Origin of the sequence: Pseudomonas putida (assembly GCF_003228315.1) — a bacterium.
Taxonomy (GTDB): Bacteria; Pseudomonadota; Gammaproteobacteria; order Pseudomonadales; family Pseudomonadaceae; genus Aquipseudomonas; species Aquipseudomonas putida_S.
Map to the genome: position 1 here is coordinate 1 of NZ_CP029693.1, position 115,343 is coordinate 115,343.

Genomic DNA, 115,343 nt, shown 5'->3' on the forward strand with positions numbered 1-115,343 from the left:
AATGACAATTCTTCAGGCGGGCGCCACCTCAATATGGCGACAGGACGCAGCACTGGTCCCGACCATAGCCCGCATGAGGAAAATAAAAAATGCCGATGCCTACGCCGATCTTCGATCACAAAGAACTGCTGACACTCAACACCAACGAAATGCCGATCTATAAGGATGCGATGGCGCCTTATTTTCCCGGTGTAGACGTACAGCCTTTGTACCTTGACCCGAACCTGGGCATCTGGACGTTGCGGGTGATTTTCCAGCCGGGCGTGCGCCTGCCTTGCCACTACCACACCGGCCCCGTGCACCTGTTCACCATGTCCGGTCGCTGGCACTACGTGGAGTACCCGGATCAGCCGCAGACCGCGGGCAGCTACCTCTACGAGCCAGGTGGTTCGATTCATACCTTCATGGTGCCGGAAGACAACACCGAGCCTACCGACACTTTCATGGTGGTCTACGGCGCCAACATCAACTTCGACCAGGACGGCAACTTCGTTAACGTCATGGACGCCACCGACATCATGCAAATCATCGAGCGTCTGGTGAAGGAGCGCGGCCTGGAACCGGCCCGTTACATCCGCCCGGGCAACGCCGGCTACACCGTCGGTTGAGCACGCGTGACGGGCGCCGTGGCGTCCGTCCAATCCTTCCTTTTCCGGAGAGTGCTCGATGAGCCATTCCCTCATGCCGGTCGGCGCTCAGGGGCAGACGCCCGATGTGCCGCGCTCGGTATTCATCACAGGTGCCAGCGGATTCATTGGCCAGGCCCTGGCGCGTCGGTATCGCGCGTTGGGGGCCGAGGTGCGTGGCATGGATCTGCGTGCCGACCCGGCCAATAACGTCGTTGCCGGTGACCTGACCCGTCCGCAGCAGTGGGCACAGCACGCCCAGGGTTGCGAGTTGTTCATCAACACGGCGGCGGTGGTTTCGCTGGCCGCGCCGTGGAAGCAGTACCGCGAAGTGTCGGTGCGCGGTGTGCGGCATTGCCTGGACGTGGCCATCGCCGGCGGCGCCCGGCGTTTTGTGCAGTTTTCTTCCATCGCCGCATTGGGCTGGGAGTACGCCGAGCAGGCGGACGAGCGCAGTGACGTGGTGATCGGCGATCACTATCGCTACGGCGTAGCCAAGGGCGCCAGCGAGCACGTGGTGCTGGCGGCCCATGCCGCGGGCGAGATCGATTGCACCATCGTTCGTCCCGGCGATGTCTATGGTCCCGGCTCGCGCGCCTGGCTCAGCGAGCCGTTGAAGATGGCCAAGGCCGGGGCACTGATCCTGCCCAATGCCGGCAAGGGTCGCTGGACGCCGGTGTACATCGAAGACCTGCTCGATGGCGTGATGCTGGCGGCCGGCTTGCCCCAGGCGAGCGGGCAGATCTTCCACATCAGTGCCAGCGAGTCGGTCAGTTGCCGCGAGTTCTTCAGCAACCACTGGCGCTGGGCCGGGCGCACTGGTGCGCCGCGCAGCTTGCCGCTGGGGCTGGCGGTGCTGCTGACGCGGGGGATCTGGAGCATCAATCGCCTGCTCAAGCGTGCCGATGAGGTGACGCCCGACGCCATGTACATGTTCTCGCGCACCGGGGGCATTTCCATCGACAAGGCCCGGCGCCTGCTGGGTTACGCGCCCAAGGTCAGCCTCGATGAAGGCCTGCGCCGTTCCGAAGCCTGGCTGCGCGAAGTCGGCCAACTGAGCTGAGCCCTGCACGCCGCCGGCTGCCGGCGGCTCAACCTGATACGGAGAAATGCCATGAAAGCGGTTGTCATGCGTGACAAGCAATTGCGGGTAGATTCGATCGCCTCGCCGGAGCCGGGGCAGGGCGAGGTGCTGGTCAAGACACTGGCCTGCGGGATCTGCGGCTCGGACCTGCACATGTTCCATCACTGCGAGCATGTGCTGGCCAACTTCAAGCGCGGCCACATCCCGATTGCCTTCGACGACAAGCAGGACGTGGTGTTCGGCCACGAATACTGCGCCGAGATCCTCGACCATGGGCCGGGCAGCGATAAGAAACTCAAGGTCGGTACGCGGGTGTGTTCACTGCCGTTCGTGATCACCCCGCAACACTTCCACCACATCGGTTTTTCCAACCGTTATCCCGGTGGTTACGGCGAGCAGATGGTGCTGGCCGAGCAGATGTTGATGCCGGTGCCGGGGGATCTGCCGGCGGACATCGCGGCGCTGACCGAACCCCTGACCGTGGCGGCCCACGCGGTGAACCGCGCTCGCCTGGATGGCAGCGAAGTGCCGGTGGTGATTGGTTGCGGGCCGATTGGCCTGGCGGTGATTGCGATACTGAAATCCCGTGGCATCGGCCCGGTGGTGGCCTCGGACTTTTCCCCCGGACGCCGTGCACTGGCGGAAAAAATGGGCGCGGACGTGGTGGTCAATCCCGCCGAGCAGTCGCCGTACCAGTCCTGGTTGCAGGTGGCGGCGCCCGAGGGTTACGACATCAACGGCCCGATGGCGCTGCTTGGGCTGGGCCCGCAACCCAAGCCTTGCGTGGTGTTCGAGTGCGTGGGCGTTCCGGGGCTGATCCAGCAGGTGATGCAGCATGCCGCGCCGCGCTCGCGCCTGATCGTGGTGGGGGTGTGCATGGAGAGTGACCGGATCGAGCCGCTGATCGGTATCAGCAAGGAAATGAACGTGCACTTCTCGTTCGGCTATACCGGCGAAGAGTTTGCGCACACGCTGCATGCCCTGGCTGACGGCAAGCTGGATGGCGCACCGATGATCACGGGCAAGGTGTCACTGGATGAAGTGGCCGGTGCCTTCGATAGCCTGGCCCAGCCGGATCAGCACGCGAAGATCATCATCACTTACCCCTGATGTTGCCCCCCGCATCAAAGTCCTGAGCGCCGGCCAACACTCTGTTGGTCGGCGCGCAGTTGTGTGCGTCGTGCGCGCGGTGTCACCCCGTACCAGCGCTTGCAGGCGCGGTTGAACGAGCTTTGCTCGGCATAACCGAGCAGGCCGGCGATCTGCGCCATGGGCATCGTCGCTTCGCTCAGGTACAGCTCGGCCAGTTCCTGGCGCACCTCTTCGACCATGTCCTCGAACACCCGATCGCTTTCCGCCAGGCGTCGCTGCAATGAGCGTTCACGCATGCCCAGTCGTTCGGCAATCAACGGCAGGGCGCAGCGTTGGGTCGGCAGCAGGCGGCGGATCGAGTCTTCGACCTGGCTGCCAATGTCCAGCGGGTTGCCGGCACCGATGCTGCTGATGTAATCCATCATCGTTTCGTGCAACTGATGGTTGTGCTGATCGATGGGCTTGCCCAGGCAATCGGGCATCAGCACCAGTGCGGTGTGGGCCTGGCCGAAATAGGTCCGGGCACCAAAAAAACGCTGATAGCGACTTTGCGGCAGGCTGGATTCGGTTCGCGACAGCACCGAGTGTGGGCGGAACCCCGGTCCGTAGAGCATCTGCAACGTCTTGAACATCACCCCCAAAGACAGCTCGATGATCTGCCGTTGGCGCGGTGCCGGACGCAGGCGGCACTCGTAAATCAGATAGGGGTGCACCGGGTCGATGTCGGTGTCCAGGTGCACCAGCACGCCGGGGCTGTAGATGTGCAGGAAGCGAATGATCTCGCCCAGCGCCTCACCGAAATTGCGCGCGCTTTGCGCCACCACCGCCAACGGCCCGAGGATCATGATGCTTTGCCGCTCGGCCAGGCGCAGGCCGAAGTCGATGCATTGCAACTGTTCGGCGCTCAACTCCAGCAGGTTGATCAGGGCGCGGTACGGCAGGACCGCCGAACCGTTGTCGAGCAGCTTCGGGTCGATGTTCATCTGGCCCAGCAGATCGTCCGGGTCGCCACCCAGGTCCCTTACGAGTTGCGGGTAGCCGGTCAGGGAAGTGGTTTTTATCAGCTCGGTCACGGTGGTGGCTTCCGGTTTCCAGTGTCGGGTTTCAGGGGCGAGGACATCCTCTGTGTTTTTGCTTCGCGCTAACAGCCCTCAACCACTGAATGGCATCAAATGACAAAAATCTGACATGAACGGACAAATGGTTCCGGGTGACCGCTAGGCATGCTTGTTCAAACAAACAAGAACGCTCACCCAAGGGCCGAACCCGGCTCGCACGGTAAGGGCGATGGCGGAGATCTGCATGCACAACAAGAATAAAAGTGTCCGTACGTTCATCAAACCGCTCGCCGTGGCCATTGCCTGCATCACGGCAGGGTCGGTCCAGGCGATGCCGTTCCAGATGGAAAACGGCTGGGAAGGGGAGTGGAACACCACGCTGTCGGTGGGTTCGCAATGGCGAGCCGAGAGCCAGGACAAGGGGCTTTACAGCGCTGCCAACGGCGCGTTGCTGGGCAAGTCCGGTGGCACCGGTGGTTCGGTGGATGCCGGCAACCTCAACTACGACAAGGGTGACCGCGTCTCGACCATCGCCAAGTTCGTCACCGATCTGTCGCTGCGCAACGGCGACATGGGCGGCCTGGTTCGGGTCAAGGGCTGGTACGACGAAGCGCTGAAGGACGAAGACGTCAATTTCGGCAGCGCCTCCAACGGCTATCGCAAGAAGCCGCTCAACGACGACGGTTATGCCGACCTGCAGAAATTCAGCGGTGTCTACCTGCTCGATGCCTACGCCTTCAACACCTGGTACCTCGATGAAACCCCGGTGCAGGTGCGCCTGGGTCGCCAGGTGGTCAACTGGGGCGAGAGTGCCTACATCCAGGGTATCAACCAGATCAACCCGCTGGACGTGCCGGCCCTGCGCCGCCCCGGCACCGAGTTGAAGGAAGCCTTGATCCCGGTGTGGATGGGCTACGTCAACATCGGCCTGCCGGCCGGGATTTCCATGGAGGCGTTCTACCAGCTCAAGTACGAAGCCACTGCCATCGAGGGTTGCGGCCACTACTGGTCGGTGACCGAGAGTGCGGTCGGCCAGGACTTCGGCGATTGCCAGTTGGGCACCTTCCTCGGCGGCACCAATCCGTCGTCGCCGGCCAAGATTGCCGCCGGCGCCTACTTGCCGGAAGTCAAAGGCCAGGACCCGCACAACAGCGGACAGTGGGGCGTGGCGTTCCGCTTCCCGCTTGAGGCGCTCGATGGCGAGCTGGGCCTGTACTACCTCAACTATCACTCGCGCACCCCGTACCTGGGCATGCGCAGCACCGATTCGGCGGCGCTGTCGGAGTTCCCCAACGCCGGTACGCCGGGGGCGGTGGCGCGCAACGCCCAGGGCCAGTTCGTTGGGCCGAGCTGGGAATACCCGGAAAACATCCGCCTGTACGGCCTGAGCTTCAGCACCACCCTGGGCGGCTGGTCGATTGGTTCGGAACTCAGCTATTCGCCTAACCAGCCGGCACAGATCAACGGTGCCGACTTGCTCAACGGCGCGCTGGCGGGCGTCGGCCCGGCGGCTGACCTGCTGCAGTCGGTGAAAGTGCAGAGCTCGGCGTTTACCGCGGGCTGGGATCGCTATGAGAAAACCCAGTTCCAGGTCAACGGCGTCAATGTGTTCCCCAATGTGCTCAAGGCCGAGAACCTGACGGTAGTGGCCGAGGTGGGCTTCCAGTGGAACAACATCGGCCAGAGTGACGATGACCGCCGTTACGGTCGCGGCTTCATCTACGGCCTGGGCTCGTCACCGACGATTCCGGCGGGTGGCGACACCTGTACCAGTCCGGTGGCCAGCCTGCGCAACAGCAGCCCGGCAGGCTGCAAGAACCAGGGCTATGTCACCGACTTCGCCTGGGGTTATCGCCTGCGCGGCCAGCTCGATTACAACAACTTCCTCGGCACCAGCATCACCGCATCGCCCTATGCCTTCCTCGGCCAGGACGTGGACGGTGTGTCGATGGACGGCCAGTTCAACGAGGGCCGCGTGACTTCGGCCATCGGCATCACCTTTGATTACAACAAGCAGCACAAGCTCGACTTCAGCTACGTGAGTTTCGACAACAGCGCCGAATACGACCCGCTGCACGACCGCGATTTCTACGCCGCCAATTACAGCTACAGCTTCTGACATAACAATAAGAGGTAAGTCCGATGAACAAGATTGTTCGTGCCGCGCGCCTGAGCGGCATGGCGTCTGCCTTGCTGCTCGCCCTGAGCAGCCAGGCCCACGCCCAGATCACCGCCGACCAGGCCGCCCGCCTGGGCAAGGACCTGACGCCGCTGGGCGGCGAAATGGCCGGCAACGCCGATGGCTCCATCCCGGCGTACACCGGAGGCCTGGCCCAGCCGCCGGCCGGCTGGAGCCCGGAGCAGGGTTATGTCGACCCGTTCGCCAGCGAGAAACCGCTGTTCACCATCACCGCCGCCAACCTTGCCCAGTACAAGGACAAGATCACCCCGGGCATGCAGGCGCTATTGGCCAAGTACCCGAGCTTCTCGATGCCGGTCTATCCGACCCATCGTACCGCCATGGTTCCGGCGGCGATTGCCGACAAGGTCAAGCAGGAAGCGGTGCACGCTGAACTCAATGGTTTCGGCGTGAGCAACCTGAACGGTTCGACCACGCCGTTCCCGATTCCGAAGAACGGCCTGGAAGCGATCTGGAACCACAACGTGCGCTACCTCGGCGGTGGCCTGCAGCGCACCTATGCGTCGTTCCCGGTTCGCGGCGGCGGTGACTACTACGCCTTGCGCATCGAAGAAAACCGCGTGTTCGATTCCAACATGGACAAGCAGTCGGACAACCGCCTGCTCAACTACTCGGCACGTTTCATTTCCCCGGCCACCCTGGCCGGCACCGTGCAACTGGTGCAGGAACCGATCGACCAGGTCAAGGAAGTGCGTTCGGCGTGGATCTACAACGTCGGCCAGCGCCGCGTGCGTCGCGCACCGGACCTGGCCTACGACAACGTCAACGATGGCACCGAAGGCCTGCGGGTGACCGACGACTTCGACGGCTACAACGGCGCGCCGGATCGCTTCGACTGGAAGCTGATCGGCAAGCGCGAGATGTACGTGCCGTACAACGACTACAAGCTCGGTTCCAAGCAGGCCAAGTACAAGGACATCCTCACCGCCAACACTCCGAACCCGGATTTCATGCGCTATGAGCTGCACCGTGTCTGGGTGGTGGAAGGGACCCTGCGCCCGGACGCGAAGCACGTCTATGGCAAGCGCGTGATGTACCTCGACGAGGACTCCTGGACCGTGCTGGCCAGCGACGCCTACGACACCCGCGGCACCCTGTGGCGCATCGGTGTGCACCCGCTGGTGCAGTTCTACGACGCGCAAGTGCCGTGGTATCGCGCCAACATCTGGCATGACCTGAGCAACGGTGGCTACTACCTGGCCGGTCTGGCCAACGAGGAAGCGCAGCCGTGGAAGTTCGGGATCAAGGGGCGTTTCGTCGACTTCCAGCCGGACGCACTGCGACGCATGGGCAAGTGATCGGCTGACCTGTTCGTTCAACACGCGACGAACTGCCGCCCGGCAGTTCGTCCGCACACCGGAATCCTTGCTATGTCGTTACGCCACCTGAATTTACTGTCGGGCGTTGGCCTGGGCCTGCTCGCCAGCGCCGTGCACGCCGAAGCGCCGAGGCTCGACTACCAGATCAGCCCGGATCACGTGTTCCTGCTGAACATCGCCGACAACGGCCAGCACCTGGTCGCCGTGGGCGAGCGCGGCGTGGTGCTGATCGCCGACGAAAAGGCCCGGGCCTGGAGCACTGTGCGCACTCCGACCACCCGCACCCTGTCCGGCGTGGTTTTCGCCGATGCGCAGGTCGGTGTGGCCGTCGGCCATGGCGGCACGCTGTTGCGCACCGAGGACGGCGGGCAACACTGGGCGGCGGTCGAGACCGACGCCAACGGCGATTCGTTGCTGGGGGTCGTGTTGCTGGGTGACGGGCACATGGCGGCCTGGGGCGCGTTCGGCCTGTACCTGTTGTCGAAGGACAACGGTGCGACCTGGGAGCGCATCCCGTTGCTGGACGGCGATTTCGACCGGCACATTTCCCAGATCATCCGCCTGGCCAACGGCGACAGCCTGCTGGTGGGCGAGAGCGGCACCCTGGCCAAATCCAGCGATCACGGCGAGACCTGGCAGGCTTTGAACAGCCCTTACGCCGGCAGCCTGTTCGGTGCCTTGCAGATCAGCAACGGCGATCTGCTGATCTACGGCATGCGCGGCAACCTGTGGCTGTCCAGCGATGGCGGGCAAACCTGGACCCAGCGCGACAGCGCCACCACCTTCGCCTTCAACGGCGCCATCGAGCTGAAAACCGGGCGCATCCTGGTGTTTGGCAACAGCGGTCTGCTGCTGGCCAGCGACGATCAGGGGCGCAGCTTCAAGCCATTGCCTTCCACCCATAAAAGCCTGGCCAAGGCCCTGCAACTGGACGACGGACAACTGCTCACGGTCGGCGACCGGGGCGTCGCGTCGCTCGATGCAAACCTGACCGAGCGAAAGGAATAAGCGTCCATGAGCATTCAGGAAAAATACGTAAAGGATGCCGATGAGCTGGCGCGCCAGGACTTTGCCGGCGGCCTTGTGGGCCGGGTGTCCTACTGGATCTTTCACCAGCGCAAACCCTTGTTGGCGCTGTTCATCCTGATCACCCTGGGGCTGGGCTACAGCGCGACCAATCTCAAGGTCGAGGCCGGCTTCTTCAAGATGATCCCGCTGCACCACGAGTACATGAAGACCTTCCTCGAGTACCAGAAGGACTTCGGCGGCGCCAACAAAGTGTTGGTGGCGGTGAAGAACAACAACGGGGAAATTTTCACCCCCGAGGCCATGGCGGCGTTGCGCAAGGTCTCGGATGAGGTGTTCTTCATCAACGGCGTCGAGCGCAGTTCCGTGACTTCGCTGTTCACCTCCAACGTGCGCTACACCGAAGTGGTCGAAGACGGTTTCACTGGCGGCAACCTGGTGGACTCCAGCTACTCCGGCACGCCCCAGCAGATTGCCCAGGTGCGTGAGCGCACGCTGAAGTCCGACTGGGTCGGCCGTATCGTTTCCAACGACCTGTCCTCGGCCATGGTCGTGGCCAACCTGCAGGAAACCGACCCGATTACCGGCCAGCGCCTGGACCTGCAAGAAGTGGCGAAAAAGCTGGAGCAGATTCGCCAGGACAACCAGGGCAACGGCATCAGCATTCACATCATCGGCTTCGCCAAGTCCATCGGCGACATCGCCGAGGGCGCCAGCGACGTGCTGGTATTTTTCATCATCGCCTTCGTCATCAGCGCACTGCTGTTGTACTGGTACTGCGGCTCGCTGATGTTGACCGGTTGGGCGCTGATCTGCGCAATGGTGCCGGTGGTGTGGCTGCTGGGCCTGCTGCCGCTGGTGAAGCTGACCCTTGATCCGATGTCGATCCTGGTGCCGTTTTTGATCTTCTCCATCGGTGTTTCCCACGCGGTGCAGATGACCAACGCCTGGAAACTCGAAACCCTCAATGGCGCCGATGGCGTCACCGCTTCGCGCAACTGCTTCCAGAAACTGTTCGTGCCCGGCGCCGTGGCGCTGCTGGCCAACGCATTGGGCTTCATGGTGATCGCGCTGGTGGACATTGAGATGGTCCGCGAACTGGCGATCACCGCGACCCTCGGTGTGTCGGTGATGATCGTCACCAACAAGATGCTGCTGCCGATCCTGCTGTCGTTCATGCGCCTTTCCGCCGCCGATGCGCAAAAGCTGCGCGGCAAGGAAACCCTGGGCGCCGGGCTGTGGGAACGGCTTGGCGTGTTGGCGACCCGTCGCGGGGCGGCCTGGGCGCTGTTGTGCGCCGGGTTGCTGACGGGCTGGGGTTTGTACGAAGCGCGCAACCTGCACGTGGGCGACATCGGTGCCGGTGTGCCGGAGCTGCGTGCGGACTCGCGTTACAACCAGGACGTGGCCGTCATCACCCGTGACTTCGCCATTGGCGTCGATCTGCTGCAGGTGATCGTCAAGGCCCAGGGCGACGAGACGCCTTGCGTCAAGCGCGAAGTGCTCGACCCGATCAGCGAACTGGAGCTGTACCTGCGCCAGGATCCGGGCGTGTCGTCGGTGCGCAGTCTGGCCGGCTTCGTCGGCAACATCACCCAGGCCTACGCCGAAACCGATCTGAAGTGGCGGGTCCTGCCCGAACCCACGGCGCAGATCGCCCAGGGCGTCGGCTTCGCCACCCGGGTCGGCACCGAGTACATGAACAGCGCCTGCAATGCGATCCCGGTGTCCATCTACACCAAGGACCACCAGGCCGAGACCATCAGTGAGCTGATGAACAAGATCAAAGCCTTCAAGGCCGCCTACGACAACGACCAGGTCAGCTTCCAGCTGGCGTCGGGCAACGTCGGCGTGATGGCGGCGACCAACGAGGTGGTGCATGCCGGCGACAAGCTGGTCAACGGTGCGCTGTTTGCTTCGGTGTCGTTGCTGTGCCTGTGGATGTTCCGCAGTGTGCGCATCACCCTCTGCGTGATCATCCCGTTGGCGCTGGTGACGGTGCTGTGCAACGCGCTGATGGCGTTGCTGGGCATCGGCGTCAAGGTCAACACCTTGCCGGTGGTGGCGCTGGGTGTGGGTGTCGGCGTGGACTACGGGATCTACCTGTTCGAGCGCATCAAGCACGAGATGCATGAAAGCGGCTTGAACTTGCGCGAAGCCTTTGTCGAAGCGCTCAAGCAGCGCGGCACGGCCTCGGTGTTCACGGCGGTCACCATGACCCTGTCGATTGCCACCTGGGCGTACTCCAACCTCAAGTTCCAGGCCGACATGGGCATCTTGCTGGCGTTCATGTTCCTGGTGAACATGCTCGGCGCCATCCTGCTGTTGCCGGCGCTGGCCGCGTGGTTGCTGCCGGCCGAAAAAGGGGCAAAGGCGCTGTAGCGGTTGCGGTTTACCGAGCCGTCGTTGCACGGCGGTTCGGCCATCAAGGGAAGGTCATCGACACTTGTCGGACTCATTGCCGATGCACCCGGCTCTCCGGTTTGAGCCGGGTTTTTTTCCCTGACCCGAATACTTCAAGGAGCTTGAATCGAATGAGAAATCTCTTTAGCTGCTCGTTGCTTGCCCTGGCCATGAGCGCGGCTCTGGCGGGCACCGTTCAGGCCGCGGAATACTCGGCGGGCAAGCCTGCCTCCGAAGTGCCGGGCGTACCGGCCGGCAGCGTGATCACGCCGTCCAGTGCCGCGATCATTGCGCAAGACGCCTACCTGTGGGGCTGGCCGATCGTCAACGCGTTCAACCGCCGTGCGTCCTTCTCCAAGGCACCGGAGCCCGGACTGATGGGCGGCTTTCTGCCGGCGGCTCCGCCCGGTTACATCAGCATGCTCACCGACTACATCTCGCCCGAGCAGCGTTGGGTCGCGCACCCCAATCAGGATGTGGTCTACGGCTTTGGCTACGGCGCGACCGACGACGATCCGATGGTGTTGCAGGTGCCCGACTTCGGCGATCGCTTCTGGGTCTATGCGCTCTACGATGCGCGCAGCGAAGAGTTCTCCCAACTGGGCAAACAGTACGGCACCCGGCCGGGTAACTACTTGGTCGTGGGGCCGAACTGGAAGGGCACCGTGCCAGAAGGCATCACGGCGGTGATCAAGTCACCGACCGAGCTGGTGGCCGTCGGCCCGCGCACCTTCATGGATGACAGCGCCGAAGACCGCAAGGCGGTTCAGCCGATCCTCAATCAGGTGGTGGTCTATCCGCTGAGCAAATACACCGGCAAGACCGTGACCAAGGACTGGAAGGCGACCCCGCACTTTCCACAACCGCAGAAAACCGCCGCCGAGGCGCTCTGGGTGATCCCCGAGAAATTCTTCGACCAGTTGCCGGAAGTCCTCGCCAAGGTGCCGCCGCTGGCGGGAGAAGAAAGCCGCTACGCCATGATGAAAGCGCTGCTGGACGCCGCGGCGAAGGATCCGGCGATCAAGGAGGCCATCGTCAAGGCGGCGGTCGAGACCGAAGACAAGGCGGTGACGCCGCTGTTCTCGTTTCGCACCAATGGCTCGCGCCTGGCCAATGGCTGGAACTCGCCGACCAACGTTGCCCGCTGGGGCAACGACTACCTCACCCGTACCGCGACCGCCAAGTCGAACATGTACACCAACCAGCCCGAGGAAACCCGTTACTTCTTCCTCGAAGTGGATGAGCAGGGCGAGCGCCTCAATGGCGAGCATCGCTACACCGTGACCTTCCCCAAAGGCCAGACGCCACCGGCCGAGGGTTTCTGGTCGCTGACCCTGTACGACCCGCAGCACTTCTTCGCGCCGAACGCGCTGAACCGTTATTCCCTCGGCACCAAGAACAGCAAAAACATGAAGTACGGCGCCGATGGCTCGCTGACGCTCTACGTGCAGCACGACTCACCGGGCAAGGACAAGGAAGCCAACTGGCTGCCGGCGCCCAACAGTGATTTCGAAGTGACCATTCGCACCTACTGGCCAAAACCCGAAGTGCTGAGCGGCCAGTGGACGCCACCGGCGGCGGTGCGCGTCAACTGATCAATGCCCCGTGGGCTTACTCCACGTCGACAAGGAACACTCATGAAGAAGGTTTTATTCGCTGCATCGTTGCTGTCCGTCGCCTGCTCGGCCTTTGCCGAGATTCCGGACAAGCTGGCTCAGGATGCCTACGTCTATGCGTATTCCATGGACAAGGCCTACCAGTTTTTCTACGACACCGCCGTCAAGACCGACACGCCGCTCAACCGCTTCCAGAACATCCGCCATTTGGCCGATGACACCTACACCGATCACCCGACGATCAACAACGACACTTTGCACCTGCAAGGCTGGCTGGACCTGGCTGCGGAACCGGTGATCGTCAGCGTGCCGGACATGGACAAGGGCCGCTACTGGATCCTGCACACCATGGACATGGGGCACTACACCACGTCGATGATCGGCTCGCGGACCCGGCACAACAAAGGCGGCCATTTCATGTTCGCCGCCCGGACCTGGCAGGGCACGGTGCCTGACAGCGTCGACGAAGTAATTCGGGTCGATTCCAATCTGGTCAAGCTGATGGGCCGGATCATGGCCACCGGCCCGGCCGATGAGAAAAAAGCGCTCACCTACATGGACGACTGGAACGTTCGCACGTTGTCCGCCTACCTGGGCCAGCCTGGCCCCAAGGCCAAGGTGCGCAGCTATCCGGACCCGGCGAACAGCAACTGGCTGCAGCGGGTGAACTTCGTGTTGTGTGACGGCGACATGGGCACGGCCGACAAGAAATGGCTCGATCAATACCAGGCGATCGGTCTTGCGCCGTGCAAGGAAGACTTCACCCAGGAGCAGTTGGCAGCGGCCGAGAAGGGCGAAAAGCTCGGCTTGCAGCACATCAAGGACCTGGCGCCGAGCATGAAGAATGCCGGCAAGTTGTTGGGCACCCGCGAGCAGTTGGGTGATGGCGAGCGCGACCTGTTCGCCGAGGGGACCAACATCGGCCAATGGGGCCTGCCGCCGGATGAAACCGTCTACCTGCAAGCGGTGAAGGGCTCGGACGGCCAGGCCATCAACGGTTCGAACGGCAAGCGCTACCGCCTGCACTTCAAGGCGCCGCAGGTCAGCGAGTTCTGGTCGTTCACGGTCTACGGCAGCGACAACCGGCTGATGGCCCACAATGACCTCAACCGTCACAGCCGTGGCGATCGCACGCTCAAACCGGGCAAGGATGGCCTGTACACCATCGAACTCGGCGCCACGGGCGAGGCGAGCAACCCGAACTTCCTGCCGATTCCCGAGAAGGACACCTACATCGTTCTGCGCATGTATGGCCCGAGCAAGGACGTGCAGGCAGGGAAGTACTCGTTTCCCGCCGTTGAAGTCGTGAAGTAACGGCAGGGCCCGATAAACCGCGCCGCTACACAATCGCCGATTTGGCACTATGCTTTTTTTTCTATCAAGAGGTGTCTAGCCCAACGGACTGCGGACGATGGTCGTGCGCGTCGACTCTGGAGCATGTCGGATGAAATCTCGTTCATTGCTGATATTGATCTCGATTAGCGCACTGCCCCATATCGCGACAGCCGCTGATGCGGCTGTCAGTTGGCCGGACCGCAGCGTCCTGCCGATTCCGCTGTCGCCCTTCGAGGGCAAGATCGGCAAGGACTACACCCAGTCCAGGGAAGCCTGGCAGCAAGTACCAACGGCCCCGGCCGACGCACCCAATGTGCTGATCATCCTGCTCGATGACGTGGGCTTCGGGCAGAGCAGCACCTTTGGCGGGCTGATCCCGACGCCCAATCTGGACAAGCTTGCGTCCGAAGGCCTGAAGTTCAATCGCTTCCATACCACGGGCATCTGCGGCCCTTCGCGCGCCGCACTGTTGACCGGGCGCAATCATCACGACGCCGGCAATGGCTTTTTGATGGAATGGGCCACCGGGCTGCCCAACTACAGCACCCTGATTCAACGCGATACGGCAACCATCGGCGAGATCCTCAAGGACAACGGCTACAGCACCTCGTGGTTCGGCAAAAACCACAACACCCCCGACTGGGAGTCCTCGGCGGCCGGCCCTTTCGATCGCTGGCCGACGGGCATGGGCTTTGAATATTTCTACGGCTTCAACGCCGGGGAAACCAACCAGTACTATCCGGTGCTGTTTGAAAACACCACGGCGGTAGAGCCCAAGACCCAGCCGGAGCAGGGCTACCACTTGATGACGGACATGACCGATCGGGCCATTTCCCGTCTGCGCTACACCAAGAGCGTGGCCCCCAACAAACCCTATTTCATGTACTTCGCGCCGGGCGCGATGCACGCACCGCATCAGGTCGCCAAGGAATGGCGAGACCAGTTCAAGGGCAAGTTCGACATGGGCTGGGAGAAATACCGCGAGATGGTTTACCAGCGCCAGCTGGAGATGGGCATCATCCCGCCCGATACCAAGCTGACGCCCCGGCCTGATTGGGTGCCGGCCTGGGACAGCCTGTCGGCCGACCAGAAAAAACTCTATACCCGCCTGATGGAGAACTTTGCCGGCTACTTCGCGTTCACCGATCACGAGATCGGTCGTCTGCTGGATACCGTCAAGACGCTGCCCGGTGCCGAGAACACCATCGTGATGTACATGGTCGGTGATAACGGTGCTTCGGCCGAGGGCGGGCCGGATGGCACGATCAACGAGATCAAGTCGCTCAATGGCGAGAAAACCGCGATCGAGGACACCCTCAAGTACTACGACGAAATCGGCGGGCCGACCACGGAGGCGCATTACCCGGTCGGTTGGGCGTGGGCCGGCAACACACCGTTCCAGTGGGTCAAGCAGGTCGCTTCGCACCTGGGGGGCACGCGCAATCCGATGGTGGTGTCGTGGCCGGCCAGGATCAAGCCTGATCCCAAGCCCCGCGACCAGTTCCTGCACCTGGTGGATGTGGTGCCGACCATTCTCGAAGCGGCGCACCTGCCCATGCCGGTCAGCGTCAACGGCGTCCAGCAAAAGCCCCTGGCCGGCGCTTCCTTTCTCAGTGTGTTCACCGATGCCAAGGCGGCGTCGCCGCGCTCGGAGCAGTACTTCGAAGTGCTGTCCAATCGCTCCATCTATGACAATGGCTGGAAAGCCGATGCCCAGCACACGCTGCCGTGGCGCCAGGACCTGGCGCCCGGCAAATGGGACGAGGACAAGTGGGAGCTGTACAACCTGGACAAGGACTTCAGCGAGTCCAACGACCTGGCGGCGCAGATGCCGGACAAGCTGAAGGAGATGAAGGCGAAATTCGAACAGCAGGCCACCCAGTACAACGTCTACCCCCTGGATGATCGCGGTGCGGCACGCATCAGGGTGCCCAAGCCCGGTGTGCCGGGGTCGCAACCCGATGCGAAGCAATACACCTACTACGCCGGCGCCACCCGGCTGGCTGAATCCGCCGCGCCTAACATGAAGAACCGCTCGTGGACACTCACCGCACAAATCGACACCCACAGTGACCAGGACAGCGGCGTGATCATGGCGATCGGCGGCGTATCGGCGGGCATGTCGCTGTACCTCGACAAAGGCAAACCGGTGTTCCACTACAACTGGTTCGAGGAGCATCGCTACGTCGTGGCCTCCGAGCAAACCGTGCCCAAAGGCAAAAGCACGGTGGTGCTGGACTTTGCCTACGACGGCCAGGGTCCGGGCAAAGGCGGCACGGCCAAAATCCTCGTCGATGGCAAACAAGTCGCCGAAGGCCGCGTCGACAAAACCGTCGCCGGCCGTTTTGGCATCGACACCTTTGGCATTGGCGAGGACAGCGGGCAACCGGTGTCCAATACGTACAAGCCGCCGTTCAGGTTCGAAGGCGACATTGCCAAGGTTGTAATTGATCTGAAATGACTGAGGAATTGCGTATGCGAGCATGGAACCGACGCTGGAGCCTGGCGCTACTCCCGTTGCTGGTGGTGGGTGCAGGGTTGTCTTATGCGGGTTATCAGCATTGGCGTGGACCTGCGCCGTTGACGGTGGGGGATGGCAAGTCCGGCCCGATGAACATGGTCTGGATTCCCTCCGGTGAGTTCCTGATGGGCAGCGACCACCAAAAGGCGCAACCCAATGAGGGACCGGCGCACAAGGTGCGGCTGGAGGGTTACTGGGTCGATCGCTATGACGTGACCAATGCCGACTTCGCCCGGTTCGTGGCCGAAACCCGCTATGTCACCACCGCGGAGCGCAAGCCCGACTGGGAAGACTTGAAGGTGCAGTTGCCACCCGGCACGCCAAAGCCGGACGACAGCCTGCTGGTGCCGGGAGCCATGGTGTTTGTCGGCAGCGAGCGACCGGTTCCGTTGAATGACTTCAGCCAGTGGTGGGCCTTTGTACCCGGCGCGAACTGGCGTCACCCGACTGGCCCGCAAAGCAGCATCGAGGGCAAGGAGGCCCATCCAGTGGTGCAGGTGTCCTATGCCGATGTCCAGGCCTACGCGCGCTGGGCCAACAAGCGCCTGCTGACGGAGGCCGAGTGGGAATACGCCGCCAGGGGAGGGCTGGAACAGGCCACCTACGCCTGGGGCAACGAGTTCGCGCCGGACGGCAAGCCGATGACCAACACCTGGAACGATGCGCAGCCCTTTCCGGTGACCAGTGCCAGCACCCTGTTCAAGATCGGCACCAAGCCGGTGGCCACTTATCCGGCCAACGCCTACGGCTTGTACGATATGTCCGGCAACGTCTGGCAGTGGGTTGCGGACTGGTACCGCACCGATGCATTCAAACGCGTTACCGAGCGCCAGCCCGCAGGTGGCGTATCGGTGAATCCGAAGGGGCCCGACGACAGCTATGACCCCGGGCTGGGGGCTGCCGCCAACGCGCCGCAGCGAGTGATTCGCGGCGGGTCATTCCTTTGCAGCGACAGCTATTGCACCAGCTTTCGAACCAGTGCCAGGCAAGGCTCCGATCCCGCCAATCCGATGTCCCATCTGGGGTTTCGCCTGGCGATGAGTGAGGCGCAGTGGGACGGTAAGCGCTGAGTATCCAGCGACTGTAATGAGTCACTTGCGCCAGCGATCTGCTGGAAGAATCAGGCGCCCCGCAGCGTTCGAAAATGCTCGGCCGTCCAGTGTTTTTGAGTTTCCAAAGGCAGGACGTGGGGAGCGCATACGCGCTCTTCCAGCTTCGCCGCGTATTGCTCGGCGGAGATCTGGTTGGAAAATGTGATGTTCATCCCGTAGGCGTGAACCACCCATACAGGATCGGGCTGCCTGACGACGAACTCGATGGGGAGCACCATGGATTTCTCCCGGGCATTGAGAGAACCAACACTAAAAGTGTAATGGAAAGCTCAAGAAAGGTAGCACCGGGGAGCGGTTGCGACCCGGCAATCCTTCAACGGAATCGACATACCTGTCAGTTCGAAATGGCCTAAGCAAGGCTTTTGACGCGGGCCTGGCAACGCACCATTCTTATCAGGATTGCGTGCCATGGATCCGTACTCTTCAGTGCGAGGACCGCCTCGATGCTCATCTGGATGCTGGCCTTCGTTCCCATCGCCATCGTGTTGGAATTTGTCGTGCCGCAGCAGCATCTGTGGGTGTTCCTGGCGGCAGCGCTGGCGGTCATTCCGCTGGCAGGTTGGCTGGGCAAGGCCACCGAGCAACTGGCGGAGCGCTCCGGTGAGGGCGTGGGCGGGCTGCTCAATGCGACCTTTGGCAATGCCACCGAACTGATCATCGCCCTCAGTGCGATGCGGGCCGGCTTGTACGATGTGGTCAAGGCGTCCATCGCCGGCTCCATCGTCGGCAATATCCTGCTGGTGCTTGGTGCTTCCATGCTCGCCGGTGGGCTGCGTCATTCCGAACAGCATTACAACGCATCCGCAGCCCGATCCCAGGCGACCTTGCTGACACTGGCCGCCATTGCCCTGGTGATGCCTGCAGCGTACAACGCGGTGATCGCCGTACGGGCGCCGATGGGGCTGCAACGCTTGAGCCTGTATATCTCGCTGGTCCTGCTGCTGGTGTACGGGCTGTTCCTGACGTACTCGCTGGTGACTCACAGAAGCTACTTCGCCGGCGATTCCAAGGCTCAGGACGAATCGCAAACAGAGGGCCTCTGGTCAAGGGGCAAGGCAATAGCGGTGCTGGCGGTAGCGACAGTCCTGATTGCCTGGGTCAGTGAAATCCTGGTGGCCGCCATTGAACCCACCGCTCGCCAGCTGGGCCTGAGCAATCTGTTCATGGGGGTGTTCGTCGTCGCGATACTGGGCAACGCGGCGGAGCATGCCTCGGCCATTTCCGCCGCGATGAAAAACCGCATGGACCTCACGCTGTCCATCGCCATTGGTTCCAGTGTCCAGGTGGCCTTGTTCGTCGCGCCGGTCCTGATCCTCGCCAGCTACTTCATCAGCGCCGTGCCCATGGATCTGGCGTTCTCCAACGGTCTGGTACTGAGCCTGCTGATGGCCGTGCTGATCACCGGCCAGGTAGCGGGCGATGGGCGTTCGGATTGGCTCAAGGGGGTGCAATTGCTGGCCGTCTACCTGATTCTCGGCCTGGCCTACTTCTTTACCCCGGATATTCCAATGGCCCACGGCTGACAGTCGCACCGCCTCTGCATCACAAATCCCGTGTTCGCCGAAGATCCCTGTAGGAGCGAGCCTGCTCGCGAAGGCGGCGTGACAGTCACCATTGATGCTGGATGTGCCGGCCTCATCGCGAGCAGGCTCGCTCCCACAGGGATAGGTTGTGGTCGCCGGATTTGTGTTCGCTGAAGATCAAAACTGTGGGAGCGAGCCTGCTCGCGAAGGCGGCGTGACAGTCACCGTTGATGCTGGGTGTGCCGGCCTCATCGCGAGCAGGCTCGCTCCCACAGGGATAGGTTGTGGTCGCCGGATTTGTGTTCGCTGAAGATCAAAACTGTGGGAGCGAGCCTGCTCGCGAAGGCGGTGTGACAGTCACCATTGATGTTGGGTGTGCCGGCCTCATCGCGAGCAGGCTCGCTCCCACAGTGGATTGAAGTCGTTCGCCTATCCTGTGTACGACACAAAAAACTTTGGGGGCGTGCTGAAACGTTGAACCCTTAATCTGCGAAACACGCGGTTAAATGGCAGAATCCCCTGACATGACTATTCAGGAGACGACAATGCTTCGTGTGTTTGAACGAAGACTCGACCCTTTTCCACCCGATGAGTTACCTCCGCCACCCGTTGGCCTGGGGCGGTTCCTGTGGGCCTGCACGCGGGGCGCGCGTGGTTACATTCTGCTGTTTGCGCTGCTCAGCGCTGGTGTGTCGATCTACGAAGCCTGGCTGTTTTCCTTTCTCGGGCAGGTCGTGGACCTGCTCTCCGCCTGGCAGTCGGGCGGTGCTGCTTCGGGGCAAGAGAGCCGTGTGCTGTGGGGGATCGGCATCGTCCTGGTCTCGAGCATCGGGCTGGTGGCGCTGCGCACCGTGGTGCAGCACCAGGTACTGGCGATCAACCTGCCGTTGCGCCTGCGCTGGGACTTCCATCGCCTGATGCTGCGGCAAAGCCTGTCGTTCTTTTCCGATGAGTTTTCCGGGCGGGTCACCACCAAGGTGATGCAGACGGCGCTGGCCGTGCGCGAAGTGCTGTTCACCCTCATCGAAATCGCACCGGGGATCGGGGTCTACTTCATTGCGATCATCGCCCTGGCCGGCGGCTTCGCCTTGAAGCTGATGCTGCCGTTCATTATCTGGATCGCGCTGTTCGGCCTGGCCATGCTGTACTTCGTGCCACGCCTGGGACAGGTCGGCCAGGAACAGGCCCACGCACGGTCATCGATGACCGGTCGCGTCTCGGACGCCTACACCAACATCACCACCGTGAAACTGTTCTCCCACTCCAAGCGTGAGGCGCACTTCGCGCGCGCGGCCATGGAGGATTTCAAGCACACCGGCTTTCGCCAGATGCGTCTGGTCAGCCAGTTCGAAATCGTCAATCAGGCGCTGGTGGTCGGGTTGATCATGGGCTCCGGCGGCTTTGCCCTGTGGCTGTGGCACCAGGGCGAAGTCGGTACGGGAGCGGTGGCGGCGATCACCGCCATGGCGCTGCGTATCAATGGCATGTCGCACTGGATCATGTGGCAGATGACCTCGCTGTTCGAAAGCATCGGCACCATCCAGGACGGCATGGCGACCCTGACCCGCGGCCCCAAGGTGCAGGATGCGCCGAACGCCGGTGTACTGGTGCCCGCCGGCGGCGCGGTGAGCTTTGAGAATGTGCGCTTCAACTACAGCGGTGAGCGCCAGGTGCTCGATGGCTTGAGCCTGAACATCCGCCCGGGAGAAAAGATCGGTCTGGTGGGACGCTCCGGCGCTGGTAAATCCACCTTGATCAACCTGCTGCTGCGCTTCTACGACGTGGACAGCGGCGAGATTCGCATCGACGGACAGAACATCGCCCAGGTGACGCAGGACAGTCTGCGCAGCGCCATCGGCATGGTCACCCAGGATACGTCCCTGCTGCATCGCTCCATTCGCGACAACATCGCTTATGGCCGTCCGGAGGCGACCGATGCACAGATCCGCCAGGCCGCGGCCAATGCCCAGGCCGACGGATTCATCAGCCAGTTGAAGGACCCCCAAGGCCACAGCGGCTATGACACTTTGGTGGGTGAGCGCGGAATCAAGCTCTCGGGCGGCCAGCGTCAACGCATTGCCATCGCCCGGGTGATGTTGAAGAACGCGCCGATCCTGCTGCTGGACGAGGCCACCAGCGCCCTGGATTCGGAGGTCGAGGTGGCCATCCAGGAAAGCCTCGACGAGATGATGCAGGGCAAGACCGTCATCGCCATTGCCCATCGGCTGTCCACGATCGCGGCGATGGATCGGCTGATTGTCATGGATGAGGGGCGGATCATCGAGCAGGGGACCCATGCCGAGCTGCTCAAGAAGAACGGCACCTATGCGCGGCTTTGGCAGCATCAGAGTGGCGGGTTTCTTGGGGAGGATCAGGGGGTGGTCGAGGCGATGGATCAGGCTTGAGTTGAGCGGGGTGTGTCAGGTCAGCTACAGGTGACTGACCTGGCGTCATCGCGGGCAAGCCTTGCTCCTTCAGGATTTTCGCCAATCCTCTGTAGGAGCAAGGCTTGCCCGCGATGGGGCCGGAACATTCAACATCACTGCCGGCACTCTCACAAATCCCGCATCCAGGTTTCACTCACCAGATCCTTGCCAAAGCTGTGCATCGGCTCTTCTTCGATCAGCTCAAACCCGGCCTTCTGATACAGCCGGCGAGCGTCAGTCAGGATGCTGGTGGTCCAGAGCATCATCTTTTCGTAACCGGCATGCCGCGCGAAGGACAGGCATTCCTCGATCAACCGCTTGCCGATGCCCAGGCCTCTGGCGGACGCGTCGACGTACAGCATCCTCAGTTTGGCGGTCTTGTCGTCGTGCCTGACCACAAAGATCGAGCCGACGACCTTGCCATCCTTTTCCGCGATCCAGCAGCGCTCGCAAGTCCGATCGAACTCCCTGAGAAACTTCGCGACGATCTCCGACACCAGCGCTTCGAATTCCGAGTTCCAGCCATATTCGCGGGTATAGAGCGCTGCCTGCTGTTGGACGACGATGCCCATGTCGCCGGCTTGCGGGTCGCGTAACAGGTAGGAGGTACTTCGGTCGCCGAGCAGTTGCCGGACCTGAGTCATGGCCTGGACCAACTGCTCCTGCTGCGGCGCCGGCAGTCGTTGCAGCAGGGCGCCGACGGCCTGTCGGGACGCTTGCTCCAGATCCTCCAATACCCCTCGACCGGCATCGGTGAGCTTCAACTCGGAGGCTCGTGCATCGCTTGCCGAGCGGGTTTTCTCGATCAGTTGCTTCTTCTCGAAACCGTTGATGATCCGGCTGAGATAGCCGGCATTCAGCCCGAGCAACTGGCAGAGATCGGCACTGGTCAGGGCCGCGCGGGCGCCCAGCTCGAAGAGAATCCGGCTTTCGGTCAAGGAGAATTCGGCCTGGTTGAGGTGTTCCTGCAACACACCGATCTGCTGTGTGTAGAAGCGGTTGAACTGGCGAACCGTCTCGACGTGGTCATTGGAGGGGGTGGTCATGAGAACCTCAACATTGATTGCTTTTGGCAACTATTTATTTGCTTAAGGCAACCATGTCAACCGATTTTATGGTGTCCACCAGCAAATCGCCCGGTAAAAACCCAGACCCTTGGATAAATACAAATGAGAATCTCTATTAATAGATAATCTGTTGGTATACCATGCGCCGCAATTTTCTGGCTCGTATGCCTTTTCTTTTGGCCATTTACACAAGGTTTTTGTGATGCGTCGTACTGCGGTGTCGATCTGTGTGCTTCAGGCGTTTTCTGCTTCCTCCTGGGCGGAGCAAGCCATAACCGACAAGACCAGCCTGGAGTTACAGGCAACGGACATCGTCGGTACGTCTGACTTTGAAACCGCCCTGGGCCCTGTGGACGGCTACCGTGCGACCCGTTCGGCCAGTGCAACGCGCACCGACACGTCGATTCATGAAACACCGCAGTCCATCAGCGTGGTGACCCGGGACGTGGTGGAGGACATCAGCGCCACCCGCCTGCAGGACGCACTCGATTACGCGGGAGGCGTGGGCCGGGCCAACAACTTCGGCGGCCAGGGGCTGACCACCTTTACCGTACGCGGCTTCACCACCGGTGAGTTCTATCGCAACGGCTTCCCGATCAACCGCGGCTATCCGAACATGCCGGATGCCAACACCATCGAACGCCTCGAAGTGTTGCGCGGACCCGCGACCATGCTCTATGGCCGTGGCGATCCGGGTGGCACCTTCAACGTCGTCACCAAACAACCACTGGCCCAGCCCACGGTGACACTGGGCAGCCAGCTCGATGATCAGGGGATGCAGCGCGGCACCCTGGATGCCACCGGCCCTCTGGACGAAGAAGGCCGCCTGGCCTATCGCCTGAATGTGGTGGGTGAGGGCGGCGACACCTTTCGCGATCACGTCGAGACCGAGCGCTACGGGGTCACGCCGGTGCTGAGCTGGCAGGCGACCGATGACACCAAAATCGTCTTCGAGGGTGATTTCATGCGCAACAATCACCCGCTGGATCGCGGGCTGACGCGCTACCCCAATCAAATCGGCACCGCCTCCCGCGACACCTTTTTCGGCGAAAAAGACGTCGGCAAATTGCACAATGACAACAACATGGCGCAGCTGCGTTTCGAGCACTTTTTGAGTGACAACTGGACGCTGGGCGGTGGCTTCCAGTGGCTTGACGGCACCCTGCAGGGCAATGCGGTGGAGGCCAACGGCGTCGCGGCGGACGGCCGGACCCTGGGGCGCAATTTCAACTACCGCAAACTGGAATGGACGGACAAGGACACGCAGCTCAACCTCACCGGGCATATCAGCGCCGGTGGCTTTGACCACACGCTGCTGACCGGCGTCGAGTACGAAGACTACGACTACAAGTCGATCATCCAGCGCTCCAGTGGGGCGGTGAGTGCCTACCCGATCGACATCTTCGACCCGGTGTATGGCCAGCCGCGTCCGGCGCTTACCCGAACTCCAACCAATGACAAGGAAAACCTCAAGACCTACGCCGCTTTCATCCAGGACCAGGTGGCGTTGACCGAGCGTTTGAAACTGTTGGCCGGGGCCCGTTTCGAGCGCTTCGAACATGAATACGAAACTTTTGTACCGGGCGGCCGCAACTGGCAGGCCAGCGACAACGCGGTGACCCCGCGTGTCGGTCTCACCTATGACCTCACTGACACCGTGGCGCTCTATGCCGATACGGCTCGCTCGTTCAAGCCCAATACCGGCGCCAGCCGCGAGGGTGGCGGATTCGAGCCGGAGAAGGGCAAGTCCTGGGAGGCCGGAATCAAGTGGGAAGCGCTGGACAGTCAGCTCAGTGTCGACGCGGCCATCTACCAGATCGAAAAACGCAACGTGCTCACCACCGACCCGGTGGACTCGACCTTCAGTGTGGCGGCAGGTGAAGTGCGCAGCCGTGGGTTCGACCTCAATGTCGCCGGCAACCTGACCCCGCAGTGGCGAGTGATCGGTGGATATGCCTATGTCGATGCCGAAGTGACCAAGGACAACGTCATCAAGTCCGGCACCCGATTGATGAACATCCCGCAGAACAGCTTCAGCCTGCTCAATGTCTACGAGTTCCAGGACGGGGCACTCAAGGGCCTGGGCCTGGGGACCGGCCTCAAATACGTTGATGAGCGTGCCGGGCAGACCGCCAACACGGCGTTTTCCATGGACAGCTACACCGTTGTCGATCTGCTGGGTTACTACAAGCTCAACGACAAGGTCCGGCTGAATCTGGATGTGAAGAACCTGACTGACGAAGACTATGAGGAAGGGGCTTTTGGCAATGTGTACGCCTACCCGGGGGCGCCGAGAACGGTGCAGGTCGGTATTTCCTACACACTCTGAAAGTTTGAACCTGTAGGAGCGAGCCTGCTCGCGATGGTCTCAAGATCGCCGCGTTCTGCCAGTGAACACGCGTAATCGTTGACGACCATCGCGAGCAGGCTCGCTCCTACAGGGAGCTGCCGCGCAGACCGGTCAAGCCGTACTAAGTTTCCGCCGAAAAAAGATATTTCCAAACAGACACAAATCCAGAACTTTTCCTTGTTTATCAGTCTATGGGGATAGGCACATTCGCTTGGCGAGCGCGATCCCGCAAGCCAGATGGCCACCTGTCCAATCGCCAATCAGAGGTTGTCTTCGATCATGAAATTCCTTGACCCACGGATGGTGCTGTTCGGCCTGTTCGCGTTTGCGGCGGTGGGCTCGGCATCGGCAACACAGATGAAGGTTTCGACCGCTGCTTTTTCACCGGATGCCGCCACTGAAATCGCGGCCGTTCAGGCACCGGCCAAGACTGTCGGCAACCCTTGGCCGACCCTGGCGAGCACGCTGGACAAACAGCCAGGACCCTTGCTGGCCCATGACGACGGGTACTGGCGTGACGGCCGCTGGCATGATCGCCGGGACGATTGGCGTCGGGACGATTGGCGCAGGGAGCAATGGCGCCAGGAGCAGTGGCGTCGAGAGCAGGCCCGACGAGAAGCCGAGCGCCGTCATTACTGGGACCGCCATGACGATCGGGCCAGGGCGCACCGCTACGACGATCACCGCTACTATCGTCGCTAAGGCGAATTCGTATAGCGCCCGGAGCGCGCGACCAATGGTTTTTTCTTGTCCTGTAAAGGAGCGCAGAATGAGCCACCTGGCGTTCGAGTGACCTGCCGCTGTCGGCCGGCGCGCAGTTATCCCGAACACTTTTCGAGGACGACGAGCGCGCCTGCTGTCGACTGCAGGGGCGCAGGAGGCGCTTTGAAACCATTCCCGCTCAAGCCTGGCGCTGCGACTCTGGACCTGTTTCTGCAAGCATGGCTGCCACGCCGTGACGCTGTCCCGCCAGGCTTGACGGAAAAGGCGGTCATTCCCGGTATTCCTGATGCGCGCTACCGACTGGACCACGACCTGACGCCGTTCATTCAGGATGCGGTGCTATCCAACAAGCGTGAGGGCCAAGCGCTTGCGGCGGCCGGCAAGCCCAACGACACGCTGCCGCTGGCCAGCATGCTGGCGATTTCCGGCGGCGGTGATGCTGGCGCCTTCGCGGCGGGACTCATTGCCGGTTGGACCACCCATGGCACGCGCCCCATGTTCAAGGTTGTCACCGGCATCAGCGCCGGTGCCCTGGTGGCGCCGTTCGCTTATCTGGGGCCCGGGTACGACGGCGTGATTCGCCATGTCACCAACGGCATCGGCCCCAAAGACATTTTCCATTCACGCAACGTGCTGACCCGTCTGGCCAGCGACGGCATCGCCGACAGCAAGCCACTGTCGCGGCTCATCGCCAAATACGTCACCACGGAGATTCTGGCGGCGGTCGCCTCGGAGTACGCCAACGGGCGGATTCTGCTGATCGGCACGACAGACCTCGATTCAGGACGCCCCGTCACCTGGAACATGGGCGCCATTGCCGCGAGCCAGGCGCCCGGAGCACTTGAACTGTTTCGCAACATCATGCTCGCCTCGATGAGCATTCCCGGCGCCGTCTCACCGGTGATGATCGATGTGGAGGTCGACGGCCAGCAGTTTCAGGAAATGCACGTGGACGGCGGGGTCATCACGCAGGTGTTTCTTTACCCGCCCAGCACCGTGATGTCGCTGAGCAAGGCCGCCGGAGCACCCTTGAGGCTCGAACGCGAGTTCTATGTGATTCGCAACGGCACCCTGGAACCGCAGTGGTCCGGCACCAAGCGCCGTACCCTGAGTATTGGCGGGCGGGCCATCAGTGCCTTGATCCAGACCCAGGGGATCAGCGATCTGGAGCGTATCTACCGGATGGCGCAGCAGGATGGCGCGGATTTCAACCTGGCGTACATCGGCGCCGACTTCGATGTTGCGCACCTGCGCAAATTCGATGGCGAGTACATGAGGCGGTTGTTCGACTACGCCTTTCAACTCAGCGCGAAGGGCTATCCGTGGCACAAGTCGGCGTCCCTGGAGAAAACCCGGCTGCGAATTCCCCTCTGAGGGATCGGGTCACTCCCGCCATTGATCCGGTTTTACGCCCGTCGGCTGGCCCTTGAAGGGGTTATCCACTAAACCAGATGTGCAATCGGTTTTCTGTTGCCTCGGTCACTTGATGGGGTGCGTGCCCGGCGTACGTCGTGCGGGCCGCACAGTCCGTAAACCGAAAATCCGGAGTCAGAATTCATGTCCGATAATTCACGATCCGATCTTTTCTCACCGCTGTCGATTGGCGCCATTAAGGTCGCCAACCGCGTTGCCATGGCACCGCTGACGCGCTCCCGGGCGACGATGGAAGGCGTGCATTCCGAGCTTGCCGTCGAGTACTACCGGCAGCGGGCGAGCGCGGGCCTGATCATCTCGGAGGCCACCAACATCTCCCGGCAGGGCCGTGGTTATGCCTTTACACCGAGCATCTACACCCCGGAGCACGTGGCTGCCTGGCGGCGCGTCACCGATGCGGTGCATGAGGCGGGCGGCAAGATTGTCTGTCAGCTCTGGCACGTGGGCCGCATGTCTCATGTCAGCCTGCAGGAAAACGGCGCCGCGCCCGTGGCGCCTTCGGCGATTCAGGCCGGGGAGGTGGTGTTCCTCGAGTCGCAGACCCTGGACGCACCGTCGATGCCCCGCGCTCTGCAAACCGAGGAGATCCCGCTGATCCTGGAGGATTACAAACACGCCGCGCGCTGCGCCAAGGATGCCGGTTTCGATGGCGTCGAAGTGCACTCGGCCAACTGCTACCTGCTGGAGCAATTCATTCGCGACAGCACCAACCGGCGCACCGATCAGTACGGTGGTTCGGTGGAAAATCGCATCCGGTTTCCCCTGGAAGTGGTGCAGGCCGTCGCGCAGATCTGGGGCGCGGACCGCGTCGGTGTGAGGCTGTCACCGATCACTCGCGCGGTTGGCGATACGCCGCTGGACAGCAATCCGCAAGCGACTTATGGCTATTTCGCCCAGCAACTCGGGCGACTGGGGCTGGCCTATCTTCACTGTGTCGAAGGCCAGACCCAGGGCGAAAACGAGGCCAGCGGGTTTGACTTCAAGGCGCTGCATGCCACCTACGGTGGTCGCTATATCGCCAACAACAGTTACGACCGCCAGATGGCGCTTGAAGCGGTCGCCTCGGGCCACGCCGACATGGTGGCTTTCGGGCGTCCCTTCATCAGCAATCCGGATCTGGTTGAACGGCTGCGGCTCGATCGGCCGCTGGCGGAGCCGGATCGCAATACGTTCTATGGGGGAGGGGCGGCGGGGTATACCGATTATCCGTCGTCTTCCTGAAAAAGATCGCAGCCTTCGGCAGCTCCTACAGGGGAACGCGTATTCCTGTGGGAGCTGTCGAGTGCAACGAGGCTGCGATCTTTTTCATTCACCGGTCAATTGCCTCGTCTTCACGGTGACGAACATCTTGATGCGGTCGTGAATCTCCTGGAGTGCATGGCGGAAAGGCTCGTGTTTCTCACTGGTCGTCGGGTCTTCAAAACTCCACACGATCACTTCCCCTGAAGTCGGCATGCGCGAGGCCTCCCCGGAGGACTTGTCGCACAGCGTGATGACGTAGTGAAATTCCTCGCCCTCGAATTCATCGATCGACTTGCTGTGCAAGCCGCTGGTCTCGATACCGATGTGTTCGAGGGAGTCCAGGGTTCGAGGATCGACCTCGCCAGGTTCGAGGCCCGCACTGAATGCTTCGAAGTTTGATGAGTCGGTGTGGCGCAGCAGTGCTTCGGCCAGTAAAGAACGGACATCGTTTTTGGCGCAGACAAACAGGACCCGCATTTTGTCAGCCATTCCTTTCTCCCTTCCAACTTCTGAATTGTGATCCGAGAAAACGGCTTGTTCAGTTAAGCAGAGCGCATTGACCGGCCGATTTCATGCCGATGAATTTGACTGTTTCCAAATTTTTCAATGCCCGCATCGCTCGCTGTCCACGAGCCACGGCAGCAAGATGAATTTTTTATTGCAGTTTCCCTGCGCAAGCGGCTGCAACGAAAAGTGGCTCTGCTACGCTCTGCGAACCTACCCGCACGAGCGAGGACGATGATGTCTTTTGTCGACGATTTTGTGGCTCACATCATTTCCCTGGAAGTTTCCCTGTATCACTCACGCGCACGATTACAAGCCGGCACCGACAGTGAGGCCCTGCATGAACTGAGGATCGCGGTACGCAAAATACGCAGTTATTTACGTCCGCTGCGCAACATGCCCGAGGTCACCGCGTTGAATCAGTCTGCCAGCGAAGTCGGCAGGGTGACGACCCCAGCGAGGGATCTGGAGGTCATCATTGGTGAGCTGCGCAAAATGGGCTATCCGCGCCAGGCGACAACTCGAAGTGCAACCCTGACCAAACAGTATCGACAGATCGCCGCCAGCCCTTTGCTCGATAAGCTGTTTGTCGAACTGGATCGCTGGCCGGAAATGTTCCGGGCAGACGAGAGGGCCGGCGAGCTGGTTGATGTAAAACGACAGATCGAAAAAGCCCTGAAGAAAAGAATCACGCAATTGATCGCCGGACTTCGGGACAAGGATTTTGACCGCCACGAACTGCGGATCATCGTGAAAAACGCGAGATACCTTTCCGATGCCTTCCCCGAGCTATCACCGCTCAAGGCAATGACCAGAGCTCAACTGAAGTCAGTACAGGCGTCCCTTGGCTCTTGGCACGATCATCACCAATGGTGCCTGCGGGCCGAGTCCGAACCTGATCTGCAGGGCATCGCACCCTACTGGGAAGTCGCATCGCAACAGGCGCTGGCGGATGCGGAACTCAAGTTGGCGTCGCTGCTCAATCATCTGGAGAAAGATCTGGCGAAGTCCAAAAGCTGATATCAAATCGCCTCGAAAGGCTTGATGTAGAGCCTTTGATACATTTTGAATCATTTAAAAAATGAGATACCCTCCGCCGCCTCAACAGCAAAGGGTTTGCAGATGAAAATCACTATCGAAGCGGATGAGCAAGGAAAAGGGTGCAAGGTCTGGCTCGGCGAAACGGCAGTTTCGTTTCCCAATCAGGAGGACGCCAAGGCCTACATTGCCCAGCTTGAAGAGCGGATAGAGGCGGCCGCTCATACGTTTGCCCTGGATGCCGGAGGCACGGAGGTTTAACAAGCTTCTCGACAGATCCGTTCAATCGCCTGGCGAGCACGCGGTAAACGTGGATTCGCAGGCATTGAACCGGCGAAAGCGTTTTCCAGCACACCCATACAATCGGTCGCTTGTGCATGCCATGAGAATGAGCACTCCAAAACCTATCTGGAGAAGTGTCATGGCAACGGCAAAAGCAGCACCGGGCAAAGGCTTGTTGGATCCTTCCAACCACGCTCTGATCCTGATCGACTTCCAGTCGCAGATGTCCTTTGCAACGAAATCCATCGACGCCGTCACCCTTCGCAATAACGCTGCCCTGATCTCGAAAGCCGCCAGGGAATTTGGCGTGCCGGCGATTCTGACCACGGTCGCTGAAAAGAGCTTTTCAGGGCCGATGTTCGAGGAAATCACCTCGACTTTCCCCGGCCAGGAACTGATCGATCGCACCAGCATGAACACCTGGGAAGATGAGCGGATCGCTGTCGAGGTGAACCGGATCGGTCGAAACAGGATTGTGCTGGCGGGCCTGTGGACGTCGGTGTGCATCGTGGGGCCTGCGATTTCGGCGCTGGAGCAAGGGTTCGAGGTCTACATCATTTGTGATGCCTGTGGCGACGTTTCCGATGAGGCCCATGAACGCGCCATCACGCGTATGGTCCAGGCAGGCGCGCGCCCAATGACGTCACTGCAATACCTGCTGGAATTGCAGCGTGACTGGGCTCGCAGCGACACCTACAACGAGACGGTAAAGACCTCCATTGCCCACGGTGGCGCCTATGGCCTGGGTCTGATTTACGCCAAGACTATGTTCAACGCCTCCGAAGGTCACTGATCTGTCTGGCCCTGGTCCCGAAGGGGACCGGGGCACACGCGCGAGTCGAGCAATCGAGGGTTTATGTCTACGACGCAAATCGAGACGACAACGACCACTGTCGATGTCGCATTGTGCTGGTTGCGTATCACTGGGTGCCTGCTGTTGTTGTCGGTGCACGGGATACCCAAGCTGCTCCATTTCGATCACGAGCTGGGGGTGATCGAAGATCCCTTTGGCATGGGGAGCCTGTTGACGCTGTCGCTGGCGGTGTTCGCCGAAGTGCTGTGCCCGCTGTTCATCATCCTGGGCATCCTGACGCGCCTGGCGACCTTGCCCGTGCTGTTTCTGCTGGCGGTATCGGTGATCTGGGTGCACCCGGAATGGAGTTTGGCCGAAGGGCAATTCGCCTGGCTGCTGCTGATCGTCTTTTCGACGATTTTTATCGCAGGCTCCGGGCGGTTGGCCCTCGGTACGAGCCTGTCCCATCGCTGGCCGATCCTGCGTGAACTTTAGAGAGCAACGATGAGTACGATCAGCAAGGATCAGGCACCGCCGGCTTCGGCCTGGCAACCGTTGCGCCATGGGCTTTTTCGCAGCCTGTGGCTTGCCAGCATTGCATCGGGCATCGGGACATGGATGCATGAGGTCGGTGCCGGCTGGCTGATGACTTCCTTGTCAGCCAGTCCCTTCATGGTTGCGATGGTGCAGGTAGCCGGCGCCGCCCCGATGTTCTTGCTGGCACTGCCCGCGGGCGCGCTGGCCGATATCATCGACAAAAGAAACTATCTGCTGGTGGTGCAGGCGGCAATGGCGGTGGTTGCGCTGGTGCTGGCGCTGGTCACCTTCTCGGGAATGATGAGCGCGACGCTGTTACTGCTGCTCACGCTGGCGATGGGGGTTGGAACGGCGTTGACCATGCCGGCCTGGTCGGCGTTGACGCCGGAACTGGTACCGGCCAGCGATCTGCCCGCGGCGATATCGCTCAGCAGTGTCGGGGTGAACGTTGCCCGCGCACTCGGCCCGGCCATCGCCGGCATCATCATCAGCCTGGTGGGGGCATGGGCGACATTTGCCGTCAATGCCCTGTCGTTCCTCGGCGTCATTACGGTCCTGGTCTTCTGGCGTCGCACGCCACAGCAAACCGTGCTGCCGGCGGAGCGTTTGTTTGGCGCTATCCGGGTGGGTTGGCGTTATGCCCGAAGTTCGAGCGATTTGCAGAGGGTGCTGGTTCGCACCCTGGCGTTCTTCCTGGGCGCCAGTGCCGGCATGTCCTTGCTGCCGCTGATCGTGCGCAGCGAGCTGAAGGGGAGTGCCGAGCAATTCGGCATCCTGCTTGGATGCGTCGGGGTCGGGGCGGTCGCCGGAGCCATGTTCTTGCCTGCGATTCGGCGCCACATCGCCGTGAATGCGCTGGTGGCATTGGCCAGCCTGATTTACGCGGCGGTGTTGCTGGGCCTGGCGTGGATCCCGGACTTCCGCTGGCTGATCCCGGTGATGTTGATCAGCGGTGCGGCCTGGATTGCGGTGTTGTCCAGTCTTCAAGTGTCTGCGCAAACGTCGGTGCCTGCCTGGGTCAGGGCCCGGGCGCTGGCGGTCTACATTCTGGTGTTTTTCGGCACCATGGCCATCGGAGGGATGGTCTGGGGGCTGGTCGCCAGCTGGATGTCCATCTCCCTGTCGCTGAGTATCGCCGCCGCCGTGATGGTGCTGGGCGTGGGGCTGGGCACCTGGGTAAAACTGCCGGTGCTCGGCGCGCAAGACCTGGCGCCTTCACTGCATTGGCCTCAACCGCTGCTGGGACTCGATGTCGAGGGGGATCGCGGCCCGGTCATGGTGACGGTGGAGTATGAGATTGACGTGGCCAATGCTCAGGCCTTCAAGAAGGCGATGCAGGAGGTACGCAAGATGCGGAACCGCAACGGTTCCTTTTCCTGGCAATTGATGCAGGACACCGAAAATCCGCGCCTGTGGGTCGAGCTGTTTTTCGATGAGTCCTGGCACGACCATCTTCGCCATCACGGCAGGGTCACTCGTGCAGAACTGAAAATCGAATCAAATGCTCGGCGCTTTCAGGTGTCGGGGACGCCCGTGCGTATCAGGCACCTGCTCAAGGGGTGACGGGCGCATGGCGCATGACTGGCGGCCGCCACGGCCGCCAAGATCCGCACCAATGCTTCCTTGGACGTAAATCCAAGCTAAACCCAAGGCTGGCACAAGGACTTGCCTGGCCGACGCAGGCAATCTGCACCTGTACCGACGCAATCCTTGCCGTCGACAAGTGGAGAGAAGCCATGAAAATCGTCGTCATCGGAGGCTCCGGCCTCATCGGATCGAAACTGGTGGACACCCTCCGGGCGCGTGGCCATGACGCGCTGGCCGCCAGCCCCCGCACCGGCGTGAACAGCGTCACCCGTGAAGGCCTTGCCCAAGCGATGGACGGTGCCGATGTGGTTGTCGACGTGGCCAACGCGCCGTCGTGGGAAGACCAGGCCGTGCTCGATTTCTTCCAGACCTCGACCCGCAATCTGCTGGCCGCCGAAGCGGCTGCCGGGGTTCGCCATCACGTTGCCCTGTCGATTGTCGGCAGTGAACGGCTGCCCGACACCGGCTACTTCCGGGCCAAGGTGGCGCAGGAAGACCTGATCAAGGCCTCCGACGTGCCTTACACGCTGTTGCGTGCCACGCAGTTCTTCGAGTTTGTCGGCGGTATCGTCCAGTCGTTCGCCGTCGGCGAGCAGATTTGCGCCTCGCCAGCGCTGATCCAGCCGATCGCCTCCGACGATGTGGTGGCGGCGCTGGCCGATGTGGTGCTGGCAGCACCGGTCAACGGCACGGTCGAGGTCGCGGGGCCCGAAGCCTTGCCGATCGACGATCTGGCCAGGCGCTTTTTGCGGGCCACCGGGGACGCCCGCCAGGTTGTGCCGGACGTGAACGCACGCTATTTCGGCGCCGTGCTCGACGATCAATCGCTGACCGCCGGCAAGAACGCCCGCCTGGGCGCCATCCGCTTCGAAGACTGGCTCGCCCGTTCGGCGACCCGGTAATCACCCTCAACTACGAAGGAGCACTGTCATGGTCACTCGATTCGTTCTGGCCGCCGTCTTTGCGGCACTCTCGATCAGCGCCGCCTCCGCTGCCGAGCCACCCGCCGGCAAGGTCACGGTCGTCTTTGACCGTCCCATTCCCAACATCCCCGGCAAGAGCATGAAGGGCGTGGTCGTCGAATACGGGCCCGGCGCCGCGTCGCCGGCCCACACCCATCCGAAAACCGCGTTCATTTATGCGACGGTCCTGGAAGGCTCGTTTCGCATCAAGGTCAAAGGCCAGCCGGAAAAGATCTATACCGTCGGCGAAAACTTCGTCGAGGAGCCGGGTTCCGTGCATGAGGTCAGCGCCAACGCCAGCGACACCCAACCCGCGCGTCTGTTGGCCGTGTTCGTCCTCGACAGCGATGAAAAGACGCTGGTGACACCGATCAAGAAGTGAGCCGATCATGGGCTCATCGATGCAACGCGAGAGCCTCGGGCTCTCGCGCAGCGTTGCGGTCTCGACCACCTGACAGCACCGCTACTCGCTATCGGCAATCCTTCAACGGCATACACGCATACACCACCAGCTCCACCAACATCTCCTCCCGCGCCAGTCCCGCCACGACAATCGCCGCGCGGTTAGGGTAGGGCGCCGTGAAGTACTGCGCGTACACGGCATTGACGGTTGCCAGATAGCTGCGATCGGTGACGTAGATCATCACCTGCGTCACCGCCTCCAGCGAACTGCCCGCTGCCTCCAGGGTATGTCGCAGATTGTCCAGAGTCTGGCGGGCCTGGGCTTCGATGCCGCCGCTGACCACCTGGCCCTGGGCATCGATGGGGATTTGTGCGGTGTAGAGCGTGCCGTTGCCGACGACGGCCCATTCCAGCGGTGCCTTGGAGGCGAACAGGTCGGTTTTGATGGCGAATTTCATGGGTACATTCCTTAAGTGAACGGGGCGTGTCAGTCGGCGTCGCTGCCGCCACCCGCACCATGGCGGCGTGAGGCTTCGGTGCTTTCGACCAATACCTGTTCGGCCATTTGCCTGAGCCGTTGCCAGGTGTGCTCGCTGACGGTGAAACCCTGGGCAAGTACTGTGTACGAGGCGGTCGGTGACCGGGAAAATGCGGTCGGGCGACTGAAGTTGACGGTGACGCTCTGCTCGATCTCCTCGCCGTCGGGTCGCGCTTCGATGTGCAGATCGGGACGACTGTTGCCGGCATTGAAAGACGCGATGTGCACCTGACGGGCATCACCCCAGCGCGCCTGCGCATCCAACCCCAGCTCGGCGGCCCGGCACAGATAGCCGAGCAACAGCAGCCGGTTGTGACAGTGATGAATCTGCAACACCCCGTGCCCGCCACGCAGCGCCTTGCCCAGCGCCAGCTCTACAGCCGTCGCCGCGCAACGCAACACGCTCTGGCCCTTGGCATCGATCACCAGCAGGGCGCTGTCTTCGTAGCGCAAGGCAAACGGCTGGTCCGCTTCGCGCTGCAGATAGTCCAGGGCTTTATCCAGTGCACCCACGCCGTCCAGCCCTTGCAGTTGCAGCCAGCCGATCATGTCGGCGGCGTCCTCGCAATCGCCCATGGCAAAGCCCATGCCTTCGAAGGCCTTGCGGCACATCACCTGGATTTCGTTGAGGGATACACGCATGGTCACTGATCTCCGTCCGGCATGACCGCAAAGTTCCAGTCGTCGGCGAACGGCTGGCCAATCTCGCTTACCAGCGGTGCACCCTGGAACAGGGTGATGCGCACCCAGCGACTGGACTTGGGATCGAACTTGCCGGCGCCGAAAAACGCCAGTTTGCAGCGCAATAGATGGATAGGCAGCATGTCGCGGGCCAGCAGGTTGGCGCGGATCTCGCCATAGGCACACTGGGCCATGCCTTGCAGGCGGCGCGCCGTGCCCTTGAACGCCGGTTGGGCGATCAGGAAGTGCGCGGTCAACTCGCCGGGGTGCGCGCGCAGGTGCTCAAGCAGCGCGCCATGGCAGCGCTGGATATTGCGGGCGATGCCCAGTTGCATTTCCTTCTCGGCACCCGGTTCCTCGGCGCGCATGCCCAGGCGGGGTTCTTCTTTTTCAGCGGAGCGATACCAGAAAAAGTGCTCGGCCTCGGCATCGCTGAAATCGTAGGCCAGGGCCCAGTCGTAGTGGTTTTCGATCAACTCGCGCAGTTCGGTCAGGGGCATCTGCGCGTCCAGGCGCAAGCCCTCGGTGACGCCCATCTGCTCGGCCAGCGGTGTCACCTGTTCGGGGTACAACTCCAGCAGCAGGCTGACCAGCAGCTCCTGACAACCAACGCCTGCGTGCGATTCGCTCCAGGCCAGCAGGCGCGGCCAGAGGTCGTCGCTGGCCGGCTGGCCATTGAACCAGTCGGCGAGCGGGGTCAGTTCGGCCAGGGTTTGCAGGTCCTGCTCGTGTTGGCGCACGTCTTCGGTCAGGGTCTGTTGCAAGTGCAGCCGCGCCCGGTGCAGCAGCGAGTGCAAACGCTGCATCCGTGCTGGCTCAGCGGGTTGCGCGAGCACGCGGCCGAGGGCGGTTTCCCGGGCCAGCAGCCACTGATCGATCAACTGCGGATGATTGAGCAGGAAGGGCGCCATGCCCAATCCGGTGGCGTTGCCGACCCCCAGATAACGCTGCAATTCCACGTCGAGTTTCACCGCCCGTTGCGGATTGCGCGCCCGAGCCATGTGCTCGATCTGTTCGATGCTGAAATGCCGCAGCAGGTACACGGTGAACATCTGCGCGCTGAATGGCTGGTTGAAGTCCGCGTTGTCCTGCAGGCAACCGAAGTCGGCGATGCCGAACTTGCCGTTGCCGTAGACGGCGGTGGTGCGATACAGGTAACCGACATCGGCCAGTTGCCGTGGGTCTGGCTGGTTGCCTTCGACCAGGGCACCGAGGAAGCGCTCGAAATTGCGCAGGCTGCGGTTGGCGCGGGACAACACCAGGACTCGCGCGTCGAAGCGGCCGGCTTCCTGCAGCGGCACATTGCGCTGCAGGTCGGCCAGTTGCGCCTCATCGACATCACCGGCCACCAGCACGAAGCAAACGTCCCATTGATCGGCGATCACCCGGTCGCTGCGTTTCTCCGGCGGCAGGTAGGCCGAGAAGATCACGCAGTGGTAGTGCGCGTTCGGTGTGTCGATGCGATAGATAACGGTGCCGAAGCCTTCGCCATCCAGCTCGAATCGGCTGCGCTGGATCTGCCAGTTCTGGTTCATCATCCGGCGCATGCTGCTGCGCACGAAACTCAAGGGACTCTGGAAGTGACTGCCCAGCCGGTCCAGCTCCATGACCTGGCGGGCGGGGCGCAGCGCGGGCGCTGCAATCGCGGTGTCGGACATTGTTGTTATTCCTGGACGAATCATGATTCAGAGGCCTTGTTCGCGGGCCATGTGCCGGGCGATGCGCACGCTGTCCCAGAGTGCCGGCAGGATCACCAGCGACACCGGCACGGCGGTGATGACAATGAAGGACTGCAAGGCGGTCACGCCACCGGCGCCGATGGTGATCAGCACCACCGCTGCCAGGCCCATGCCGATGGCCCAGAAGCCGCACAGCCATTTCTTCGGCTTGTCGTTGCTGGACATCGCCAGTGCCACGGTGAAGGCCATGGCATCGCCGTTGGTGGCCACCGAGATGAAGCTCAGGAACAGGAACAGTCCACTGATCAGGCCACCCAGCGGCAGGTTCTGCGTGACGCCCAGCAGCAGGTCTTCAGGCTGGGTGCCATGGGCGGTGACGATCCCCGGTGTCTGCAACTCCAGGCCGATGCCGGTGCCGCCGACCACGGTGAACCAGAACATGGTCACCAGCGGGGCGATGATCGACAGGGTCATGATGATCTCGCGAATGGTGCGGCCCCGGGAGATGCGTGCGACGTACAGCGCGACCATCGGTGCATAGCCGATGAACCAGCCCCAGTAGAACACCGTCCACCAGTCCAGCCACTTGGGATCGGCGCGGAACATCGTCAGCGGGAGGAACTGCTCCACGTGCAGGGCGAAGGCCTGCGGGAAGCCGCTGAGGATGAACAGCGTCGGGCCGAACACCACCATGAACAGCGCTAGCCCCAGCATCAGCCAAACGTTGATCTCGCTGACGAAGCGGATGCCCTTGAGGCCGACCAGGCACGAGGTGGTGTACATCAGCGTCACCAACACGATGGTGACCGACTGAGTGACCAGGCCGTTGGGCACACCCCACACCGCATGCAGGGCGCTGCTGATCTGCAGGCCGAGAAAGCCGATCGGGCCGATGGTGCCGGCGACCACGGCAATGATCGAGGCGGCGTCGGCGAAGGTGCCGATCGGGCCATTCAATGCACGTTTGCCGAACAGCGGGTAGAGCAGGGTGCGCGGTGCCAGCGGCAGGCCTTTGTCGTAGTGCAAATGCATCAGCACGATGGCCAGCAGGCTGCCCAGTACCGCCCAGGCCAAAAAGCCCCAGTGCACGAAGGACTGCGCCAGTGCCGCGGTGGCCGCTGCTTCGGTATGCGGTTGCACGCCGGTGAAGAACGGTGGCGGGCTGGCGAAGTGCATCAGCGGTTCAGCGGCGGCCCAGAAGGCGCCGCCACCGGCGAGCAAGGCGCACATGATCACCGCGATCCAGTTGAAGGTGCTGGTGTCGGGACGCTGCTCGATGCCCCCCAGGCGCACGCGCCCGCATTTGGAGAAGCAGATGCCCAGGCTGACCACGAAGGTCGCCAGCATCAATACCTGCCAGTACAGGCCGAAGGCCTTGGTCGACCAGGCGAACAGGGTGTTGACCAGCGCTGACACGGCGTCGATGTTGACCAGCGCCGCAACCAGGAATGCGCCGAGGAAACCGCCACTGATCAGGAACAGTGGCCAGTCGATGTCTTTGGCGATCGGCAAGCTCATGGCCTGACCATCTGCTTCTAAGGTGCTTGGATTTTTCATGAAATCTCCGGAACCTGCGATTGTTTTTATTGTTGATGCTGTCCGTGCAGGGAAGGGCTTCAGGCCTGCGCCGTGGTGGCGGTTTCCAGCAGGCGCAGCCAGTTCAGTCCCATGATTTTGCGTACGTCGTCTTCGGCAAAGCCACGGGCACGCAGGCCCTTGGCGATGTTGGGGAAGTCACGGCTGTCGCGGAACCACTGCAGCGGATCGGGCCAGTCGGCGTTGTCCCTGGAGCCTTCGCCGTAGTCCTTCTCCTTGCTCCAGCGGCCGTTGCGCATCCACTCCAGAACCGACAGCGGTTGCGCCTGGCACAGGTCGGTGCCGATGCCGATGTGCTCGACGCCCATCAGGTCGGCGGTGCTGGCGATCATGTCGCAGAAGCTTTCCAGGCTGCAGGCCGAGGCGCCCTTGAGGTGGAAGGGGTAGGTGCTGAAGCCCAGCAGCCCGCCGGACTCGGCAATGCCGCGCAAGACCGCATCGGACTTGTTGCGCTTGGCCGCATGGAAGCTCGACGGGTTGGCGTGGGAAATGATCACCGGCCGGCTCGACAGCTCGATCGCCTCCAGGGTGCTGCGTTCGGCACTGTGGGACATGTCGATCAGCATGCCGACCCGGTTCATCTCGGCGATGACCTGGCGGCCGAAGCGACTGATGCCGTTGTCTTCACGCTCGTAGCAGCCACTGGCGAGCAGACTCTGGTTGTTGTAGGTCAGCTGCATGACGAACACCCCCAGTTGGCGGTAGATCTCCACCAGGTCGATGTCGTCCTCGATCGGCGAGCAGTTCTGGAAGCCGAAGAAGATGCCGACCCGGCCTTCCTCATGGGCCAGGCGTATGTCATTGGCCGAACGCACCGGGCGGATCAGCTCGGGCCAGGCTTCGAAACGGCGATTCCATTCGCCCAGGCGCGAGAGGGTTTCCCGGGCAGTTTCGTGGTAGGCGATGGTGGCGTGTACCGCGCTCAAGCCACCGGCCTGCATTTGCTGGAAAATTTCCGGGCTCCAGTTGGAGTACTGCAAGCCGTCGATCATCAGAAGGTCGTGCATGGCAGGCGCTCCATCAAGGCCGTACGTAGGTGGTCTTGACCACGGTGTAGAAATCACGAGCGTACTGCCCCTGTTCGCGTGGACCGAAGCTTGAGGCTTTGCGACCGCCGAAGGGTACGTGGTAGTCGGTGCCGGCGGTCGGCAGGTTGACCATCACGCAGCCGGTCTGGGCGCGGCGCTTGAACTCGCTGGCGTGGCGCAGCGACTGGGTGATGATCCCGGCGGTGAGGCCGTACGGGGTGTCGTTGAGGGTGGTCACGGCCTCTTCGAAATCAGCCACGCGAATCACGCAGGCGATCGGCCCGAACACTTCCTCGCGGTTGATGCGCATGTCGTTACGGCTGTCGATGAACAGCGCCGGGCGCATGAAGTAGCCGTCGGTGTCCAGTTGCAGGCGTTCACCACCTTCGACCAGCGTGGCACCCTCGGCCTGGGCCAGGCGCAGGTATTCCAGGTTCTGCTCCAGTTGCCGCGCCTCGGCCACCGGGCCGATGTGCACGCCAGCTTCCAGGGCATGACCAACCTTGAGCTGGCGCATGCGCAGGCGCAGCGCCTCGACGAAACGATCATGAATGCCGTCGCAGACGATCAGCCGCGAGGACGCCGTGCATTTCTGCCCGGTACCGAAGAACGCGCCGTTGAGGGCGCATTCCACGGCCACGTCGAGGTCGGCGTCGTCCATCACCACCAGGGCGTTCTTGCTGCCCATCTCCAGTTGGCAGCGCACCAGATTGCCGGCGGTGGCGACGGCGACGCGTTTGCCGGTGGCCAGGGAGCCGGTGAAGGTCAGGGCATCGATATCGGCCGACTGGATCAGGGTTTCGCCGACGCTGGCGCCGCTGCCCATCAACAGGTTGAAGGTGCCGTGGGGCAGGGCCTGGCGGCTGATGATTTCGGTCAGCGCCCAGGCACTGGCCGGCACCAGGTTGGCCGGCTTGAACACCACGGCATTGCCGAAGGCCAGCGCCGGGGCAATCTTCCAGGCCGCCGTGGCCATGGGGAAGTTCCAGGGGGTGATGATGCCCACCACGCCCACCGGCTCGCGATGGACTTGGATGTCGATACCGGGGCGCACCGAGTCGGCGGTCTCGCCCATCTGGCGCAGCACTTCGGCGGCGTAGTAATGGAAGAACTGGCCGCTGCGGTTGACCTCGCCAATACCTTCGGCCAATGGCTTGCCTTCTTCGCGAGAGAGCAACTCGCCGAGTTCTTCCTTGCGGGCGATCAGCTCGTCGCCGATGGCCATCAGCACCTGCTGGCGTGCTTCCAGGCCAGTGGCCGCCCATTTCGGTTGCGCGGTGCGGGCGGCCTGGATGGCCAGGCGGGTTTGTTCGGCGCTGGCCTGATGGTATTCGCCGATCAGGTCGCGGGTGTCCGAGGGACTGTGGTTGGCCTGCGTTGCGTGGCCTTCGCACCACTGTCCATCGATGTAGTTTTTGTAGGGAGTGAGTGACATTGAGAAGCCTCCGTTTGCCTGGCTCTCATCTTGCGAGCAATATGGCGCAAATAAAAATTAATAAAAAAAATGATCTGATAAGGATTACTAACCATGTTGCCCGAGCTGAAAATCGCCCAGTTGCGCTACTTCCTGTTGGTGGCCGAGCTCAAGAGCTTCCACGCCGCCGCACGCCAGGCCTATCGCACGCAACCGGCGATTTCGCTGGCAGTGCGCGAGCTGGAGCAGAAGCTCGGTCAGGCGTTGATCGAGAAGGGCGGCGGGCGGGTCGAGCTGACACCCTTCGGCGAGCATTGCCTGCCGTTGTTCCGAGGCCTGATCGACCACCACGACCGCATTGCCCGTGAGGTCATGCTGCTGGCCCGGCATGAGATCGGTCAGGTCAGCATCGCCACCGTGCCCTCGGTGGCCAGCCGGCTATTGCCCGGACCTTTGGCGCGCTTCGTCGCCGAACACCCGAATGTGCAGATCAGCATCCAGGACGGCACCGCCGACAGCGTCCAGCAGTTGCTGGCCCAGGGGCAGGTGGATTTCGGCATCAGTAGCATGTGGATGGCAGACGAGCAGCTGGAGTTCGCGCCGATGCTCAACGATCAGGTGGGCGTGGTGTGCCGGGCCGACCACCCCTTGTTGCAGGCCGCTGGCGAGTTGCACTGGTCACACCTGCAAGGCCTGCCGATGATCCGCAACGGCACTTCGCGGTTGCTGGAAGGCACCGAAGCCGAAGGCCTGCTGGAGCACAGCCGACTGTCCATCTCCAACATGATCTCGCTGATTGCCATGCTGGAGGAGGGCGTGGGCATCAGCACCTTGCCTTACCTGGCGTTTCCGCAGGAGAACGAAAAACTCGCCTTCCTGCCGCTGGCCGAGCCGAAGGTGGAGCGGCAGATCGGCATGCTCACCCGCAAGGGGCACAGCCTGTCGCCGGCGGCGGGGGCGTTGATGATGTTTTTGAAGGAGTGTGTGGTGTCTTCGGGGGAGAGGTTGCCGTAGTGGGGGGCCTGATTGACCTCGGCGGCCTCTGTACAGCTGGGTGAGCTGGGGCGCTGATGCCCCTCGGCGTTTTCAAGTCCATCGCGAGCGAGCCCGCTTCTACAGTTTCAGTGCTGTTGCGATGATTTCCACGGTAACGCCTGGGGCCAGTGATACCCAGAGCTGAAAGTCGCTGCCGTCGTGCGGCGCATTGATCTGGTAGTCGAGGCCTCGAGCTTTCAGGCGATCGAGCACGGCGTTCCACTCGTCGAGATCAGCGACGCGTAAGGCTATGTGGTCGATGCGCGGCGACACTTTGCCAGCAGGCAATCCAGCTGTGGCCTGGGACAGGTGAATCAGCGGTCGGCCCTGACTATAAAGCCAGGCGCCCGGCACCCGAAAACCCGGGCGAGGCCCTATTGTGAACCCCAGCACCTCGGTGAAGAAACCAAGGGTTTTGTCGAGATCCGCGACGACGATGTTGGCGTGATCCAGATGCATGAGAATGCCCTGCGGTACCAATGAAGTGATGCCATTGTGCAAACTATCCATGGATTTGAAAATTTGGCTGACAGTTGATGGATTATCAAAAGTTTTGGAAATATCTACTCCATGCCCTTCAGATAGCCATCTCCCGCGAAGCCTGTTCGAAGCGTTCACACAAAAAATCCAGCAATGCCCGAACCCTTGGCGCCAGGTAGCGGCTGCGGGGGTAGAGCGCGTGCACGGGGGCCTCGACCGACTGCCACTCGGGCAGCACCAGACTCAAACGTCCCGCCGCCAGGTCGGCGTTCACGTCCCAGATCGACTTGAGGACAATGCCGTGGCCATCGATCGCCCATTGGCGAGCCAGCGCGCCGTCATTGGTTTCACGCGCCGCCTCCAGCGGCACCTTGAACAGCATCGTCTCCTCCCCACGGTACAAGCGCCAGTCGCTGGACCAGCCTGACTGGCCGGCGACAATGTGATCGAACTCGCCCAACTGGTGCGGATGACCAGGCGCACCCTTGCGTTGCAGATAGCTCGGCGCGGCGCACAGTACACGCCGATTGGCGGCCAGTGGCCGTGCAATCAACGAGCTGTCCGGCAGCACGCCGAAGCGGATCACCAGGTCGACGTCGTCGGCGATCAGGTGCGACAGCGAGTCGGACAGCAGCAGCGCCGGCACCACCTGGGGATAGCGGGCCGTGAACTCATCCAGCCAGGGGTTCAACACATGCCGGCCGAAATCCGACGTTGCAGAGACCCGGATCTTGCCGCGAATTTCCTTTTTCTCCGCCGACAGCGCCGCTCGTGCATCGTCCAGCGCCTGCAACGCCTGACGGCAATGTTGCAGATAAAGCCGCCCCTCGTCGGTCAGTCTCAGCTGGCGGGTTGTGCGCTCGAACAGTCGAGTGGCGAGCGACGCTTCTAGCTTGAGCAGGCGCGCGCTGGCGGCGGCAGGGGACAGCCCCAACTTGCGTCCCGCAGCCGACAGCCCACCCAGTTGAGCCGCTTCGACAAACAGGCGGATGGCTTCCAGGTTATCCATCATTCTTCCAATTTTTTTGATAATCCATCAAAGACTAGCCCAATTATCAAATCAGACCCCCGATTGCAGACTGAGCCCATCCACTCTCAACGGCCCAGGAACTGACACCATGACCACTTTATTTACCCCCATCGACTTCGCAGGCCTCAATGCCCCTCACCGGGTCGTGATGGCGCCCATGACCCGAGCGCGCAGCAGCCAGCCCGGCGACATCCCCAACAGCCTCAACGCGCAGTACTACGCGCAACGTGCATCGGCGGCATTGATCGTGACGGAGGCGGCGCAGATTTCTCCACAGGGCAAGGGCTATTCCTTCACCCCCGGCATCCACACTGAAGCGCAAGTACAAGGCTGGCAGGGCGTGACCCAGGCGGTGCATGCCGAGGGCGGTCGTATTTTCCTGCAACTGTGGCACGTCGGGCGCTTGTCCCATCCGGACTTCCATGAGGGCGAACTGCCGGTGGCGCCGTCTGCCGAACCCTTTGAAGGGCAAATCTGGAAAGTCGACCCTGTCACCGGTCAGGGTGGCATGTTCGATTCCCCGACGCCCCGGGCACTGACCCGCACCGAGATTGCGCAGATCGTCGACGACTTCCGCCAGGCCGCACGCCGGGCGATACGTGCCGGTTTCGATGGCGTGGAGATCCACGGCGCCAACGGTTATCTGGTGGATCAGTTCCTGCGCACCACGTCCAATACGCGGACCGACGAATACGGCGGTTCGCGCAGCAACCGTCTGCGGTTTCTCAAGGAAGTGGTCGACGCGGTCAGCGATGAAGTCGGTTCCGAGCGCACGGCCATCCGTCTGGCTCCATTCCTGACCGCCCGTGGCATGGCCTGCCCGGACATCCTGCCGACCATACTCGAGGCCGCCGAATACCTGCAGGCCAAGGGCATCGGCTACCTGCACCTGGTCGAAGCGGACTGGGACGATGCACCGGTGTTCACCGAGTCGTTCCGCCAGGCGATTCGTCAACGCTTCACTCGCCCGATCATCGTCGCCGGCAACTACGACCGGGCACGCGCCGAGTGGGTGATCGGCAAGGGCTATGCAGACCTCGTGGCGTTCGGCAGACCGTTCGTGGCCAACCCCGATTTGCCGCTGCGACTGGCGCAAGACCTGCCGCTGGCCGCCCTTGATCCCGCCACGTTGTTCGGCGGCACGGCCCAGGGCTACAGCGATTACCCAGCCATCACCACCGGAGAAAGCCAATGCGCAGTTTGATCACTGGCCTGCTGGCCGCCGCTGTCACTGTCACGGTCCTTGGCCAGAACGCCGTTGCCGCCGACCCGGTGCTGGTCACCCCCAAAGTGCTGATTGCCGATCCAGGCGCCAAGCCTGAACAGGTCCAGGCGCAGACCCTCGCGGCACGGCGATACGCAACATTCTGGTCCACCGGCAACCCCGATCTGGCCCGCGAAGCACTGGCGCCCGACTTCATGGACCGCGCCTTGCCCCCGGGCCGAGCCCAAGGCATCGCCGGCCCGCTGGCGGCGTCCAAGGCCTTCCATGCGGCCGTGCCCGACTTGAATTGCGAGGTTCAGCAGATGATCGTCAGTGGCGATCGGGTGGTGTCGCACCTGCGCTTCACGGGGCACTTTAGCGGCACGTTCAACGGTGTGAAAGGGAAGGGGCAAGCGGTCAATTTCATTGCCACCGACATCTACCGCATTGCTGATGGCCGGATTGCGGAGAACTGGCATTTGGAAGATAACCTGACGTTCTTGCAGCAGATTGGGACTGTTGCTCTCTGAGAGAGGGGGCTGCATCTGGTTGTTTGCTGGTCGTCGTGAGGGGCAGCCCTTGAGATGAAAGTTTGGCCAGCCGTCTCAGGTTCCAGCACGGGCCACCGCACGGAGGCAGTCCAGCCTTCACTGCAAGAAGTCCAGCGAGGCCTGACCGATATCAACCGATTTGCTGATGTTCACCGCCGGATACCCGGGCGGCGATATGACCAGCAGCGGCGTCCAGCGCTCGACTTCTGAATAGCCGCCGTGCTTGTTGCCGACACCACCGTGATCGCTGGTGAAAATGACCAGACGCTCAGGCGTAGCACCCGAGGCGGAAGGTGACGTAAAGGCCTTCTCCCACAGACGACTGATGCGGGCGTCGGTTGCTCGCACGGCGGCGGCGTAGCCCGGGTCTGACGGGTCGAAAGCACTTTTATGGCCCGCTTCGTCTACAGCGTCGAGATGAATGAAGGCCAGGTCGGGTTGGCAGGTTCGCCAGGTGGTCAATACTTCTTGCTCGACCGCGGCATCGTCCTTACGCAAATACGCCGCATGGTGTATTGGCGGCAAGGTCCGCAGACGCCCCTCGATCAAGTCGTACAGCGTTGCCCAGGACGTAATGAGAAGGCTGCGACTGTCGGCTTTTCGGGCTTGCAAGCGCTCGAACACGGTCGGGCTTTTGACCGGTCCTGCGCTGTTGTTATCAACAATCCCGTGGGCACTTACCCAACTGGAGGTGAGCACACTGGTCCATCCGGGTGCGGATAAAGTCTGTTGCGTGCGTCCGTTGCTGACATCGATTTTCCCCCAGGCCAAGCCCTTGGACTCTGCCAGTTGGTACAAAAAAGGGGTAAGTGTCGGGCTGACCGCGTCGGCTCGCAGGCCGTCAATCCCGATGATGATCGCCTGCCGGGCGGGCACTTGCGCAGCGGCGTTGCACTGTCCGGTCTCGTCGCTGCGTTGGCAGCCGATCAGGGTTATTGCACACGCTGCCATCAGCAACTTGAGGGCCGAGCCCAGCGTGAAGTGACGGGTATTGGAGGTCATTGCTAAAACCGTCTCATGAATTAGAAGCTGCGCGAATTAAATGATCGTCAATCCCTTGGCTTATCCCTGAATCACATGCAAACAGTCGGTTGCCAGCTACGTCCGTCGGACATGGATGGGGGAATAACCAGATCTGCATTCCGAGGGATGAGTAAAGTCAGATTGCTTTCAACGTATGGATAAGGATAACTGGAACCCTGTCCTGACTTAAGGTAACTGGCGATGTTTGATCTCGCATCAATCGTGACTTACGTAGCAGTGGTCATCGGTCTTTTCTTAATCCCGGGGCCGGCCGTGCTGCTGGTCATCACACGAACCCTTCAGGGTGGTCGTAAAGTCGGCATTGCTACCGGGCTGGGCATTGCCGCAGGTGACCTGATCCACACCTTGAGCGCCGCGCTGGGCCTGTCGGCCATTCTTATGACCTCGGCGCTCGCGTTTGACGTCGTCAAGACGGTGGGGGCTTGTTATCTGATTTATCTGGGCGTGCGGGCATTCTTTGCTCAATCCGGCAGCAATACGCGAACCCCATTGGCCGAGGTGACATTGCCCCAGGCGTTTATCCAAGCGGTCGGCGCAGAGGTACTGAACCCGAAAACCGCGTTGTTTTTCCTGGCATTCCTGCCTCAATTCATTCACCCGGAATCCGGCTCTTCCTTGAGTCAATTCGTGGTGCTCGGGTTGATTTTCTCGGGGCTGAGCGCGGCCTATACCAGCGTCCTGTCCATCACCATTCGGCCGTTGAGCCGGTGTCTCAAGGGCCTTTCGGGATTACGACGCTGGGAAGGAAAAATAATCGGAACCTTGTTTGTTTCGCTTGGGTTGAAAGTCGCTTTTCAGCAGCGATGAGACGGGCTTGACCATCAGGGGCATACGCCCTCAGGCATCAGCGATGGTTGCGATAGCGTTCGGTCAAAGACTGGACGCGAGTGACGTAGGATTGCGTTTCCGCGTAGGGAGGCACGCCGTTGTACTGGTCCACGGACGCTTCGCCGGCGTTGTAACCTGCCAGCGCCAGCATCTGGTTGCCGTTGAAGCGCTTGAGCAGCCAGGCCAGGTAACGCACGCCACCACGAATGTTCTGTCGTGCGTCGAACGGATTGTCCACGGCAAAACGTTCGGCGGTGGCGGGCATCAACTGCATCAGTCCCTGGGCGCCGACATCGGAAATGGCGTAGGGGCGAAACGCCGATTCGGCATGGATCACGGCGCGGACCAGCGCCCTGTCGACACCATATTGACCCGAAGCGGCTTCGATCTCCCGCCGATAGGACTGCGTGTCCAGGCGCAATGAGGCGACCTTGAAATCCTTTGGCATCATGCACAGGTAGCAGCCCTTGATGTAATAGACCTCAAGGATATCGACCCTTGCGGTGATCCCCTCGGGGCGCCGGCTCACATATTGGCGAACACCCCTGTGCATGAAGGTGTACACCCGAATGCGCATCGCGCCAGAGCTGTCGTCCCGCACGAGCTGTGGCCGGGCCTTTGCCTTGGCACCGACACCGGCGCCCGCCGCGTCATTCACGCGAGTGCAGTGGGCGCGGGCGATAACTCGGCTGGTGTAGCTGATGGCTCCGTCCCTGGCCTGGCATTTGTACATGGCGCTGGCGCACAGTGGCGCCACCAGCAAGGCCAGCACGATACCGCCAGGAAGGCTCTTGCGAGCCAATCGCCATGCTCTGCAACTCATCACATCGCTCCGCGCCGCAGGCGCCGTTCAGACCGGGCGTGTCTTTGGAGGACCTGTGCCGGGTGACCCGCCTTTTTGTTCTGACAGTTATACCCCTTGTGACCGGCCCCGGAACTTGCGTTGACGTACGGGCTTGGGCAGCCCCATCGATCAGCCTCAAACTCAGGTGTCCGACAGCGAGCCTTGTTTGACGAATCTGTCGATCAACCACCTCGCCGCCGGACCCGGTGGCAGGTCCGTGCGGTAGATGACGTCGAAGCAATATTCGCCGCTTTTGTACTCCGGTATGTCCAATTGCACGAGTCGGCCGCTGTCCAGATCTTCCCGGACCATCGGTGCCGGCATGTTCCCCCAGCCGATGCCCTCACGCAGCAGCATGTGCTTGGCGCCCAGGTCCGCCAGGCGCCAGGTGCGGTTACTGAGCACGGCAAAATCCTTGTCCTTGGTCAGGACCGAGCGATCGGACAGCACCAGTTGCGTGAACTCTCGACCGGCACCGCGCGCATTGGATTCACTTGAAGCCAGCGGATGATTCGGGGCCGCCACCGGAATCAACTCGACACTGCCCACGCCAATTCTTTCGATACCGTCGATCCCTTCGTTCATTGGCCCGCTGACGCCGATGATTGCGCCACGGTTGATCACCAGTTCCGTGACGGCACCCAGGGCTTCCATATGCAAGTGCAGGGCAACGGTGGGAAATTCTTCGCGAAAGGTTTTGAGCGCATCCACCACACGTTCCGGGGGCAGCATCACATCGAGCACCACGTGAACTTCGGCTTCGAGCCCCTGAAGCAGTCCTTTCACTTTGGCGCGCAGGCCATGAATGCCATTGGCGATGGTTCGGGCTTCGGCCAGCACGGTGCGGCCGGCATCGGTCAGTTGCGGTTTGCGCGTGGTCTGGCGGTCGAACAGTGACACGCCGAGCTGCATTTCCAGGTTGGCAATCGAGTAGCTGATGACCGAAGTGGCCCGATGAAGTTTTCTCGCGGCAGCAGCAAAACTGCCGACTTCAACCACGGTCAGGAACACGCGCAGTTGATCGAGGGTTGGGGTTCCGGGATCTGAAATCATGCCTGTTTCCTCGAACGTAATGCCCAATGTTATCCCGGTAGTGCTAACAGTGAGTGCACAGCTTGTCTATTTTATCGAATCTAATGATCTAAATTAGTCGGCTATTCAGGCTAGCTGACGAGGTGCAAGATTTCTTCACGGCAGCGGCTCATGGCGAGTCGCGCACACCTTGAAGGAATTCCCTCATGACGACTTCTGCAAACATCGCTCACACCACTACTGCCGAACAGAGCCGCTCCGACGCGGCCCAGGCCTCGGCTTCGTTGATTGGCCGCGTACTGCTCAGCGCCATCTTCATTCTCTCCGGTTTCTCGAAACTGGCCGCTCCCGCGATGATGGTCGGGTACATCGGCTCGGTAGGTTTGCCGTTTCCGCAACTGGCGCTGGCACTGGCGATCATCGTCGAGATCGGGGGTGGCCTGGCGCTGATCGCCGGTTACCGTGCCCGCAGCGTGGCCGCTGTATTGGCGGTCTTCAGTGTGGCGACCGCACTGGCGTTCCATAACGCGCTGGGCGATCAAAACCAGTTCATCCACTTCTTCAAGAACATCGCCATGGCCGGTGGCCTGCTGCAGGTCGTGGCTTTCGGCGCCGGTCGCTTCAGCCTTGATGCCCGCCGCGGTTGAATCCCTGCCCGCGCTGCGAGAGCCCGTTCTTCGCAGCGCAATTTTTTCCTGATTCGCCAATAGTCGAGACCTCCATGAAAGCCATACGTGTGTACGAATACGGCAGTCCTGAAGTTTTACGCCTGCAAGACATTGCAGACCCGGTGGCCGGTGCAGGTGAAGTGCTAATCGAAGTCGCCGGGGCAGGGGTCAACCCGATTGACTGGAAGATCCTGTCCGGCGCCATGAAAGCGTTCATCCCGTTGCCGTTGCCCTTTACCCCCGGGGTTGAAGTGGCGGGTACCGTGGTTGCGCTCGGGCCGGACGTGCGTGAGTTCAGCCTCGGTGATCAAGTGTTCGGTTTCATCAACATCGTCGGTGGTTACGCGACCAAAGCCGTTGCCCAGGTTTCAAAACTGGCGATCAAACCAAAATCGCTCAGTGCCTTGCAGGCTGGCGCTGTTCCCGCCGCGGCACTGACGGCCTGGCAGGCACTGACCGAACACGCGGGCGTGCAACGGCGCCAGAAGGTGTTGATCCACGCCGCGGCCGGTGGCGTCGGCAGCATGGCAGTGCAGATTGCCAAGTATCTGGGGGCCGAAGTCTACGCAACGGCCTCTGCGCACAACCATGCCTACCTGAAGGATCTTGGCGCCGATTACACCATCGACTACACGACCCAGGCGTTCGATGAGTTGGTATCCGGCGTGGATGTCGTGCTGGATCTGGTGGATGGCGACACCCAGGCCCGTTCGTTCAAGGTCCTGAAAAGAAATGGCGTGCTGGTGTCACCGGTGAGCCTGCCGAACATGACGCTGGCCAACGATTACGGCGTGACGCCCGCCAACTTTGCCACCCGCTCCGATGGCCGCCAGCTTTCGCTGATCGCCGAACTGTTCGACAAGGGCCACCTTACCGTCGACGTCGAGACATTCCCCTTGAGTGAGGCAAGCGTGGCGATCGAAAAAAGCATGGGCCGTCATTTATCGGGCAGGCTTGTCCTCGATACCTCTCGGTAGGTGCCTGGATCGCAGCCGGGTGTTGAAAACGAAAGGGCGCAGCGCAACACTGCCTGCCAACGCGTTTCATCCACCACCGATGGAAGTCATTCCACGCAGGCAGAGCGACCCGATTGAATATCGATACCCGAATCAAATTCCGCCATCTAGTGTGTTTTCTCGAGGTGGCGCGCCAGGGCAGCCTGGCGCGCGCCGCCGACAAGTTGGCGATCAGTCAGCCGGCGCTTTCCAAGACCTTGAAGGAGCTGGAAACCCTGCTGGAGACCACGCTGTTCGAGCGGGGCAAGAAGGGTACGACGCTGACCGAGGCCGGTGCTGCCTTTCTGGGCTATGCCGGGCCGAGCGTGCAATCGCTGCGAGAAGGGGTCAACAGTTTGCGCGCCGGTGTGCATGAGCCCATTACCGTTCGGCTCGGGGTGCTGTCCACCGTCGAAAGCCTGCTGGTGCCTGAAGTGGTCCGCCGCCTGCACGAACGCCACGCCTCATTGGTCATCAGCATCATGACCGGGCCCAGTGCCTATCTGCTCTCGCAACTGCGGGTCGGTGAACTGGACCTGGTGGTCGGCCGCATGACCGACAGCCCGTTGATTTCGGGACTGGCGTTCGAGCATCTCTACAGCGAATCCATGACCCTGGTGGTGCGCCCAGGCCATCCGGTGCTCACCGATCCATTGGGACCGAAGAACCTCGAAAAATACCCGCTGATACTGCCGTCGGCCGGGACGACCATCCGCAAGTTCGCCGACAGCCTGTTTGTGCAGCACGGGATAACCCCTTCACGGCAACGCCTGGAAACCCTGTCGGTGGCCATGAGCCGGCGTTATGTGCAATGCAGCCAGGCCATCTGGGTCGCGCCCCATGATGCGGTCCGGCAGGACTTGCGCCAGGGTGAGTTGCAGGAACTGGACCTGGGAATGCGTGAACCCGGTGGTTCGGTGGGGTTGTGCAGCAACCCGGCGTTGCCGGGGACGGCGGCGGTGCAGTGGTGTGTGGAAGCTCTGCGCGAGGTCGGGCAGGAGTACCGTGAAGGGCAGTATCCATAACCATTTGGATATGGATAGGTTCGGTTTTTTCACTTTTGCAAGAGGTCGTCCGAGGGGACACTGAGGCCACGCGTCACTGCTCGTGCAGTGCCTGCTTCCGTTCATCCATAACAACAGGACAATCGACATGTCTGATGCGCAAGATAGCCGCTTCGTCATTCGTGACCGTAATTGGCATCCCAAAGCCCTGACCCCTGACTACAAGACCTCGATCCTGCGTTCGCCGCGCCAGGCGCTGGTGAGCATCCCGCAATCGGCCTCCGAAGCCAGCGGCCCGGACTTTTCCCATCTGAAGATGGGGCGCTACGACAACGACCTGTTGTTGAATTTCAACAACGGCGGCCTGCCCATCGGCGAGCGCATCATCGTCGCCGGCCGCGTCTGCGATCAGTACGGCAAGCCGATTCCCCACACCCTGGTGGAAATGTGGCAAGCCAATGCCGGTGGCCGTTACCGCCACAAGAAGGACAGTTACCTGGCGCCCCTTGACCCGAATTTTGGTGGCGTCGGTCGTGCCCTGACCGACCGCGATGGCAACTACAGCTTCCGCACCGTCAAGCCCGGCCCATACCCATGGCGCAACGGTCCCAACGATTGGCGCCCGGCGCATATCCACGTTTCCATCAGTGGCCCGTCCATTGCCACGCGCCTGATTACCCAGCTGTATTTCGAAGGTGATCCGCTGATCCCGATGTGCCCGATCGTCAAGTCGATCGCCAACCCGGAAGCGGTGCAGAGCCTGATCGCCAGGCTCGACATGAGCATGGCCAATCCCATGGATTGCCTGGCTTATCGTTTTGATATCGTCCTGCGCGGCCAGCGCAAGACCCACTTCGAAAACTGCTGAGGAGGCCTGCGCATGCCCGTTCAACTTCTGCCTGAAACCCCATCGCAAACAGCCGGCCCCTATGTGCACATCGGCCTGGCGCTGGAAGCCGCCGGCAACCCGCCGCGCGAACAGGAAATCTGGAATGAAATGGCCAAGCCCGGCGCGCCGGGTGAGCACGTTGTGTTGCTCGGTCATGTCTACGACGGTAACGGACACCTGATCCGTGATGCGTTCCTGGAGGTCTGGCAAGCCAATCACGATGGCGTCTACGACACCGATTTCGACCTGGAAAAACCGTTCAACTGCTTCGGCCGTACCGCCACCACCGACGTCGGCGAATGGACGATCAACACCGTGAAACCCGGCACCGTGAAAAACGCCGCCGGCGTGCCCATGGCTGCCCACGTCAACGTCGCGCTGTTTGCCCGGGGCATCAACATTCACCTGCACACTCGCCTGTATTTCGACGACGAGCCACAGGCCAATGCGGTAGACCCGGTACTGAATCTGATCGAACAACCGCACCGGCGCGAAACCCTGATTGCCAAGCGCTGCACCGTCGACGGCAAGCTGGCGTACCGGTTCGACATTCATGTCCAGGGTGAGTCGGAGACGGTGTTTTTCGATTTCTGACGATTGAACCTCTGTAGAAGCGAGCCTGCTCGCGATAGGGCCGGCACGTTCAACAACCCTGTCGCCTGACACTCAGCCATCGCGAGCAGGCTCGCTCCTACAGTTGACCGATACAGTTTCACTTCCTGTGCCCGCTTTTCCGGTTTGACTGATGTTCCTCCCTGATCCGGCTGATTAGGGTGTATGCGCTGGTAACTCCCCCGTGGCTTGACCTTCGGCTCCGGAAAAACCAAAACCATCGCATCGAACTGGAACTGGAAAAATGATGATCAGACGCATCAGGCTGAGCGCACGGGCAACTCTTTGCTTTGGCGTGATCAGCCTATTGTTGTTGTGCATGGGCGGGCTGTCCGTCTGGAAAATGTCGCAAATCGGCGTGCAGGCCAAAAGGCTGGAAGTCGATTGGCTGCCGAGCATCCAGGGCTCCGCGAAGATCAAGTCAAGCGCTTACAACCTGCGGCTTTCACTGCTGTATTACATCATTGACGGCGCGTCCGATAAGGACGGCGCGCGAAGCAAAGTCCTCGATCAGGACAAAACCCTCGATGAGGTCGCCCGCAACTACGAACCCAATGTTTCCTCTGAGGCGGAGCGGGTCAAATATGAAAAAGTCCTGGAGTTGATCAAGAACTACCACGAGAAGGTCCAGGTTCTGTTGACCCAAGCGGACAAGCAAACCCAACTCGAGTCCTTTGACTACATCCGTAAAGTCACCGTACCGGCCGCCACGGCATTGATGGAAGCCATCGATGAGTTGGCCGCCGTGAATACGGTGGGCGCCGCAACCTCGGGTTCGAACGCCCGTGCCGCCTTTGACAGCGGACTGGTCTGGGTGATCGCGATCATTGTCATGGGCCTTGTACTCACGGTTGCCATCGCCATCTTCTTTACCCGCAGCATCGTCTTGCCGATGCAATCGTTGCTGCAGGTCAACCAGAAAATTGCCGAAGGAGATTTGCGCAGCAATGTGGAAGTGTCGGGCGCCGATGAGCTGACGGACCTGCAGCAATCGGCCGCGGCGATGCTGAAAAACCTCAAGGGCACGATCAATCATATTTCCGAGTCTTCTTCCTTACTGGCCTCGGCGGCCGAAGAAATGAGCGCGATCACCGACGAATCGAAATCCGGTATCCAGCGCCAGAACCTCGAAACCGAACAGGCCGCCACGGCGGTCAACGAGATGACTGTTGCGGTCGAGGATGTCGCCCGCAATGCGGTGTCGGCGTCCAAATCCACTCAACAGTCTGGCACCGCCGCGCAGACTGGCCTGGACCGGGTCGCCCGGACCATTTCGTCGATTGAAAACCTCGCGGGCTCGGTGGGGCAGACCAGCAGCGACCTGGAGCAGTTGGCGCAACAGACCCAGGGCATCCGCAAGGTGCTCGACGTGATCCGGGCCATTGCCGAACAGACCAACCTGCTGGCCCTGAACGCCGCCATCGAAGCCGCCCGCGCCGGCGAGCAGGGGCGGGGCTTTGCCGTGGTGGCCGACGAGGTCCGGGCGCTGGCGCACCGGACTCAGGAATCGACCCAGGAAATCGAACAGATGATGAGCGGCATCATGTCTGGTTCCGACAAGTCCGTACTGTCGATGCAGCAAAGCAGCGCCGAAGCCATCAAGACCCTGGAAATCGCACGCGAAGCCGGGGAGGCCATTCGGGAAATCTCCAGGGCGGTAGCGGAGATCAATGAACGCAACCTGCTGATCGCCACAGCCTCCGAGCAACAGGCCCACGTCGCACGATCCGTGGATCAGAACCTGATGAGTATTCGGGATCTGTCGGCGCAAAGTACCTCGGCGGCCGATCAGACCTCGGTAGCCAGCAGTGAACTGTCGAAGCTGGCCATCGGTTTGAGCAAGGTGGTGTCGCAGTTCACCGTGTAGGATCAACCGATTGAAAAGCGCTTGCGATAATCAGTCGGCCCAACCCCAAGCCGGCGCATGAAGGCTCTTCTGAATCCGTCGGTATTGGCATAGCCCACGGTGTCGGCCAGGCGCTTGAGCGAGATGTCGGAATCTTCGATCAATCGCCTGGCGGCATCGATGCGGGCCAGCTCCACGAACTCGGCCGGGGTCGAGCCGGCTTCTGCCTTGAAGGTGCGGGCGAAGTTGCGTTCGCTCATGCCAGCGCGGGCGGCGAGGGTGGGGACGCTCAGATCGGCCTTCAGGTGCTGCACCACGTAATCCTGCACCTCCCTGATCACACTGCGCTCGGCCGTCTGGGCGGCCAATTGCGCGCTGAACTGCGATTGCCCGCCCGGTCGCTTGAAGAACATCACCATCTCGCGCGCCACGCTGAGCGCCAGTTCCCGACCGTGATCCTCCTCGACCAGCGCCAGGGCCAGGTCCATGCCCGCCGTGACCCCTGCCGAGGTATAGAGGTTGCCGTCCTTGATGAAGATACTGTCGGCGTCGACCTGGGTGTGCGGATGTTCCCTGGCGAGTTTCGCGCTGGAATTCCAGTGCGTCGTGACCCGGCGGCCGTCCAGAAGGCCGGCGGCGGCCAGCAGGAACGCGCCGCTGCACACCGAACCGATTCGGCGCACCGATCCGGCCTGCTTGCGCAGCCAATCCTGCAAGGCGGGATTTTGCGCGATCTCGTCGATGTGCGGGCTGCCGGCCACGAGCAAGGTATCAATCCTGCCTTTATAAGTTTCGAAGGTCTCGTCGATGGCAAGCCTCAGGCCGCTTGAGCCTTTGATCATCCCTTTGTCGGTGCCGATCACTTCGATCCGGTAGGCCCGTGGATTGCCCAACTGTTTGGCTGCCTCGGAGAAGACATCCGCCGGACCGACCACGTCCAGCAACTGTACGCGGGGGAAGGCCAGGAGGGTGATGCGCATGATGTCTGTCCTCGTCGAATCATTGGCTGAATACGTCGTAATGTGACTATTTCAGCCAAAGGCTGATTGGCTGAAAATAGCCCCAACAGCAAATTCAGTCAAACGGGAGACTGCCATGAACGCTGCATACACCCCTAACGTCGCTGTGGCTCAATCGGTAACCAGCAGTACGACTTCCATCAAAAACCTGCCCATCAATCTGTTCGGCGCGGTCATGGGCCTGGCTGGCCTGGGTCTGGCCTGGCGCTTGAGTGGTCAGTATTTCGGTATCGGCGGCCTGCTGGGTGAGGCGATCGGCGCGTTTGCCGGCCTGGTATTCGTGTTGCTGACCCTGGGATACCTGAGTAAATGGGTCAAACACCCTGAAGCGGTGCGTGCCGAATTCAATCATCCGGTTGCCAGCAACTTTTTCGGTACCGTCACCATTGCGTTGTTGCTGCTTTCCGCCGTGGCGGCACCCCACAGCCCGCTGCTCGGCGAAGCACTCTGGATACTGGGCAGCATACTGACCGTGCTACTCGCAGGCCTGGTGGTTTCGCGCCTGTTGTCCGGTGCCCAGGATCCCTTGAATGCGGTGCCCGCCTGGCTGATCCCCGGCGTTGCCACCCTTGATATCGCAGTCACCGGTGCGCACATGCCGATGGTCTGGGCGGCCGAATTCAATTTGTTTGCGCTGGCCGTGGGTGCCGTGCTGGCTCTGGTTTTCTACACCCGGATCTTCTCGCGTCTGGTTCATTCAGCCCCTTTGGCCAAAGGCATGGTGCCTTCGCTGATGGTCTTGATTGCACCTTTTGAAGTCGGCTTCCTGGCGTACACCAATGTGTTCGGCGAGATCGACCGGTTTGCCAGCGTGCTGTTCTACTTCGGCCTGTTCCTGTTCTTGGTGTTGAGCTTCAAGGTGTTCCGTCGTGATGTGCCTTTTGCCCCTTCGTGGTGGGCGATCAGCTTCCCCATCGCGGCCCTGAGCAACGCGGCGCTGAAGTACGCTCATGCCCTGGACAACACCCTGCTGACGACCATCGCTGTGCTGATCCTGTTGTTCCTCACCGTGGCACTGAGCCTGCTGACCGTGAAAACACTGTCCAGCCTGGTGCGCGGCAAGCTGTTGGCCAACTGACGCTTTGCTTCTCCGTTTACCTCCCCCTTTGGCGAGCCTCAAATGGCTCGCCTTTTTTTGCCCATGAAGGTCTTGTCCCATGACGTACACCACTTCCTGGTTACTGCTGATCGTCGCCGGTTTCCTGGAGATCGCCTTTGCGATCGGCCTGAAATCCGCCAACGGCCTGGAACGCCCTTGGTTGCTCGCTGGCACTTGCGTGGTATTGGCCGGCAGTTTGTCCCTACTGACAATGGCCTTGCGAGTCCTGCCGGTCGGCACCGCCTATGCGGTCTGGACCGGAATCGGCGCTGCGGGCACGGCACTTGTCGGTATGTATTGGCTGGGGGATGGGGTTTCGTTCTGGCGGTTCTTCTGGATTGGCTTGATTCTGGCGAGTGTTGCCGGGCTGCGCTGGGCGGCCTGAAGACCCGTATACCCCTGTAGGAGCGAGCCTGCTCGCGATGGCTTTAGCCGGATCAACATCGATGTTGCCTGAACCATCGCTTTCGCGAGCAGGCTCGCTCCCACAGTTGTTCTTCGTTGAACATGACATTGGGGGTAGACAATATTCAGGGCGGGGCACAAGGCACGAAAAAGCCCGGCTGATCAGGCCGGGCTTTTTGCGGGTGTTGCTGTGAGGCGAAGAGCTTAGGCGACAGCGTTGCCATGCAGGCGGTCGGAACCGTCGGCAGCGACGGTGTTGCCGTGCAGACGGTCAGAGCCATCAGCTGCAACTTCGTTGCCTTTCAGGCGATCAGAGCCGTCAGCGGCGACTTCATTACCTTTCAAACGATCCGAACCATCGGCAGCGACTGCGTTACGTTTTTCCAGCAGACGATCCGAACCACCTTCGGCAACTCGATTCTGTTGCAGGCGATCGGAACCGCCTTCAGCCACACGGCTTTCGATCAGACGATCCGAGCCGCCTTCAGCGACAACAGGTTGAGCGGAAGTGGCGGCGAAAGCGTTCACTGCAAAAACCGAGAAAACGATGCTGAGGATGGTTTGGCGTTTCATGATCGTGTGCTCCGGGGGTGTTCTGGTTGGTGTGGAGCCATTGTTGCGCCGCAGGGTATTTAACAGAACTTGATTGATGTGATTGCGAACATCGACGGCATCGATAGGGCAAACGGTGCCCTGAAGGAGCCGCCTTCGGCAGCTCCTTCAGAGTCTGTAGCTGGCCGCAAAATCCGCGAACAACCCAAAACCCCTTGTAGGAGCTGTCGAGTGCAACGAGACTGCGATCTTTTTGAGTCAACGCTCACTCAAGGAGGATCATGGAAGACATACATCAAATGCGTGAGAGAAAGTCAGCACGTTTACTGGTGATCAGCCCTTGTCGGGAAGTCCTGCTTTTCAAGTTTGTCCATGACGATGGAGCCCTGGCCGGTCAGCGTCACTGGGCTACCCCAGGCGGTGGCCTGGAGGAGGGGGAAACGTTCCATGCCGCTGCAATCCGTGAACTTCGGGAGGAGACTGGTATTGAGGTGGAGGCAGTAGCGGGGCCAGTGGGGGATCGCAGGTTTCCCATGCTTTTGCCCAGCGGCGAGTGGGTGATTTCAGTGGAGCAGTATTTCGTTGTGCGCGCTCAAAACCGCGTTCTTTGCAGTGCCGAGTGGACGCTCCATGAGACTCAGGTCATGGCGGATCACCGCTGGTGGACTGTTGATGAGCTGAGATCGACGGAAGAAACGGTCTGGCCAGAGACGCTCATTGAGATGCTTGCAGGGGCGGGTATCTTTTGACCGATATTGCGGCTGCCCGGGACCCCTGTAGGAGCGAGCATGCTCGCGATGGTCGTCAACGATAACGCGGGGTATCTGGGTAAACGCGGCGTTCTTGAGTCCATCGCGAGCATGCTCGCTCCTACAGGGGATTGGCTGTTTACCCATATTTCCTGTTCGGCAAAAAACAATGCGGCATGAAAAAGCCCGGCTGATCAGGCCGGGCTTTTTGCGGGTGTTGCGGTGAGGCGAAGAGCTTAGGCGATAGCGTTGCCATGCAGGCGGTCGGAACCGTCGGCAGCGACGGTGTTGCCATGCAGGCGGTCGGAGCCATCAGCAGCGACTTCGTTGCCTTTCAGGCGATCAGAGCCATCAGCGGCGACTTCATTACCTTTCAAACGATCCGAACCATCGGCAGCGACTGCGTTACGTTTTTCCAGCAGGCGATCCGAACCACCTTCGGCAACACGATTCTGTTGCAGGCGGTCAGAGCCACCTTCAGCTACACGACTTTCGATCAGACGATCTGAGCCGCCTTCAGCGACCAGGGGTTGAGCGGAAGTGGCGGCGAAAGCGTTCACTGCAAAAACCGAGAAAACGATGCTGAGGATGGTTTGGCGTTTCATGATCGTGTGCTCCGGGGGTGTTCTGGTTGGTGTGGAGCCATTGTTACGCCGCGGGGTTTTTAACAGAACTTGATTGACGTGATTGCGAACATCGACGGGATTGATAGGACGAGAGGCGTACCGCTCGTGCTCGTGATGATGCGATCACTACCTGCGAACGCGACCCCTGTAGGAGCGAGCCTGCTCGCGATGAACCTGAGGGCGCAGCGGGGTGTCAGGCTGCCCGCGTTATCGTTGACGTCCATCGCGAGCAGGCTCGCTCCTACAGGGGGGCGGGGTTCTGTTAAATCTGCGTTTTCACGACCTTCGCACTTTTTCGTCTTGCACGGCCTCTAACCTTAAGACCAAGACTGATGGCTTTTGCCAAGGACAGACGATGACCTTTCCCATTTTCCTTCTGGCCTGTGCGGCCGCCGCGAGCAGCGGGTTCTTTTTCAAGCCGGGTGAGTGGTATGCGGCGCTGAACAAACCCGGCTTCACGCCACCCAACTGGGTGTTTCCCGTGGCCTGGACGACGCTTTATCTGCTGCTCGCCTGGGTCGGCTATCGCTTGACCCTGATACCGGGCAGCGAAACGCTGTTGGCGTTGTGGGCGGCGCAGATTGCGCTTAACACCTTGTGGACGCCGGTGTTCTTCGGCGCGCATCGGGTATTGGCCAGCATGGTGATCCTCGCGCTGCTCTGGCTGGTCGTCGCGGTGATGCTGGTGATGGCGATGCGTCTGGATGTCATCACCGGGCTGATCCTGTTTCCGTATTTGGTGTGGCTCTCGTTGGCCGCAGCGTTGAATTTTTCCATCCTGCGGCATAACCGTTGACGAGGAACATGCGCCATCCATTCAAGCGACGTGTGTGGAAAATGCCTTCAAGCCACGCTGCACCGCTGGCCGGGCCTCAATGGTGGCGTACCAGCGTGACAGGCATGGAAGGGCCTTCCAGTCCAGTCGGTCGCGGATCGATTTGGCCAGGGTAAAGGCCGAGATGTCCGCCATGGAAAACTGCTCGCCAGCCATGAACTCACCGGTGAGAAAGGTTTCTGCCAGCTTGAACTGTTCGATCACTCGCCGTTGGAGCAATTCGGCGGCGTCGTGCATGCCGGCCTGGTGAAGAAAGAACGCGGCGTGGCTGGGGGCGATGATGTCGGTGACGAAGAAGAAATAACGATCAAACACCCTGTTGCGCTCAGGCCCGTGTTCAGCGGGTGATAACCGGCCCGGTGCCTGGCCGTCCGCGTACTGGATGATGGCGTTTGACTGGTTGATCACCAGCGCCGGTGTCGAGCTTCGATCAACCAGGGTCGGGACCTTGCCGGCCGGGTTGAGTGCCAGGAATGCCGGGTCACGATGTTCACCCGAGTACAGGTCCACGGGGCACGCGGTGTAGGCAATGCCCGCTTCCTCCAGAGCGATGGCGGCCCTGATGGTGTTACCCGTTTCGGCGCCGTACAACTCAATCGCAGTGTTCATTGAATGCTCCTTCTAGAGAGACAGGTCGGGTGAGCGTCCGTCGGGAGCACTCACCCGGTCTGCGTCAGGCATTGAACAGGTCTTTGTGCAGCGTCACGAATTGCTGCACGGTCAACGGCGCCTGGCCGGTCACTTGGGCAATGATGCTGTCTTCGCCTTCAAACACACCGTGCTGGTAGTCCAGGGCGACTTCACCCAGGTGCTGCACGAGGAAGGCGGGCAAACCGGCGCCGAGCAATTCCTCCTTGTACTCTTCAATGCTGATGGGCTGGTAGCTGATCTTGCGACCCAGTACTTCACCGATGGCATCGGCGACGCCTTGCTGGCTCAGTTCAACGGGGCCGTGCAGGGTGTAGCTTTTGCCTTGATGGGGTGTTGGGTCCTGGAGGATGGCGGCAATCAGGCGAGCCTGATCTTCAGCGGCGATCGGCGCGTGGCGGCCGTCACCAAAAGGCAGGCGAATCTGGTCTTTGTCGCGGATATGGGAGCGCCAGTGCGGGTAGGTGAGCCATTGCGCAAAGTAGGTCGGGCGCAGGTGGGTCACGGCCAGCCCGGACCAATCGAACACGCGCTCCGCCGTCCAGTGATCGAGCGCGGCATTGCTCTTGGCCTCACGCCGGGCGGAGATCTGCGACATGTTGATCACGGCTTCGACGCCTGCTTCTTTCGCCGCCTGGGCGAAGCGTGCGGTGGCATCGATCAACCCCGGGGCAATCGGGTAGACGAAGTAAGCGGCACGGATGCCTTCCAGGGCGCTGCGCACCGCGTTCAGGTCCAGCAAGTCGCCGAGCACCACTTCGGCGCCCATTGCCCGAAGTTCGGCACTGCGCTCATCTTCCTTGCGCACCAGTGCCCTGACCGGCACGCCCTTGGCGGTGAGGATTTCGATGGTTCTGCGACCGGTGTCTCCGGTGGCGCCCGTTACGAGAATGGTGGCTTGCGTCATGGTCGTGGCCTCGGTATTCAGTGTGGGAGACGGAATATATTATGTCCGTAATATAGATTAGATGTTATACAACATCTAAAGTCAAACACCACTCATCAGGATGTTCGCCATGCGTAAATCACGGCAGGAAACCGCACAAACCCGGCAACGGATCGTCGAGGCCGCCAGCGTCGAGTTCCGCCTGAACGGCATCGACGGAACGGGGCTCGCGGGTTTGATGGCCGCCGCCGGCCTGACCCACGGCGGCTTCTATCGGCATTTCGAATCCAAGGATCAGGTCGTGGCGCAGGCGTGCGAGGTGGCGGTGGAGTCGCTGGTAACGGAGCTGGCCGGGGTAGGTGAAGTCGGGGGATTCGATGCGCTGGTCAGTCATTACCTCTCGACCGAACACCGGGATGCGCTGGAGAAAAGTTGCCCCTACGCGGCGCTGGGCGGCGAGCTGGTTCGCAGCGAGCAGGAGGTCAGGGAGGTGGCGACCCAGGGCCTGGAGCGGGTCATCGATATGTTGACCGCGCAAGCCGAGCCAGAGGAGGGTGACGCCGCACGCGCCCGCGCAGTCGTCACTTTCTGCACCATGATGGGCGCGCTCACCCTGTCGAGAATGGTGTCGCGCCCCGAGCTTTCAGTTGAAATCCTCGAGACAGCCCGAGGTCATCTGACCCTGTCGAGTTCAAGCACCAACTGACTGTCGAACGCAGGGTTTTCATTCACCCCGTCTTTCGCATAACCCCGCGGATTACACACCACGCGCGTATCACCTACCCGGTAATCGAAACTGCCATGGGTGTGCCCGTGCAGCCACAGTGCCGGCTGCCATTGACGGATTTTCTTCTCCAGATCCGAGACGAAACTGGAATTGATCGGCGAGTCGGCGAACATCGGCGCGATGCTGTAGCGGGTCGGGGCGAAGTGCGAGATCACCACCGTCGGCGTGCTGCTGTCGCGCTTGAAGCAGTCGTCCAGCCAGGCGACGGTCTGCAGGTAAATCAGCTGGGAAATCGCCGGCGTGAACAGGTCGGGAAAGTCCGGCGAGATCCTGATATGGCTGAAGTCGCGAATCAGCCGGGTCGCCATGTCGACACCCAGGTCCCGCTGGGGGCCTTCCTCGAACAGCCGATAGTCCGACCAAAGGGTACAACCCAGGAAGCGCACGCCATCGTGGACATGCTCCGAGCGTTCCAGCACCGTGATTTGCGTGCCTTGGGACAAGGTGCGCAGCTGCTCATGGGTCGAGATCAGGTCGCTGCCATAGAACTCGTGATTACCCGCCACATACAGGATCGGCAACGGGCAGGCGCTGGCCCATTCGATGGCCCTGTGTGGCCTGGCAATGTCGCCCGCGAGCACGACGATATCGGCGTCCACCTCGGGGAAGGGAATCGCGTTGACGGACAGGTGCAGGTCGGACAGCAGGGCGATGCGCATCGGCCAATTCTCGGCGGTGGAAATGCCAGTCAGGCTATTCCGATCGCGGCGCAGCTGCAACGCGGACCTCCTGTAGGAGCGAGCCTGCTCGCGATGAACATCCAGGCAACGCGGGCATTCAGGCAGTGCGCGGTCAGCCAACCGACCGCACCAGAATCGATTCGTCAATCTGCTCGATGGAAGTCACCCCGGTCAGGGTCATGGCCACGCGCATTTCCTTGGCGAAGATATCCAGCATGTTTTCCACCCCGCGCTGCCCATCGGCGGCCAGTGCATAAGCCATGGAGCGACCGAGCAACACGCCCTTGGCCCCCAGCGCCAGCATGCGCACCACGTCCAGCCCCGAACGGACACCTGAGTCGACCAGCACGCTCAAGTCGTTGCCGATCGCCTGCATGATCGGGGGCAGGGCGTGGGCGGTGGAGAGCACGCCGTCGAGCTGGCGGCCGCCGTGGTTGGAAACGACGATGCCATCGGCGCCGAAGCTCACCGCGTCGCGGGCGTCCTGAGGATCGAGGATGCCCTTGATGATCATCGGGCCCTTCCAGAATTCACGAATCCACTCCAGGTCGCTCCAGCTGATCGACGGGTCGAAGTTGTTGGCCAGCCAGCCCATGTAGTCTTCGAGGGTGACGGCTTTGCCCAAGTATTTGGAGATATTGCCCAGGTCATGTGGTTTTCCCATCAAGCCGACATTGAAGGCCCAATCGGGGCGGGTCATGGCCTGGAGGATGCGGCGTGTCGAGGCGAACGGGCCGGACATGCCCGAATGGGCGTCACGGTAGCGGGCGCCGGGGGTGGGCATGTCGACGGTGAATACCAGATTCCGCACCCCGGCGGCTTGCGCGCGCTCCAGGGCATTGCGCATGAAGCCGCGATCCTTGAGCACGTACAGCTGGAACCAGATCGGCTGTTGCGTGTTGGCCACTACTTCTTCGATCGAACACACCGAGACGGTCGACAGGCACAGCGGGATGCCCTTGTTCTGCGCCGCCTTGACCGCCTGCACTTCACCCCGGCGGGCAAACATGCCGGTCAGGCCAACCGGCGCCAGCGTGATCGGCATCGCCTGGCGCTGACCGAAGAGGCTGGTTTCCAGGCTCAGGCTCTCGACGTTTTTCAGGATCCGCTGGCGCAGGCTGACGCCGCTCAGGTCGGCGCTGTTGGCCCTTAGCGTGTGCTCTGCATAAGCCCCGCCGTCGATGTAGTCGAACAGGAAACGAGGGAGTTTGCGACGTGCCGCTTCGCGGTAGTCCGATGCAGAGGAGATGATCATAGATGGGCAGGCCTTGATCCGGGGAGAGACGAGTTCTGAGCAGGTTAGCGTATGTGCGGGGGGCGGACACATTCAAAAAAGAGGGTGGCCGGGCTGGCGCCTTCGCGGGCAAGCCCGCTCCCACAGGTTTTGTGGTGTGCCGGGGAATGGGCTTGTTCAGTCCTGCAAGCGCGAGATCTCATCCGCCGCCGCACTGATCTGGCCATGCAGCCAGCGCTGGGACGGATCATTGTCGTTACTGCTGTGCCAGAGCATGTCCAGTTGCTGTTGTGCCGCCGGGTAGGGCAAGGGTTTGATCAGCAAGCCCAGAGTTCTGGCAAATGTCCGGGCGAGGGGACGCGGCACGATCGCCAGTAACTCACTGCCTTCGAGCAGCATCGGCAACGCCAGAAAATGTGGCAGCACGATTTGCCGGCGCACCGACAGTCCCGCCTCCGCCAATGCCTGCTCCAGGGCATTGCGATCGTACATTTGTGCCTGTCGGGCCAGGCCTCTTTCGAGGATGTAGCCGCTGAACATCCCTTCACCTTCGCCACCCAGGGACACGACCGCCAGCGGGTAGCGCACCAGGTCTTCGAGCCGCAGCGCATTGTTGCCGATCGGATGAGCACCGCTGCAGATGAACACTTCGTCCTGAAACATTACCGGCTTGGTGCGAAAGCGCTCCGGCGCGTTGCGAAAGCTCCCGATCGCCACATCGATTCGCCCCAGGTCAATTTGCTCGGCCAGATCCAGCCGCGTCGCCGGGGTGATCGACAGGTCGATACCCGGTGCCGCCGTCGATAGCCGGCGGTTGAGCTGCGGCAGCAGTGTGGCGGACACGTAGTCGTTGGCGGCGATCACAAAGGAGCGGCTCACCGTCTCGGGTTTGAACGACGAGGCACCCAGGGAAAGGGTCTGGCTCATGCTGTGCAGCGCCGCGCGCAGCGGTCCGCTGATCTCGAGTGCATAGCTGGTGGGGGTCATGCCTTTGCCGGTGCGGACGAAAATTTCCTGCCCCAGCCCTTCGCGCAAACGCGACAGCGCATGGCTGACCGCGGACTGACTCAGGTGCAGGCGTTGGCTGGCGCGCAGCACGCTGCGTTCCTCCATGACGGCGTCGAAGACTCTAATCAGATTCAGGTCCAGCTTATCGAAACCAATCATGGGGAAACATTCCGGTGGCGCGAGTTCGCTAATGATTTGAGGCCATAAATCAAGGGTTTGCAAGCGCACATCGGACTTGGCCAGATATGAATGTCATGCATAAGGACACTGCAAAACCTGCGCTTTTTGTCTGGGTGCGGGTATGGGAAAGTTTCAAAAACCTTGCCCCATGAGTGCCTGAAAACATGAAACAGCGTGATGAGTTGATTGATCTTTGTATCGAGTTTCTTTCCGGGGTCAAAGACAAAACCCCGAGTGCCGATCTCGAACAATGGCTCAACGATACATACGGGCCCGACAGTGAAACCTACCAGCGCATGGCCGATCTGGTGATTGCGGGCGTGGCGCAGGGATGGGCGGCGGACACGCCTATCAGTGGCCCGAATTATCGTCGCAGCCGTCTGTGCGAACCTTGCGCGCAGACGTTCTATTTCAGCATCACCACCGTCTACATGGACAGTAAAGGCTACGAGCTGTACAACGAGCAGCGCACTTTCCGAGGCGATTATCACAGCCATCCCTACGGTGAGTTGAACATGGTGATTCCGTTGGATGAGGTTGCCGTGCTGGCAGGCCCGCGGGGCTGGCAGGGCGCCGGATGGACCGCACCGGCGCCGGGCAGTCATCACTTTCCGGAAGTGAAGGGCGGCGCGTTGATTGCCTTCTTCTTCCTGCCCGCCGGGCGCATTGCCTATGACGTCCCGGCGCAGGCCTGTTGAATGGAGGCGGCGTACATTTTTTCGCAAGCGCAGTTGCAGTGGAATTCAATCGGCCATTGGCGTTCATCGATGGCGGCCACCTGCCGGGACTGGTTGTTTGACCGAGGCTCATTGACCCGGCGCCTCAAGGCACTCTCCGACAACCAGCTACAGGTGATTCCCCTGCGCGAAGAAGCAGGGCCGCTCCTGCCGCAGGAATGCCGATTGCTCGGCGTGCCGCCGGGCACTATCGGCTGGATACGCGAGGTTTACCTGAGCGGTTTCGGCCGGCCGTGGGTTTATGCCAGGTCGGTGATTGATCACCTGAATTGCGAGGTAAGTGATTCAGAGTTACTTCAACTAGGGAATATTCCACTTGGGCATCTGTTATTTGGTGACCCACCGTACCAGCGCAGTGAAATAGAAGTGTGTCGTTATCGGGATGCCTGTAATGCCGGCAGTCATCCCGCGGATCCGTTATGGGCCAGACGCTCGGTCTTCAGGCGCGAGCAAACACAGGTTCTGGTTCATGAAATGTTCCTGCCTGCGCTTTGGGAAGAGTTGAGTTAATAGGACTTGCGCAAAACGACCCCTGTAGGAGCGAGCTTGCTCGCGATGTACGCAAGAACACCACGGGGCGTCAGGTTTCCCGAGTGATCGTTGACGTCCATCGCGAGCAGGCTCGCTCCTACAGATCAAGCGATCAGTCGCGAGCGATATCGAGCCACACCGGCCCGTCGGGATAGCGGTAGCGCTCCAGCGTTTCGGCGCTCATTTCGATGCTGTAGCCGGGGCGCTGCGGCGGCATGTAGCGGCCACGGCGGATCACCACCGGGTCGAGGAAGTGCTCGTGCAGATGGTCGACGTATTCCAGCACGCGGTTTTCCAGCGAGGCCGAGACCGCGATGTAGTCGAACAGGGCGATGTTCTGCACGTACTCGCACAGCCCGACACCGCCACCGTGGGGACAGACCGGGACGTCGAATTTGGCGGCCATCAGCAGCACGATCAACACCTCGTTGAGGCCGCCCAGGCGGGCCGCGTCCAGTTGGCAGAAATCCAGCGCGCCGGCCTGGAACATCTGCTTGAACATCACCCGGTTGTGGCAGTGCTCGCCGGTGGCGACGCCGATGGGGGCGATGCGCTGGCGGATGCTGGCGTGGCCGAGGATGTCGTCGGGGCTGGTCGGCTCTTCGATCCACAACGGTTCGAACGCCGCCAGGCGACGCATGTTGGCCACCGATTCATCGACGCCCCACACCTGGTTGGCGTCCATCATCAGGCTGCGTTCCCAGCCGATTTCTTCGCGCAGGATCGTCGCGCGACGAATGTCTTCTTCAAGGTCAGCACCGATTTTCTGCTTGATGTGGGTCCAGCCGTCGGCGACGGCCTCGCGGGCAAGTTGGCGCATTTTTTCTTCGCTGTAGCCCAGCCAGCCCGGCGCGGTGGTGTAGCCGGGGTAGCCTTGCTCCAGCATCTGCGCCTCGCGCCGGGCCTTGCCGGGGGCCTGGCGGCGGAGCAGGGCGATGGCCTCTTCGGGGGTGAGCACGTCGGTGACGTAGCTGAAGTCCAGGCAGCGCACCAGTTGTTCGGGCGTCATGTCCGCCAGCAGCTTCCACACCGGCTTGCCTTCGTGTTTGGCCCACAGGTCCCAGACGGCGTTGACGATGGCCGCGGTGGCGAGGTGGATCACGCCTTTTTCCGGGCCCAGCCAGCGCAGTTGGCTGTCGCCCACAGTGATCGCGTGCCAGAACGCGCCCATGTCGGCGACGATGTCTTCCAGGGTCAGGCCGACCACCAGGGGTGCCAGGGACTGGATCGCCGCCACGCAAATTTCGTTGCCACGGCCAATGGTGAACGTCAGGCCGTGGCCTTCCAGGGCCGGGGCGTCGGTATGCAGCACGACGTAGGCGGCGGAATAGTCCGGTGCGCTGTTCATCGCGTCGGAGCCGTCCAGTGACAGCGAGGTGGGGAAGCGGATGTCGCGAACGCTCAGGTGGGTGATGCGAATGCTCATGGTGGGCTCTTGTAGTTGTCGACCGATTGAGGTCTCGACTGTAGGTCGCCGAGCGATATGTGCATAATCGCGATTCTTTAAGTAGTGATACCGGATTCGATATGTCTGACGATCCCGCCGTCGCCTTGCTCACGCCGCGCAATCTCAACGGCCTGAAGATTTCCAGCCGGCAGATCACCTTGCTCAACGCCCTGGGTGAATACGGCAACCTGCGCCGGGCCGCCGCCGCGATGCACACCACGCAACCGGCCGCCAGCCTGCTGTTGCAGCAACTGGAAGAGCGCCTTGGCGTACGGCTGTTCGAACGTTTGCCACGGGGCATGCAGCCCACGCTCTATGGCGAGGTAATGATCCGCTACGCCCAAAGCGCTCTGCATGAGTTCGAACATGCCGAGGCGCAAATCGCCGAACTGGCGCGCGGCGCCATGGGCCTGGTGCGGATCGGCAGCGTGATGGGACCGGTGCCGCGATTACTGACCAAAGCCGTGCTGGCCTACAAGCGCGATCACCCCAAGGTGCGGATTTCCATCGAGGTCGGTACCAGCGATACCTTGCTCCCGGCCCTGCTGCGTGGCGATCTCGATGTGGTGCTGGGGCGCCTGCCGGACCAGAGCGCCAGTCATGAGCTGGACATCGAACTGTTCGACAACGGCGAGCAGATGCGCGTGATCGCCCGGGTTGGTCATCCGTTGGCGGGCTGCCCGTCATTGGCATTGAGCGACCTGGTCGACGCGACCTGGATCCTGCACCCCATCGGCAGCCCCATGCGTCGCCGGGTGGAAAGTGCCCTGCAGGCCGGTGGCATGGTGCAGTCGCTGGACATTGTCGAGACCGCGTCGATCCTGGCGACCACGGCGATGATCGAGGCGTCGGACATGATCGCGGTAGTGCCCAATGATGTGGCCGAGCATTATGCGGGCTACGGCATGATCGCTGTCCTGCCGGTCGAGTTGCCGATCTCCATGGTCAACATCGGCCTGCTGACCCTGCGCTCCCGGCCGAGGTCGGTGGCGCTTCAAACGCTTCTCGAATATTTACGCGAGCAATGATCCAGCTCCCTGTAGGAGCGAGCCTGCTCGCGATGGTCGTCAACGATAACGCTGGAAACCTGACACCCAGCAGCGTCATGGAATCCATCGCGAGCAGGCTCGCTCCTACAGGGGCAGGGAAATCACTTTCAAGAGGCCTGACCCAATGCCGTCGGACATCACCCATTCCAGCTTCTGCAACTGGGTACGCTTCAAGCACCTGGTGCTGATCGACACCCTGGCGCGCACGCGCAACATGCACGCCACGGCGGCGCACATGAACCTCAGCCAGCCAGCCTTGAGCAAGATGCTGCGCGACCTGGAGGAACAATTCGGCTTTGCCCTGTTCCAGCGTCTGCCACGCAGCATGCCGCCCACGGAGTTGGGCGAACATGTGGTGCGTTACGCCCAGGCCGCGCTGGCCGATTCGCACACCTTCGTCGACCAGGTGAACCGGCTGCGCAAGGGCGGTCATGGTTTTCTCAAGGTGGGCGGGATTTTCGCCGCGACCTCGGTGGTGCTGCCCCAGGCCATCGCGGCGATCAAGGCGCGCAGCCCGTTGTTGTCGATTGAGGTGGTGGAGCAATCCAGCGATCACCTGCTGGAAATGCTCGAACAGAACAAACTCGACCTGATAATCGGCCGCTTCACCGAAGAGCGTTACAGCCAGGTCTTCGACTTCCAGCCGCTGGAGCCCGAGCCCTTCAGTCTGGTGGTCAACAGCCGGCATCCGCTCAACGAACTGGACAGCACGCCGCTCGAATCCCTGGGCCAGTGGCCGTGGGTGCTGTACCCGGTCGGCACGCCGATTCGCAATCGTCTGGAAGTGGCGTTCCGCGCCGCCGGCATCGCCTCCCCGGCGGACAGCGTCGATACCACCTCGATGCAGATGTTCCTGCAGTTGCTGCAATCGGGCCCGATGATCGCGATGTTGCCCCGGTCCATGGTGGCGGCGCAGTTGGGCAATGGTCAGTTGAAAGAGTTGCAGAGCCCTTTGCACCTGGCGCCGCTGGAGTACGGGGTCATCACCCGCAAGGACGAACCGCCGGCGGGTTCGGCGCGGGAGTTCGTCGAGATCCTGCTCGATTGCGCGCGCCAGCGCCGGGAAGAGGGAGTGCAAAGCGATTGATTAAAACCTCGCAATAAGTCGTTTTGATAACCATTGGTTATCGATTGATCGGATCATCTCATTGGGATTATCGGGTCTGGCTCCCTACAGTGAGCGCAGATTCGCCCGTCACCGAACGGGCGGCGCCATAACAAGAAGTCAGCCGTAGCGCCCTGAGAGGTCCCATGCAACTGATTGCCCGAACCGGCACCGGCGATGCTGCCGTGATCCGCCTCAACCCCCAGGACAACGTACTGATTGCACGCCAGGCCCTGCCTGAAGGCCTGAGCCTTGAGGCCGAGGCGATCACCGTGCGCCAGCCGATTCCCTCCGGCCACAAGGTCGCTACCCGGCGCGTGGAGCCAGGCCAGCCGCTGCGCCGCTACGGGCAAATCATCGGGTTTGCCTCGCAAGCCATCGAAGCCGGTGATCACGTACATGTGCACAACGTGGAGATGGGCGACTTTGCCCGTGACTACGCCTTCGGTGTCGACGCCCACGCCATGCCGGCTACCGAAGCGGTGTTCCAGGGCATCGTGCGGGCCGATGGCCGCGTCGCGACCCGCAATTACATCGGCATCCTCACCTCGGTGAACTGCTCGGCCACCGTCGCCCGGGCCGTGGCCGATCATTTTCGTCGCGACATTCACCCGCAAGCGCTGGCCGATTACCCGAACATCGATGGTGTGGTGGCCCTGACCCACGGCGCCGGGTGTGCCGTCGATCCCAGCGGCGAAGCCCTTGGACTGCTGCGTCGCACCCTGGCGGGCTACGCCGTGCATCCCAATTTCGCCGCCGTGCTGATCATTGGCCTGGGCTGCGAGACCAACCAGATCGAAAGCCTGCTCGAAAGCCAGGGCATGCAAGCCAGCGATCAACTGCGTGCGTTCACCATTCAAGGGCTGGGTGGCACGTCGAAAACCATCGCCAGCGGCATCGAACAGGTCAAGGCGTTGCTGCCCAAGGCCAATCAGGTGAAACGCGAGCCGGTCAGTGCGCGCCATCTGGTGGTCGGCCTGCAATGCGGCGGCTCGGATGGCTATTCGGGCATTACCGCCAATCCGGCGCTGGGCAATGCCGTCGACCGTCTGGTGGCGGCGGGTGGCACCGCGATCCTCTCGGAAACCCCGGAAATCTATGGCGCCGAACACTTGCTGACGCGCCGCGCGGTGAGCCGCGAAGTGGGGGAGAAACTCATCGCGCGCATCCACTGGTGGGAAGACTACTGCCGGCGCATGAACGCCGAACTGAACAACAACCCTTCGGCCGGCAACAAGGCCGGTGGCCTGACCACCATTCTCGAAAAATCCCTGGGCGCCGTGGCCAAGGCCGGCTCCAGCAACCTGGTGGATGTCTACCAGTACGCGCAACCAGTCCGGGCCAAGGGCCTGGTGTTCATGGACACCCCGGGCTACGACCCGGTCTCGGCGACCGGGCAGGTGGCCGGTGGCGCCAACCTGATCGCCTTCACCACCGGTCGCGGCTCGGCCTACGGCTGCGCGCCCGCACCCTCGATCAAACTGGCCACCAACAACCGGGTGTTCGAGCACCAGGAAGAGGACATGGACGTGAACTGCGGCGGCATCGCCGACGGTTCCACCAGCATCGAGGAACGTGGCGCCTACATCTTCGAACAGATGCTGCGCATCGCCTCCGGTGAACGCAGCAAGAGCGAGCAGCACGGTTACGGGCAGAACGAGTTCGTGCCCTGGCAGATCGGTGCCGTCACCTGAACGACGGACCTGAGCGACAGCCCTGCAACTTTCACAAGGTGAACACTTCATGCACGTAAGCGGATTCAACTTTATCGCGGGGCAGCGCAGCGCCCTGGGCGATACCCTGGTCTACAGCGTCGACGCCCATACCAGCGAGCGCCTGCCGGGTGCGTTCCATCAGGCTACTTTGGCGGAAGTCGACGCGGCGGTGGCGGCGGCCAGCGCGGCTTTCCCGCTGTTTCGCAACCTGGCGGCCACCCGTCGCGCCGAATTCCTTGAAGCCATCGCCGATGAACTCGATGGCCTGGGCGAGGATTTCATCGCACTGACCTGCCGGGAAACCGCGCTGCCGAGCGCGCGCATTCAAGGTGAGCGCGCCCGCACCAGCGGCCAGATGCGCCTGTTCGCCCAGGTGCTGCGTCGCGGCGATTTCTACGGTGCGCGCATCGACCGGGCCTTGCCGGATCGCACCCCGTTGCCACGTCCGGATCTGCGCCAATACCGTATCGGCGTGGGTCCGGTGGCGGTGTTCGGAGCCAGCAACTTCCCGCTGGCGTTCTCCACCGCCGGTGGCGATACCACCGCTGCACTGGCCGCCGGCTGCCCGGTGGTGTTCAAGGCACACAGCGGCCATATGGCCACGGCCGAGCGGGTGGCCGAAGCGCTGATCCGTGCCGCCGAACGCACCGGCATGCCGGCGGGCGTGTTCAACATGATCTTCGGTGCGGGCGTCGGCGAGGCGCTGGTCAAGCACCCGGGCATTCAGGCGGTGGGCTTTACCGGCTCGCTCAAGGGCGGTCGTGCCCTGTGCGACATGGCGGCCGCCCGGCCGCAACCGATCCCGGTGTTCGCCGAGATGTCGAGCATCAACCCGGTGCTGGTCCTGCCCCAGGCCCTGGAAAACCGTGGCCCGCAGATGGCCAGGGAATTGAGCGCCTCGGTGGTGCAGGGCTGCGGCCAGTTCTGTACCAACCCCGGCCTGGTCCTGGGCATCCGCTCGCCGGCGTTCAGCCAGTTCATCGAGTGCCTGACCGGGCAGATGGCCGAGCATGCGCCGCAAACCATGCTCAATGCCGGCACGCTGGGCAGCTATGGCAAAGGCGTGCAGGCATTGCTGGCACACCCGGGCATCAAGCACCTGGGCGGCCTGGCGCAAACCGACAACCAGGCGCAGCCGCAACTGTTCGAGGCAGATATCCGCCTGTTGCTGGAGCAGGATGAGCTGCTGCAGGAAGAAGTCTTCGGCCCGTGCACCGTGGTGGTCCAGGTGGCGGACGAGGCCGAACTGCTGCGCGCCGTCGCTGCCTTGCGCGGGCAACTGACGGCCACATTGCTGGCGGACGACGAGGACCTGATGGCCTTCGGTCACCTGTTCGGGATGCTGGAAGAGAAGGTCGGCCGGGTGTTGCTCAATGGTTACCCGACCGGCGTCGAAGTCTGCGACGCGATGGTCCACGGCGGACCCTATCCGGCGACTTCGGATGCACGCGGCACTTCGGTCGGCACCCTGGCGATCGATCGCTTCCTGCGCCCGGTGTGCTACCAGAACGTCCCCGACGCGCTGCTGCCCGATGCCTTGAAAAACGCCAATCCACTGGGGCTGCAACGCCTGGTCGATGGCCAATCCAGCACTGCTGCCCTGAATTGATCACGGAGTCGCCAGCATGACCCAAGCCAAAGGCTACGACGTACAAACCCTGAGCGGGTTCGTCGAGCAACTGTTTGAAAAGAGCGGGGCCGACGCCGAAGTGGCCCGGGTGGTGACCCGGGTGTTGCTCGAAGGCGAGCTGCTGGGCCACCGCACCCACGGCCTGAATCTGGTCAGCCGCTACATCGGCGGCATGCAGAGCGGGGAGGTCAAGGCCAAGGCCCAGTTGCTTGAGCAGGTCTCGGACAGCGGCATTTCCAGCCTGTTCGACGGCCACTATGTACTCGGCCCTTATTGTGTCAGCCGGGCGCTGGACAGCGCGGCGAAAGGCGCGAGCGAGCAGGGCATCGGCATAGCCGTGGTGCGTCGCGCCTCGCACATCGGTTGCCTGGCCGCCTACCTCAAACCCTTCACCGATCGCGGTCTGGTGGCGATGGTGTATTCCTCCGATCCGTCGGTGGGCATCGTCAGCGCCCACGGCGGCATCGACCCGATCTACACGCCCAATCCGATTGCCGCCGGCATTCCGACCCGGGGCGAGCCGATTCTGCTGGATGTGAGCATGTCCACCGTGACCCTGGCCATGGTCGGTCAGTGCCGTGACACGGGCACTCGCTTGCCGCACCCGGTGGTGATGAGCAACGAAGGGCAGGTGAGCGATGACCCGAGCGACTTTTTCACCACGCCACCGGGCAGCATCCTGCCGTTGGGCGGCGAGGCGTTCGGGCACAAGGGTTTTGCCCTGGCGCTGCTGGTGGAGGCGCTGACCTCGGGGCTGGCTGGACACGGACGCAAGGACGGCCCGGATCAGTGGGGCGCGTCGGCCACCGCCGTTGTGATCGACCCGCGTTTCTTCGGCGGGTTGGAAGCCTTCACTGAGGAAAGTTCGTTCCTGAGCAAACTGATCCTGGCCAGTCGCCCGATCGACCCGCAACGCCCGGTGCGATTGCCCGGCCAGGCGGGCCTGAAACTGCGCGCGCAAGCACTGGAGCAAGGCTTGAACCTGACACCGAAAGTGCTCGATGAACTGAACCGCACGGCCCGGCAGCTGCAATTGCCCGAGCTGCCCTGATCCCCGTTTTCCCCCTGTAGGAGCGAGCCTGCTCGCGATGGACGTCAACGATAACGCTGGCAGCCTGACACCCCACGGTGTTCGGACCTCCATCGCGAGCAGGCTCGCTCCTGGTCATGCATTCACAGAACAAGAGAGCTGACATGACAAACCCACTTGTGCCCCAGAGCAATGACCTTTCCGTTTTCCACACCGGCAGCTGGGTCGGGCGTGTCTGGCTGCCCGATCAGGGCCCGGCCGTGGTGCTGGTCAAGGCCGGTGCCGTGCATGACATCAGTGCCCATGTGGCCACGGTCTCGGCGCTGCTTGAGCTAGCGGACCCCGTGGCCTGGCTGCGCGCATTGCCCTTGGGCGACGCCTTGATCGAGTTGCCGGCGTTGCTGCAAAACAGCGACCCGAACCTGCGCGATGAAAGCCTGCCGTGGCTGCTGGCACCCATCGACCTGCAGGCGGTCAAGGCCGCTGGCGTGACCTTCGCCACCAGTCTGCTGGAGCGTGTGGTCGAGGAGCAGGCCAAGGGCGACCCGGCCAAGGCCGATGCGATCCGCGATACCCTGGCCAGTCGCATCGGTGCTGACCTGTCGCAGATCGTCCCCGGCTCGGCCCAGGCCGAGGCCCTGCGCAAGGTCCTGATGGAGCAGGGGCTGTGGTCGCAGTATCTGGAAGTCGGTATCGGCCCGGACGCCGAGATTTTCACCAAGGCTCAACCGCTGTCGGCGGTGGGCCACGGCGCCGACATCGGCATTCATCCCAAGTCGAGCTGGAACAACCCGGAACCGGAAGTGGTGCTCGCGGTGTCGAGCAACGGCACGGTGCAGGGCGCCATGCTCGGCAATGACGTCAACCTGCGCGACTTCGAAGGACGCAGTGCCTTGCTGCTGTCCAAGGCCAAGGACAACAACGCCTCGACTTCGCTGGGGCCACTGTTGCGTCTGTTCGACGAGACCTTCAGCCTGGATGACGTGCGCAACGCTCAGGTGGATTTGCGCGTGGAAGGCCAGGACGGTTTTGTGCTGCAGGGCCGCAGCTCGATGTCGCAGATCAGCCGCGACCCGCTGGATCTGGTCCGGCAGACGCTCAATGAAAACCATCAGTATCCCGACGGCCTGGTGCTGTTTCTCGGTACTCTGTTCGCCCCAAAGCAGGACCGCGACCAGCCGGGCAGCGGATTCACCCACAAACCGGGCGATCTGGTCACCATCAGCAACCCGCAACTGGGCGCCTTGTGCAATCGCGTGACCACCAGCGATCTGGCACCGAGGTGGGATTTCGGTTTGCGTTCGCTGATCGACAGCCTGGCTCGGCGAGGCTTGCTGGATGCGGCAGTGAAGGCACGCCAATCCTGAAACCGAACCTGATCCTGTAGGAGCGAGCCTGCTCGCGATGGACGCCAGAACACCACGGGGTGTCAGTCAGCCCGCGTCATCGTTGACGACCATCGCGAGCAAGCTCGCTCCCACAGGGGGCATTGCAACCAACATGATTTTTGTTTTACCCGGCATCGAAACCGCTTCAATAACAATAATAAAGGCCATCAGATGAACACACTGAAGAAGTACCAAAGCATCACCGTCGTCTTCCTGCTGTTGATCGGCATCGTCAACTACCTGGACCGTAGCGCGCTGTCGATCGCCAACACCTCGATCCAGAAAGACATGATGATCAGCCCTTCGCAGATGGGCATCCTGCTGTCGGCGTTTTCCATTGCCTACGCCTTCGCGCAGTTGCCGATGGGCCTGATCATCGACCGCCTGGGCAGCAAGATCGCCTTGGGTGCCTCGCTGCTGGCCTGGTCGGTCGCCCAGTCGGCGTTCGGCATGGTCAACAGCTTCGCCGGCTTCATGGGCCTGCGGGTGGTGCTGGGAATTGGCGAGGCGCCGATGTTTCCCTCGGCGGCCAAGGCCCTGTCGGAGTGGTTCGATGCCAACGAGCGCGGCACCCCGACCGGCATCGTCTGGTCCTCGACCTGCCTGGGCCCATGCCTGGCGCCGCCCTTGCTGACCCTGTTCATGGTCAACTTCGGCTGGCGCGGGATGTTCATCATCACCGGCGTACTCGGTGTTGCCCTCGCCCTGTGCTGGTTGACCTTCTACAAGAGCAAGGCGCAGTACCTGGCCGAGCTGGCGGCTGAAGGTAAACCGCTGCCGAGCGAGCACAAGGCACAGGTGGTGCAAGCGCGGGAACCCAAGGTGTCGTACTTCGCCGGCTGGCTCGATCTGTTCAAGCATCGCAGCACCTGGGGCGCGGTACTGGGCTTCATGGGCGTGATCTACATGCTGTGGCTGCACCTGACCTGGCTGCCCGGCTACTTCGAGCGCGAACACGGCATGAACCTGTACAAGACCGCCTGGCTGGTGTCGCTGGCCTACGGTTTCGGTGCGGTGGGCACCATCGTCGCCGGACGCTTCTGCGACCTGCTGGTGCGCCGTGGCATGAGCATCCTGGCCAGTCGCAAGTTCGGCGTGATCACAGGTCTGGTGCTGGCTGCGCTGTTCACTCTGCCGCTGTCGTTTGGCCCCGGGCTCACCGGTTGCATCATCCTGCTGTGCCTGGCGCTGTTCAGCATCAACATGGCCAGCGCCACGGCCTGGATGATCGTCAACACCATCGTCGAGAGCCGCCGGGTGGCCTCGTTCGGTTCGATCCAGAACTTCGGCGGCTACATCGCCGGTTCCGTCGCACCGATCGTCACCGGCTTCAGCATCGAGTACTCGGGGTCGTTCAATACCGCGTTCATGATCAGTGCGGTGGTGGCGCTGTGTTCGGCGCTGGCGTACTTCCTGCTGCTCAACGCACCGGTGAGCGCGGCCCAGCCTCGGCCTGAGCAAGTAGTCGGCGTCACCGAATAACCCCCAACCCTGTAGGAGCGAGCCTGCTCGCGATGGACGTCAACGATAACGCGCCCTGTCTGAATGACTGCGTTGTCCAAGCGTCCATCGCGAGCAGGCTCGCTCCTACAGTTAATACGTTTCGCCGATCAAGAGGTCACGGCAGCGGGTGAACGGGTCGCACCATTACGCACTTCCCGCGCGGTGCAGCCGAAATGCTGGCGGAAGCTGCGGGTGAATTGGGCCTGGTCGCTGAAGCCCCAGCGCATGGCCAATTCACCGATCGACAGGTGGCAGTTGGGGTCGTGCAGGCCACGGTGGACTGCTTCGAGGCGGCGCAGGCGGATCCATTCGCCGAGGCTGTAGGGCGTGCTGCTGAAGAGTTTGTGCAGGTAGCGCACCGACAGGCCGCACGCGTCGGCCACCCCTTGCGGTGACAAGTCGGGATTACCCAGTTGCTTGTCGACGTACTGTTCGATGCGCTGCAAATGCATGGCCGCCAAATTCGAACTTTCACTGCTGAGCACGCGTTCGTCTTCGCGCAGGGCCATCAGCAGGGTCGACAGGGCCTGGTCGAGCAGCATGTGCCGGGCGGTTTCGTTGCATTCATCGAAACGGGCGGCGCACATGGCCAGTTGATCAACGAAAATCCGTCCCAAGGCACGCCGGGCATCGAAGCAGAAACGCGTATAGCGCTCGGCGCCACGCAGTTGTCCGTGCAGCGCCCGTTCGGGCAGTTTGAACACCCACAGGTCGTTGTCGCAGGCGTAGTGAAAGCGGTAGGGCGCGTCGCCGCGCTCGAAGATGAATCCGCCCGGCTGGCAATGCAGGGCGCGACCGTCTTGCTCGAAATGCACTTCGCCACGCCGGGGCACGGTCACCAGGTAGCAGGCTTCGCGGTCTTCACTGACTTGCGCCTTGCTGCGCGAATAGCCCAGTTGGCTGGAGCGCAGGCGCGACAGGGTCAGCGGGGTGCTGCCGGTTTCCCAGATCTGCAGGCTGCCGCTGAAGCGGCCTCCGGGGGCGAATTCCAGGGACAGCGGAAAATAGGCACTGGCGATCGCCTCCGCCCAGAGCGGCTGGCGCTGGCTGTCGGACCAGGCGCGGGTGGAGAGTTTGTAGGCCATGGCTGTCCTCGTATGATTTTTATTATGAGGACGGTGCCGTGGCTCAAAGCCGCCGGCACCGTTGGTTTGCCATCATTTGCCATTGCTGGCGGGTGGTCAATCGTCAGGCGTCAGCCGGTAAGTGGCCGACGGTGCCAGCGTGGCCTGCCAGCCCGGCGGCACGACGATGTTGGTCGTCGACTCTTCGATCACGCACGGTCCCTTGACGGTCTGCCCCGATTGCAGGTGCTCACCGTTGTACACCGGCGTGTCCTGCCACGCCGTCTGGGCGCTGAACAACATGGAGCGGTGAGCGCTGGCCTTGGGCGCGACGTTGTCCTCAGGTTGCGCCAGTTCCGGCATCGGCGGGCGTTGCAGCCGTGCAATCACTGAGCATTCGAGGTTGACCAGTTCCGCCGGGCTCTGCGGCTCGCTGTAGGAGAACAGCGCCTTGTGCCGGGTATGGAACGCCTCGCGCAAGGCGACCAGGCCAGCATGATCCAGCTGATCGCAGGTCAATTCGACACTGCACTCGTGGACCTGGCCGAGGTAGCGGATTTCCAGGTTGTAGTGGCATTCGACGTTATTACCGGCGCCGAAGCCATCGTCGCGCAGGTTGCCCATGCCACGCTCGCGCAGCTCGCGCAACGTGCGGTTGAGCAGGGGCAGGTCGACCAGATCGTCGTCCAGGCGCATCGGCAGGGTGGTCAGCTGGTCGTAGCGGATGTCCGAGAGAATCTGCCCGTAGGCGCACAGCCCGGAGGCCACTTTCGGGATCAGCACCACCTTGCTGCCGATCTCCTCGGCCAGGCGCATCACGTGCATGCCCGCCGCGCCGCCAGCGCCGATCAGCGCGAAATCCCGTGGGTCATAACCGCGCTCCACCGAGACCCGGCGAATGCCGCTGACCATGTTCAGGTTGACCAGGGTGATGATGCCAATGGCGGCACGCTCGACGCTGATGCCCAGCGGCTCGGCGATTTTGCTGCGGATCGCCTCGATGGCCGCCTTGCGGTTCAGACGAATGCTGCCGCCCAGCAGGGCGCCGTCGGCCAGGTAGCCCAGGGCGAGGTTGGCGTCGGTCACGGTCGGCTCGGTGCCGCCCTTGCCGTAGCACACCGGGCCCGGGTTGGCGCCGGCACTGCGCGGGCCGACCTGGAGCATGCCGAAGTCATCGAGGTAGGCAATCGAACCGCCACCGGCGCCGAGGGTTTCCACCTGGATCATCGGCACGCCGATGCGATAGCGCAGGAAGTCGGTGTCCTTGCTGAAGTTGGTGCGCCCCGATTTGCTCAAGGTGATGTCGAACGAGGTGCCGCCCATGTCCACGGTGATCACGTTGTCGATGCCGAACGGCTGGGCCACGCACAGGCCGGCCTGCGGTGCGGAAGCAGGGCCGGAGTTGATCGCGTTGACCGCGCGCTCACGCATCACCACGCCCGGCGCGAGGCCGCCGTTGGATTGGAAGTAGCGGGTGGGCTGTTGCGCGCCGAGCTCTTCGAACAAGGCATCGATGCGTTCGATGTAGCGCCCCATCACCGGGCTCAGGTAGGCGTTGACCACGGTGGTGGAGGTGCGGGTGTACTCGCGGATCTGCGGGAACACTTCATTGCCGGTGCAGACGAAAACGCCAGGCAATGCCGCGCGCACCATCTCGGCGGCGCGTTGTTCGTGGGCGGGGTTGCGCACCGACCAGACGAAGGAAATGGCCACGGCCTTGACCTCCTGCTGGCGGAAGTACTCGATGGCTCCAAGGATGGCTTGTTCATCGAGGGGCGCGTGTTCACTGCCGTCACTCAGGATCCGCCCCTTAACGGGCCGGCGCAGATGCCGGGGCACCAGCATGTAGGCCGGCGGGTAGGTGGCATCGTAGCGATGGCCGTCTTCCTTGTGGCCCAGGCGGATTTCCAGGCTGTCTTCGTGGCCGTCGGTGCACAGCAGGCCGACCTTGACCCCGGTTTTTTCGATCAGCGCGTTGAGGGCCACGGTGGTGCCGTTGATGCACAGATCGCAGTCGCCAATGATCTCGGCCGGCGTGCGGCCGATGGCATCGGCGATCTGCGCCAGGCCATTGCGGATGGCCAGGGTGCCGTCCTGTGGCGTTGAAGGGGCCTTGAACAGCTGCACGTTGCCGCTGCGATCAGCGAGGATGAAATCGGTGAAGGTGCCGCCGGCGTCGATGCCCAGACGATATTGTTGCTTGGTCATGATGAGGGTTCCAGATTGCTCAAAGGGGCCGGGGTCGATCAGCGAAGGTCGCGGCAGGCACGGGTGGCGGCGTCATCCAGCTGGCCGTCGGCGTCGATCACCACACCGTATTCCAGGCGCGCGCCTTCTACGGATACCAGGCCGTCGCGCACATCGTTCAGCACGCTGGCGATCGGGCGGCGCAACGGATTGCCGTAGCCACCGCCGCCGGGGTTGACGTTGATTACCCGTTCCCCCGGTTGCGCGGTGATTTGCGCGTTATGGATGAAATGCTGCTCCTGGCCGTCGGCCTTGCGGTGAATCAGCCGGCCCAGCTTGGGTTCCAGCAGAACGTTAGTCGCGCCTGCCGCACCGGAGGTCGGCAGTTGCCGGCCCTCGCCGAAACCGACCACGGTCATGCCGTGGTTCAGTGGTTCGATTTCGATGCGGGTGCCCGAGCCGCCGCGAAATTCGCCGGCACCGCCGCTGTCGGTCATCAGGCTGTAGCGGTGAATCAGGATCGGGTAGGAGTACTCCAGCAACTCGATATCGCCGGACATCAACGCGCCGAAACAGCACAGCGGACCGCACGCCGGCCAACCGTCCATGGCCTTGTTTGCCCCGGCGCCGGAGATGATCGAAGCCAGCACCATGGTCACGTATTCGTCGTTGTTGTTGCGCGGATCGTGGCCGGCGATGTTGATCCCGCTGGCATGGCCCCAGGAGGCGGTGACGCGATCCGGCGCGGCCTGTTCCAGCGCCTGGCGCACCGCGTCGGCGAGGGTTTCCATCGGCGTGGTGGTGCTGTTGACGTGGGGTGCCGGTTCCCGGGCGTTGCACAGGGTGCCCGGCGGGCCGAGGTCGACGGACACGCAGCGGTACAGGCCTTCGTTGTAAGGCGGCGGGACCTGGGCAAACATCATCAGCCCCAGGTAAACCCCGGACACCGAGTTGCCGGCGTAGGAGTTGATGAAGTACGGCACCTGCGGCGGGCTTTCGATCAGCACGTGGGCTTCGTCGCCGCGGATCTCCACTTGCGCGGTGATCGACAATTGCCCCAGCCCGTGACCGGAATCTTCCAGCACGGCGGTGCCGGTGTAGACACCGTCCGGCACATCACGCAACAGGGCGCGCATGTGCCGGTCGGCCATGTCTTTCAATTCGGCGATGCAGGCGCGCACCTGTTCCACGCCGTAACGGTCGAGCAGTTCCAGCAGGTGCCGTTCGCCGACGTTGCAGGCACCGTACTGGGCATTCAGGTCGCCTTCCTGATAGGCGCGGGCACGCATGTTGGTCAGCAGCAGGTTGATCACGTCCTCGCGGCGCTTGCCCCGGGACCAGAGCTTGACCGGCGGAATGCGCAGGCCTTCGGCGTAGATCTCCTTGGCGTCCGGGTTGTAGCCGGCGGGTACCGGGCCGCCGATGTCGGTCAGGTGGCCTTTGCACACGGTCCAGAACACCAGCTCGCCTTTGTAAAAGACCGGCTTGTACATGCAGCAATCGAGGATATGGCTGCCCTGATAGGCGGGGTCGTTGTGGTAGATCACGTCGCCTTCCTCGATGCCATCGCCGAAGAACCCGGCGACGCATTTCATCGCCGGAATCAGCGAGCCGAGGTGGATCGGGATGTCCTGGCCTTGCAGGATCATTTCCGGAAGGTGGTCGAAGAGGGCGTTGGAGTAGTCGTGAGCCAGGTTGAAAACGCTCGAACGACCGGTTTTCTCGAGGGTGATGGTCATTTCGCGCTGGGCGGTTTCGAGCGCGCCCCGCACAACGGCCAGGGTGATCGGATCTACTGTACTCATGGGTCACCAGAACTCTTGTTGTTATCGAATGCCACGCCACAAAACTACGCGCCGGAACCGGTGGCTGGCTTGGCGCACGGTGCACTGGTTTTTGATGCGTAGTGCATTGCAGTTGCTGGCGGTGCGCCTGTGGGAGCAAAGCTTGCTCGCGATAGCGGTGGTTCAGTCGACATTGAAGCTGGATGGAACTCAGTCATCGCGAGCAAGCTTTGCTCCTACAGGGTATGTGCAGCAGCGCTCCTGCAGGGGCCGCAGGGAATCAGGTGTAATTGGCCCGCACGAACCAGCTGCGCCGGGCGTTGTTGAGCAGCAGCCAGTAGGCGCTGAAGGCGCTGATGAAGGTCACCGGTGCCGACCAGGTGGCCAGGGTCGGGTGACCGCTGTTGAGCAGGGCGATACCGAGTGCGGCGGCGAGGAACCATGCACCCAGGCCACAGGGGTTGAAGGCACTGACCCGGTCCACCTCGTACTCGATGCGGTCCTGGAACAGTTGGCTGTAGCGAGGCGAGAAGATGTGCGCCAGGGCAATCGCGACCCAGGCCACCACAAAGATGCTCTGGTACGACAGCGCCTGCAGGATGTAATCGAACACGTTCAGGCGCATCAGCGTGTACACCAGCGCGCCAACGGCCACCGCCCACACCACATAGGGCACTCTGCCCAGCCCGACGCCGCCGAAGAACGCCTGCATATTGGTCGCGGCAAGGTAGAAATTCGCCGAGTTGATTCGCGTCTGGCTGACCCAGACAAAAACCAGGCCCCAAAAGCCCATCAGTTCGATGATCGCCATCACCACCGACACCTCGCTCAGGCCGCCCGACGTGGGAATGGTCCCGGCCAGGAAGATGCCGACCAGGCCGTTGATCAAAAAGGTGAAGGTGTAGAAGGGCAGGCCGAAGTTGAAACGGGCGTGATAGCGGGCGTCTTCCCGGCGACCGAAGCGCGCGTAGTCCCAGGTGTACATCATCAGGATCCACACACCCATGAAGTAGCTGAAGCAATCCCACCAGCCGTTTTCGACCGGACCGCTCGCCGGGCCCATTTGCAGCCATGCGCTGCTGTAGCCGTATTGCCCGATGGTCATCACCACCAGGGCGACCAGGCCGAGCAGATAGAAGGGCAGCAGGGCGCCGTTGAGCTTGTCCATCCAGCTCTGCACGCGACCCAGAATCAACGGCACGCTGTACAGCACCACCAGCAGGTAGGCCTGATTGATCGACAGGCTCGGCACATAGTGCTGGATCGCAATGGCAATCACCGAGCCTTCGAAGACGCTGTAGTAAGTGGCAGTGGCGAAGAAAATCAGGGTGGCCAGAACCGCGCCCTTGCGCCCGAACAACACCCTGGAAAACAGCGCGACCGACAGCCCGGTCTTGATCGCATAGCGGGCAATCACCGCGTTGATGGTCGCGTAAGTGACCACCGACAACAGCAGGCCGATGATTGCGTTTCGGGTGCCAAAGGTCATGGCCAGCGTGGCGGACACCACCAGCCAGAACATCGCGCTGCAGATGCCCCACCAGGCCATCGTCAGCGAACCTTTGTGCATGCGGTGTGAGGCGGGAACGGCGACCACCGAATAATCGGTGCTGTCGCCCTGTTTCTGGAGGAAGGCGGCCATGGTTCTTCTCTTGTTCTGGGATGAAGAACCTTGATGGTAAGAGGGCCATGGCGGTGGAAGATTGCTGTTGGCGGCCCTGTTTTTTGTCGTTGAGTGAAGTCCACCACCAGCCCCCTGTAGGAGCGGGCCTGCTCGCGATGGTCGTCAACGATAACGTTGGCAGCCTGACACCCCGCGGTGTCCTGTCGTTCATCGCGAGCAGGCTCGCTCCTACAGGGATCTTCGCCCCGATCTGACAACCGCTCATCGCTGAACTACGCTGCCTTCTAACCTCTGTGCTCACCCCTGTGAAGTAAGGAATAGACGCATGCGGAGCAGGTTGCCTGCCTTATTGATCATCGTTTTCAGCGTGTTCTGGTCAGCGCTGCTGTGGGCTGAAGACACGGCCAAGCCGATAGAAGATCCCGTCGAACTGAAAGTGGCCAACCGCAGCATCATGGTGTTTCGCGCCACGCTGCTCGGCGAGGCACCGGCGACGCGGGTCAAGCGGGCCAAGGCGGTGATTGGCGAAGCCCTGGATGAATCCGACGATTTACAGGTCACGGTTGATCCGATCCAGGACAGCTACCTGGTGCTGTTGGGCGCCAAGCGCGCCTTTATCGTGGCGCCCAAGGATGTAGACGATCTTGAATACGCTTCTGTCCAGCAGGCGGCGGAGGGTGCGGCCGGGAAGTTGCGTCAGGTAGTGGCCGAAACCCGGGAGGCGCGAAGCCTGCACCTGATTCTGCGCGCGCTCGTCGCGGCGGCCATCGCCACGCTGGTGTATTTCGCGATGCTCTGGGTCGTGGCCTTCATTCGACGCCGATTGCTTCAGTGCCTGCCTGAATTGATGGACCGCCACACCCGCGCACTGAAAGTCGGGCGGGTGCAGGTGCTTGAGGCCAACTACCTGTATCCGCTGGTCATTCGCCTGTTCGGGCTGTTGCGATGGCTGATCCTGGCGCTGTTGACCTACGAGTGGCTGGGGTTTGTCCTGTCGCGGTTCCCCTACACCCGGCCCTGGGGCGAAAGCCTCAACAATTACCTGCTGGAAGTGGCCGGTTACCTGTTTCAGGCGATCATTGGCGCCATCCCTGGACTGGGCGTGGCACTGGCGATCTTCTTTATCGCCCGGGGCGCGACGGCCTTCAGTCGCCGCGTGCTGCGGCGCATGGCAACACCGGGAACCTTCAACTGGCTCAACCAGGAAACCCTGCAACCGACCCAGCGCCTGACTTCTCTGGCGATCTGGCTGTTTGCGTTGGCGATGGCCTATCCGTATCTGCCCGGCGCGGGCACCGATGCGTTCAAGGGCCTGTCGGTGTTGATCGGCCTGATGATTTCCCTTGGCGCCACCAGCGTGGTCGGCCAGGCGGCGGCGGGGTTGATCCTGACCTACACCCGAACGCTGCGCCCCGGCGAGTTCGTGCGCATTGGCGAGTACGAAGGCACGGTGACGGAGCTTGGCATGTTCACCACCAGCATCCGCACCGGTCTTGGGGAAGTGCTGACGTTGCCCAACTCGATGATCACCGGCACGGTCACCAAGAACTATTCGCGTACCGTGCAGGGCCCCGGCTATGTCGTGGATACCGTGGTGACCATCGGCTACGACACGCCGTGGCGTCAGGTGGAGGGTATGTTACTGGAAGCCGCCCGACGCACTCCCGGCATTCTTGAGAATCCGCCGGCCCAGGTGTTCCAGACCGCGCTGTCGGATTTCTATCCTGAATATCGCTTGGTGGCGCAGGCCATCCCCAGCCAGCCCCGGCCCCGGGCCGTGCTGCTGAGCATGCTGCACGCCAATATCCAGGACGTGTTCAACGAGTACGGCGTGCAGATCATGTCGCCGCACTATCTGGGCGATCCGGAAGAGGAAAAGCGGGTGCCGAAGGACAAGTGGTTCACGGCACCGGCAGAGCCGCCAAAAGACGAATTGTGATGATTACCTGTGGGAGCGAGCCTGCTCGCGATGAGGGAATATCAGTCGACATCATCGTTGACTGACCCACCGCTATCGCGAGCAGGCTCGCTCCTACAGGGGGGGACCAGTGATCAGGGTTTTGCCTGGGCTCTGTTTTTCTCTTCGATTTTCGCGTCCACCGCCGCCCGGATCTGGTCGATGCTGAAGCTGGCCGGCTTCTGGCTCGGTGGGTACTCGACGAAGGTTTGCAGGAACCTCGCGGCCTTGGCCACTCCGGCGGCGAGCAAATACGAGTTCTTCACGGTCCAGTCGTAATACTGGTCGGACACCAAATCGGCCCGCTCATACGGGTCCATGCGCAGATTGAACAGCTTGGGCACGCGCAACGGCACGAACGGGCTGCTCCACACCGCAAAACCACCAGGTTCGCGCTGTTCGGCGAACACCACCTTCCAGTTGTCATAGCGCATGGAAACCAGCACGCCGTCGTCGTTGAAGTAGTAGAACTCGCGACGCTCACCCTTTGGCTTTTGCCCGGTCAGGTACGGCAGTTGGTTGTAACCGTCCAGGTGCACCTTGAAACTGCTGCCGCCGGCCGTCGGCGACCAGCCCTTGAGCAGCTTGTCCTTGACCTCGGCGTCTCCCGCCGCCGCCAGCAGGGTCGGGAACCAGTCCATGCCCGAGAACATCTCATTGGACACTTCACCGGCCTTGATCTTGCCCGGCCAGCGCACAATCGCCGGCACCCGGTAGGCACCTTCCCAGTTGGAGTTCTTCTCATTGCGAAACGGCGTGGTCGCCGCGTCCGGCCAGGAGAACTGGTTCGGGCCGTTGTCGGTGGTGTAGACGACGATGGTGTTGTCGGTGAGCTTCAGGTCATCGAGGGTCTTCAGCAGTTTGCCGACGTCGCCGTCATGCTCGAGCATGCCGTCGGCGTAATCGTTGCCGGGCATGCCGCTCTGGCCCTTCATCGACTCGCGCACATGGGTGAACAGGTGCATGCGGGTGGTGTTCATCCAGACAAAAAATGGCTTGTCGGCCTTGGCCTGCTTCTCGATGAACGCTTGCGCGGCGGCGGTGGTTTCGTCGTCGATGGTTTCCATGCGCTTGGCGGTCAAGGCACCGGTGTCTTCGATCTTGCCGTCGGCGTAGCTGTGGATCACGCCACGGGGCGTGCGCGACTTGACGAAGTCCGGGTCGTCCTTGGGCCAATAGGCGCGCTCCGGTTCTTCCTCGGCGTTGAGGTGGTAGAGGTTGCCGAAGAACTCGTCGAAACCGTGGTTGGTCGGCAGGAATTCATCCTTGTCGCCCAAATGGTTCTTGCCGAACTGGCCGGTGGCGTAGCCCTGGGACTTGAGCGCCTGGGCGATGGTGATGTCGCGTTTCTGAATACCGATGGGCGCACCCGGGACGCCGACCTTGGTCAGGCCGGTGCGTAGCGGGGACTGGCCGGTGATGAATGACGAGCGCCCGGCGGTGCAACTGTTTTCCGCGTAGTAATCGGTGAACAGCATGCCTTCATGGGCGATACGGTCGATGTTCGGCGTCTTGTAGCCGACCACGCCCATGGAATAGGCGCTGATATTGGTCTGGCCGATGTCATCGCCGAAGATCACCAGGATATTGGGTTTTTCGGCCGCGGCGGCGGTTGCCGAAATGACGGCCAGGGCGATTGCCGGCAGCCACGTTGTCATGCGAGTCATCTGACTGGCTCCTTGTTGTCGGGCGTCGCGAAGGGCGAACAAGGGCCATGTTCAAAGGTGGGCTGCAAAAACGCGCCACCCGGATCAGGTGGCGGAACACACATCCCCTGCAGGAGCGAGCCTGCTCGCGAAAAACGCCCGGACACCGCGATCATTCAGGCAGGTCGCGTCATCGTTGACGTCCATCGCGAGCAGGCTCGCTCCCACAGTGTTTATTGCAGGTTGCCCGCCACCGCGATGGTCTGCGCAGTGATGTAGTTCGACTCCGGCGAGCAGAACAGGTACACCGCGTCAGCCGCTTCCTGCACCGTGCCCGGACGGCCCAGCGGGTTGCGCTGGGCGAAGGACTTGGCCGCCTCCGGGCTGATGCCGACGCGGATGTCGCGACCTTCGATGTTCACTGTCGCACCGGCGTGGGCATCAGCCTTGGTCATGCGGGTTTCGATGAAACCGAAGGCCACGGCGTTGACGTTGACCTTGAAGCGCCCCCATTCGCGCGCCAGGGCGCGGGTCATGCCGATCACGCCGGCCTTGGCCGAGGAGTAGTTCATCTGCCCGGCGTTGCCGTTGAGGGCCGACACCGAGGAAATGTTCACCACCTTGCGGAACACTTCGCGCTCGGCGGCGGCATCCGCCTGGGCCTGGGCCTTGATGATCGGGTAGGCGGCTCGCAGGATGCGGAACGGCGCGGTCATGTGGCAGTCGAGGATCGCGTACCACTGCTCGTCGCTCATCTTCTGGATCACGTCGTCCCAGGTGTAGCCGGCGTTGTTGACGATGATGTCGATGGCGCCGAAGTTGTCCATCGCGGTCTTGACGTAGCGGTCGCCGAAATCCGGGGCGCTGACGTTGCCGTGGCACACGGCGGCTTCACCGCCCAGCTTGCGAATCATTTCCGCGGTCTCGTGGGCCGGGTCGGCGTCCAGGTCGTTGATCACGATGCGCGCGCCTTCGCTGGCCAGTTTCAGGGCGATCTGCTGACCGATGCCGCGACCGGAACCGGTGACCAGTGCGACTTTGCCTTCGAGTTTTGCCATGGGGTGTTGCTCCTCAATTCCTGGGTTTGTTTACAGAGCGATCACGGCGTCACCAACGATCTTGGTCTCGCCGTATTGGTTGGTGGTGCGTACTTCGACCTTGATCCGTTGCTCGCCGTCGATCTCGAAGCGGTCAACCACGGTGCCGGTGCAGGTGATCTGATGGCCCAGGTGGGTGATGCCGAGAAAGCGCACGCCAAATTCGCGCAACTGGCGCTGATCGACCCATTGGGTCAGCAGGCGGCCGAGGTAAGCCATCGACAACATGCCGTGGGCGAACACGTCGGGCATGCCGGCTCTACGTGCGTAATCGGTGTCGATGTGAATGGCGTTGTGATCCCCCGAGGCACCGGCGAACAGGGCCAGGGTGGTGCGGTTGATCGGTGGCAGGGCCAAGGGCGGCAGGCTGTCGCCGATGTTGATTTTTTCCAGGCTTATCGCGTTCATCAGGTTCTCTCCGCTTCAGCTGTTGCGCTGCACAAGCACGCTGCGCAAGTCCGCGACGTGCTCGCCATGCTGATTGGTGACGCGGGTTTCGCGGACCACGAACTCCAGGGCGCCGCCTTTCTTGTCGTAGATGTGGGCGATGCGCACATCGAAGCGCAACGTGTCGCCGGCGTAGGCCATGCGGTGATAACGGAAGGACTCTTCACCGTGCAGGATGCGTGCGGTGACGATCCCCAGTTCGTCGCGCCAGGCGTTGGACGGGATCTGGAACTCCAGCGAAAACAGGAAGGTCGGCGGCAACGGCAGGTTGGGGTAACCGGCGTCGCGGGCGGCCTGTTCGTTGAAATAGATCGGGTTGGTTTCCCCGGTGGCCTTGGCGAAAAAGCGCAATTGCCCGGCTTCGGCGGTGGCGAGGAAGGTCGGCAACTGTCTGCCGATGTGTTTCTTGTCGATCATCCGGATGGCTCCTTTGATTCCCGGGCGTGTCAGTTTTTCTGGTACACGGTCACCACGCAGGCGCCGCCCAGGCCGAGGTTGTGCTGCACGGCAATGCGCGCGTTCTGCACCTGGCGCTGCTCGGCGGTGCCACGCAGCTGGTGGGTCAGTTCAAAGCACTGGGCCAGGCCGGTGGCGCCCAGCGGGTGGCCCTTGGAGAGCAGGCCGCCGGACGGGTTGGTCACCCATTCACCGCCATAGGTGTTGTCGCCATCGCAGACCAGTTGCTCGCCCGCGCCTTCGGCGCACAGGCCCAGGCCTTCGTAGGTCAGCAGTTCGTTCTGGGCGAAACAGTCGTGCAGTTCGATGACGTCGATGTCTTTCGGACCGATGCCGGCCTGGTTGTAGGCGATGTCGGCGGCCATGCGGGTCATGTCGAAACCGACCACGCGGATCATGTCCTTGGCGTCGTAGGTGCTCGGCAGGTCGGTGGTGAGGGCCTGGCCGGCCATCAACACATCGGTGCGCAGACCGTGCTTTTTCGCGAAGGCTTCAGAGACCACGATCGCGGCGGCGGCGCCACAGGTCGGCGGGCAGGCCATCAGGCGCGTCAATACGCCTTCCCAGAGCATCGGGGCGGCCAGCACCTCTTCGGTGCTGACCACGTTGCGGAACACCGCCAGCGGGTTGTTGGCGGCGTGACGGCTGGCCTTGGCGCGGATCTTGGCGAACGTATCGAGGCGGGTGCCGTACTTCTGCATGTGCGCATGGCCGGCGCCGGCAAACTGGCGGATGGCGGTGGGCAGATCGGGCATGCCCACCAGTTCATTGGTCAGTTTCAGGGCGCGCTCGGTGGCGGGCGCGCGGTCGGTCCAGGCCGACTTCAGGGCCCCCGGGTTCATCTGTTCGAAACCAAAGGCCAGGGCACAGTCCACCGCACCGCTGGCCACGGCCTGACGAGCGAGGAACAGCGCCGACGAACCGGTGGCGCAATTGTTGTTGACGTTGACCAGCGGGATGCCGCTCATGCCCACGCGGTACAGGGCCTTCTGGCCGCAGGTGGAGTCGCCGTAGACGTATCCGGCGTAAGCCTGCTGGATGTCGTTGAAGTCCAGGCCCGAATCGGCCAGGGCCTGGCGGATCGCCTGTTCACCCATGACGTCGTAGGGCTCGTTGGTTCCCGGTTTCTTGAACTGGATCATGCCGACGCCAGCCACGAATACTTTTTCGCTCATCGTGTTTTTCCTTGTTGTTTTTGAGGGGTCAGAGCTTGCGCGCGATCAATTCGCGCATGACTTCACTGGTGCCGCCGTAGATGCGATTGACGCGCATATCGACGAACGCGCGGGCGATCGGGTACTCCATCATGTAGCCGTAGCCGCCGTGCAGCTGGACCATGTCGTCGATGCATTTCCACAAGGTTTCGGTGGTGTAGAGCTTGGCGATGGCGGCTTCTTCGAGGGTCAGGCGCCGGCGCATGTGTTCGCCCAGGTAGTGATCGACCATGACCCGCATGGCGGTGGCCTGGGCCTTGATGTCGGCGAGCTTGAACTTGCTGTTCTGGAAGTCCCACACGGTCTGGTTGAAGGCCTTGCGGTCCTTGACGTATTCGGTGGTCTGTTCCAGCAGGCGCTCGAGTTTGGCGGCGGCGGAGATGGCGATGGAGAAGCGTTCCTGGGGCAGTTCGCCCATCAGGTAGGTGAAGCCCTGGCCTTCTTCGCCGATGCGGTTGGCCACCGGCACGCGGACGTTGTCGAAGAACAGCTCGGCGGTGTCCTGGGCGTGTTGGCCGACCTTTTCCAGCTTGCGTCCGTGCTTGAAACCGGCCCGGCTGGCTTCCACGGCGATCAGGCTGATGCCCTTGGCACCGGCGGTTGGATCGGTCTTGCACACCACGATCACCAGGTCGGCGGTCAGGCCGTTGCTGATGAAAGTCTTGCTGCCGTTGATCACATACTCGTCGCCATCGCGCACGGCGGTGGTGCGCACGGCCTTGAGGTCGCTGCCGGTGCCGGGTTCGGTCATGGCGATGGCGAGGATGATCTCGCCGGCGCAGATGCCGGGCAGCCATTTCTGTTTTTGTTCTTCGTTGCCACAACGATTGATGTACGGGGCGATGACGTCGGAATGCATGCCGAAGTAAGCGCCGCTGACACCGGCCCGGGCGAACTCTTCGTTGAACACCGCGCTGTGGCCGAAATCACCGCCGCCGCCACCGTATTCGGTGGGCAGGGTGATGCCGAGCAAGCCTTCGCGACCGGCCTTGAGCCAGGTCTCGCGGTCGACCTGACCGGCCTTGTCCCACTCGGCCTGGCGCGGCAGGCATTCACGCTCGAAAAAGCGTCGCACGGTGGTGCGGAACATCTCATGGTCGTCGCGGAAAACGGTTCGGGCGATGTGCACGCAAGACTCCTCAATGATCATGGACCGGTCTGGGCCGGACGCTGATACAAGGCGCGAGTTGCGCCTGTTGACTGAGGATTACGATAGGGCGGGGGGCTTGGACGAACGCCACCCGAGGTGGGTGGCGGGGCTTGAATCATCAGGTACAGCACAATCCCTGCAGGAGCGAGCCTGCTCGCGATGGCGGTGTGTCAGTCACCGGTGATGCTGGCTGTGCAGCCTCATCGCGAGCAGGCTCGCTCTCGCAATGTTTTTGTTTAAGTTTCCCCTTCCTGCGCTTCAAGGTCCCGCACCCGCGCCACCGCTTCATCGCGGCTGTTGACGCCGAGCTTGCTGTAGATATGGCTCAGGTGCCATTTCACGGTTTCCGGGGACAGGCCGAGGGCGCGGGCGATTTTCTTGTTGGGCAGGGCCTGGGCCAGCAGGCGCACGACTTCGATTTCACGCTCGCTCAACGGTTCGATGCCGGTGGCGTGGGGTTTTACCGGCGCCGTCAGGGTCGGTTTGCCGGTCGATATGGCGGGTGTCGAGACCTGCGCCGCTTGCAGGCGCTCGACATAAAACGCCAGCACCGGGTCCAGATTCTCTTCCTTGCCGGTGATGTCGCAGATCAGGTCCAGTGCATCGGGATGGGCGTCGAGCAGGCTGCGCAACATGCCCAGGCGTTGCCCGCGGCGCAGCGCTTCCATGACCTTGGCACGCGCAATCTGCGGATTGCCACGGCGGGTTTCGATCACGGCGCTCAGCACCATCAGGCGTACCGTGGCCAGCTGCCGACGCTGCAGGTCACAGGCTTCGGTCAGTCGATCAATGCGTTGCAGCGCACCGTCCAGGTCACCCTGGTGGATCTGCCAGCGCGCCCGGATGTTCTCGGTGAGGATGTTGATTTCCTTGAATGCGCTGGGTCCGATGTCGCGGTGCCGGGCATCGATCGCTTCCAGCCGGGCCAGTTTGGCCTGGGCGATGGCGGTCTCGCCGAGCAAGGTGTTCCAGTACACCTGCCAGGTCAGGCAGTAGGCCTGCAAGCGATCCAGGCCCAGCTTGATCGCGTATTCGTCGAGTCGGTCGATAAAGGCGAAGGCTTCCTGCTGGTTGCCGGCCAGCCACTGCACCTTCCACAGCACCTGGAGGACGCGCAAAACCGAGTCCGGAATGGAGATCCGCTCAAGAATATCGACCCAGCCCGCCAGCAGTTTGAACGCGGCGTCCAGGTCATTGATTTCGTAGAGCACCTCGCCCAGCAGGGCGGTGGCGAGATAGGTCGCATCGGTCCCGGCCTTTCCGCACTGGGCGGCTTCATGCAGCACGTCCCGGTAAACCCGCTCCGCCTGCTTCATCTGACCTTCCAGTGCGTGGCTCAAGCCGACCATGCACCGACCCTGGAGACTGCCCGCCGTAGTACCCAGCAGCGGTTCGCCATTGATCAGCAAGGCCGGGCGGTCGAGTTGCACCTGTCGGGCCCGTTCGTAGTCACCCCGGTGCATGTAGAGCCAGGACAGGATGTTGAGGCATGAGCCAATGGCGACGGCGTTGCTGCCCGCGGGCGGGTCGAGCAGTTGCGGCAACACCGTCATCGCGGCGTCGGTGTCATCGCGTTGCAGGGCCAGCGAGGCACGCAGCAGGGCGATCATGAAGCGGTCATGGACGTCACGCTCGGGAACGTCTCTGGACAGTTGCTCGAGGCTTTGGGCGCAAGCCGCGAAGTCCCGCGCATAAAGCTGCATCCGAGCCTTGAGAATGCGCAGCTTGACCCGCGCCTGTACCTGCTCGAAGGGCAGCAGCCGGACCAGTTCGATCAACATGCGCAGGTCGCCATGGGCATACAGCGCTTCGGCGTGCTGCTCCACCAGATCGGCAGCGGAGTCGGGGTCGCCGGCCATGACGGCATGGTGAACCGCTTCGTCCAGGTATTGGTGATCGTGAAACCAGACCCAGGCTCGTGTGTGCACCGCCTGTTGTTCGGTCGTGCTGCGCGAGTCGAAGTATTTGAGCAAGGTTTCGCGCAGCAGCGGGTGCAGGCGATACCAGGTTTCCCGTCCGGCACTGTCCACCGGGATCAGGAACAGGTTGTCGCGCTCCAGGCGCGCCAACAGAGTGCTGGCCGAGCTGACGGCCTGCGGATTGCCGCAGAGGGTGGCGCACAGCGAGGCGCAGAAACGGTTGCAGACCGCCATGAGCAGCATCAGGTCCAGATCGGTCGGCGTCAGGTGAGACAGCACTTCGACTTCGAAAAACTTCGCGAATGCCTGATCGTCGCGCAGTTGTGTCTGATCGCTGGCCGGTCGGTTTTTCTTGCGGCTGACCGCCAGCAGCTGCAGCCCGGCCACCCAACCGTCGGTCAGTTCGTGCATCTGCCGGGCGTCATGGGCACTGATGTCGCCCAGTTGGGCCTTGAGAAACTGTTCGGATTCGGCGGGAGTGAAGCGGAAGTCGTTCAGGTTCAATTCCAGTACCAGCTCCTGGCTGCGCAGGCGCGCCAGGGACAGCGGCACGGCACTGCGCGACACCAGCGCCAGGTGCAGGTTGACCGGCGCGTAGTCGATCAGCCATTGCAGGGCCTGGTGGATACCGACGTCGGTCAGGTGGTGCAGGTCATCGAGCACCAGCACCAGTTCGCGGCCACGGCTGGCGATGCTGCGCACCAGGGTGATGACGGTTCGTTCCACGGCTTCACTGTCGATGCCGCGCCCTTCCAGCTGGGTGGCTTCGTACACCAGGGACGGCTCGATCTGGCCGAGACTGGCCAGCAGATAATCGAGGAAGCGGGTCAATTCGTTGTCATCGGCGGACAACGTCAGCCATGCCACGTCAAAACCCAAGGGCAGCAGCGCCTGGCGCCAGGCGATCAGGGTCGAGGTCTTGCCGCAGCCCGCCGGCCCCTTGAGCACGATGCAGCGCTGACGGCGCGCCTTGAGCATTTGCTCCTGCAACCTGCCCCGGGAAATCAGGCGTGCGGCACTGCGCGGCGGTATCAGTTTGGTACTGACGATCGGCGACTGTGTCGGCACCGGGGCCTGACTGGAGGGCGTGTCCGTGGCGCTGGGTTTGCGGGGTTTGTCCATAAGTGATCCGAATCTTTTTTATTTTGGGAATGCACTGAATCCATTCGAGTGTAACCCAGAGCTTCAAAGACATGACCCCGTGTCGGGCGTCCGCCACCCGATGCGGGTGGTGGTCGGCAGTAACGGGATTGATCTACTGGACGGCATAAAAACAGGAGTGCTGCCTGGCGCTCCATCAGAACAACGGAGCGGCAGCAATGGGTGTACTGAGCGGCATTCGAGTGGTGGAGTTTGAAGCAATCGGCCCGGCGCCCTTTGGCACGATGCTGCTGGCGGACATGGGCGCCGACGTGGTGCGCATCGACCGCCCGGTCAAGGCCAGTGATCTGGGGCCACGGTTTGAAGGCAAGCGCGCGGACATCACCGGTCGCAATCGTCGCTCGGTGACTCTGGACCTGAAACACCCGGACAGTGTCGCCGTTGCCCTGGAACTGATCGAGCGCGCCGACGTGCTGATTGAAGGTTTCCGTCCGGGCACCCTGGAGCGGCTGGGCCTGGGGCCCGACGTGGTGCTGGCGCGCAACCCGCGCCTGGTCTATGCGCGCATGACTGGCTGGGGCCAGACCGGACCGATGGCCGAGCGCGCCGGGCATGACTTGAACTACATCGCCTTGTCGGGTGTGTTGTCAGGGATCGGCCCGGCCGGTGGCCGCCCGGTGCCGCCGCTCAATCTGTTGGGAGACTACGGTGGCGGCGGCATGCTGCTGGCCATGGGCGTGCTGGCAGCGCTGGTCAACGTGCAGCGTGGCGGGGAAGGGCAAGTGGTGGATGCGGCCATGACCGAAGGCGCGGCGCAGTTGGGTTCGGTGATCTGGGGCCTGCTGGCCGGTGGGCACTGGAACGAGCAGCGCGGCAGCAACCTGCTCGATGGCGGCGCGCCCTGGTACGACACCTACCAAACCCTCGACGGGCAGTACATGTCGATCGGGCCGATCGAGTCGCGCTTCTATGCGCGGATGCTGGAAATACTCGAACTGGCGGACGCGGATCTGCCTCCTCAACACGATCGTTCCGGCTGGCCGGCATTGCGTGAAGCCTTCACCCGGGCATTCCTGAGCCGCACCCGTGATCAATGGGCCGAAGCCTTTGCCGACAGTGACGCCTGCGTTGCCCCGGTGCTGGGTTTTGCCGAGGCCGCCGGGCATCCCCACAGCCGCGCCCGGGGCAGCTTCATCGAGGTCGATGGCGTCGTGCAGCCGGCGCCGGCACCCCGTTTCCTCGGCACGCCCACGGCGCAACCGCGCCCGGCCCCCGAACGTGGCGAGCACGGTCGAGCCGCGCTGCACGACTGGGGTTTCGATGCTGCGGCCATCGAGCGCCTGCGCGGACAGGGCCTGGGCTTGAAGGCCTGAACGCCCGCGAAACAACAAAAACAACATTGCGCAGCGCAGGAGTCAGGCCCATGGCCATTCAATTCAAGATCATCGAGCACGTGGCAGTCGTCACACTCGATGCGCAACCAACGAACAATACGCTGAGCGTCAGCGACCTGATGCACCTGCGCAAGACGCTGGTGGCGTGCCAGGACGATGAACAGGTGCGGGTCATCGTCCTGACCGGTGCCGGTGAGCGCGCGTTTTGCTGTGGCGCGAGCCAGAAAGAGTCGTCCTTGCCCGGGCGTGGCCACGTCGCCGGCTCATTGAAAAGCCGCGAGACCGAAGCCGAGGAGGGCGGCTACACACGTCTGTTCGACCTCAGCGACCTGGACATCTGGAAGCCGGTGATCGCCGCCATCAATGGCGCCTGTCTGGGCGGGGGCCTCGAACTCGCCCTGCAGTGTGATGTGCGCATCGCTGCGAGCGGGGCGACGTTCGGCTTGCCCGAAGTGCGGGATGCGACTATTCCGGCGGCTGGCGGCGTGCAGTATCTGATGCGCGCCGTAGCCACGGTCCACGCCATGAAAATGGCCCTGACGGGGGAGCCGATCAGCGCCGAGCACGCCTTGCGCATCGGCCTCATCGCAGAGCTGCTGCCTCAGGAAAATCTCCTGTCGACCGCTCTGGACCTGGCCGTTCGCATCGCGGCCAACGGCCCGCTGGCGGTGCAGTCGATCAAGCGACTGGCGCTGCAGGCAGCCCACATGGCACCCCGGGATTTCGCGTCCCAGGCCCACCTGCACTGGGGACTGCTGCGCGACAGTCTGGACCATGCCGAAGGGCGCGAGGCCATGGCCGAGAACCGTTCCCCCAAATACACCGGCGCCTGACGTTGCGTCATACCGCCGCGCGCGTCCTTGCCTGACAACAATAATTCACAGGAGAGCCACATGTATCTGACCCAAGGGCTGCACCGCATGCTGCAGCAACAACCCCATGCCCTGGCGACGGTCAATCGCGACCGGCGCCACACTTACGCGCAACTGACCGAGCGGGTCGCCCGTCTTGCCGGTGCCCTGCAAAACCTGGGCATGGCATCGGGTGACCGGGTGGGTCTGCTGGGCCTGAACTCCGACCGTTTCCTGGAGTATTACCTGGCCACCTGGTGGGGCGGCGGCGTGGTCAACCCGGTCAATATCCGCTGGAGCGTGCCGGAAATCGTCTACTCGCTGGACGATTGCGACACCCGCATCCTGTTAATCGACGACACTTTCCTGCCGATGGCCGAGGCCATCGCCGGCTCGGCCAGGGTACGGCCATTGCTGATCCACATCGGCGATGGTCCGGCGCCCGAGGGCATGTTGTCCTACGAGCAACTGATCCGTGAGGCGATACCGGTCGATGATGCGTTCCGCGGGGGCGACGACCTGGCCAGCATCCTCTACACCGGTGGCACCACCGGCAAGCCAAAAGGCGTGATGCAATCGCACATGAACCTGTGGACGGCGGCCGTGGCCCGCGCGGCGGATGTGCCGGTGCCGGCTGATGCGCTGACCCTGCACATTGCGCCGATGTTTCATCTGGCGGCGCTGTCGCGGGTGATCCTGATCTCGCTGCTCGGTTTGCCAAGCATCTTTGTCCCCGCTTTCGATGCCCTGGACGTGATGCAGACCATCGAGCGCGAGCGGATCACCGACATCCTGATCGTGCCGACCATGTTGCAGGCGCTGATCATGCACCCACAGTTCCCCCGGCATGACCTCGGCTGCCTGCGCAGCCTGACTTACGGGGCTTCACCGATTGCCGTGCCCTTGCTGGAAATGGCCCTCAAGGCCTTGCCCGACGTCGAGTTCACCCAGGGTTACGGCATGACTGAGGCGGCGCCGCCGATCACCGCCAACGGCCCGGAAAATCATGGACCCGAGGGCATCGCCAATGGCCGATTGCGTTCGGCCGGGCGGCCGGGACTTGGTGTGACCGTGCGCATCGTTGATGAGCACGACAATGAGGTTCCCAGGGGAACGGTCGGCGAAGTGGTGGTGCGCGGCCCGAACATCATGCTCGGCTACTGGAACAAACCCGAGGAAACCGCCCAGGTCCTGCGGGGCGGCTGGATGCACACCGGCGACGGTGCCTACATGGATGAGGACGGGTATCTCTACATCGTCGACCGCTTCAAGGACATGATCGTCAGCGGTGGCGAGAACGTGTATTCCGGCGAGGTCGAGAGTGCCATCGCCAGTCACCCGGCGGTCGCGGCCTGTGCGGTGATCGGCATTCCCTGCCAGCAATGGGGCGAGGCGGTGCATGCGGTGATCGTGCTTCGGCCGGATCAGAACGTGGTGGGCACGGAGATCATCGAACATTGCCGCCGCCAGATCGCCGGCTACAAGACGCCCAAGACCGTCGAGTTCCGCGCCGCCTTGCCGCTGTCGGGCGCCGGCAAGGTGCTCAAGCGCGACCTGCGCGAACCGTTCTGGGCCGGCAAGGACCGAGGCGTCAGCTGAGCACAAAAACCTGTAGGAGCGAGCCTGCTCGCGATGGCGGTGTGTCAGTCACTGTCGATGTTGAATGTGCCGGCCTCATCGCGAGCAGGCTCGCTCCCACAGTGATCGGTGGCGGTCGCCGGATTTGTGTTCGCTGAATATCAAAACTGTAGGAGCGAGCCTGCTCGCGATGGCGGTGGGTCAGTCACTGTCGATGTTGAATGTGCCGGCCTCATCGCGAGCAGGCTCGCTCCCACAGGGATCGGTGGCGGTCGCCGGATTTGTGTTCGCTGAATATCAAAACTGTAGGAGCGAGCCTGCTCGCGATAGCGGTGTGTCAGTCACTGTCGATGTTGAATGTGCCGGCCTCATCGCGAGCAGGCTCGCTCCCACAGGGATCGGTGGTGGTCGCCGGATTTGTGTTCGCTGAATATCAAAACTGTAGGAGCGAGCCTGCTCGCGATAGCGGTGTGTCAGTCACTGTCGATGTTGAATGTGCCGGCCTCATCGCGAGCAGGCTCGCTCCCACAGGGATCGGTGGCGGTCGCCGGATTTGTGTTCGCTGAATATCAAAACTGTAGGAGCGAGCCTGCTCGCGATAGCGGTGTGTCAGTCACTGTCGATGTTGAATGTGCCGATCTCTTCGCGAGCAGGCTCACTCCCACAGGGATCGGTGGCGGTCGCCGGATTTGTGTTCGCTGAATATCAAAACTGTAGGAGCGAGCCTGCTCGCGATAGCGGTGTGTCAGTCACTGTCGATGTTGAATGTGCCGGCCTCATCGCGAGCCTGCTCGCGATAGCGGTGTGTCAGTCACTGCCGATGTTGAATGTGCCGACCTCTTCGCGAGCAGGCTCACTCCCACAGGGATTGTGCGCTGCCGACCTTCCAGCGCTACCCGATCCGGGTGGCGAGTATCCCCACCCCCCTCAATACATTGGGCTCACGTACCAGGCGCACACCGGCCTGGCCATTCATTGGAGAGCCCGATGCATATCAACCGTACCGTGTACCGTGAAGACCACGAAATGCTGCGTGAAACCGCGCGGCGTTTCTTCGAGCGTGAATGCCTGCCCAAGCAGGCGCAGTGGGACGAGGCCGGGCAGGTCGACCGTGAGACCTGGCTCAAGGCCGGTCGCCACAACCTGCTGTGCCTCACCGTGCCGACCGAGTACGGCGGTGGTGGCGGTGACTTCGGGCACTCGGCGGTATTGATCGAAGAGCTGTACCGCGCCGGTGTCTCGGGCTGGAGCCTGGGGGTGCATTCGGACATCGTCGCGCCGTACATCGTGCGCCTGGGCACCGAAGAGCAGAAGCACAAATGGCTGCCGAAAATCTGCACCGGCGAAACCGTGCTGGCGGTGGCGATGACCGAGCCGGGCACCGGTTCCGATCTGAAGGCGATCCGCACCACCGCCGTGCGTGACGGCGACGAGTGGGTGATCAACGGCAGCAAGACCTTCATCAGCAATGGCCTGACCTGCGACATGGTGGTGGTCGTGTGCAAGACCGACCCGAGCGCCGGGGCCAAGGGGTGCAGCCTGATCATGGTCGAGTGCGACCGCGAAGGCTTCCGTCGTGGCCGCAAGCTGGAAAAGGTCGGCCAGCACGCCGCCGATACCGCCGAGCTGTTCTTCGACAACGTTCGCGTACCGGTGGGCAATCTGCTGGGCGAGGAAAACCGCGGCTTCATGCACCTGATGGAAGAGTTGCCCCAGGAACGCCTGGTCATCGCCCTGTACAGCGCCGCCAAGCTCGAACGCCTGCTGGAGCAGACCGTCGAGTACGTGAAGGACCGCAAGGCTTTCAACCAGACCGTGTGGGACTTCCAGAACACCAAATTCAAGCTGGCCGACATCAAGGCCCAGGCCACCGCCGTGCGCCTGACCATCGACCACTACATCGGCGAACACATGCGTCGCCGCCTCACGGTGCAGGAGTCGGCCATCGCCAAGCTCTTCGCCACCGAGACCCTGTGCAAGTGCATCGACGACATGGTCCAGCTGCATGGCGGCTACGGCTACATGATGGAGTACCCGATCGCCCGGGCCTTCGTCGACATGCGCGTGACGCGGGTCTTCGGTGGCACCAGCGAAGTACTGCGCGAACTGATCGCGCGCCAGTTGTGATCCTCCCCCTCATTTTCAGGTGACAGCATGAGCGAAAAAGTACTGGTGGCCGGGGTTGGCATGATCCCGTTCCGCAAGCCCAGCGACAGTCCGACCTATGTACAGATGGGCGCCGAAGCGGTGCGCCTGGCCCTGGCCGATGCCGGGATCGATTACCGCCTGGTCCAGGAGGCGTACGCCGGTTACGTCTATGGCGATTCCACCTGCGGCCAGACCGTGCTCTACGAAGTGGGCATGACCGGGATCCCGGTGGTCAACGTCAACAACAACTGCTCCACCGGTTCCACCGCGCTGTTTCTGGCGCGCAAGGCCATCGAGTCCGGCGCCGTCGATTGCGTGTTGGCGGTGGGTTTCGAACAGATGCAGGCCGGGGCGCTGAAGTCCCACTGGGATGACCGCCCGCCGACCCGCGAGCGCTTCCTGCCGATCTTGCGTGGCCTGACCGCCGACATGGAGGGCATGCCTCAGGCCATCCGCACCTTTGGCGGTGCGGGACGTGAGTACATGCACAAATACGGCACTAAAGTGCAAACCTTCGCCGCTGTACGCGCCAAGGCCAGCCGCCATGCCGCCAACAACCCGCTCGCCTTGTTTCGCAAGGTGCTCAGCGTCGAAGACGTGATGAATGACCCGGTGATCCTGCCGGGTGTCATGACCCGCCTGATGGCCTGTCCGCCCACCTGCGGGGGTGCCGCAGCGATCCTGGTGTCCGAGCGTTTTGCGAAAAAACATGGCCTGCGCCGTGACGTGGAAATCGTCGCCCAGGCGATGACCACCGACACCCCCGAATCCTTCAATTTCGAACAGCCATCAATGCTCGATTGGGTCGGCACCCACATGACCCATGCCGCTGTGAGTCAGGTGTACGAGAAGGCTGGGGTCGGTCCGCAGGATATCGATGTGTGTGAACTCCACGACTGCTTCGCCCAGAACGAAGTGATCTGCTACGAATCCCTGGGCTTTTGCCCCGAGGGTGGCGCCGAGAAGTTCGTGATGGATGGCGACAACACCTATGGCGGACAGATCGTCGTCAATCCGTCCGGCGGCCTGCTGTCCAAGGGGCACCCATTGGGCGCCACCGGCCTGGCGCAGTGCTTTGAGCTGACCCGACAACTGCGCGGCAACGCCGAGCAGCGTCAGGTCGACGGCGCGCGCCTGGCCATGGCGCACAACCTCGGGCTGGGCGGCGCGTGCGTTGTAACCCTCTATGGAAAAACCACTGGGCTTTGACGGGCAAAAAACTTGTAGGAGCGAGCCTGCTCGCGATGGACTCAAGCACACCGCGTTTAACCGGTAAGCACGCGTCATCGTTGACGACCATCGCGAGCAGGCTCGCTCCTACAGGGTATGTGTGTCACCGAGCGTAACGCCCGCCGGGCGCATCTCGATCCGGGCTGTTACGCCACCCAAAACCTTGTGAAAACGCTCGATCCAAATCACCCGTTCGGGTGTGAGGAGCCGAAGGGAGCCTCGCTAGCATGGGCTCTCACCACGCCATCCTTAACCGGAGAAACCGCATGACAAAAACAACAATGCGCGGAGTCTTCCAGCCGAGTCTTCTGACCGTAGCTGTGACGATTGCCATTTGCGCGAGCACTCAAGCTCACGCCGTTGATTTCAACATCGGGGAGATTCAAGGGTCGTTCGATTCATCGCTGTCGGTCGGCGCCAGCTGGTCGACGAGCGACCCGGACAAGCAGTTCATCTCCAACTTCAACTCCCAGGGCGTGACCGGGGGCGAGTCCGCCTCGCGCACCACCGACGACAACCGCCTGAACTTCAAGAAGGGCGAGACCTTCTCGAAGATCTTCAAGGGCGTGCACGACCTGGAGCTGAAATACGGTGACAGCGGTGCCTTCGTGCGCGGCAAGTACTGGTACGACTTCGAGCTGATGGACGAGCACCGGCCGTTCTATGACATCGATGACAGTGGCCGGGATCGCGCCGCCAAGTCCTCGGGCGCGATGTTCCTCGACAGCTTCGTCTACCACAACTACAACCTCGGCGATCAGGTCGGCAACGTGCGCCTGGGCAAGCAGGTGGTGAGCTGGGGCGAAAGCACCTTCATCGGCAACTCGATCAACAGCATCAACCCGGTGGACGTGGCGGCCCTGCGCCGCCCCGGCGCGGAAGTGAAGGAAGGCCTGATCCCGGTCAACCTGCTCTACGTGTCCCAGGGCCTGGCCGACAACATCACCGCCGAAGCGTTCTACCAGTTGGAGTGGGAAAAGTCGGTGGTCGACAACTGCGGCACCTTCTTCGGCAGCGACGGCGTACCGCAAGGTTGCAACGACCGCCTGGTGGTGGCCGGCCTCGACCTGCCACCGGGCGTGGCGCGCAACACCGGCGGCAACGCGGCCATCGCCGCCGGCACCGACGATGCGTTCATCCCGCGCCTGAAGGACAACGATGCCCGCGACGGCGGCCAGTATGGCCTGGCCTTGCGCTGGTACGTGCCGGAGCTCAACGACACCGAGTTCGGCGCCTACGCCATGAACTACCACAGCCGCAGCCCGTTCCTGAGCATCAACCAGATGACCAGTGCCGCCGGCGGCGTGACCTCGGCGCGCAGCGTGCGCTACTTCATCGACTACCCGGAAGACATCCGCCTGTACGGCCTGAGCTTCCAGACCAACGTCGAGGGCGTGTCGCTGGGTGGCGAGGTCAGCTACCGGCCGAACATGCCGCTGCAACTGAACACCGCCGACCTGCTGTCGGCCGCCACCTTCGGCGCCACTTCGCCGCTGATCACCACCGGTTTCGCCGGGCGCAACCTCGGCGCCGAGGTCAACGGCTACAAGCGCATGCCGGTGACCCAGGCCCAGGTGACCGCCACGCAGTTCTTCGATCAGGTGCTGGGCGCCAGCCGCCTGACCCTGGTGGGCGAGGTCGGCTACAACCACATCGGCGGCCTGGGCAAGGCCGACGGCTCGGACCTGCGCTTCGGTCGCAGCCCGGCCTTCGGTTCCGGTGAGCTGCAAGGCCCGGCTGGCGCCGCGACCTGTGCCGGCACCGCCGTGGGCCTGCCCAACGCCAGCAACCCGGCACAGGAATGCAACGACAACGGCTTCTACACCAGCAACAGCTGGGGCTATCGCCTGCGCGGCAAGCTCGATTACCCGAACGTGATCGCCGGCATCAACCTGTCGCCGAACCTGGCCTGGTCCCATGACGTCGAGGGTTATGGCCCGAACTTCGATGAAGGTTCCAAAGCCGTCAGCCTGGGGCTGGATGCCGACTACCAGAACACCTACACCGCCAGCCTGAGTTACACCAACTACTTCGGTGGCGATTTCAATACCAACGTCGATCGTGACTACGTCGCGCTCAGCTTTGGCGTGAATTTCTGATGCAGTCCTGCCAGAGGTATTTAGAGATGAACACACGTATTTTTCTGCGCGCTGGCGCACTGAGTCTGTCGCTGCTGGCCAGCGGTGTCATGGCTGCCGTCACCCCACAGGAAGCGGCCCAACTGGGCACCACCCTGACGCCTTTGGGCGCCCAGAAAGAAGGCAATGCCGATGGCAGCATCCCGGCCTGGACCGGTGGCCTGAAGCCCGGCGCGGCAGCGCTGGACAACGGCTTCCTCGGTGATCCGTTCGCCGGTGAAAAACCGCAGGTGGTGATCACCGCCGCCAACGCCGAGCAGTACAAGGACAAGCTGACCCCGGGCCAACTGGCGATGTTCAAGCGCTATCCGGACAGCTACAAAATCCCGGTGTACAAGACCCAGCGCACCGCCGCCAACCCGCAGAACATCTATGACATTGCGAAAAAGAGCGCGGTGACCACCCAGCTGACACCCGACGGCAACGGCCTGCTGAACTTCGCGCAAACCCGTTACTACCCGTTCCCGATTCCGAAAAATGGCGTGGAGGTCTACTGGAACCACACCAACCGTTATCGCGGCGGCAACATGGAGCGCCAGGCGGCCCAGGCCGCACCGCAAACCAACGGTTCGTACTCCATCGTCGAGTACGAAGACAAGCTGGCGTTCCCGCAATTGATGGACGGCGTCGAGGGCGGGCAGGGCGATAACGTCCTGTACTACTACAAGCAGGAAATCACCGCACCGTCGCGGATGGCCGGCAGTGTGGTGCTGATCCACGAGACCATCGACCAGGTCAAGGAGCCGCGTCTGGCGTGGGTCTACAACGCCGGCCAGCGCCGCGTGCGTCGTGCACCGCAAGTGGCCTATGACGGGCCGGGCAACGGTTCCGACGGCATGCGCACCGCCGACAACACCGACATGATGAACGGTGCGCCGGACCGTTATGACTGGAAGCTGGTGGGCAAGAAGGAGCTGTACATCCCCTACAACAACTACCGCTTGCAGTCGCCCAAGTTGAAATACGACGACATCATCAAGCCGGGGCATATCAATCAGGACCTGACCCGTTACGAGCTGCATCGGGTCTGGCATGTCGAGGCCACGCTCAAGCCGGGCCAGCGTCACGTGTATGCCAAGCGCGACATGTATTTCGACGAAGACACCTGGCAACTGGCGGAGGTCGATCACTATGACGGCCGCGGGCAGCTGTGGCGGGTGGCGGAAGGTTATGCGTTGAACGACTACGAGCGCGGTGCCTCCAACTTCGCCATGATGGGGATCTATGACCTGATTGCCGGCCGCTACAACGTGCTGGCGATGACCAACCAGTCCAGGCATGCAACCACATACGGCATGACGGCGAAGATGACTGACTTCACTCCGTCGGCGCTGCGTAACGCCGGGATTCGCTGAACGCCCTTCTGTAGGAGCGAGCCTGCTCGCGATGGACTCGATAACACCGCGTTCACTCAGCACAAACGCGTAATCGTTCACGACCATCGCGAGCAGGCTCGCTCCTACAGGGGATAACCACCTGATGCGGGTGGCGCGCGAATCGGCTGGCGGGCCAATGATGGAATCCACTGTCCATCGGCGAGGTCCGTCATGTTTGTGCCACGGCCGCATCTTTGCGATGCACTCAAGGGCGCGCAGCATCGATTGTTATTGCTGTGCGCACCTGCAGGTTTCGGAAAAACGGCGTTGCTGCGCGAGTATTTGCAGGGTGACGCAGCGTCGGGGCGGGTGGTTTGGCTGGGGTTGGGTGGGCAGTCGCAGACCGTGGAAAGTCTGACCTTGAAGCTGGCTGGCGAGCTTGGAATGACGCCTGACCGGCTGCTGGTATTTCTCGGATCTGGAAATGTGGTGTCTGATCTGGCGCCATCGCGAGCAGGCTCGCTCCTACAGGGGAGTGCGGTCAACTGTAGGAGCGAGCCCGCTCGCGATGAGGCCAGCCCTGGCGATGAAGATCCAAGACTTCACCTTGTCTTTGATGATCTCCCCGCCCAAATGCCCGTCGACCTGAACCATTGGTTCGACCAACTGCTGTCCCTGCAAAACCCCCGCCTGCAAATACTGGTCACCTGCCGCCAGCGCCCCGACTGGAACCTGCCGCGCCTGATGCTCGACGGCCAATTGTTCGAGCTGGATGCCAGCCAACTGGCCCTGCGCCCCGATGAATTCGAAACGCTGATCGATGGGCTCGCACCCGACGCCGATGCCGCATCGCGGGAACGGCTCTGGCATGCAACCGGCGGATGGTGTGCCGGTGTTCGGCTGTCGTTGCCACTGTCCGGAGGGTCGCCTTTGCTCGGCCAATTCCTCCAGCGAGAAGTGCTGTCGCGCCTGAGCGATGAACAGCGGGACATCCTCTTCGGCCTGGCCCATTTGCCCAAGGCCAACGCCGATTTTTGTGCGCAACTCTGGGAAGGCCGGCAGGCAGACCGGGTGTTTGACAGCCTGTTGGCCGGCCAGGTTTTTCTGTGTCCCGTCGACCAGCGACCCGGCTGGTTCCGTCTGTTGCCGGCCGTGGCCCAGGCCCTGCAAGGTCAGTTGAGCGGAGCACCGTTGAACCGCTTGCGCCTGCGCGCCTGTCAGCTGCTCAGCGTTTCGGGGCATGTCGACGATGCGGTCGAGCAAGCCCTGTGCGCCGGCCAGCCGGAAGTGGCGGCGAACTACATGGAACGCCTGTGGCTCAGCTGGATACTCAGCGAGCGCCATCTGAGCAGACTCATGGACTGGCGCGAGCAAATCGAACCGCAACTGCTGCACAGCAGCCCGCGACTGATCTACCTGTGCGCCAAGGCGCTGTTGTTCAGCGGTCGGCTGAAGGAAGCCGAAGAGTGTCTGCAGCGCCTGGGGCACTTTCTGCCGTTGCCCGACCCGCAGCGTCATCGGCGCCTGCTGGCCAACTGGCAGGCCTTGTTCGGTACCTTGCACGCCCTGCGCGGCAACACTGATAAGGCACGTCTGCATTGCCACGCCGCACTCGGTTACCTGACGGGCGAGGACTGGTTGTCGGTGTTGTTGTGTCACTGCACATTGGCGCGCTCCGCCATGAAAACCGGGGAACTGACCGAGGCCCAGGTCTTGCTGGAGCATTCCCTGGAGCTGGCCCGGCGTCGGGGCAGTCGCGAAGCCGAAGTGCTGGTGAATGTGGACCGGGTGCGCTTGATGTCGCTCCAGGGACAGGCAGGGCTGGCCCAATCGTTGTTGCGCACTGAACTGCAACGCCTGGCCGACGGCCGGAGCTCGCCATCTCCATTGCTCGGTCGGTTGATGTTCCTGCAAGGTGAATGGCTGGTGCAGCAGGGGCATTTGGGAGAGGCCGGGCAGGTGGTGCAAGCCGGGCTGTTGCAGGTTCGTGATTGCTGCGCGCCTTTCGTGCTCGATGCCTACCTGCTGCTGTCCGAGATCGCATCGCGTCACGATGACTCGGAACAAGCCCACCTGCTGTTGGACGAAGCCGAAAGGCGCATGCACTGGGGCAAGATTGACCGCGCCTGCTATCAGGGACCGATCGCCCTGCAAAAGGCCCGGAACCAGGCCCGTGAACACGCCGGAGACACCGACAAACCTGCCGTACGCCGCATCACCGGCGTACCGGACTATCAGGACGATCTGACCCCCCGCGAGATGTCAGTGCTCAAGCTGCTGGCCGAAGGCATGTCGGTGCGCGAAGTCGGCCATCGCCTGTTCATCTCGGTCAATACCGTCAAGACCCACGCCAAGAACATCAACGTCAAGCTTGGCGCCTGTCGTCGTACCCAGGCCATCAACAGCGCCAAGGCCATGGGCCTCCTGGCATGAAAACCGCCACCACCTGATCCGGGTGGCGGCTTGGTGCCGGCGTTGGTCAACCATGCAGCCAGACCTTACGCATCGCGGTCTGATCGCGACCGCGAGCCGAGAACAACAAGAGAGGTAGTGATGAGCGCCATCGAGCATTCGACGAGCTGTGAAATCCGCACGATCCTGGAAAAACAGAGAGCGGCCTTCCTGGCCAATGAGCCCTGGACCCTCGAGCAACGCTGTGAGCTGCTGGACCGTGCTATCGGTCTGCTGGTCAGCCACGAGCAGGAGATTATCGAGGCCCTGACCGCTGACTTCGGTCATCGCAGCCCTGGCTTTTCCAGGGGCAGCGAAGTGCTGTCGCCACTGGCTTCGCTCAAGCAGACCAAGGCCGAACTGGCCGACTGGATGCGCCCCGAACAGCGTCAGGCCCGGGCCGGCGAAGCCTGGGTGCAATACCAGCCGCTGGGTGTGGTGGGCATCGTCACCGCCTGGAACGTGCCCGGCTACATGGTGTTCAGCGGTCTGGCCGGTGCCCTGGCCGCCGGCAACCGAGTGATGATCAAACCCTCGGAATTCACCCCGCACACCTCGGCCCTGATTGCCCGGTTGATCCGCTCGGTGTACGCCGAAGACGAAGTGGCGGTGGTGCTTGGCGCCGCCGATGTCGGCCAGGCGTTCTGCGGTCAGCCGTTCGACCATTTGCTGTTCACCGGCGCCACCAGCATTGGCAAGCACGTGTTGCGTGCGGCAGCGGACAACCTGGTGCCGGTGACGCTGGAGCTGGGCGGCAAGTCGCCGACGATCATTTCCCGCACGGCGGACTTCAAGGACGCGGTGGCCAAGACCGTCATTGGCAAGCTGCTCAACGCCGGTCAACTGTGCGTGGCGCCGGACTACGTGTTCGTGCCCCGGGAATCGGTGGATGCGTTCATCGCGGTGGCCAAGGCAGTGGTTGGCAAATTCTTCCCGACCCTCAAGGACAACCCCGAGTACACCTCGATCATCAACAGCCGCCACTACGAGCGTTTGCTGGGCTACCTGAGTGAAGCACGCGAGGCCGGTGTCGAACTGATCGAACTCAACGCGGCGGGTGAGGATTTCAGCGAGGGGGCACGGAACAGGATCGTGCCGACCTTGTTGCGCAATCCCGGCGACGATCTGCAAGTGATGCAGGACGAGATTTTCGGTCCGCTCCTGCCGATCAAACCCTACGACACCCTCGAGGAGGTGATCGCCCGGATCAACGCCCGGCCACGTCCTCTGGCGCTGTACTACTTCGGTAACGATGCCGCCGAGGAAGCCCTGGTGCTGACCCGCACCTGCTCCGGCGGCGTGACCCTCAACGGTGTGATGAGCCATGCCAGCACCGAGGGCCTGCCGTTCGGCGGCGTGGGCCACAGCGGCATGGGCGCCTATCACGGTATCGATGGGTTCCGCACCTTCAGCCACGCCAAAGCCATCCTTCGCACAGCGCCCAACCCGGCCTGATCCCCGTTCATTGTTGAGAGAGTTGCCATGAAAGCTGCCGTATTCCACCAGGTTGGAGCCCCGCTGGTCATTGAAGAAGTGGGCATCAGCAAACCGGGCCCGCGCGAGGTATTGATCCGCACCAAGGCCGTGGGGGTCTGCCATTCTGACTTGCACGTCATCGACGGCTCGTTTCCCTATCCGGGGCCGATGGTGTTGGGCCACGAAGCGGCCGGCGTCGTCGAACAGGTCGGCTCCGAAGTGCGTTCGGTCAAGCCCGGTGATCACGTCGTCACTTGCCTGACCGTGTTCTGCGGTCATTGCGATCACTGCGTGACCGGCCATCTGGCGCGCTGCGTGTCGCCGGAAACCAAGCGTGGCAAGGATGAAGAGCCGCGCCTGACCTACGTGCAAAAACCGATGCCGCAATTCGTCAACCTGTCCGGTTTTGCCGAACAGATGCTGGTGCACGAAAACGCCTGCGTGGCCATCCGTCGTGACATGCCGCTGGACCGCGCCGCCCTGTTGGGATGCGCTGTCACCACTGGCACGGGCGCGGTGTTCAACACCGCCAAGGTGCGTCCGGGGGAAACCGTGGCCGTGATCGGTTGCGGCGGCATCGGCCTGGCCGCCATCAACGGCGCGGCGCTGGCCGGGGCAGGGCGGATCATCGCCATCGACATGCTCGATTCCAAACTGGAGCTGGCCAGGCAATTTGGCGCCACCGACGTCATCAACGGCCGTGACGGCGATGCCGCCAAACAGGTCATGGAACTGACCCGTGGCGGGGTGCACCACGCCTTCGAATGCATTGGCCTGAAGCAAACCGCCGAACAAGCCTTTGCCATGCTGGCCCGGGGCGGCACCGCCACCGTGATCGGCATGCTCAAGCCGGGCCTGAAGATTGAATTGGACCCACTGCAGTTGCTGCACGAACGATGCATCCAGGGTTCGCTGATGGGCTCCAACCGTTTCCCGGTAGACATGCCGCGTCTGGTGGATTTCTACATGGCGGGCAAGCTCAAGCTCGATGAAATGATTTCCCAGCGTATTCGCCTGGAGCAGATCAATGAGGCGTTCGATGAGTTGCGCCGTGGCGAGTTGGCGCGTTCGGTGATCGTTTTCAACGACTGAGCCCCTGCATACCGATGACCCTGTAGGAGCGAGCCTGCTCGCGAAAAGCCGAGAACGCCAAGGGGTGTCAGGGAGCCAGCGTTATCGTTGGCGACCATCGCGAGCAGGCTCGCTCCCACAGGGATTGTCGTCGTATTCGAAATTGGAGTTGATTGATGGACATACATTTCACGCCCGCCGAACGCGCCTTCCGTGAAGAGGTTCGGGCCTACCTGCGCGATCACCTGCCAGCCGAGTTCTCCCAACGCATTTCCCAAGGCAAACGCCTGAGCAAAGACCATCAGGTGCAGTGGATGCGCACCCTCAACCGTCAGGGCTGGCTGGCGCCGGGCTGGCCGGTGGAGTTCGGTGGCACCGGCTGGAGCGATGTGCAGAAGCACATTTTCGACGAAGAGTGCTTTGCCGCCGGCGCGCCCAAAGTGGTGTCCTTCGGGCTGAAAATGGTCGCGCCGGTGATCATCAAGTTCGGCACCGCCGAGCAGAAGGCGCGCTTTCTGCCGCGCATTCTCAGCTGTGAAGACTGGTGGTGCCAGGGCTATTCGGAGCCGGGTGCGGGATCGGATCTGTCATCGTTGAAGACCCGCGCCGTGCGCGACGGTGATCACTACGTGGTCAACGGCCAGAAAACCTGGACCACCCTGGCGCACTTCGCCGACTGGATGTTTTGCCTGGTGCGCACCGACCCCGAGGCACGCCAGCAACGGGGCATTTCCTTTGTGCTGATCGACATGAAGACGCCGGGTATCACTGTGCGTCCGATCATCACCCTCGATGGCGAGCATGAAGTCAACGAAGTGTTCTTCGACAACGTGCGGGTGCCGGTGGCGAATCTGGTCGGCCAGGAGAACGAAGGCTGGACCTGCGCCAAGTATCTGCTGACCCATGAACGCACCAGCATTGGCGGGATTGCCCAGAACAAGGCGCTGCTCGGCCGCCTCAAGCGCATCGCCAGCCAAGAGGTGCGAGAGGGGCGGCCGCTGATCGAAGACCCTCTGTTCCGAGCGCAGATCGCCGAGGTCGAGATGCAATTGATGGCGGCGCAAATGAGCAACCTGCGCACTCTGGCGGCTGCCAGCGAGGGCGGCGTACCCGGGGCGGAAAGTTCGTTCCTGAAGATCAAGGGCACAGAGATCCGCCAGGCGATCACTTGGCTGATCAGCAAGGCCGTTGGCCCTTATGCGCTGCCGTTCATTGAAGATGAACTCGGTTACGGCAGCGAGCCATTGCTCTACACCGACTACAGCAGTGCGGCGACCTATCAATACCTGGATGCGCGCAAGGCCTCGATTTACGGTGGGGCCAACGAGATCCAGAAGAACATCATCGCCAAAATGATTCTCGAGCTGTAAGGGGCCGACCATGGATTTCAAACTGACACAAGAGCAACTGATGTTGCAGGACACCGCTGCGAGGCTGGTGCGTGACGCCTACGGCTTCGAACAACGCGAGGCCTTCAGCCAGCTTGAACACGGGTTCAGCCACGAGTTCATGCAGCAATTGGCTGACCTTGGCCTGTGCGCCGTGCCGTTTGCCGAAACCTATGGCGGGTTCGGCGGCAGTGGTGTGGAAACGATGTTGATCATGACCGAGCTGGGGCGTGGCCTGTGCCTTGAGCCCTACCTGCATTCGGTGATTTTCGCCGGGGGGCTGGTCGCGCAGTTGGGTAGCGAGGCGCAGAAGCAGAGGTTGTTGCCGGCACTGGGCAGCGCCGACTTGCAAATGGCGGTGGCGGTGGATGAGCCGCAGAGTCACTACCAGCTACAGGATGTGCAAACCGTCGCGCAGCCGGTGACCGGTGGCTGGAAGCTCAATGGCCGCAAGTCCGTGGTGGTCGGCGGGCAGAGTGCCGGGCTGATTCTGGTATCGGCTCGCACCAGCCATGGAGTCAGGGATGAGCAGGGCATCAGTCTTTTTCTGGTTGATCCGCGTGAAGCTGGTGTGCGCCGGCGTGCCTTCCCGACCATGGACGGACGCATGGCCTGCGACCTCTACCTGGAAGACGTGTTCGTCACCAGCGACGCGGTGCTGGGTGAAGTGGGGCGGGCGTTGCCTGCGCTGCGTTACCAGCAGGGTCGCTGCATTGCCGCGCAGTGCGCCGAGGCCGTCGGCAGCATGGAAGCGGCTTGCGCCTTGACCCTCGACTACCTGAAGACGCGCCAGCAATTCGGCCAGCCGATCGGCAAGTTCCAGGTGTTGCAGCACCGAATGGTGGACATGCGCATCGAACTCGACCAGGCCACTTCCATGACCCTGATGGCGGCCTGTGTGGCGGATCAGGCGGACAGTGATGAGCGCAGCCGTGTGCTGGCGGCGGCCAAGTTCATCGTCAGTCGTGCCGGCCGGTTCGTGGCCGATCAGGGGATTCAGCTGCATGGAGGGATCGGGCTGACGTGGGAGTACATGCTGTCGCACCATGCCAGGCACTTGCTGATGGTGGCGCGGCAGTTTGGTGATGATGATCATCACTTGCGGGTTTTTGCGGGGTTGATGGAGGTCGCCTGAGCCCCGAGCTGAACACAAACCTGTAGGAGCGAGCCTGCTCGCGATGGCGTCAGGTCAGTCAACATCAATGTTGAATGTGACGGCGCTATCGCGAGCAGGCTCGCTCCTACAGGTGATGGGTGTTTAGCCTCCGGGCTTGTTCAGGGCCGCTTCGGCTGCGGCGATTTCGGCCTGGCGCTTGAGGATCACATCCCCTACCGGCGGCCCCTGGAAGCGTCGTGCCTCGAAGCCGAACCAGACGATGGCCGTCAGCACCAGGAAGCCGATGGTGATGTACAGCGCCCAGTCATTGGGTGGCTGGATGCCGATGACGAAGATAATGATCATCGACAGCACCGACAGAATCGCGAACACCGAATACCAGAAGCGCCCGATGTTCCACGGTCCCATGACCGGCCATTTCGAGGTGCCGTAGGTGAACAGCCCCAGGACGATGGGAATGATGAAGGAGAAGAACAGGAAGATCACCGTGCAGGACACGACGATGGTGTAGACCGGCGTCGCGCCGACCGAAATCACCGACGAGCCCCAGTCGAACAACACAGCGAGTGTGGCGCCGGTCCAGATCGCCGCCACCGGGCTGCGGAAGGTTGGCGACACTGACGACAGTGCCTTGGAGCACGGCAGGCCGCCATCGCGGGAGAAGGCGAAGATCATCCGCGACACCGAGGTCACCGTCGCCAGTCCGCACAATACTTGCGAGATGAAGATCGCCACATACAGCGCGTCTCGCAGCAGCGGGCTGACTTGAAGATTCATCGCCCAGAAAAACACGTTCCAGCCTTGCTTGGCTGCGTCGTCCATGTTCGGCAGCATCAGCACGAACGCGCTGAGCATGACCCAACCGAACAACAGCGACCAGATCACCGACATGACCATGCCCCGAGGCACGGAAACCGCCGCGTTGCGGGTTTCTTCGGAGGTGTGCGCGGAGGCGTCGTAGCCGGTGATGGTGTAGATCGGCAGCAACAGGCCGAGCATGAAGATCCAGCCGTTGGACACCTGTGGCCAGACGCTGCCGCCGGCCTCGCCGGAGTAGTTGCTGAACGTCACCAGGCGGGAGAATTCGTAGCTGGGGGCCGAAATCAGGCAGACGATGGTCAGCGCCAGTGCGGTGGCGAAGATCAGGTAGCCGGAGAAGTCGGTGAGTTTGGCGGTCAGGCCGATGCCCAGGTGGTTACACAACGCCTGCAAACCCGTGAGGATCGCCAGGAAGATCACCCGTGTCGTGGTGGTGTCTTCCATGCCCAGTGACGGGCCGAAGGCGCCGAAGAAGAAGTAATAGGTGCCGACGTTGATCGCGCCCAGTACGGTCACCAGCCCCAGCAGGTTGAACCAGGCCGTCAGCCAGCCGGTGAAGCGGTTACCGAGGATCGAGCCCCAGTGATACAGCCCGCCGGCGGTGGGGTAGGCCGAGG

99 protein-coding genes (1 of these 99 running past the window's edge) are annotated in these 115,343 nt (G+C 62.2%); 62 read left to right on the forward strand and 37 right to left on the reverse strand.

Going from position 1 to position 115,343, the window contains the following annotated elements:
• Positions 1-89 precede the first annotated feature (89 nt).
• Genes DKY63_RS00005 through DKY63_RS00015 form a run of 3 tightly spaced genes read left to right on the forward strand, consistent with a single transcriptional unit; the run spans position 90 to position 2,820 of the window.
• Positions 90-608 (forward strand): 2,4'-dihydroxyacetophenone dioxygenase family protein, encoded by a 519-nt coding sequence (locus DKY63_RS00005; RefSeq protein WP_110962192.1) that lies wholly within the window; start codon positions 90-92, stop codon positions 606-608.
• Between the two features lie 58 nt (positions 609-666).
• Positions 667-1,689, forward strand: coding sequence for an NAD-dependent epimerase/dehydratase family protein (locus DKY63_RS00010; RefSeq protein WP_204354281.1), 1,023 nt, complete (start codon positions 667-669; stop codon positions 1,687-1,689).
• A 51-nt stretch (positions 1,690-1,740) separates the two neighbouring features.
• Positions 1,741-2,820 carry a zinc-binding dehydrogenase gene (locus DKY63_RS00015; RefSeq protein WP_110962193.1) on the forward strand — a complete coding sequence of 360 codons (1,080 nt, stop codon included), beginning with the start codon at positions 1,741-1,743 and terminating at the stop codon, positions 2,818-2,820.
• 14 nt (positions 2,821-2,834) lie between these two features.
• On the opposite strand, the gene DKY63_RS00020 is transcribed toward DKY63_RS00015, so the two are convergent.
• Complete coding sequence (locus DKY63_RS00020; protein WP_110962194.1) at positions 2,835-3,875, reverse strand: AraC family transcriptional regulator; 1,041 nt, start codon at positions 3,873-3,875, stop codon at positions 2,835-2,837.
• 229 nt (positions 3,876-4,104) lie between these two features.
• Here DKY63_RS00020 and DKY63_RS00025 point away from each other — a divergent pair, with 229 nt between their 5' ends.
• The 8 genes from DKY63_RS00025 to DKY63_RS00060 all read left to right on the forward strand — a co-directional run bounded on the left by DKY63_RS00025 (position 4,105) and on the right by DKY63_RS00060 (position 17,350).
• Complete coding sequence (locus tag DKY63_RS00025; RefSeq protein WP_110967807.1) at positions 4,105-5,979, forward strand: DUF1302 domain-containing protein; 1,875 nt, start codon at positions 4,105-4,107, stop codon at positions 5,977-5,979.
• A gap of 23 nt (positions 5,980-6,002) precedes the next feature.
• Positions 6,003-7,358: a DUF1329 domain-containing protein gene (locus DKY63_RS00030; protein WP_110962195.1), complete on the forward strand. Its 1,356-nt coding sequence runs from the start codon at positions 6,003-6,005 to the stop codon at positions 7,356-7,358.
• A gap of 72 nt (positions 7,359-7,430) precedes the next feature.
• Complete coding sequence (locus DKY63_RS00035; protein WP_110962196.1) at positions 7,431-8,387, forward strand: WD40/YVTN/BNR-like repeat-containing protein; 957 nt, start codon at positions 7,431-7,433, stop codon at positions 8,385-8,387.
• A gap of 6 nt (positions 8,388-8,393) precedes the next feature.
• On the forward strand, positions 8,394-10,787 hold the full coding sequence (locus tag DKY63_RS00040) for an efflux RND transporter permease subunit (RefSeq protein ID WP_110962197.1): 2,394 nt from the start codon (positions 8,394-8,396) through the stop codon (positions 10,785-10,787).
• A gap of 152 nt (positions 10,788-10,939) precedes the next feature.
• Positions 10,940-12,403: a DUF1254 domain-containing protein gene (locus DKY63_RS00045; RefSeq protein WP_204354282.1), complete on the forward strand. Its 1,464-nt coding sequence runs from the start codon at positions 10,940-10,942 to the stop codon at positions 12,401-12,403.
• Positions 12,404-12,445: 42 nt separating this feature from the next.
• Positions 12,446-13,738, forward strand: coding sequence for a DUF1254 domain-containing protein (locus tag DKY63_RS00050; RefSeq protein WP_110962199.1), 1,293 nt, complete (start codon positions 12,446-12,448; stop codon positions 13,736-13,738).
• A 130-nt stretch (positions 13,739-13,868) separates the two neighbouring features.
• Complete coding sequence (locus DKY63_RS00055; protein WP_110962200.1) at positions 13,869-16,220, forward strand: sulfatase-like hydrolase/transferase; 2,352 nt, start codon at positions 13,869-13,871, stop codon at positions 16,218-16,220.
• A 14-nt stretch (positions 16,221-16,234) separates the two neighbouring features.
• Complete coding sequence (locus DKY63_RS00060; RefSeq protein WP_110962201.1) at positions 16,235-17,350, forward strand: formylglycine-generating enzyme family protein; 1,116 nt, start codon at positions 16,235-16,237, stop codon at positions 17,348-17,350.
• Positions 17,351-17,400: 50 nt separating this feature from the next.
• Here DKY63_RS00060 and DKY63_RS00065 read toward each other — a convergent pair whose 3' ends face one another.
• Positions 17,401-17,610, reverse strand: coding sequence for a hypothetical protein (locus tag DKY63_RS00065; protein ID WP_110962202.1), 210 nt, complete (start codon positions 17,608-17,610; stop codon positions 17,401-17,403).
• A 225-nt stretch (positions 17,611-17,835) separates the two neighbouring features.
• Between DKY63_RS00065 and cax the strand changes: the two genes are divergently transcribed.
• The gene (gene cax, locus DKY63_RS00070) at positions 17,836-18,915 is read left to right on the forward strand and encodes a calcium/proton exchanger (RefSeq protein WP_110962203.1); all 1,080 of its coding nucleotides are present in this window, start codon (positions 17,836-17,838) and stop codon (positions 18,913-18,915) included.
• 545 nt (positions 18,916-19,460) lie between these two features.
• Positions 19,461-21,320, forward strand: a complete 1,860-nt coding sequence (locus tag DKY63_RS00075) for an ABC transporter ATP-binding protein (protein ID WP_110962204.1) — start codon at positions 19,461-19,463, stop codon at positions 21,318-21,320.
• Between the two features lie 149 nt (positions 21,321-21,469).
• Here DKY63_RS00075 and DKY63_RS00080 read toward each other — a convergent pair whose 3' ends face one another.
• Positions 21,470-22,387 (reverse strand): bifunctional helix-turn-helix transcriptional regulator/GNAT family N-acetyltransferase, encoded by a 918-nt coding sequence (locus DKY63_RS00080; protein WP_110962205.1) that lies wholly within the window; start codon positions 22,385-22,387, stop codon positions 21,470-21,472.
• A 223-nt stretch (positions 22,388-22,610) separates the two neighbouring features.
• On the opposite strand from DKY63_RS00080, the gene DKY63_RS00085 reads away from it, so the two are divergent.
• From DKY63_RS00085 to DKY63_RS00105, 4 genes are all read left to right on the forward strand, one after another.
• Positions 22,611-24,737, forward strand: coding sequence for a TonB-dependent siderophore receptor (locus tag DKY63_RS00085; RefSeq protein WP_110962206.1), 2,127 nt, complete (start codon positions 22,611-22,613; stop codon positions 24,735-24,737).
• Between the two features lie 300 nt (positions 24,738-25,037).
• Positions 25,038-25,460, forward strand: a complete 423-nt coding sequence (locus DKY63_RS00095; protein ID WP_110962208.1) for a hypothetical protein — start codon at positions 25,038-25,040, stop codon at positions 25,458-25,460.
• A gap of 183 nt (positions 25,461-25,643) precedes the next feature.
• Entirely contained in the window at positions 25,644-26,855 is a 1,212-nt protein-coding gene (locus DKY63_RS00100) for a patatin-like phospholipase family protein (RefSeq protein ID WP_110962209.1), read from the forward strand.
• A 183-nt stretch (positions 26,856-27,038) separates the two neighbouring features.
• The gene (locus tag DKY63_RS00105) at positions 27,039-28,136 is read left to right on the forward strand and encodes an alkene reductase (RefSeq protein ID WP_110962210.1); all 1,098 of its coding nucleotides are present in this window, start codon (positions 27,039-27,041) and stop codon (positions 28,134-28,136) included.
• 84 nt (positions 28,137-28,220) lie between these two features.
• On the opposite strand, the gene DKY63_RS00110 is transcribed toward DKY63_RS00105, so the two are convergent.
• Complete coding sequence (locus DKY63_RS00110; protein ID WP_110962211.1) at positions 28,221-28,646, reverse strand: arsenate reductase ArsC; 426 nt, start codon at positions 28,644-28,646, stop codon at positions 28,221-28,223.
• A 249-nt stretch (positions 28,647-28,895) separates the two neighbouring features.
• Between DKY63_RS00110 and DKY63_RS00115 the strand changes: the two genes are divergently transcribed.
• The 7 genes from DKY63_RS00115 to DKY63_RS00145 all read left to right on the forward strand — a co-directional run bounded on the left by DKY63_RS00115 (position 28,896) and on the right by DKY63_RS00145 (position 34,242).
• Positions 28,896-29,681: a CHAD domain-containing protein gene (locus tag DKY63_RS00115; RefSeq protein ID WP_162634811.1), complete on the forward strand. Its 786-nt coding sequence runs from the start codon at positions 28,896-28,898 to the stop codon at positions 29,679-29,681.
• A gap of 102 nt (positions 29,682-29,783) precedes the next feature.
• Positions 29,784-29,960 (forward strand): hypothetical protein, encoded by a 177-nt coding sequence (locus DKY63_RS00120; RefSeq protein WP_162634813.1) that lies wholly within the window; start codon positions 29,784-29,786, stop codon positions 29,958-29,960.
• A 160-nt stretch (positions 29,961-30,120) separates the two neighbouring features.
• Positions 30,121-30,774 (forward strand): hydrolase, encoded by a 654-nt coding sequence (locus tag DKY63_RS00125; protein ID WP_110962214.1) that lies wholly within the window; start codon positions 30,121-30,123, stop codon positions 30,772-30,774.
• A gap of 63 nt (positions 30,775-30,837) precedes the next feature.
• Positions 30,838-31,269, forward strand: a complete 432-nt coding sequence (locus DKY63_RS00130; protein WP_110962215.1) for a DoxX family protein — start codon at positions 30,838-30,840, stop codon at positions 31,267-31,269.
• A gap of 9 nt (positions 31,270-31,278) precedes the next feature.
• Complete coding sequence (locus DKY63_RS00135; protein WP_110962216.1) at positions 31,279-32,874, forward strand: MFS transporter; 1,596 nt, start codon at positions 31,279-31,281, stop codon at positions 32,872-32,874.
• Positions 32,875-33,047: 173 nt separating this feature from the next.
• Entirely contained in the window at positions 33,048-33,800 is a 753-nt protein-coding gene (locus DKY63_RS00140; RefSeq protein ID WP_110962217.1) for an SDR family oxidoreductase, read from the forward strand.
• Positions 33,801-33,828: 28 nt separating this feature from the next.
• Complete coding sequence (locus tag DKY63_RS00145) at positions 33,829-34,242, forward strand: cupin domain-containing protein (protein WP_110962218.1); 414 nt, start codon at positions 33,829-33,831, stop codon at positions 34,240-34,242.
• 88 nt (positions 34,243-34,330) lie between these two features.
• Here DKY63_RS00145 and DKY63_RS00150 read toward each other — a convergent pair whose 3' ends face one another.
• From DKY63_RS00150 to DKY63_RS00175, 6 genes are read right to left on the reverse strand one after another with little or no spacing between them, the layout of a single operon-like run.
• A complete protein-coding gene (locus DKY63_RS00150; RefSeq protein WP_110962219.1) occupies positions 34,331-34,720 on the reverse strand; it encodes a RidA family protein in 390 nt (129 codons plus the stop codon).
• Positions 34,721-34,749: 29 nt separating this feature from the next.
• The gene (locus DKY63_RS00155; protein ID WP_110962220.1) at positions 34,750-35,442 is read right to left on the reverse strand and encodes a DUF3726 domain-containing protein; all 693 of its coding nucleotides are present in this window, start codon (positions 35,440-35,442) and stop codon (positions 34,750-34,752) included.
• A 2-nt stretch (positions 35,443-35,444) separates the two neighbouring features.
• Positions 35,445-37,139 (reverse strand): hypothetical protein, encoded by a 1,695-nt coding sequence (locus tag DKY63_RS00160; protein ID WP_110962221.1) that lies wholly within the window; start codon positions 37,137-37,139, stop codon positions 35,445-35,447.
• Between the two features lie 27 nt (positions 37,140-37,166).
• Entirely contained in the window at positions 37,167-38,717 is a 1,551-nt protein-coding gene (locus DKY63_RS00165) for a BCCT family transporter (RefSeq protein ID WP_110962222.1), read from the reverse strand.
• A 59-nt stretch (positions 38,718-38,776) separates the two neighbouring features.
• The gene (locus tag DKY63_RS00170; RefSeq protein WP_110962223.1) at positions 38,777-39,763 is read right to left on the reverse strand and encodes a dipeptidase; all 987 of its coding nucleotides are present in this window, start codon (positions 39,761-39,763) and stop codon (positions 38,777-38,779) included.
• 13 nt (positions 39,764-39,776) lie between these two features.
• Complete coding sequence (locus DKY63_RS00175; RefSeq protein WP_110962224.1) at positions 39,777-41,219, reverse strand: aldehyde dehydrogenase family protein; 1,443 nt, start codon at positions 41,217-41,219, stop codon at positions 39,777-39,779.
• Positions 41,220-41,312: 93 nt separating this feature from the next.
• Between DKY63_RS00175 and DKY63_RS00180 the strand changes: the two genes are divergently transcribed.
• The gene (locus DKY63_RS00180; RefSeq protein WP_110962225.1) at positions 41,313-42,212 is read left to right on the forward strand and encodes a LysR family transcriptional regulator; all 900 of its coding nucleotides are present in this window, start codon (positions 41,313-41,315) and stop codon (positions 42,210-42,212) included.
• Positions 42,213-42,311: 99 nt separating this feature from the next.
• Here DKY63_RS00180 and DKY63_RS00185 read toward each other — a convergent pair whose 3' ends face one another.
• Both DKY63_RS00185 and DKY63_RS00190 read right to left on the reverse strand, forming a co-directional pair.
• Positions 42,312-42,851, reverse strand: a complete 540-nt coding sequence (locus DKY63_RS00185) for a VOC family protein (protein WP_204354283.1) — start codon at positions 42,849-42,851, stop codon at positions 42,312-42,314.
• Positions 42,811-43,722 carry a LysR family transcriptional regulator gene (locus DKY63_RS00190; protein ID WP_110962226.1) on the reverse strand — a complete coding sequence of 304 codons (912 nt, stop codon included), beginning with the start codon at positions 43,720-43,722 and terminating at the stop codon, positions 42,811-42,813. Before DKY63_RS00190 ends, DKY63_RS00185 begins: the two co-directional genes overlap by 41 nt.
• Positions 43,723-43,831: 109 nt before the next feature.
• Between DKY63_RS00190 and DKY63_RS00195 the strand changes: the two genes are divergently transcribed.
• Together DKY63_RS00195 and DKY63_RS00200 are read left to right on the forward strand one after the other, a co-directional pair.
• Complete coding sequence (locus DKY63_RS00195) at positions 43,832-44,947, forward strand: alkene reductase (protein ID WP_110962227.1); 1,116 nt, start codon at positions 43,832-43,834, stop codon at positions 44,945-44,947.
• Positions 44,935-45,477: an ester cyclase gene (locus DKY63_RS00200; protein WP_110962228.1), complete on the forward strand. Its 543-nt coding sequence runs from the start codon at positions 44,935-44,937 to the stop codon at positions 45,475-45,477. The genes DKY63_RS00195 and DKY63_RS00200 overlap by 13 nt, the downstream gene beginning before the upstream one ends.
• 117 nt (positions 45,478-45,594) lie before the next feature.
• On the opposite strand, the gene DKY63_RS00205 is transcribed toward DKY63_RS00200, so the two are convergent.
• Entirely contained in the window at positions 45,595-46,500 is a 906-nt protein-coding gene (locus DKY63_RS00205) for an alkaline phosphatase family protein (protein WP_110962229.1), read from the reverse strand.
• A gap of 222 nt (positions 46,501-46,722) precedes the next feature.
• On the opposite strand from DKY63_RS00205, the gene DKY63_RS00210 reads away from it, so the two are divergent.
• Complete coding sequence (locus DKY63_RS00210; RefSeq protein ID WP_110962230.1) at positions 46,723-47,349, forward strand: LysE family translocator; 627 nt, start codon at positions 46,723-46,725, stop codon at positions 47,347-47,349.
• Between the two features lie 37 nt (positions 47,350-47,386).
• On the opposite strand, the gene DKY63_RS00215 is transcribed toward DKY63_RS00210, so the two are convergent.
• Together DKY63_RS00215 and DKY63_RS00220 are read right to left on the reverse strand one after the other, a co-directional pair.
• Positions 47,387-48,193, reverse strand: a complete 807-nt coding sequence (locus DKY63_RS00215) for a lytic transglycosylase domain-containing protein (RefSeq protein ID WP_110962231.1) — start codon at positions 48,191-48,193, stop codon at positions 47,387-47,389.
• A 162-nt stretch (positions 48,194-48,355) separates the two neighbouring features.
• Positions 48,356-49,267 carry a LysR family transcriptional regulator gene (locus DKY63_RS00220; RefSeq protein WP_110962232.1) on the reverse strand — a complete coding sequence of 304 codons (912 nt, stop codon included), beginning with the start codon at positions 49,265-49,267 and terminating at the stop codon, positions 48,356-48,358.
• A 185-nt stretch (positions 49,268-49,452) separates the two neighbouring features.
• On the opposite strand from DKY63_RS00220, the gene DKY63_RS00225 reads away from it, so the two are divergent.
• From DKY63_RS00225 to DKY63_RS00250, 6 genes are all read left to right on the forward strand, one after another.
• On the forward strand, positions 49,453-49,893 hold the full coding sequence (locus DKY63_RS00225) for a DoxX family protein (RefSeq protein WP_110962233.1): 441 nt from the start codon (positions 49,453-49,455) through the stop codon (positions 49,891-49,893).
• A 74-nt stretch (positions 49,894-49,967) separates the two neighbouring features.
• Positions 49,968-50,891: an NADP-dependent oxidoreductase gene (locus tag DKY63_RS00230; protein WP_110962234.1), complete on the forward strand. Its 924-nt coding sequence runs from the start codon at positions 49,968-49,970 to the stop codon at positions 50,889-50,891.
• Between the two features lie 113 nt (positions 50,892-51,004).
• On the forward strand, positions 51,005-51,934 hold the full coding sequence (gene pcaQ, locus DKY63_RS00235) for a pca operon transcription factor PcaQ (RefSeq protein ID WP_110962235.1): 930 nt from the start codon (positions 51,005-51,007) through the stop codon (positions 51,932-51,934).
• Positions 51,935-52,061: 127 nt separating this feature from the next.
• Positions 52,062-52,781 carry a protocatechuate 3,4-dioxygenase subunit beta gene (pcaH, locus tag DKY63_RS00240; protein ID WP_110962236.1) on the forward strand — a complete coding sequence of 240 codons (720 nt, stop codon included), beginning with the start codon at positions 52,062-52,064 and terminating at the stop codon, positions 52,779-52,781.
• Between the two features lie 12 nt (positions 52,782-52,793).
• On the forward strand, positions 52,794-53,396 hold the full coding sequence (gene pcaG, locus DKY63_RS00245; protein WP_110962237.1) for a protocatechuate 3,4-dioxygenase subunit alpha: 603 nt from the start codon (positions 52,794-52,796) through the stop codon (positions 53,394-53,396).
• Positions 53,397-53,661: 265 nt separating this feature from the next.
• Positions 53,662-55,281, forward strand: a complete 1,620-nt coding sequence (locus tag DKY63_RS00250) for a methyl-accepting chemotaxis protein (RefSeq protein ID WP_430523172.1) — start codon at positions 53,662-53,664, stop codon at positions 55,279-55,281.
• Between the two features lie 2 nt (positions 55,282-55,283).
• Here DKY63_RS00250 and DKY63_RS00255 read toward each other — a convergent pair whose 3' ends face one another.
• Positions 55,284-56,240, reverse strand: a complete 957-nt coding sequence (locus tag DKY63_RS00255) for a GlxA family transcriptional regulator (RefSeq protein ID WP_110962239.1) — start codon at positions 56,238-56,240, stop codon at positions 55,284-55,286.
• Positions 56,241-56,355: 115 nt separating this feature from the next.
• On the opposite strand from DKY63_RS00255, the gene DKY63_RS00260 reads away from it, so the two are divergent.
• Together DKY63_RS00260 and DKY63_RS00265 are read left to right on the forward strand one after the other, a co-directional pair.
• Complete coding sequence (locus tag DKY63_RS00260; RefSeq protein WP_110962240.1) at positions 56,356-57,357, forward strand: SLAC1 anion channel family protein; 1,002 nt, start codon at positions 56,356-56,358, stop codon at positions 57,355-57,357.
• Between the two features lie 79 nt (positions 57,358-57,436).
• Positions 57,437-57,763, forward strand: a complete 327-nt coding sequence (locus DKY63_RS00265; RefSeq protein ID WP_110962241.1) for a DMT family transporter — start codon at positions 57,437-57,439, stop codon at positions 57,761-57,763.
• 224 nt (positions 57,764-57,987) lie between these two features.
• Here the strand turns inward: DKY63_RS00265 and DKY63_RS00270 are convergent, their stop codons facing one another.
• Positions 57,988-58,356, reverse strand: coding sequence for a hypothetical protein (locus DKY63_RS00270; protein WP_110962242.1), 369 nt, complete (start codon positions 58,354-58,356; stop codon positions 57,988-57,990).
• A gap of 278 nt (positions 58,357-58,634) precedes the next feature.
• Here DKY63_RS00270 and DKY63_RS00275 point away from each other — a divergent pair, with 278 nt between their 5' ends.
• Both DKY63_RS00275 and DKY63_RS32300 read left to right on the forward strand, forming a co-directional pair.
• Positions 58,635-59,084 (forward strand): NUDIX hydrolase, encoded by a 450-nt coding sequence (locus DKY63_RS00275; RefSeq protein WP_110967809.1) that lies wholly within the window; start codon positions 58,635-58,637, stop codon positions 59,082-59,084.
• Positions 59,085-59,123: 39 nt separating this feature from the next.
• Complete coding sequence (locus DKY63_RS32300) at positions 59,124-59,264, forward strand: hypothetical protein (protein ID WP_204354284.1); 141 nt, start codon at positions 59,124-59,126, stop codon at positions 59,262-59,264.
• 56 nt (positions 59,265-59,320) lie between these two features.
• On the opposite strand, the gene DKY63_RS00280 is transcribed toward DKY63_RS32300, so the two are convergent.
• Entirely contained in the window at positions 59,321-59,689 is a 369-nt protein-coding gene (locus DKY63_RS00280; RefSeq protein ID WP_110962243.1) for a hypothetical protein, read from the reverse strand.
• Between the two features lie 376 nt (positions 59,690-60,065).
• On the opposite strand from DKY63_RS00280, the gene tspO reads away from it, so the two are divergent.
• Positions 60,066-60,506, forward strand: a complete 441-nt coding sequence (tspO, locus tag DKY63_RS00290) for a tryptophan-rich sensory protein TspO (RefSeq protein ID WP_110962245.1) — start codon at positions 60,066-60,068, stop codon at positions 60,504-60,506.
• A 21-nt stretch (positions 60,507-60,527) separates the two neighbouring features.
• Here tspO and DKY63_RS00295 read toward each other — a convergent pair whose 3' ends face one another.
• Together DKY63_RS00295 and DKY63_RS00300 are read right to left on the reverse strand one after the other, a co-directional pair.
• Positions 60,528-61,154: a glutathione S-transferase family protein gene (locus DKY63_RS00295; RefSeq protein ID WP_110962246.1), complete on the reverse strand. Its 627-nt coding sequence runs from the start codon at positions 61,152-61,154 to the stop codon at positions 60,528-60,530.
• A 64-nt stretch (positions 61,155-61,218) separates the two neighbouring features.
• Complete coding sequence (locus DKY63_RS00300) at positions 61,219-62,100, reverse strand: NmrA family NAD(P)-binding protein (RefSeq protein ID WP_110962247.1); 882 nt, start codon at positions 62,098-62,100, stop codon at positions 61,219-61,221.
• Positions 62,101-62,209: 109 nt separating this feature from the next.
• On the opposite strand from DKY63_RS00300, the gene DKY63_RS00305 reads away from it, so the two are divergent.
• Positions 62,210-62,785: a TetR/AcrR family transcriptional regulator gene (locus tag DKY63_RS00305; protein WP_110962248.1), complete on the forward strand. Its 576-nt coding sequence runs from the start codon at positions 62,210-62,212 to the stop codon at positions 62,783-62,785.
• On the opposite strand, the gene DKY63_RS00310 is transcribed toward DKY63_RS00305, so the two are convergent.
• The 3 genes from DKY63_RS00310 to DKY63_RS00320 all read right to left on the reverse strand — a co-directional run bounded on the left by DKY63_RS00310 (position 62,752) and on the right by DKY63_RS00320 (position 65,947).
• Positions 62,752-63,525, reverse strand: coding sequence for a metallophosphoesterase (locus DKY63_RS00310; RefSeq protein WP_110967810.1), 774 nt, complete (start codon positions 63,523-63,525; stop codon positions 62,752-62,754). The two genes, DKY63_RS00305 and DKY63_RS00310, sit on opposite strands and share 34 nt — an antisense overlap.
• A gap of 133 nt (positions 63,526-63,658) precedes the next feature.
• Entirely contained in the window at positions 63,659-64,801 is a 1,143-nt protein-coding gene (gene lldD, locus DKY63_RS00315; protein ID WP_110962249.1) for an FMN-dependent L-lactate dehydrogenase LldD, read from the reverse strand.
• A 156-nt stretch (positions 64,802-64,957) separates the two neighbouring features.
• Positions 64,958-65,947, reverse strand: a complete 990-nt coding sequence (locus DKY63_RS00320; protein ID WP_110962250.1) for a LysR substrate-binding domain-containing protein — start codon at positions 65,945-65,947, stop codon at positions 64,958-64,960.
• A 185-nt stretch (positions 65,948-66,132) separates the two neighbouring features.
• Between DKY63_RS00320 and DKY63_RS00325 the strand changes: the two genes are divergently transcribed.
• On the forward strand, positions 66,133-66,666 hold the full coding sequence (locus tag DKY63_RS00325; protein ID WP_110962251.1) for a DUF4863 family protein: 534 nt from the start codon (positions 66,133-66,135) through the stop codon (positions 66,664-66,666).
• The gene (locus DKY63_RS00330) at positions 66,667-67,215 is read left to right on the forward strand and encodes a chorismate--pyruvate lyase family protein (RefSeq protein ID WP_110962252.1); all 549 of its coding nucleotides are present in this window, start codon (positions 66,667-66,669) and stop codon (positions 67,213-67,215) included. It begins immediately after the preceding gene.
• A 133-nt stretch (positions 67,216-67,348) separates the two neighbouring features.
• Here the strand turns inward: DKY63_RS00330 and DKY63_RS00335 are convergent, their stop codons facing one another.
• Complete coding sequence (locus DKY63_RS00335; protein WP_110962253.1) at positions 67,349-68,662, reverse strand: L-fuconate dehydratase; 1,314 nt, start codon at positions 68,660-68,662, stop codon at positions 67,349-67,351.
• Between the two features lie 101 nt (positions 68,663-68,763).
• On the opposite strand from DKY63_RS00335, the gene DKY63_RS00340 reads away from it, so the two are divergent.
• The 6 genes from DKY63_RS00340 to DKY63_RS00370 all read left to right on the forward strand — a co-directional run bounded on the left by DKY63_RS00340 (position 68,764) and on the right by DKY63_RS00370 (position 76,579).
• Positions 68,764-69,711 carry a LysR family transcriptional regulator gene (locus DKY63_RS00340; protein WP_110962254.1) on the forward strand — a complete coding sequence of 316 codons (948 nt, stop codon included), beginning with the start codon at positions 68,764-68,766 and terminating at the stop codon, positions 69,709-69,711.
• A gap of 145 nt (positions 69,712-69,856) precedes the next feature.
• Positions 69,857-70,819 (forward strand): LysR family transcriptional regulator, encoded by a 963-nt coding sequence (locus DKY63_RS00350; RefSeq protein WP_110962256.1) that lies wholly within the window; start codon positions 69,857-69,859, stop codon positions 70,817-70,819.
• Between the two features lie 164 nt (positions 70,820-70,983).
• Positions 70,984-72,531, forward strand: a complete 1,548-nt coding sequence (locus DKY63_RS00355; protein ID WP_110962257.1) for a UxaA family hydrolase — start codon at positions 70,984-70,986, stop codon at positions 72,529-72,531.
• A gap of 49 nt (positions 72,532-72,580) precedes the next feature.
• The gene (locus tag DKY63_RS00360) at positions 72,581-74,161 is read left to right on the forward strand and encodes an aldehyde dehydrogenase (NADP(+)) (RefSeq protein WP_110962258.1); all 1,581 of its coding nucleotides are present in this window, start codon (positions 72,581-72,583) and stop codon (positions 74,159-74,161) included.
• Between the two features lie 16 nt (positions 74,162-74,177).
• Positions 74,178-75,233, forward strand: a complete 1,056-nt coding sequence (locus DKY63_RS00365) for an Ldh family oxidoreductase (protein ID WP_110962259.1) — start codon at positions 74,178-74,180, stop codon at positions 75,231-75,233.
• 143 nt (positions 75,234-75,376) lie between these two features.
• The gene (locus DKY63_RS00370) at positions 75,377-76,579 is read left to right on the forward strand and encodes a fumarylacetoacetate hydrolase family protein (RefSeq protein WP_110962260.1); all 1,203 of its coding nucleotides are present in this window, start codon (positions 75,377-75,379) and stop codon (positions 76,577-76,579) included.
• Between the two features lie 66 nt (positions 76,580-76,645).
• On the opposite strand, the gene DKY63_RS32830 is transcribed toward DKY63_RS00370, so the two are convergent.
• A complete protein-coding gene (locus tag DKY63_RS32830) occupies positions 76,646-76,768 on the reverse strand; it encodes a hypothetical protein (protein WP_275428073.1) in 123 nt (40 codons plus the stop codon).
• Between the two features lie 3 nt (positions 76,769-76,771).
• On the opposite strand from DKY63_RS32830, the gene DKY63_RS00375 reads away from it, so the two are divergent.
• Positions 76,772-78,082: an MFS transporter gene (locus DKY63_RS00375; RefSeq protein ID WP_110962261.1), complete on the forward strand. Its 1,311-nt coding sequence runs from the start codon at positions 76,772-76,774 to the stop codon at positions 78,080-78,082.
• Positions 78,083-78,210: 128 nt separating this feature from the next.
• Here the strand turns inward: DKY63_RS00375 and DKY63_RS00380 are convergent, their stop codons facing one another.
• From DKY63_RS00380 to DKY63_RS00395, 4 genes are all read right to left on the reverse strand, one after another.
• Positions 78,211-79,188, reverse strand: coding sequence for a helix-turn-helix domain-containing protein (locus tag DKY63_RS00380; protein WP_110962262.1), 978 nt, complete (start codon positions 79,186-79,188; stop codon positions 78,211-78,213).
• 96 nt (positions 79,189-79,284) lie between these two features.
• Complete coding sequence (gene capA / locus DKY63_RS00385; protein ID WP_110962263.1) at positions 79,285-81,375, reverse strand: caprolactamase subunit alpha; 2,091 nt, start codon at positions 81,373-81,375, stop codon at positions 79,285-79,287.
• A 38-nt stretch (positions 81,376-81,413) separates the two neighbouring features.
• Positions 81,414-83,159: a caprolactamase subunit beta gene (gene capB / locus DKY63_RS00390; protein WP_110962264.1), complete on the reverse strand. Its 1,746-nt coding sequence runs from the start codon at positions 83,157-83,159 to the stop codon at positions 81,414-81,416.
• 259 nt (positions 83,160-83,418) lie between these two features.
• Complete coding sequence (locus DKY63_RS00395) at positions 83,419-84,780, reverse strand: purine-cytosine permease family protein (RefSeq protein WP_110962265.1); 1,362 nt, start codon at positions 84,778-84,780, stop codon at positions 83,419-83,421.
• A gap of 307 nt (positions 84,781-85,087) precedes the next feature.
• Here DKY63_RS00395 and DKY63_RS00405 point away from each other — a divergent pair, with 307 nt between their 5' ends.
• Complete coding sequence (locus DKY63_RS00405) at positions 85,088-86,701, forward strand: mechanosensitive ion channel family protein (RefSeq protein WP_110962267.1); 1,614 nt, start codon at positions 85,088-85,090, stop codon at positions 86,699-86,701.
• Between the two features lie 113 nt (positions 86,702-86,814).
• Here DKY63_RS00405 and DKY63_RS00410 read toward each other — a convergent pair whose 3' ends face one another.
• From DKY63_RS00410 to DKY63_RS00440, 7 genes are all read right to left on the reverse strand, one after another.
• Positions 86,815-88,386: an arylsulfatase gene (locus DKY63_RS00410; protein ID WP_110962268.1), complete on the reverse strand. Its 1,572-nt coding sequence runs from the start codon at positions 88,384-88,386 to the stop codon at positions 86,815-86,817.
• Between the two features lie 212 nt (positions 88,387-88,598).
• Positions 88,599-89,423, reverse strand: coding sequence for an SDR family NAD(P)-dependent oxidoreductase (locus DKY63_RS00415; RefSeq protein WP_007974186.1), 825 nt, complete (start codon positions 89,421-89,423; stop codon positions 88,599-88,601).
• Between the two features lie 30 nt (positions 89,424-89,453).
• Positions 89,454-89,870: a MaoC family dehydratase gene (locus DKY63_RS00420; protein ID WP_110962269.1), complete on the reverse strand. Its 417-nt coding sequence runs from the start codon at positions 89,868-89,870 to the stop codon at positions 89,454-89,456.
• A gap of 15 nt (positions 89,871-89,885) precedes the next feature.
• Positions 89,886-90,326 carry a MaoC family dehydratase N-terminal domain-containing protein gene (locus DKY63_RS00425; protein WP_110962270.1) on the reverse strand — a complete coding sequence of 147 codons (441 nt, stop codon included), beginning with the start codon at positions 90,324-90,326 and terminating at the stop codon, positions 89,886-89,888.
• Positions 90,327-90,355: 29 nt separating this feature from the next.
• Complete coding sequence (locus tag DKY63_RS00430) at positions 90,356-91,540, reverse strand: lipid-transfer protein (RefSeq protein ID WP_110962271.1); 1,185 nt, start codon at positions 91,538-91,540, stop codon at positions 90,356-90,358.
• Positions 91,541-91,568: 28 nt separating this feature from the next.
• Entirely contained in the window at positions 91,569-92,729 is a 1,161-nt protein-coding gene (locus DKY63_RS00435; protein ID WP_239499359.1) for an acyl-CoA dehydrogenase family protein, read from the reverse strand.
• Positions 92,730-92,965: 236 nt separating this feature from the next.
• Positions 92,966-95,770 (reverse strand): LuxR C-terminal-related transcriptional regulator, encoded by a 2,805-nt coding sequence (locus DKY63_RS00440; RefSeq protein ID WP_110962273.1) that lies wholly within the window; start codon positions 95,768-95,770, stop codon positions 92,966-92,968.
• A gap of 197 nt (positions 95,771-95,967) precedes the next feature.
• Between DKY63_RS00440 and DKY63_RS00445 the strand changes: the two genes are divergently transcribed.
• From DKY63_RS00445 to DKY63_RS00525, 12 genes are all read left to right on the forward strand, one after another.
• On the forward strand, positions 95,968-97,122 hold the full coding sequence (locus tag DKY63_RS00445) for a CaiB/BaiF CoA transferase family protein (protein WP_110962274.1): 1,155 nt from the start codon (positions 95,968-95,970) through the stop codon (positions 97,120-97,122).
• Between the two features lie 50 nt (positions 97,123-97,172).
• Complete coding sequence (locus tag DKY63_RS00450; protein ID WP_110962275.1) at positions 97,173-97,976, forward strand: enoyl-CoA hydratase/isomerase family protein; 804 nt, start codon at positions 97,173-97,175, stop codon at positions 97,974-97,976.
• Between the two features lie 27 nt (positions 97,977-98,003).
• A complete protein-coding gene (locus DKY63_RS00455; protein WP_275428074.1) occupies positions 98,004-99,593 on the forward strand; it encodes an acyl-CoA synthetase in 1,590 nt (529 codons plus the stop codon).
• Positions 99,594-100,559: 966 nt separating this feature from the next.
• Positions 100,560-101,699 carry an acyl-CoA dehydrogenase family protein gene (locus tag DKY63_RS00480; protein ID WP_110962277.1) on the forward strand — a complete coding sequence of 380 codons (1,140 nt, stop codon included), beginning with the start codon at positions 100,560-100,562 and terminating at the stop codon, positions 101,697-101,699.
• Between the two features lie 27 nt (positions 101,700-101,726).
• A complete protein-coding gene (locus DKY63_RS00485) occupies positions 101,727-102,929 on the forward strand; it encodes a lipid-transfer protein (RefSeq protein WP_110962278.1) in 1,203 nt (400 codons plus the stop codon).
• A gap of 287 nt (positions 102,930-103,216) precedes the next feature.
• On the forward strand, positions 103,217-105,049 hold the full coding sequence (locus tag DKY63_RS00490; RefSeq protein ID WP_110962279.1) for a DUF1302 domain-containing protein: 1,833 nt from the start codon (positions 103,217-103,219) through the stop codon (positions 105,047-105,049).
• A 26-nt stretch (positions 105,050-105,075) separates the two neighbouring features.
• Positions 105,076-106,443, forward strand: a complete 1,368-nt coding sequence (locus tag DKY63_RS00495; RefSeq protein WP_110962280.1) for a DUF1329 domain-containing protein — start codon at positions 105,076-105,078, stop codon at positions 106,441-106,443.
• A gap of 594 nt (positions 106,444-107,037) precedes the next feature.
• Positions 107,038-108,837 carry a LuxR C-terminal-related transcriptional regulator gene (locus DKY63_RS32835; RefSeq protein ID WP_275428075.1) on the forward strand — a complete coding sequence of 600 codons (1,800 nt, stop codon included), beginning with the start codon at positions 107,038-107,040 and terminating at the stop codon, positions 108,835-108,837.
• A 120-nt stretch (positions 108,838-108,957) separates the two neighbouring features.
• Positions 108,958-110,310, forward strand: coding sequence for a coniferyl aldehyde dehydrogenase (locus DKY63_RS00510; protein ID WP_110962282.1), 1,353 nt, complete (start codon positions 108,958-108,960; stop codon positions 110,308-110,310).
• A gap of 27 nt (positions 110,311-110,337) precedes the next feature.
• Positions 110,338-111,423, forward strand: coding sequence for a Zn-dependent alcohol dehydrogenase (locus tag DKY63_RS00515; protein WP_110962283.1), 1,086 nt, complete (start codon positions 110,338-110,340; stop codon positions 111,421-111,423).
• A gap of 155 nt (positions 111,424-111,578) precedes the next feature.
• Positions 111,579-112,772 carry an acyl-CoA dehydrogenase family protein gene (locus tag DKY63_RS00520; RefSeq protein WP_110962284.1) on the forward strand — a complete coding sequence of 398 codons (1,194 nt, stop codon included), beginning with the start codon at positions 111,579-111,581 and terminating at the stop codon, positions 112,770-112,772.
• A gap of 10 nt (positions 112,773-112,782) precedes the next feature.
• Positions 112,783-113,925 carry an acyl-CoA dehydrogenase family protein gene (locus DKY63_RS00525; RefSeq protein WP_110962285.1) on the forward strand — a complete coding sequence of 381 codons (1,143 nt, stop codon included), beginning with the start codon at positions 112,783-112,785 and terminating at the stop codon, positions 113,923-113,925.
• 123 nt (positions 113,926-114,048) lie between these two features.
• Here the strand turns inward: DKY63_RS00525 and DKY63_RS00530 are convergent, their stop codons facing one another.
• Positions 114,049-115,343 carry the 3' portion of an amino acid permease gene (locus tag DKY63_RS00530; protein WP_110962286.1) on the reverse strand. It continues 265 nt past the right edge of the window, so only the last 1,295 of its 1,560 coding nucleotides appear in the window; its start codon lies beyond the right edge, outside the window — the gene reads right to left on this strand; its stop codon occupies positions 114,049-114,051.

Coding starts and splice junctions, on each gene's coding strand:
- DKY63_RS00005 (WP_110962192.1), top strand. CDS start 90: ATGCCGATGCCTACGCCGATCTTCGATCACAAAGAACTGCTGACACTC.
- DKY63_RS00010 (WP_204354281.1), top strand. CDS start 667: ATGAGCCATTCCCTCATGCCGGTCGGCGCTCAGGGGCAGACGCCCGAT.
- DKY63_RS00015 (WP_110962193.1), top strand. CDS start 1,741: ATGAAAGCGGTTGTCATGCGTGACAAGCAATTGCGGGTAGATTCGATC.
- DKY63_RS00025 (WP_110967807.1), top strand. CDS start 4,105: ATGCACAACAAGAATAAAAGTGTCCGTACGTTCATCAAACCGCTCGCC.
- DKY63_RS00030 (WP_110962195.1), top strand. CDS start 6,003: ATGAACAAGATTGTTCGTGCCGCGCGCCTGAGCGGCATGGCGTCTGCC.
- DKY63_RS00035 (WP_110962196.1), top strand. CDS start 7,431: ATGTCGTTACGCCACCTGAATTTACTGTCGGGCGTTGGCCTGGGCCTG.
- DKY63_RS00040 (WP_110962197.1), top strand. CDS start 8,394: ATGAGCATTCAGGAAAAATACGTAAAGGATGCCGATGAGCTGGCGCGC.
- DKY63_RS00045 (WP_204354282.1), top strand. CDS start 10,940: ATGAGAAATCTCTTTAGCTGCTCGTTGCTTGCCCTGGCCATGAGCGCG.
- DKY63_RS00050 (WP_110962199.1), top strand. CDS start 12,446: ATGAAGAAGGTTTTATTCGCTGCATCGTTGCTGTCCGTCGCCTGCTCG.
- DKY63_RS00055 (WP_110962200.1), top strand. CDS start 13,869: ATGAAATCTCGTTCATTGCTGATATTGATCTCGATTAGCGCACTGCCC.
- DKY63_RS00060 (WP_110962201.1), top strand. CDS start 16,235: ATGCGAGCATGGAACCGACGCTGGAGCCTGGCGCTACTCCCGTTGCTG.
- DKY63_RS00065 (WP_110962202.1), bottom strand. CDS start 17,610: ATGGTGCTCCCCATCGAGTTCGTCGTCAGGCAGCCCGATCCTGTATGG.
- cax (WP_110962203.1), top strand. CDS start 17,836: ATGCTCATCTGGATGCTGGCCTTCGTTCCCATCGCCATCGTGTTGGAA.
- DKY63_RS00075 (WP_110962204.1), top strand. CDS start 19,461: ATGCTTCGTGTGTTTGAACGAAGACTCGACCCTTTTCCACCCGATGAG.
- DKY63_RS00080 (WP_110962205.1), bottom strand. CDS start 22,387: ATGACCACCCCCTCCAATGACCACGTCGAGACGGTTCGCCAGTTCAAC.
- DKY63_RS00085 (WP_110962206.1), top strand. CDS start 22,611: ATGCGTCGTACTGCGGTGTCGATCTGTGTGCTTCAGGCGTTTTCTGCT.
- DKY63_RS00095 (WP_110962208.1), top strand. CDS start 25,038: ATGAAATTCCTTGACCCACGGATGGTGCTGTTCGGCCTGTTCGCGTTT.
- DKY63_RS00105 (WP_110962210.1), top strand. CDS start 27,039: ATGTCCGATAATTCACGATCCGATCTTTTCTCACCGCTGTCGATTGGC.
- DKY63_RS00110 (WP_110962211.1), bottom strand. CDS start 28,646: ATGGCTGACAAAATGCGGGTCCTGTTTGTCTGCGCCAAAAACGATGTC.
- DKY63_RS00115 (WP_162634811.1), top strand. CDS start 28,896: ATGATGTCTTTTGTCGACGATTTTGTGGCTCACATCATTTCCCTGGAA.
- DKY63_RS00120 (WP_162634813.1), top strand. CDS start 29,784: ATGAAAATCACTATCGAAGCGGATGAGCAAGGAAAAGGGTGCAAGGTC.
- DKY63_RS00125 (WP_110962214.1), top strand. CDS start 30,121: ATGGCAACGGCAAAAGCAGCACCGGGCAAAGGCTTGTTGGATCCTTCC.
- DKY63_RS00130 (WP_110962215.1), top strand. CDS start 30,838: ATGTCTACGACGCAAATCGAGACGACAACGACCACTGTCGATGTCGCA.
- DKY63_RS00135 (WP_110962216.1), top strand. CDS start 31,279: ATGAGTACGATCAGCAAGGATCAGGCACCGCCGGCTTCGGCCTGGCAA.
- DKY63_RS00140 (WP_110962217.1), top strand. CDS start 33,048: ATGAAAATCGTCGTCATCGGAGGCTCCGGCCTCATCGGATCGAAACTG.
- DKY63_RS00145 (WP_110962218.1), top strand. CDS start 33,829: ATGGTCACTCGATTCGTTCTGGCCGCCGTCTTTGCGGCACTCTCGATC.
- DKY63_RS00150 (WP_110962219.1), bottom strand. CDS start 34,720: ATGAAATTCGCCATCAAAACCGACCTGTTCGCCTCCAAGGCACCGCTG.
- DKY63_RS00155 (WP_110962220.1), bottom strand. CDS start 35,442: ATGCGTGTATCCCTCAACGAAATCCAGGTGATGTGCCGCAAGGCCTTC.
- DKY63_RS00160 (WP_110962221.1), bottom strand. CDS start 37,139: ATGTCCGACACCGCGATTGCAGCGCCCGCGCTGCGCCCCGCCCGCCAG.
- DKY63_RS00165 (WP_110962222.1), bottom strand. CDS start 38,717: ATGAAAAATCCAAGCACCTTAGAAGCAGATGGTCAGGCCATGAGCTTG.
- DKY63_RS00170 (WP_110962223.1), bottom strand. CDS start 39,763: ATGCACGACCTTCTGATGATCGACGGCTTGCAGTACTCCAACTGGAGC.
- DKY63_RS00175 (WP_110962224.1), bottom strand. CDS start 41,219: ATGTCACTCACTCCCTACAAAAACTACATCGATGGACAGTGGTGCGAA.
- DKY63_RS00180 (WP_110962225.1), top strand. CDS start 41,313: ATGTTGCCCGAGCTGAAAATCGCCCAGTTGCGCTACTTCCTGTTGGTG.
- DKY63_RS00190 (WP_110962226.1), bottom strand. CDS start 43,722: ATGGATAACCTGGAAGCCATCCGCCTGTTTGTCGAAGCGGCTCAACTG.
- DKY63_RS00195 (WP_110962227.1), top strand. CDS start 43,832: ATGACCACTTTATTTACCCCCATCGACTTCGCAGGCCTCAATGCCCCT.
- DKY63_RS00200 (WP_110962228.1), top strand. CDS start 44,935: ATGCGCAGTTTGATCACTGGCCTGCTGGCCGCCGCTGTCACTGTCACG.
- DKY63_RS00205 (WP_110962229.1), bottom strand. CDS start 46,500: ATGACCTCCAATACCCGTCACTTCACGCTGGGCTCGGCCCTCAAGTTG.
- DKY63_RS00210 (WP_110962230.1), top strand. CDS start 46,723: ATGTTTGATCTCGCATCAATCGTGACTTACGTAGCAGTGGTCATCGGT.
- DKY63_RS00215 (WP_110962231.1), bottom strand. CDS start 48,193: ATGAGTTGCAGAGCATGGCGATTGGCTCGCAAGAGCCTTCCTGGCGGT.
- DKY63_RS00220 (WP_110962232.1), bottom strand. CDS start 49,267: ATGATTTCAGATCCCGGAACCCCAACCCTCGATCAACTGCGCGTGTTC.
- DKY63_RS00225 (WP_110962233.1), top strand. CDS start 49,453: ATGACGACTTCTGCAAACATCGCTCACACCACTACTGCCGAACAGAGC.
- DKY63_RS00230 (WP_110962234.1), top strand. CDS start 49,968: ATGAAAGCCATACGTGTGTACGAATACGGCAGTCCTGAAGTTTTACGC.
- pcaH (WP_110962236.1), top strand. CDS start 52,062: ATGTCTGATGCGCAAGATAGCCGCTTCGTCATTCGTGACCGTAATTGG.
- pcaG (WP_110962237.1), top strand. CDS start 52,794: ATGCCCGTTCAACTTCTGCCTGAAACCCCATCGCAAACAGCCGGCCCC.
- DKY63_RS00250 (WP_430523172.1), top strand. CDS start 53,662: ATGATCAGACGCATCAGGCTGAGCGCACGGGCAACTCTTTGCTTTGGC.
- DKY63_RS00255 (WP_110962239.1), bottom strand. CDS start 56,240: ATGCGCATCACCCTCCTGGCCTTCCCCCGCGTACAGTTGCTGGACGTG.
- DKY63_RS00260 (WP_110962240.1), top strand. CDS start 56,356: ATGAACGCTGCATACACCCCTAACGTCGCTGTGGCTCAATCGGTAACC.
- DKY63_RS00265 (WP_110962241.1), top strand. CDS start 57,437: ATGACGTACACCACTTCCTGGTTACTGCTGATCGTCGCCGGTTTCCTG.
- DKY63_RS00270 (WP_110962242.1), bottom strand. CDS start 58,356: ATGAAACGCCAAACCATCCTCAGCATCGTTTTCTCGGTTTTTGCAGTG.
- DKY63_RS00275 (WP_110967809.1), top strand. CDS start 58,635: ATGCGTGAGAGAAAGTCAGCACGTTTACTGGTGATCAGCCCTTGTCGG.
- DKY63_RS32300 (WP_204354284.1), top strand. CDS start 59,124: ATGCTCGCGATGGTCGTCAACGATAACGCGGGGTATCTGGGTAAACGC.
- DKY63_RS00280 (WP_110962243.1), bottom strand. CDS start 59,689: ATGAAACGCCAAACCATCCTCAGCATCGTTTTCTCGGTTTTTGCAGTG.
- tspO (WP_110962245.1), top strand. CDS start 60,066: ATGACCTTTCCCATTTTCCTTCTGGCCTGTGCGGCCGCCGCGAGCAGC.
- DKY63_RS00295 (WP_110962246.1), bottom strand. CDS start 61,154: ATGAACACTGCGATTGAGTTGTACGGCGCCGAAACGGGTAACACCATC.
- DKY63_RS00300 (WP_110962247.1), bottom strand. CDS start 62,100: ATGACGCAAGCCACCATTCTCGTAACGGGCGCCACCGGAGACACCGGT.
- DKY63_RS00305 (WP_110962248.1), top strand. CDS start 62,210: ATGCGTAAATCACGGCAGGAAACCGCACAAACCCGGCAACGGATCGTC.
- DKY63_RS00310 (WP_110967810.1), bottom strand. CDS start 63,525: ATGCGCATCGCCCTGCTGTCCGACCTGCACCTGTCCGTCAACGCGATT.
- lldD (WP_110962249.1), bottom strand. CDS start 64,801: ATGATCATCTCCTCTGCATCGGACTACCGCGAAGCGGCACGTCGCAAA.
- DKY63_RS00320 (WP_110962250.1), bottom strand. CDS start 65,947: ATGATTGGTTTCGATAAGCTGGACCTGAATCTGATTAGAGTCTTCGAC.
- DKY63_RS00325 (WP_110962251.1), top strand. CDS start 66,133: ATGAAACAGCGTGATGAGTTGATTGATCTTTGTATCGAGTTTCTTTCC.
- DKY63_RS00330 (WP_110962252.1), top strand. CDS start 66,667: ATGGAGGCGGCGTACATTTTTTCGCAAGCGCAGTTGCAGTGGAATTCA.
- DKY63_RS00335 (WP_110962253.1), bottom strand. CDS start 68,662: ATGAGCATTCGCATCACCCACCTGAGCGTTCGCGACATCCGCTTCCCC.
- DKY63_RS00340 (WP_110962254.1), top strand. CDS start 68,764: ATGTCTGACGATCCCGCCGTCGCCTTGCTCACGCCGCGCAATCTCAAC.
- DKY63_RS00350 (WP_110962256.1), top strand. CDS start 69,857: ATGCCGTCGGACATCACCCATTCCAGCTTCTGCAACTGGGTACGCTTC.
- DKY63_RS00355 (WP_110962257.1), top strand. CDS start 70,984: ATGCAACTGATTGCCCGAACCGGCACCGGCGATGCTGCCGTGATCCGC.
- DKY63_RS00360 (WP_110962258.1), top strand. CDS start 72,581: ATGCACGTAAGCGGATTCAACTTTATCGCGGGGCAGCGCAGCGCCCTG.
- DKY63_RS00365 (WP_110962259.1), top strand. CDS start 74,178: ATGACCCAAGCCAAAGGCTACGACGTACAAACCCTGAGCGGGTTCGTC.
- DKY63_RS00370 (WP_110962260.1), top strand. CDS start 75,377: ATGACAAACCCACTTGTGCCCCAGAGCAATGACCTTTCCGTTTTCCAC.
- DKY63_RS32830 (WP_275428073.1), bottom strand. CDS start 76,768: ATGGCCTTTATTATTGTTATTGAAGCGGTTTCGATGCCGGGTAAAACA.
- DKY63_RS00375 (WP_110962261.1), top strand. CDS start 76,772: ATGAACACACTGAAGAAGTACCAAAGCATCACCGTCGTCTTCCTGCTG.
- DKY63_RS00380 (WP_110962262.1), bottom strand. CDS start 79,188: ATGGCCTACAAACTCTCCACCCGCGCCTGGTCCGACAGCCAGCGCCAG.
- capA (WP_110962263.1), bottom strand. CDS start 81,375: ATGACCAAGCAACAATATCGTCTGGGCATCGACGCCGGCGGCACCTTC.
- capB (WP_110962264.1), bottom strand. CDS start 83,159: ATGAGTACAGTAGATCCGATCACCCTGGCCGTTGTGCGGGGCGCGCTC.
- DKY63_RS00395 (WP_110962265.1), bottom strand. CDS start 84,780: ATGGCCGCCTTCCTCCAGAAACAGGGCGACAGCACCGATTATTCGGTG.
- DKY63_RS00405 (WP_110962267.1), top strand. CDS start 85,088: ATGCGGAGCAGGTTGCCTGCCTTATTGATCATCGTTTTCAGCGTGTTC.
- DKY63_RS00410 (WP_110962268.1), bottom strand. CDS start 88,386: ATGACTCGCATGACAACGTGGCTGCCGGCAATCGCCCTGGCCGTCATT.
- DKY63_RS00415 (WP_007974186.1), bottom strand. CDS start 89,423: ATGGCAAAACTCGAAGGCAAAGTCGCACTGGTCACCGGTTCCGGTCGC.
- DKY63_RS00420 (WP_110962269.1), bottom strand. CDS start 89,870: ATGAACGCGATAAGCCTGGAAAAAATCAACATCGGCGACAGCCTGCCG.
- DKY63_RS00425 (WP_110962270.1), bottom strand. CDS start 90,326: ATGATCGACAAGAAACACATCGGCAGACAGTTGCCGACCTTCCTCGCC.
- DKY63_RS00430 (WP_110962271.1), bottom strand. CDS start 91,540: ATGAGCGAAAAAGTATTCGTGGCTGGCGTCGGCATGATCCAGTTCAAG.
- DKY63_RS00435 (WP_239499359.1), bottom strand. CDS start 92,729: ATGATCATTGAGGAGTCTTGCGTGCACATCGCCCGAACCGTTTTCCGC.
- DKY63_RS00440 (WP_110962273.1), bottom strand. CDS start 95,770: ATGGACAAACCCCGCAAACCCAGCGCCACGGACACGCCCTCCAGTCAG.
- DKY63_RS00445 (WP_110962274.1), top strand. CDS start 95,968: ATGGGTGTACTGAGCGGCATTCGAGTGGTGGAGTTTGAAGCAATCGGC.
- DKY63_RS00450 (WP_110962275.1), top strand. CDS start 97,173: ATGGCCATTCAATTCAAGATCATCGAGCACGTGGCAGTCGTCACACTC.
- DKY63_RS00480 (WP_110962277.1), top strand. CDS start 100,560: ATGCATATCAACCGTACCGTGTACCGTGAAGACCACGAAATGCTGCGT.
- DKY63_RS00485 (WP_110962278.1), top strand. CDS start 101,727: ATGAGCGAAAAAGTACTGGTGGCCGGGGTTGGCATGATCCCGTTCCGC.
- DKY63_RS00490 (WP_110962279.1), top strand. CDS start 103,217: ATGACAAAAACAACAATGCGCGGAGTCTTCCAGCCGAGTCTTCTGACC.
- DKY63_RS00495 (WP_110962280.1), top strand. CDS start 105,076: ATGAACACACGTATTTTTCTGCGCGCTGGCGCACTGAGTCTGTCGCTG.
- DKY63_RS32835 (WP_275428075.1), top strand. CDS start 107,038: ATGCCCGTCGACCTGAACCATTGGTTCGACCAACTGCTGTCCCTGCAA.
- DKY63_RS00510 (WP_110962282.1), top strand. CDS start 108,958: ATGAGCGCCATCGAGCATTCGACGAGCTGTGAAATCCGCACGATCCTG.
- DKY63_RS00515 (WP_110962283.1), top strand. CDS start 110,338: ATGAAAGCTGCCGTATTCCACCAGGTTGGAGCCCCGCTGGTCATTGAA.
- DKY63_RS00520 (WP_110962284.1), top strand. CDS start 111,579: ATGGACATACATTTCACGCCCGCCGAACGCGCCTTCCGTGAAGAGGTT.
- DKY63_RS00525 (WP_110962285.1), top strand. CDS start 112,783: ATGGATTTCAAACTGACACAAGAGCAACTGATGTTGCAGGACACCGCT.